This is a genomic window from Youngiibacter fragilis 232.1, assembly GCF_000495435.3.
GTDB lineage: Bacteria > Bacillota > Clostridia > Clostridiales > Clostridiaceae > Youngiibacter > Youngiibacter fragilis.
In genome coordinates this window covers 1-114,975 of the sequence record NZ_AXUN02000172.1, presented here as the reverse complement: position 1 = coordinate 114,975, position 114,975 = coordinate 1, and the positions used below count along the sequence as shown (strand labels likewise).

The following is a 114,975-nucleotide window of genomic DNA, read 5'->3' as shown; positions in this document are numbered from 1 at the left end:
GAAAGTCACTGTACCCTTCTCGATATCACCGAACGAGCTGCCTATCGCAAGGACCGCCTGGCCTACCTTTACAGAGCTTGAGTCACCGAATTTCGGCGGCTCCACATCGAGACCTTCGACCAGTAATACCGCAGTATCCGTGGATTTGTCCTTTCCGACTATCGTAGCCTCAAGCACATTGTCCTTGTCCTTTGCTGTCTTGACATATATCGGCCCCTGATACCCGTCGATTATTGAATAAGGCACAAGTATATGGCCGTTCGTATTCATTACAACACCGGTGAGAACTCCATCGTAGCTCCCGGTTGCGAACGCTGCAGGATCCCTTGAAACCCCAACCAGCGAACCTGCAACCCTTGCATAGATGTCCCTTATGATCTGCCTGTCATAGAAATCACGGGTGAAATTCTCTATGTTCATCCTTATTACCTGAAGGATGTTGCCTTCTGTGTCCACTCTCAGTGCGTTCTCGTATATACGTCTTGACACTATGGTCGACGTTATGAGTGAGGTCATGACAATAAGAGCCAGGAGTGCTGATATTCCGGCAAGCCTCTGGAGGAACCTAGCCTTCTTGTCCTGCCTGAACCTTATCTCTCCCGAGCGGCTCTCATCCCTGTATTCTTCATTGTTCTGAGTGGTTTCCCTATCCTTATCAAACTCTCCCATTTCGTCTCCTTAGGTCTTGCTCAGCGTGAAGGTGAACGCAACGCCCTTAGGCCTGTTCTCCACCCAGATGTCTTCGCCGAACTGAGTGATTATGTTCCTGACGATGGGAAGCCCCAGACCCGTTGAAACCTTGTTGGTCCTTGACTTGTCAGCCTTGTAGAATCTGTCCCATATATACTTGATATCATTTTCTGATATGCTTGGTCCGTCGTTGTATACAGTTGTGTGGACCTTCTTTCCCTTGGTCTTGGTGTAGATCTCCACATGTCCGTTATCCGGGGCATGCTTCATGGAGTTGTCTAGCAGGTTGGTCACGACCTGTATCAACCTGTCCCTGTCTCCTGCAACATAGAGATGGTCACCTTCAAGGGTTACATTGACCTTCAGCCCCTTGTCGTTTATCTTGGTTTCAGCCCTAATTATGCAAAGCCTTATTATCTCGTTCAGGTCAACCTCAGTCATCCTGAATGAGAACCTTCCGGATTCCATGGCAGAAAGGTCAAGAAGGTCATTGACAAGCCTCGTCAGCCTCTGCGTCTCGTCATAGACTATTGTCAGGTAATAGTTCTCCTTGTCCTTCGGGATAATCCCGTCAAGTATACCTGCAATGAAGCCCTTCATGGATGTTATCGGGGACCTCAGCTCATGTGAAATGTTGGAAAGGAAGTCGCGCCTGTTCTTGTCGGTCTGCTCCAGTGATTCCGCCATGATGTTGAAGGATTTTGCAAGCTGCCCTATCTCATCGTCAGAGGTCACGCTCACCCTCTGTGAGACCTCACCCTTGGAGATCTTGGATGCTATGGTATTCAGGTCCGTGAGGGGCTTGAACAGCATCTTCTGGACAAAGTAGTAAATTCCAAGGAGCGTCATTAAGAAAGCAAGGGCCGCAAGGCCCCAGATAATGACAAGCACGCTTGAAAGCGGTTCCCTTATGGTTTCATCAGCTATATAGGTCACCAGGCTCCCCACATAGGCATCCTGGTTGAACACTGGCTTTATGAACACGAGGGAGGTCTCCTTGGTTACAGGGTTCACCTCTCCGCTTATTTCAAGCTCCGAGCCAGCTATGAGCCTCCCCTTGTCAGGAAGCCGAAACTTTGAGTAGATCAGGCTGTCAAAACTCGCATCAGACACATAATATATGTAGTCCGATGCGTCGATAAGGAGAAAGTCCCAGTCTTCACCCTCCGAGACCCTCCTTATGTTCTCACCGAGTACAATGTCATCAATGTCCTTGTCAAGATAATCGGTTACGTACTCCGCGATATACCCTGCGGTTATCTCAGCTCTTTCAGTGACCTGTGCGCGCAGATGCCCCTGGAACCAGATTGACAATGCCGCAGATATCAAAATATAGCTAACGGCGACGACGATGGCGAGGGTCGCCACCAGCTTCGTCACCAGACTGCTGTTCTTCATAATTACACCACAATCCTATTTGACTTCGAACTTGTATCCTACTCCCCAGACAGTCTCAAGCTGCCAGTTGGGTCCGCCGTGGAGCTTCTCCCTGAGTCTCTTGATATGGACATCAACAGTCCTCGAGTCTCCCGGATAATCATATCCCCATACTTCACAGAGCAGCTGCTCCCTTGTGAATACCCTGTTCTTATTTGATGCCAGGTGGTAAAGGAGCTCGAACTCCTTAGGAGGCATCTTTATGTCCTGGTTCTTGTACGTGACATTGTACGAATTGACGTCGATGTTCAGCTCAGGGAAGTTCAGGACCTCCTTGCCGCCTCCATCAGTGTTGAATCTCCTCATGACCGCCTTGACCCTTGCAACCACTTCCTTTGGTTCGAAAGGCTTTACCATGTAGTCGTCGGCCCCCAGCTCAAGTCCAAGGACCTTGTCGAAGGTATCTCCCTTTGCTGTCAGCATGATCACAGGAGTGTCGTAGTCTCTCCTTATCCACTTGAGGACATCTATACCATCAATGTATGGAAGCATTATGTCCAGAAGCACCAGGTCAGGCTTGTACTCCAAAAAGTTCTCCTGGGCCGACTTTCCGTCGCCGCACACCCTGGTGTCGTAGCCTGAGCTCTGCAGATACATCTTGAGCACTTCGCTGATGTTTTCGTCATCATCCACAACCAATATCTTTCCTATCTTACCTTCCATTGCCTTATCCCCTTTTCCACATCCAGCCCCCATAAATTATGGCGGTCTGTTCATGTTTAATAAATATTCTTAACATAATCATATATTCTTTATGTAGAAAAATCATAAAAGTTACAAATAATTAATGGTTACGGGGTCAATTGTTAACAAATTATAATCATTATAAAATAGCGGCAGGTATCAACCCTGCCGCTATCGCTATGAATCAGTCGAAAAGCTTGCTTAACGGGACATCGTCCTTTATCCTCTTAATGGCTTCCCCGAAGAGAGGTGCCACTGAAAGGTATGTGAACTTCTCCATGTCCATCCTGTCAGGCTTTGCTATGGTGTCAAGGCATACCAGCTCCTCTATGGCAGAGCTGTTTATCCTCTCAATGGCAGGCCCCGAGAAGACTCCGTGGGTGCAGGCCGCGTATACGTTCTTCGCTCCCAGGTCCTTCAGTGCGTTTGCCGCATTGGTTATCGTACCTGCAGTGTCTATCATGTCGTCTACAAGTATGCATACCTTGTCCCTTACATCTCCGATAATGTTCATTATCTCAGATACGTTTGCCTTTGGCCTCCTCTTGTCGATGATGGCCATCGGTGCATGGATCCTCTCAGCGAGCTTCCTTGCCCTTGTTACAGAGCCTAGGTCAGGGGAAACAACGACTATGTCCTCATTCTCCATGAAGCCCTTCTTTATGAAGTAGTCAGCGATTATCGGCATTCCCAGAAGATGGTCAAGGGGAATGTTGAAATATCCCTGTATCTGAGCTGCATGCAGGTCCATTGTGAGGACCCTGTCGGCACCTGCAGTCGTAAGTATGTCAGCTACAAGCTTTGCAGTGATGGGATCCCTTGATTTGGCCTTCCTGTCCTGCCTTGCATACCCATAGTATGGAATGACGGCATTTATCCTTCCTGCTGAAGCTCTCTTGAACGCATCGATCATGATCAGAAGCTCCATGAGGTTGTTATTTACAGGATTGTTGGTCGACTGGATTATGAATACGTCGCAGCCTCTTACTGTCTCGTTTGTCTCGACGAATATCTCACCGTCTGAAAATGTCCCGACCTTGCAGTCTCCCAGCTTCATCCCCAGGATTCCTGCTATGGATTTTGCGAGCTCCGGATGTGAGTTTCCTGCAAAAATCTTCATGTTGTTATAGTGGCTCTTGTTCATTTTACCACTTCCCCTTTCACAGCTTCTTCGTTCCTTCTGGCAACCCAGCCTTCCTTGACCACCTGCTTCGCTCTCGCTATCGCAAGGCTGTCTTTAGGCACTTCATCGGTTATCGTCGAGCCTGCGGCGATGTAGGCTCCCTCGTTCACAGTGACAGGTGAAATGAGGTTTGTGTTGCAGCCAATGAACGCATTGTCCTTTACAACCGTCTTCCACTTCTTCTTGCCATCGTAGTTGACTATAACGGTTCCGCATCCGAAATTGACATTCCTGCCAACCTCCGCGTCACCTATATACGTGAGATGGGATATCTTTGTACCATCTCCAATTACCGATTTCTTGATCTCCACAAAATCTCCAACCTTCACATGCTCACCGATGACCGAGTCCGGCCTGATGTATGCGAAAGGTCCTACTGCAGTGCAGCTTCCCACCTTCGATTGAAGTATCACTGAAGATGTTACAGTGACTCCATCGCCGATCTCAGAGTCCACGATCCTTGAATTCTGGTAGAGGGTACAGTCTTCACCGATGAAGGTATTTCCTTCAATTGACACTCCCGGATGGATGACCGTATCCATTCCTATGGCTACATCGGCTCCTATATAGGTCGACCTCCAGTCTGTGAAGGTGACTCCGTTCTCCATGTGGAACCTTGCTATCCTCTCCCTCATGATCTCCTCGGCCTCAGCAAGCTGCGCCCTTGAATTGACTCCCCTTGTCTCGTCAAATTCAGTGATGCTGGCTCCGATCCTTTTGCCCTTGCCCCTCAGTATGCCAATGACGTCAGTCAGGTAGTATTCGCCCTGTGCGTTGTCATTATTCAGCTCCTTAAGGCTTTCAAGGAGCTCCTTTATATCGAACATGTACATCCCCGCATTGACCTCAGGAGTCTTCAACTCTTCTTCAGTGCAGTCCTTGTGCTCGACGATCCTTAGGACCTCATCGCCATCTCTTATTACCCTGCCATATCCGGTTGGGTCGGAGATCACCGATGTCAGGAGCGTAGCGCTTGAAGCGTTCGCCTCATGCCTCGAATACATGGCCTCCACTGTCTCTCTCCTTATCAGAGGAGCGTCTCCGGTAAAGATCGCAACAGTACCGTCCTTGCCTTCTAGGTAATCAGCTGCGCAGATTACTGCGTGTCCGGTACCCATTGGGTTTTCCTGTACTGAGTATGAAACTCCCCTCGAGGATGTCCCTGCCATCACCTGTTCCCTGGCCTTTCCGACGATCACATTGACATCCTCGAAGCCTGCGCTTCGCATAACATCAATTACGTGGTTCACCATCTCCTTGCCGCATACCTTGTGAAGGACCTTCGAGACCTTTGACTTCATTCTCTTGCCTTCACCGGCAGCAAGGATCAATGCGTATTTTCCCATACTTTCACCTCTGTCGTGTAATAGGGCTTTATTTTTTCTACTGCGCCCTTATGCAGCTTGTTTCACCTATTCCATTATAGATTAGGTGACCTGTCATTTCAACTTAAGTGATGTCAGGATTTTGCTTTGTTTCATATGACTGCCTGCAAGCGAAAATTGTGGCCTGATATAAATCAGGCCACAATCCGCATTTTTCCTAAACCTCTGCCGCTACAAGCACTTCCGCTTCCGGCTCCTCGTTCCTTACCTTCTCGTATTCGCCGAGAATCGAGTCCTGAAGCCTTTCCCTGGTGAGTGTGTTGATTGGATGTGCAATATCCTTGAATTCACCATCCGGTGTCTTTCTTGACGGCATCGCAATAAATAGTCCGTTCTGCCCTTCAATTACCTTGATATCGTGAATAACGAACTCATTGTCGAATGTCACCGATACAATAGCTTTCATCTTGCCCTCTGCAGCTATTTTTCTGACCCTTACGTCTGTGATGTTCATGTCGTACCTCCTTAGTTTGCGGCCTACCTTAATACCCTTTTATTTGTAAAATTCTGAATTCAAGGCCTTTGTACATTCATTATAGTATGTAAAAGATTACATTTTCAATAGATTTCTTTCCGGATTGACGAATTATTGGTGAAGGGATGATATTACTCCAATTTATATGAAATTTGTCAAAAAAATATTACAATGATTATAAGAAAAATGAAATCCTACGGAGAATGCTTATGAAGACCGTATTTGTTACCGGAGCCACCGGAAACATGGGGTGGCCCCTTTTGAAAAGGCTTGTCGGCAGACCTGATATAAGGCTGATTGTTCTAGCGTCCCCGAAGGACAGGAAGATTCAACACCTTAAGGAGATGGAAAGGAAAGGTCAGCTTTCCCTGGTGTGCGCTGATGTGTGTGATAGGCCCGCCCTGGATGAGCCTGTTGGAATTGCGGACATCATAATCCATATGGCTGCCGTCGTTTCACCTGCAGCTGACAGGCTTCCTGAGCTGGCCATGGAGGTCAACCTGAACGGTACCAGGAACCTTCTCGCTGCCATAAGGACCATGGGAAGGGAAGCTTCGGTGAAGCTGGTCTTCATAGGCTCAGTAGCGGAGACTGGTGACAGGCGTCCTCCCCTCCACTGGGGCAGGGTCGGTGACCCAGTGAAGCCAGCCAGGTTCGATACCTATGCGCTCTCAAAGCTCAGGGCGGAACGTGAGGTCGCCGAGTCAGGTCTCAGGTACTGGGTGTCACTCAGGCAGACCGGTATCATGCACAAGGGCCTGCTTTCGGTCAGGGATGGGATAATATTTCACCAGCCACTTAACAATTGCATGGAGTGGATATCTGACGAGGACAGCGCTGCCATGCTGGAGCATCTGATTGATTCTGACCTCCCCGAAGTGTTCTGGAGGCATATCTACAACGTGGGCGGAGGTCAAAAATGCCGGCTTACCTACTATGAGTTCATGGAATTGCTCTATAAAAACATCGGGATCAGGGATATAATAAAGGTCATGGAGCCATCCTGGTTTGCCCTTGGCAACTTCCACGGGCAATATTACCTTGATTCGGATATCCTTGAGGACTTACTCCATTTCAGGAGTGAAAGTCCGGAGGACTTTGTAAGGAGGATAAGGAGGCAGCTGCCGGTAGGCATCAGGCTCTCAGGCATGTTCGGGACTTCACCTGTAAAAAGGGGCATGTCCTCCATCTCGTCAAGCAAGGGCGGCAGCCTTCAGTGGGTGAGGGAGAAGGATGGGGATAAGATCGATGCCTTCTATGGCTCCATCGGCTCACTTAAGCTCATCCCCGGCTGGGAAACCTGGATACCTCTCCGAGGGACCAGGGAAGGAGAAAGGATAATCCTTTCCCATGGATACGACGAGGACAAGGGACTCGAAGGCATTGATTTCAATGACCTTAAGGAAATCGCAGCCTTCAGGGGCGGACAGCTGTTATCAGAAGGCTATGACGGTACTCTCTGGAAGAAACTCGCCTGGGAATGTCCTGTCGGGCACAGGTTTGATGCAAGTCCCGGCCTTATAGCACACGGAGGCCATTTCTGTCCGGTTTGTGACGGCAACTGGTCGGAGTATGACAGGATTTCAGCCTCCAGCCCATTTTTCAGGCAGGTGTACGAACCGCTAAGACTAAACAGATGATTGGAGAGAATATGGAAAAATACAAGCTGATTTGCCTCGATGTCGATGGCACCCTCTACGACAGCCACAAGAGGATACCGAAGGAAAACATAGAAGCCATAAGGGAGGCCGCTGCCAAGGGTATAAGGATCGCGATCACCACAGGCAGGATGTACAACTACGGCAACCTTTACGGCTCCAAGCTGGGTGTGGACACCCTGACAGTAGCGTCGAACGGCGCATTTGTGAAATATGGTGATGATATCCTGATACACGAGACCATCGATGATGGCGACCTCATGTTCCTAACAGAGCTCCTTGGAAGGCTGGACCTCCTTACCCACTACAATGAATGGAACGCTCTGATCTGTGACAGGCCCTTAGGTGATGCCAACGGATACATGGATGCCAATCTTCATCTGCCTCCCGAGAGAAGGATTGAAATCATAGAGACTGACGACCTCCTTCGGACCTTCAGGGAAAGGAATTCAAGGATCGTCAAATCCATATCCCTCGAAAGGGAGCATCCTGAAAAATTCACAAGACTGAGGAAGGCACTTGAGGGGCACCCTACCCTCGAGGCAGTGTCCTCCACCTGGTTCGGACTGGAGGTCATAAAGTCAGGAGTCAGCAAGGCCAAAGGGATAGACGCCCTTATAGGTCGCCTGGGAATAAAGAAGGATGAGGTCATAGCGATCGGTGATGGTGAAAACGACCTTTCGATGATAGGCTATGCAGGCATGGGAGTGGCAATGGGCAACGCTATCCCTGAGCTCAAGGCAGCAGCGAAAATGATAACAGATACCAACGACAACTATGGAGTCGCTAAGGCGATCCGGGAACTGTGCCTTTAGAAAACAAGGAATGGAGAATTTTGATGTTGAACGAACTGCTCAAGAAGGACAAGAAGTCAGCCGGCACCATAAAGCTTGCCGCATCGCTGCTTCTCCTGTCCGGGATACTTACAAGGAACTACCTCCTGGCATACATATCGATACCCGTATTTGCCCTTGGTCTCTATAAGGGAACTATCCCCAAGGATACGGCAGGGGAAAAACCCGGTCCTTACCCTGCAGCAGAAAGCTCTGGTGCAGCAGTCCCTGAAACAAGGTCCGTTATATTCGATGCGGACGTCGATGGGCTGGACGATGAGGGAAGAAGCTTCCAGGATATCATCTCCTTATTCGCACAGGAGAGGATTCACCCCGGCTCAAGGTTTGAAGGTCTGTCAGATGAGGAGATAGTCAGGCTCAGGATGGGAGTATATGAGACTGAACTTACCGGCCTCGGGGAGATAAAGCTAATTTCAGACGGTACCAGAGTCAGGGTGATCCATGATGAGATGGGACATGTGGGAAATGTGCCTGAATCAAGATCAGCTGAAGTATTGTCTGTGCTTGACGGTGACAACAGGTACAGGGTGATCTGGCAGGTTTACGGCGGAAGATACAAAGGGTATGACCCGGAGTCCGGAACTGTGGATTCGAAGGATTCCCAATACACAGTCCATGTCGAGCTCCTTGAATTCATATGAAGAAACAAACTGCCATTTCAGNNCTGAAATGGCAGTTTGTTTCTAGATTGTGGTTGAAGGCTTCATCCTTATCTCGCCCTTCTCGTCGATCCCGAAATAATCAACTATGGATACGTAAGGCTTGGCCATTGTCTTCTTGACTTCCTTGTTGTCGACGAGGACTCCTATGCCTATGAGCTCGGAATCGAACTCCCTGAGAAGGTCCTCGATGCCGTTTACAGTTCCGCCGGCCCTCAGGAAGTCATCGATGAAAAGACACCTTGAAGAGGTCTTGAGTGTCCTCTTTGACAGGCCCATTGTCGAGAGTCGTCCTGTTGTACCGGAAACATAGTTTATCGTTACAGATGTCCCCTCTGTTACCTTCGAGTTCTTTCTAGCCACTATGAGAGGAACTCCCATGTACCTTGCTACCTCGTAAGCCAGCGGAACTCCCTTTGTCTCTACGGTTATGATGTAGTCAGGCTTGAGCTTTATGAAGTTTCCGGCCAGCATTGCGCCAGCTTTTGAAACCACTTCCGGATCAAGCATTATATCAGTAACATAGAGGAAATTCCCTGGAACGACCCTGGACTTGTCTGAAAGAGTGGAGCAAATGTAGTCCTTGAACTTTTCCTTCTCTTTCTCGCTCACCTTCACTATGTACCTGACTCCGCCTGTTGCACCGGCTATCGTCTCAATCCTGCCCATATCCAGCTTTTCGAGGATTTCCCTTACAACCAGTATGTCCTCGCTGATGGTGGACTTTGCCGCGTTAAGGATATCTGAAAAGTAATTAAGGCTCATTATCTTGTTTGGATTTTCGGTCAGGATCTTGGTTATGATGCTGACTCTGCTGTTTCTGGAATATTTCTCCATAAGTTCGCCTCCATTTCCTCAAAATATATCTTATAATACAATCGAATGTTTCGCAACGTTTTTTAAAAAATCATTCGTAAAATTCTGAAAATAGGGGCGAAGTAAACGCTTTGATATAATCAGCATTCGTGATGATGGTCGGGACCTGACAGTAAATCAAGGCTTCATCTGGTGTTTCTTAGTACCTTTGCCCCGTCCTTGCTGCCAACTACGACAATGTCCGCTGTCGTTATGAAAAGTCCAGTCTCTATTACTCCGGGCATGAGTTTCAGCTTCCTGTGAAGACCTTCGGGGTCTTCAATGAAGCCTGTCTCGAGGTCTATGATGTAGTTGTTCTCATCAGTTGTGAACGGGCAGCTGCCCGACATCCTGAGCCTCGGTGAAAATCCCATCCCTTCAAGCTTGCTTATGAGCTGCATATGGAAGAAAGGCACGATTTCAATAGGAAGCGGAAATGCTCCGAGCCTTTCAACAATCTTGCTGCTGTCAACCACCCACACCACAATCCTGGAGATGTCGGCTACCAGCTTCTCATGGAGGAGTGCTCCTCCTCCGCCCTTTATGCCGTTGCAGGACCTGTCCACCTCATCAGCGCCGTCAATCGTCATGTCGATATTTAGAACCTCTGACATTGGTATGAGGTCAAGGCCCAGGCTTTCTGCAAGTTCAGTCGTCGCTTCCGAAGTGGAAACGCACCTTATCCTCAAACCTTCCTTCACCCTTTCTCCAAGCCTCACTATCACATGGTAGACTGTTGATCCCGTCCCGAGCCCTACTGTCATTCCATCCTTCACAAAACTTGCTGCCAAAATGCCTGCATGCCGTTTCTCTTCCATTGCAGACCACTCCTCTTCAGGGCCTGCGCTTCAAATTGTTTCTTTTTGGCCCTCTTTGTATTATCATACTAAATGGGGGACTGTTTTACACCCCAAAGCCATACCAAAAGAAAAATATCGGAGCTGATTTTATGTCATTTGATTTCAGGGACTATAAAGGTAAAAAGGTTCATTTCATAGGAATAGGCGGAGTATCAATGAGCGGCCTTGCCGCCATACTCCTGAGCAACAATATAGAGGTTACGGGTTCTGACTTCAGGGAATCTGAAACAATCGAAAGCCTCAGGGAAAGGGGCGCTAAGGTCATAATCGGCCATTTCAGGTCAAACATCACAGACCAGGACCTCGTCGTCTACACCGCAGCCATTCGTGATGACAATGAGGAGCTCATGGAAGCAAGGGAAAGGGGTATACGGACCCTTGACCGTTCCGAGTTCCTGGGACACCTCATGAAGAACTTCAGGAACTCCATTTCTGTATCAGGGACCCACGGAAAGACCTCGACGACCTCCATGCTTTCATCCATTGCCATGAACAGCGACTCGGACCCGACCATCCTTGTGGGTGGCCAGCTTCCTCTTATTGGAGGAAATTTCAGGATCGGGGAAAGCGACCTGTTCATTACCGAAGCCTGCGAATACAAGGGCTCGTTCCTCAGGTTTCCTGCACTCACCGCAATCATATTGAACGTCGAGGCAGACCACCTGGATTATTACAGGGACCTTCAGCATGTCCTTGACACCTTCAGGGAATATGTGGCGATGATTCCTGAAGGAGGCACGATCGTAGCGAATGCAGATGACACCAACATGGATTATGTGCTTAAGGGTGCAAAAGCAAGGGTAGTTAGGTTCGGTATCGAGAACGGGGACCTGAGGGCTGAAAAGATCACCTTCAGCGAGTCTGGTAAGGCAAGCTTTGACGCATCCCTTAAGGGTGAATACCTTATGTCCGTCAGCATGGGGGTTCCCGGCAGGTTCAATGTCTTAAACGCCCTTGCTGCAATAGGCGCATCAATAGCCGCAGGGATCCCGCTTGAATCCATATCAAAAGGGCTTTCCTCGTTCACCGGCGTGGACAAGAGGTTCCAGCACCTGTATACGGAGGGAGGGGTCACAGTCATAGACGATTATGCTCATCATCCGAGTGAAATAAGGGCTGCAATCGAGACAGCAAAAAGAACCGATTCCAGAAGGATACATGTGGTTTTCCAGCCGCATACCTATACCAGGACGAGGACACTGTTTGGGGGTTTCGTCGAGGCATTTGACGATGTGGATACTCTGGTCCTCCTCGACATATATGCAGCCAGGGAACTTGACACCGGACTTGTGACATCAGAAGAGCTTGGGGATGCCATCAGGGAAAGGCGTACCGTGACGACCGTGAACTGTCACAGCTTCAAGGAGGCAGCAGAAAGCATAATGCATTTCGTTTCTCCGGGCGACATGGTAATCACCATGGGAGCAGGCGAATCAGTAAAGGTAGCTGATATCATAAGGCCACTTCTTAAAACCATGTAAAGGGTTGACAATATATATATATGATGTATCGTAAAGTCATGGGTTATTCCATGACTTTTTACATCCGGGGGGTTTTCAAAATAGACAGAGTATACTCGGAGGTCAGGAAACACAAGCTGCTTGTGATCATCCCTTCAATGGCGATGATCCTTTCACTTGTCCTCGACTTCTTCAATCCGCTCATAACACGCGCGATAATCGACAGGGTAGTCACAGGCGGAGAGAGGAATCTACTGCTTCCCTACATAGCCGGGCTGTTCGGTGTTACCATGTCAAGGGCTGTCCTTGGCTACACAAAGGAGTATCTCTTCGACCTTTTCTCGACCAAGGTGGTGATAAGGTTAAAGGATGATACATACCGCCACATAATGAAGCTGAGCTTCAAATACTTCGATTCCATGAACACAGGAGAGCTCATGTCAAGGATGAGCGAGGATGTCGAAAATGTCTGGAATGCAGTGGCCTTCGGACTGAGGCTCATAGTCGAGGATGCCCTGTACTTCATCCTTGCACTTGGACTCCTCACATACTTCAACTGGAAGCTTACACTTATCTGCCTCACGATCATGCTTCCCATAGCCTGGATAGCCGTGCAGCTTGAAAAGAGGAGCACGAAGAGCTATGAGGAGATCTCAGACCATATCGCAAAGCTCAACACGACTGCTCAGGAGAACATTGCCGGAGTAAGGCTTGTAAAGGCCTTTTCAAGGGAAAGGCATGAGATAGGGAAGTTCTTCGAGATGAACAGGAAGAACTTCGAGCTTAACAGCAGGCAGACAAAGATCATGTCTGACTACTTCCCTCCCATTGAGCTTCTTACGAACCTTGCGGTAGTCGCAATGGTTGCCTTCGGAGGTTACTTCGTGACTACAGGGGAGATGACTCTTGGAACCCTTGTCGCATTCTCCACCTACATCTGGAACCTCATATGGCCGTTAAGGGACATGGGCTGGCTTATAAACCTGGCTTCCCAGAACAAGTCATCCCTTGGAAAGCTTGAGAAGATATTCGCAGAAGAGCCGTCGATAAGCGACTCCGATATCGCAAAAGACCTGGCAATCAGTGGAAAGGTAGAATTCAGGGACCTCTCCTTCTCCTACGGAGGGGAAAATGTTCTTGAGGACATATCCTTTATGGCAAGTGCAGGCAGCACAGTGGCGATAATGGGAACCACCGGGTCAGGAAAATCCTCTCTCACCGGATTAATTGGAAGATACTATGAGTTCCAGTCAGGAGACCTTTTTGTGGATGACATTCCAGTGAGGGAAATAACCCTTGAATCACTCAGAAGAAGCATGTCGGTAGTTCCTCAGGACACCTTCCTCTTCTCAGACACCATTGAGAACAATGTACGGCTTGGGCGAAGGGATGCGACAGACGCCGAAGTCTCTGAAGCCCTTGAACTGGCATGCGCTGACTTCGTTGGAGAGCTTTCGGACGGTGCTGCAACTATTATAGGCGAAAGAGGCGTTGGCCTTTCAGGCGGACAGAAGCAGAGGATCGCAATCGCCAGGGCGATAATAAGAAGGTCACCGATAATGGTACTCGATGACGCCACCAGCGCACTTGATATGGATACGGAATACAGGCTGCTCAGGAATCTGAAGCATCTTCCGTCTAAGAGCACGCTGTTCATAATCGCCCACAGGATATCCGCAGTGAAGAACGCCGACCTGATACTCATGATGGAGGATGGAAGGATAATCGAGCGCGGAACCCACGAGGAGCTTGTTGCTCGAGGCGGGGCCTACTACGAAGTATACCGGGAGCAGTTCAAGGATTTTGACTCCCTGAAGGAGGGAGCATAATGGCTAAGAATACCGTAAAGCAGGACGAGAAATTCACGGTCACCGGAAAACGCGAGCTTATTTTGAGGCTGTTCACCTACATGGTTCCCTACAGGTCAGAGGTCATGATTGTCCTCATCCTGATGGTACTTGTAATGGTCGTGGGCCTTATCAACCCCTACTTCACAAGGCAGGCAATAGATGTGTATATAAGGAATGAGGATATGAATGGCCTTGCGATTGTTGCTTCAGTAATGGCGGCCCTTAACGTAGCCGCCATGGCAGCATCCCGCACAAGGATATACAAGATGGGTATCGTGAGCAACAAGATCGTATTAAGCATGAGGGAAGACCTCTATGCCCACATCCAGAAACTATCGTTCTCATTCTTCGACTCCAGACCTGTAGGAAAGATACTTGCGAGAGTCGTTGGAGATGTCAATGCACTTCAGACGCTGTTCTCCAATTCGGTGACAAGCTTTCTTCCTCATATACTGCAGCTCATGATGGTTACTGTGATGATGTTCATACTGAATTACAAGCTTGCCCTGGCTACCATGGCAGTAATGCCGCTTCTTGGAGGAGCAATGTTCATGGTCGAGGCTAAGGCAAGGCCGAGATGGCAGGATTTCAGGAGCAAGCGAAGCAACCTCAACGCCTTCACCCATGAAAGCTTTGCAGGAGTAAGGGTAATACAGGGCTTTGCTACCGAGGACGACAGCAGGAAGACACATGATTCCATGGTCACCGAGATGATGAAAAGCTTCATGAGCGCCATATTCCTCAACGACTTCTTCTGGCCCCTCGTCGAATCTTCATGGGGCATAGGATCCTGCGTCGTTTATTTCGTCGGAGTGAACCTTGTGTTTGCAGGAGACATATCGCTTGGTACCCTCATTGCATTTACCATGTACGTCAGCATGTTCTGGAGACCGGTTCTTAACATCTCCAACTTCTACAATACCCTGATAACCAATTTTGCCTCAGCAGAAAGGATCTTTGAGATACTTGATATCAATCCGGACATCGAATCGTCCGACAAAGCCCTGGAAATGGATAGGATACAAGGCAGCGTCGAGTTCAGGAATGTTGACTTCAGCTATGAGGATGGAATCCCCGTGCTTACGGACATATCCTTCAAGGTGGAGGAAGGAGAATCGATAGCCCTTGTAGGTGAGACCGGTGCAGGCAAGACCACCATAGTCAACCTCCTTTCAAGGTTCTATGATACCGACAGAGGGGAAGTGCTGATCGACGGAACAGACATAAGGACAGTGACCCTTGAATCACTTAGGAGCCAGATGGGGATAATGCTTCAGGATACCTTCCTGTTTGCTGCTACCATCAGGGAAAACATACGATACGGAAAGCTTGATGCAACAGATGAGGAGATCGAGAAAGCAGCAAGGGCTGTAAACGCACATGACTTCATAATGAGGCTCGAGAACGGATATGATACGGAGATAAGGGAAAGAGGCTCAAGGCTGTCAGTCGGGCAGAGGCAGCTGATATCCTTTGCCAGGGCGCTGCTTGCGGATCCGAGGATCCTTATCCTTGATGAAGCAACCTCGAATATCGACACCCAGACTGAAAGGCTTGTACAGGATGGAATAAGGAAGCTCCTGAAGAACAGGACCTCGTTCGTCATAGCCCACAGGCTTTCAACCATAAGGGACTGCGACAGGATAATGGTAATTAACGGTGGAGTCATAACCGAAAGCGGCACCCACGAGGAGCTGCTGTCAATGAAGGGTGATTACTACAGCCTGTACATGTCACAGTACAGATTCTTGAGCGAAGGCGCATAGGAGGTAAAAATGCACGCTTCTCTATTTGATTCAGACTTTGGATTCTTCAGAATAATACCATTCATAGTGGCACTTGGGTTCCTTTTCATAGGTTCAATGCTTATCCTGAGCATCATAAGAGGTATAGGAGAGTGGTCAAGGAACAACAACTCTCCAAGGCTTGAGGAAAGGGCGCGGGTCGTAGCAAAAAGGACAAATGTTTCCCATCATCACCACGCTAACCAGAATACTCCTTCATCAAGCACAAGCACCACATATTACGCCACCTTCGAGCTCATGTCAGGAATAAGGCAGGAATTCCATGTGGCCGGGAATGTATTCGGATATCTTGTGGAAGGTGACGAGGGCATACTGGCCTTCCAGGGTACAAGGTACCTGGGATTCCAGCGGGACCTGCCCGAAACCCAAAATCCCTCAACCACTTGAAGAAATCACCCTTATGGGTTAAAATGTATGTGCAATTGACATACATGGAGCAAAAGAATGTTCCGGGCTTCTAGTCCCCTCGGGACGGAAGCTCTTTTAATGTAAATATTACGATAATCAGGAGGAACGAATATGCCATATGTAAAAGAGCTTTATACGAAGCCTGACGACTTTGCGGGCAAGGAAGTTCAAGTCAGCGGATGGATAAGGACTTCAAGGGTCTCCAAGTCATTCGGGTTCATCGAGCTGAACGACGGTACTTTCTTCAAGAATCTTCAGGTGGTCTTCGATGATACCCTTCCAAATTTTTCAGATGTCTCAAAATACCATATAAGCACGGCAATCACCATTAAGGGTGACTTCGTGCTGACTCCGGAGGCAAAGCAGCCATTCGAGCTGAAGGCTAAGGAGATAATCCTCGAGGGTGAATCAAGCGCTGATTATCCCCTGCAGAAAAAGAGGCATACCTTCGAGTACCTGAGGACCATAGCCCACCTGAGACCGAGGGGCAACACATACTCAGCGGTATTCAGGGTAAGGAGCATGGCTGCCTTCGCGATCCACAAGTTCTTCCAGGAAAGAGGCTTTGTATATGTGCACACTCCGATAATAACAGGAAGTGATGCTGAAGGTGCGGGGGAAATGTTCAGGGTATCAACCCTTGACCCCATGAATCCTCCTCTTACTGAAGACGGTAAGATCGACTATTCGAAGGATTTCTTCGGAAAGTCCTCCAACCTTACAGTATCAGGGCAGCTCAATGGTGAGGCTTATGCCCTCGCATTCAGGAACATCTACACCTTCGGACCTACCTTCAGGGCTGAGAACTCAAACACCGCAAGGCATGCTGCAGAATTCTGGATGATAGAGCCTGAAATTGCCTTTGCTGAGCTCTCAGACAACATGCAGCTCGCTGAGGACATGCTGAAGTATGTCATAAGGTACATACTTGAAAACGCACCTGAAGAGATGCAGTTCTTCAACAGCTTCATCGACAAGACCCTCCTTGAAAGACTCAATTTCCTTGTGGATTCTGAGTTCAAGAAGGTTACCTACACTGAAGCGGTAGAGCTCCTCCTGAAATCCGGGAAGGAATTCGACTACAAGGTCGAGTGGGGAACTGACCTCCAGACGGAGCATGAGAGATACCTTACAGAAGAGATCTTCAACATGCCGGTATTCGTAACTGACTATCCCAAGGAGATAAAGGCATTCTACATGAGGCTTAACGATGACGGCAAGACAGTCGCTGCAATGGACTGCCTGGTCCCCGGAGTCGGGGAGATAATTGGCGGAAGCCAGAGGGAAGAAAGGCTTGACGTGCTTCTTGACAGGATGGAAAAGCTTGGATTAAACGAAGAGGACTACTGGTGGTACCTTGAGCTCAGGAAATACGGTGGTGCAAAGCATGCCGGTTTCGGTCTCGGCTTCGAGAGGCTCATCATGTATATCACAGGCATGACTAACATCAGGGACGTTATCCCGTTCCCGAGGACACCGAAGAGCTCTGACTTCTAGACAAGACAGAACTTTACTCATGCCCCATTACCAAGAACATTGAATAAGAATAGTCGAGGCGCGCTCCGGATCCGGAGCGCGCCTCATTTCTCATGTCAATATTCATCATTTTAATGTGCATAAAACTTCATCTGTGATGCAGCCGCTAAACTTCTGTCCCGATGACCATGATTTCCTTCGTGTATGAATTAATCACCTTATGCCCATCCTCTGTTACAAGCACAAGGTCCTCGATCCTGACACCAACGTCACCCTGAAGGTAAATTCCCGGTTCAACTGAGAATACCATGCCAGGTTCCAGGATCGAGGTATTGGCTGATGATACGTCACCTGCCTCGTGCACATCGAGACCGATCGAGTGGCCCGTCCTGTGGGTGAAATACCTGCCGAAGCCCTTTTCCTCTATGAAGCCTCTCGCAGCCTGGTCCACATCGCAGAACCTGACTCCGGGCCTGACCATATCAATTGCCCTTATGTTCGCCTCAAGAACAGTCTCATAGACTTCCCTTGACCTTTCAGGGATCTCCTTCCAGAATACTGTCCTCGTCATGTCTGCGCAGTATCCATCCTTCCTGCAGCCTATGTCTATTATTATTGAATCTCCAGCCTTGAGAAGTGCACTCCCATTGCTGTGGTGAGGGTCAGCCCCGTTAGGCCCGAAGGCTATTATGGGCTCGAAGGAGAACCCTTCCGTGCCAAGCTCCTCATAGATCTCAGAGAGCAGCCTTGCCAGGTCCTTTTCAGTATGGCTTTCTCCTATGGATCCGACAAGCATCTCCATGGCTTTGTCGTTTAGCCTGGAGGCCTCTTCCATGAGGCGTGTCTCTTCCTCGTCCTTGATGGCCCTTATCCTGTCTACGATTGGGGAGGAGTTCACGAAATCGCGGGAACCTGTCTTTTCCATGAGGCTTATAAGGAATCCCGAAGGCCATGTCTTGTCTATTCCGACAGGCTTATTAGGAACGATGTATTCCGCCATGATCCCTATCCCATCTGAAGTGTCCTTCAGCCAGACGATTTCAAGCCCTTCTGCCTCCTCTGTCGGAAACAGCTCGTTTATGAACAGGACAGGGATTCCCTCTTCCCTCAATAGAAGAGCCAGCAGCCTTTCTCCTGGATGGATATCCTTGCCTGTCAGGTAAAGTATCGAGGAGGGGTCGGAAACTATGATCTGGGTGAGCCGCTTTCCCTTCATGGCATCTATCGTATTGCCTAACCTTCTGCCTGCTGCATTCAATTCCTGTCACCGCAGCCGCAGCCTGGTTCCACAGCCTCCAGAGCCAGGTTGTACAGGGTCTTCACTCCTGTTCCTGTAGCTCCCTTAGGAAGATAGCCCTTTCCTGATGTGAGATATGCGGTACCCGCTATGTCAAGATGAACCCAAGGTGTGTCGCCTGTGAACTCCCTGAGGAATGCGGCCGCGCTTATCGCTCCACCCCATCTTCCTCCGCTGTTCTTGAGGTCTGACCTCGTTCCCTTCACAAGCTCCCTGTATTCTTCATTGAGGGGAAGCTGCCATGTTGGCTCTGCTGCCTTCTCCGCTGCCTTCCTGACCCTCTGCATAAGCTCATCATCGCTTGCGAAGGCTCCTGACATCTGCTCGCCAAGGGCGACAACACAGGCTCCGGTAAGAGTTGCTATGTCAACGACCTCGTCCACCTTTTCCCTGGTTATGATATAGTGGAGTGCATCAGCGAGCGTAAGCCTTCCCTCCGCGTCTGTGGACAGTATCTCAATGGACTTTCCGGCCATTGATCCGATGATGTCTCCCGGCTTGTAGGCTTCACCGTTTACCATGTTCTCTGTCGCAAGTACCACCGCGGTCACATTCCTTTTCACTCCGTTGGCAGCAAGTGCCTTCATGGCCCCGATGACTGCCGCAGAACCGCCCATGTCGTCATACATGGTTACCATGGAATCCTTGGGCTTAAGTGAATATCCGCCTGAATCGTAGGTAACTCCCTTGCCGACAAGTCCCAGGAGCCTTGAGCTTTCAGCATCGCCCCTGTATCTCATTACGATGACCTTTGGTTCTTCGGATGAGCCTTTGGCAACAGCGAGGAAAGCCTCCATCCCAAGGTCGGCTGCAGCGGATCTTCCAAGCACCTCAACCTCGACTCCGAATGGAGTCAGCTCCTTACCGGCAACCTCAGCAAGTGTTCGAGGTGTCAGCGATATCGCAGGCTCATTAACAAGGTCCCTTGCAAGGAACACAGCATCCATAAGGTTCATTGTCTCAGAAATGGCCGACCTTACCTTATCTTCCTTTCCTTCCTTTATGAGGAATGACATCTGAAGCTTGGGATTATCCTTCTTTTTCGCAAGGTATTTGTCGAAGGAATATGCGCTTTGAAGCATCCCTTCCACCCATGCCTTGGTAGTCTCCTTGTAGCATAGCCCTGAAAGCTTAGATATCCTCATGCATGCAGCAGCCACCTTGTTTGATGCAAGCTCCTGCGCAGCCCTGAAGCCCGCCTTCCTTATCTTTTCCAGGTTTACGGATTTCTCCTTTCCAAGTCCTATGAAAATCAAAACCCCTTTGCGCTCTGCACCTAACGTAGAGTAGACCTCTCCGGATTTTCCTGTGAATATCCCCTTTCCTGACAGGAATGAATATTCCTCCCTGAAGGCCTCCTCTACGGCTGCATCCTCGCATACCGGTATAACAACATTTTCCTTTTCCATGTCCAGAGTGAAACTGAACATCTCATGAAGGCTCTTTTCGGCCATCATAGTCACTCTCCTTCCTTATCCGCCGCTCCCATGCGGTGGAAATGATGTGGTCCGTATAAGACCGACAAATACATTTTACTATCTAAATCCGTGCAAATACACCTGAAATTACAAGAACAATCCATGAACAGGATCTGTTTCATTGTTTATCCTTAATCGCTTTGCTATACTTTATATAAGAAAGCCATGAGGGGAGATAATAATGAGTAAGATAGCACTAGTCACAGACAGCGCTTGTGACCTGACCGACGAAGAACTTAAGGAGTGCGGAGCCAGGCTCCTGCCGCTCAGGATAATCTATGCAGACAAAGAATACAGGGACAGGGTTGAAATACATCCAGATGAGGTATATGCGAACCTGGAGAAGGAGGTCCCTAAGACCAGCCTTCCATCAGGAGAAGACATCGAAGCGCTTTACAGGGAGCTGAAGGATGAAGGATATACCCACGTGCTCGGCGTTTTCATCTCAAGCGGACTTTCAGGGACAGCGAATGCCGTAAAGATGTATGCCGAGGAGCATCCGTCAATGGTGACCCATGTATTCGACACAAAGAACCTTTCAATGGCTGAAGGCATAACTGTCCTTGAGGCAGGAAGGCTTATAAAGTCAGGAATGGCACTAGAGGAGATCCTTGAAAAGCTTGCTGCCTTCCAGGAAACCATAGACACATACTATTATGTGGATACCCTGGAATACCTCATGAAGGGCGGAAGGATCGGCAAGGTGGCAGGAACGATCGGACAGCTGTTGAACCTCAAGCCGATAATTTCCGTTAACCGTGACGGAATCTACTACACCATAGCCAAGGCAAAGGGCAGGAAGCAGGCACTTCTCAGGCTTGTGGGAATCCTTGAGGAAAACCTCGCGAAATACAAATGCAATGTTTACGTCATGCATGGAGCTGCTCTTGAAGAAGGCAAAGCACTGGTGGAGACCATAATGAAGATGAAGAACGTCCAGAGCATGGACCTGAGGCAGATCAGCCCGGCCCTCGGTGTCCATACGGGAAAGGGACTTCTCGGCATATGCCTCCAGAGAAATCCGCTATAAGATTGACCTTGACATGAATATGTATTAGAATGATAAAAAAGGCTAGGGGTGCCCGAAAGGGCTGAGAGGCGGAAAGCTAACCCTGTAACCTGATCTGGTTAGTACCAGCGTAGGGAAGCGGAAAAAGTGGTTTCAAACCGTCTTGCACCGCAGGACGGTTTTATTTTTCCAGCCTATAGAAGGAGGTAAAATAATGTTTCTATCAATTCTCGAAAGCTTCGGCGAGGCATTTGCGGCGCTCAGGGACAATCCTATGGCAATCGCAGCGCTTATCATCCTGCTCGGCGGCATCGTATTCCTGATAAGTCTGAGGAAGGTAAAGCTTACACCTCAGCTCATGGCAAAAATAGCAATGGCAGTCGCATTGTCAGCGGTCCTCAACAACATCATCCTGTACAAGATGCCGCAGGGCGGCAGCGTAACCCTTGCATCAGTGCTGCCGATAATAATACTGTCGTACGCATACGGACCTGAAGTCGGAATGCTCACTGGATTCCTCTTCGGCATAGTCAACCTGTTCATGGGACCGTACATCGTGCACCCGATCCAGACGCTCCTTGACTATCCTATCCCATTCATGCTGATTGGAGTATCAGGCTTCTTCAGCAACAGGTTCGCAGGAGCGGTCGCTGCCCATATCATGAGGCTCATACCACATGTCCTTTCAGGAGTCGTGTTCTTCGCGGAATATGCACCTGAAGGCATGCAGACAGGAAGTGCACTCTGGATCTACTCGATAACCTACAACGCCCCGTTCCTTCTTGGTGAAATGGCAATAATACTTGCAGTCCTTGCTTTCGTTCCATGGAACAGGCTGCTTAAGGCCGTGAATCCCGGGTACAAGGTTCCGGTAAAGTAAATTAAAGGACCATGCTTCATGTGATGTGAAGCATGGTCCTTGTTAGTTTGATTTACGGAAGGTTAGCACCTATAGATTTAAGATAATCGTAAACCGCCTCATAGTACGCATCAACATCACTCTTGTCGATTCCATCAAACCATGATCCGTTCTCATCATTTTCTGTGCTTCCCATATGTGCTGCAACGTCTGAAATGTAGTTTCCGTATGTCTTTCCGGATATCTGGTACCTGTGAGGTATTCCAGCATTCTTGAGAATTGCAGCAGCGACTGCAGGGGCTGCAGGATAATCGACTATAATCGGAATAAGCAGTTCAACTGTCACATCTTCCACATCCGATGCTGCCTCGTAAGGGCCTGTGAATGTTGCTGTGACTTTAAGCAGATATGAACCGACTTCAGTTATTTTCCATGGTGCAGTAAATCCGAATTCTCTTCCAAATTTACCTCGAGATGCGAGGTCCATCGCATCAAGCGGTGGATCATTATCGATTTTTTGAATGGATTCAAATGCTCCTCCGTCCTTCTGAACTTCTAGTGTCAGTATATCAAGCCTGCCCTGGTTCGAAAATACAAGTCCACCATCTTTATCCGGTACTCTGTTGTCGAATTCGACATATCCAGTTACATTCACTTCATATCCGGCGTTCAGCTGTTCCTGTGTAAGCGCAAGGTTTGCAATCGGATCGATATGGACTGTGCCTCCCGCTTGCTTTTCCGCTCCAAGAACAGGTAGTGTCAGGTTGAGGGCCATGATGGCAGAAAGAATGACAGCAAATTTTTTCTTCATACAATACCTCCATAATATAGTGTAACAACATGCAATATATCTATCATCATTGTTTGTACCACTATATCAATTTTTCAATTTTCAATCAATACTTATTCGACATATTTTTAATGTTAAATTTTAGTGAAGATAAATTATCACCAATATTACTCGGCTTATATTAGTATTTATCCTATAATAAAAAGAAACACTTTGCGATAATTGCCGCAAAATGTTTCATCATTTAACTATCCAGGAAAGGTATCGACTTTTTCTTCGCTTCAGCTACCCTCTTCGCAATCTCATTCTCATCATTCCTGAAGGCTTCCATAAGGATGTCATAATCCTTGTTTGTGGCTGCGTAGCGCTCAGCCATCCCCTCTTCAAGATAGGATGCGAAGTCAGGGTCGATGGGGAGCTCTGCAAGTAGTGGCAGTCCCATCTTTTCAGCCTGGCTTTCTGCTGTGTTCCTTGAGAATACGTTCATCTTCTCACCGCAGCTTCCGCATCTGATATACGACATGTTCTGGACTACTCCCTTTATAGGCACTTCAAGCTTCTCGGCCATGTTCACCACCTTCTTCACGATCATTGAGACCATGTCCTGAGGTGTCGATACCACTACAAGGTAGTCAACCGGGAACTGCTGCATTATGGTCAGTGCTATGTCTCCGGTACCCGGCGGCATGTCGATGAGCAGATAGTCCAGATTTCCCCAGTCAGTGTCCTGGAAAAGCTGCGTAAGCGCATTACCAAGCACCGGCCCCCTCCATAGGAGAGGCTCCTCCTCTTCGATCATGAAGTTCATTGAGATGGTCTTAATACCAAGGCTTGTTTCCACAGGTATGAACTTGAACACATCCTTTACGTCAGTTGGTGCATATCCGGTCCTTTCCTCGTTGATTCCGAAAAACCTGGGTATGGACGGGCCTGTCATGTCACCGTCAAGGACTCCTACCCTATAGCCCAGCTTCCTCAGCTGCACTGCGAGTATCCCAGTTACGCTGGACTTTCCCACTCCGCCTTTTCCGCTTATTACACCTACAACATGTCTTATCCTGCCATACTTCGGCTTTATGAAATCGCATTTGATATCCTTGCTGCATCCGCTCTTGGATGCACAGGTTGAACATGATGACATTGGAACCTCCCTAAAAGCCTGCTGGCTTCTCCTCTGAAATTATCGTATCCCACTTGCTTATATCATTGGAATATTTCCCGTAGATATAGAAGCTTCTTTTCGTATAGTCCTTTTCATTCCTCAGGGTTACGACAGCCTTGAACACATTGGTCTTATACCCCTGAGTCTTCACTTCCAGCACAATATCAGTCTTTTCCCCTGATGAGAGCAGCATCGCTCCCTTCTCCAGCAGCTGCAGCCTGAAGTCCTCGATGTCCCTTGAGATCTGGTACTTGAGAGTATCCACATCATTTGAGATCCTAATTCCTATGCTCATTCCAGGATATTCTTCCTTAAGAAGCCCTGTAAGCTCAGACAGCGAGCCATAGTATATATCCTCGAAATACTTTGGCTTCCTCAGTGTATACAGGTTCCTGATCAGGTCGTTGTCTATCCTCTCCGGAACCCTGAAGCTTTTCTCATCGCTGTAGAAATTGCCCTTGTCCTGTTTGGAGACTCCGGCAACATAGTCATACTCGATCACCGTTCCATCTATCATATGGAACTCGAAGGTATAGTCAGGTGCAAAAACAGACTTTTCTTCTGTGGCATCCGCCTTCTTCAGGCTTGAATACAGGTCCCCTATGGCTATCCTGTCCGTCACCACGAACCTGAAGCCCTTGTCCCTGACACTCTGTATGATTATGGATTCAAGGTCCTCGCTCTTAAGGAACTCAAAGTCCTGGTTGATCAAACCGTATCGCAGCCTCAGCGAATCTATAGCCGCGCATCCCTGAAGCATGAGCATCATGATTAGAAGTGCCGAGATGAAATGAAGCTTCCTTTTCAAGCTGGTCACCTTCTTTTTCCAATGGCATTGGAGAGCCTTGCGAACTCCTCGACAGAAAGGGTCTCCCCTCTCACATTGCTGCCGATTCCACATTCCGCCATGGCCTCGTCTATGGTATCCCTGCTCAGACCCATGGATTTCAGGCCATTCACGAGGGTCTTCCGCCTCATGTTGAACGAGTGCCTGACTATATTGAAGAACAGCTTCTCGTCTTCAACCTCCGCTCTTGGCTTATCCAGCTTGTCAAGCCTTATGACAGTCGAATCTATCTTCGGCCTGGGGATGAACGCGGATGGCGGTACATTCCTCACGACCTTGGTATCGCAGTAATACCTTACGAGGATCGTAAGTGAGCCATAGTCCTTGGTCCCCGGAACAGCTGCCATCCTCTCCGCAACCTCCTTCTGGACCATGATAGTAAGGCTGTCGAAATCCATACCGCTTGAAAGTATCCCCGCAATTATCGGTGTTGTCACATAGTAAGGAAGGTTTGCCACAAACTTGACCCTGTCACCTCCGGCGATCTCCTTCAGGTTAAGCTTCACAGCATCACCGTGTATAAGAGTGAAGTTATCGAACTCCTTCAGCTCCTCGGTAAGTATGGGAATAAGCTCCTCGTCAAGTTCTATCGCCGTTACCTTTCCTGCATGCTCTAGAAGCTTCCTTGTAAGGGTACCCACACCCGGTCCTATCTCAATGACTGAATCATCCTTTGTTATCTCCGCACCTGCGATGATGTCATCGACTACCCTGAGGTCGGTAAGGAAATTCTGTCCCAAACTCTTTGTGAATCTGAAACCATACTTTTCTACAATGCTCCTGGTACTTTTATTCTCCATCAGAATACTCCTCAAAATTGGCTTTCAGGGCTTCCTCAAATTCCTCCACCCTGATACCGTATGAATTTAGCCTTTTCAGGAAAGCGGAGGTATTTGCATAGCCGATCCCCAAAGCCTTTCCCATTACCTGTCTTCTTGCCTTCGAATCTGTCCTGCCTGTAAGCCCGAATCTCAGCATATCCTCCATGTTGAAGGTTATCGCCCGCTCTGACTGGCTTGCCCTTGCATTTGAGAGGGCTCGCCTTATCGCTTCCGGTGAGGCATTCTCAACGCCTATGTCCCCGTCTTTGGTCCCCTCGGAGCGCATGATGTAGGCATGCCTTATCCCAGGCACCCTCTTGGATATTATACGCCTGATATGCTCCCCTGCAAAATCAGGGTCGGTCAGCACTATGACACCTTTCCTTATTGCAGCTTCACGTATGATATCTATTATCCTTGCATTTATCCCGTAGCCTCCGACAGCTATGACTTCAGCATCTACAGCCCTCTTTACAGCCGTGATGTCATCCCTGCCTTCTACAACGATTATCTCACTTATCATATTCATCCACCTTAAAAAAGTTCTACAGTCTATTATAGCAGAGAAAGCCTCTGCTATTATAGCAGAGATATCCTCTGCAAAAAAACAAATCCGGTTTCCCGGATTCGTTTCTTATTACTCTTATCAGTCAAGTATGTAGATTTTGACGTACCTTACTCCCCATCTGATTGCATCAGATTCAGAATTCATGAACACGTCTATCCTGTCACCCTTGATAGCTCCGCCAACATCCTGCGCTATGGCATATCCATAACCCTCAACATAGACCCTGGTACCCAGCGGAATCCTTGTCCTGTCTACAGCGATAGTGGACCATCCTGAGGGATTCCTGACAGGTACTGCTCCGCTTGCGGTTATCCCGTCACCTGCGTATGCTGTGGCCCTTACGGTATACGTGCTGGAGTAGCTGAGGCTTGCAGGAAGCGGACCTCTCGTTGCTGTATTTACAGCAGCGTAGCTCATTACCTTGGTTCCCACGGCGACAATCTTGTCGACAGGGCTCTTGGTGACATTCTCGCCCACGAGCTCCTCAGAGACAAGAACGCCATCCTCATAGGTCCTTTCCTTGGTCAGGACCTTCTCACCAGCGCTTCCTTCCTGAGTAACCTTCTTTATGCCCTTCATAATGGAGGAGTCTTTCTTCTCCTGCACTCCGAAAGCAATGGTCACATTCTCAGTAACCATTTCCTTTGTTACCCTTACAATCGTAATTTCCATGTCCCTTGATACCATCGTTTCCACAGGGACTGATATCTTGTCGATTTCGCCTAATGTAACGCTCTCTGCATCAAGAAAATCCTGAACCGTCTTTTCAGCGGTCATGAATTCCTGAATAGCTCCATCCGCATACAGCACCACAGGGACTGCCCTTGTGATAACTATCCTGTCCTGCTTAGCCAGGCCGTCTCCTGTTCCCTTGTCGATCTTATCCTTGCTATCAATTGTTATCCCGTTCTCTGCCAAAAACTCGGCTACTGTAGTCACATAAGTATCGATGACCTGTTCTTTTCCGTCAACCACCAAAGTCACGTGCTTCTTCATGCTGTTTATTGCAAATGCTGTCGTAAACACGACAAATGCTGCGAACAGCGATATGAGCACTCCCTTAGAAAAGAATTTTTTCATGTTTCAACCTCCTCGTTGAGTAACGTCCTAATTATATCCACACCCCTTCCAAGTGTCAAAAAAATCGCCCCAAACCCGCATGGTTATGCGGTTCAGAACGATTTCACAATTTAAAATGTTAATATTTTATGAACGAAATTCTTTACAACTTGATTGCATGCTGATCCCTTATGCCAAGAAGCCTTCTGGCATTGTCTGCGGTTGCCTCCAGTATCTCCTCGACATTTTTCCCCTTAATCTCCGCTATCTTCTCAGCCACGTAAATCAGGTAGTCAGACCTGTTCCTTTTACCCCTGTAGGGGACTGGTGCCATGTAAGGGGCATCTGTCTCGATGAGCAATCTGTCCAGAGGAATCTCTGAAATGACCTCCGGGAGCTTCCTTGCATTCTTGAAGGTAGCGACACCTGATATGCCAATATAGTAGCCCAATGAGACGACTTCCCTTGCCATCTCGACACTTCCGGAAAAGGAATGGAATATTCCCGTGACTGCAGGAAACTCCCTGACAATCGACAGCATATCCCCATGAGCGTCCCTGTCATGCAAAACCACTGGCATTCCAAGGGATTTCGCTATTTCCATCTGGTCCCTGAACACCTTTTTCTGAATCTCCTTCGGGGGATTGGATTCCCAATAGTAATCAAGTCCAATCTCTCCGACCGCCCTGAATTTATCCGTCTTAAGAAGAAGGATCATTTCAGACCTTACATTCTCATTGTATTCATCTGCATTTTCAGGATGGATACCACATGCGCCGTATATGAACGGGTAGTTTTCCGTGAGGATCCTCGTTGTCTCGATGGACTTGTAGTCAGAGCTCATGTTTAGTATTCCGGCAACCCCTGATGCCTTAAGCTCAAGAAGAAGCTCCTCCCTGTCCTCGTCGAACTGTTCATCATCGTAATGTGCATGTGAGTCAAATATATTATTCATTTTTACATTCCTCTCGATTCATGATCCAAGTCTCCGGTTCTTCACATCTTCATACATATGAATAAATTGTAAATATTTACGGCGAATATTCATATTTTCGTAACATTTTTAAAAACCCTTTGATTACCAATGCTAATTTCAGTTGTGAAGACATCTTTACAGGTGTTAACATTTCATTTTTGTCTCTATTTTGTCAGATTTCTGTAACAAAATGGCCTTTTTTAGGTTAAATTGAGTGATTTGCCTTCCGTATGATATACTTAAACTTAAAGTGCTGCCTTGCATGATTTCCTTCATTTTGCAGCATCAAGGAGATAGTCATGAAGAAAAGACCGACATTAGAGCTCATAAGGGAAAACCCTCTCTTCAGCACCTTTACAAACGAAGAGCTTGACGACGTGCTGAACAACTTAAATTATAACCTCAGGACATATCAAAAGGAAGAGTATCTGTTCATCCAGGGTGATGAGTGCAATACCATATTCCTTCTTCTGAGCGGTACTATCGAAGTCCAGAAGATAGACCCTTCCGGCAAGATGCTCCTTCTCATGGATGTCGAGAAGGATGAGGTCATCGGTGCAGGAGTGGTGTTTTCAGGACATGACCGGCACCAGATGAGCGCCTTCGCAAAGTCTGACATAATCGTGCTCGAGATGGAAAAGTCCTCAGTTCTAATGCTATGCAGAATGAATGAAAATTTCCTTGAGCTGTTCCTGAAGTCACTTTCGGGCAGGACATACATGCTTACACAGAGGATAAGGGAGGTTACCCTTAAGACGCTCCGTGAAAAGATATGTGAATACCTTTATTCCATACATGAAGAAAGGGGAAGCCTCTCAATAAAGATCCCCTTTACCAAGAAATACTGGGCTGAGACCCTCGGAGTGCAAAGGCCTTCGCTTTCAAGGGAGCTTGCTAATCTCTCAAGGGATGGGCTCATAAGCATGAAGGGTGACCTTATAAGGATACTTGACCTCCCCGAAGTGAGGAAGATTGCACTGAAATCCTGAAAAATGGCAAAAAAAAAGACCCTGCCAGTGAAACCTCTGTTTCACAGATGGGTATCATCCGCAGCTCCCTACCGGGCTGCAATGCCTTTCAATAAGCTGCAGGATTCTCCATTTTGAACTTGTATTGCATCTTCAGCATAGGTTTGGCTCCTTAAGCTATATTCTGGCTGCAATCTTTTCAGCCTCACGGGACTGAGTTAAAGTTCTAATGAATTGTATACTATTGGACTCATATTGTCAACAACATTCATAATGGTCTGTTAATGGTCTCTTAATTGGTCTCTTAATTGGTCTGTGACTATGTCACCCAGCCTGTACCTTAAGAATGGGACAAGTTCACTCAGGCATGCCAGATATCATATAAAAAAGTGAAGGAAATCCGATTCCCGGATTCCCTTCATTTTTTATACTGAAAATATTATGCTTAAGATAATGCATGATGCGCTGGAGACTGATACCAGTTCTGTTATCTGACCTCAGTTCCAGGTTCACCTTCCGATGTTACAATGTACAGGTTCTTCCCATCAGCTGTTGATGCGGCCAGTATCATTCCTTCGGAAAGCTCGCCCCTGAGCTTTGCAGGCTTAAGGTTGGCAACAAGGATTATGTTGGTGCCGACAAGCTCTTCCGGCTTCTTGTGCTCAGCTATCCCTGAAATTACCTGCTTCTCCATTCCGCCGATATCCACCTTCAGCCTCAGGAGCTTCTTAGCTCCCTTGACAGGCTCAGCAGAAATTATCCTGCCTACCCTCAGGTCAAGCTTTGCAAAGTCTTCAATAGTAATCTCTTCCTTCAGTGGTCTGAATTCAACCTTCTTCTCTTCAGGCTTTGCAGAGAGCTTTGCAAGCTCCTCAAGCTTCTTTTCCATGTCGATCCTCGGGAATATGGCATTGCCCGGTTTCACGCTGCTTCCTTCTTTTGTTCCGCTGAAGGATGCAAGGCTTCCGAAGGAAAGGTCATCAGCATTGATCTGCTCCCTTATCCTCTCTGCAGTATCAGGCAGGAAAGGCTCGACCAGCGCTGCTGAGAACCTCAAGGCTTCAAGCAGGTTGTAGAGTATCGTTCCAAGCCTGTCTTTCTTTTCCTCATCCCTTGCCAGTATCCATGGAGTCGTTTCATCGATGTACTTGTTGGCCCTGCCGATGAGCGTCCATATATGACCAAGCGCTTCTGGTATCCTGAGGTTTCCTATTGATTCCTCAACCAGCTTCGGTGTCGAAAGCGCAAGGGTCTTCAGCTCTTCGTCATAATCTCCGGAGAATGACCCTGATGGTATCGTGCCTCCGAAATACTTGGAAACCATGGCCACAGTCCTTGAAAGCAGGTTGCCCAGGTCATTGGCAAGGTCCGCATTGGTCTTCTTTATGAAAGTCTCATTGTTGAATAGTCCGTCATTTCCAAACGGTATCTCCCTTAGAAGGAAGTATCTGACAGGATCCACCCCGAAGTGCTCGACAAGGACAACAGGGTCAACAACATTGCCCTTTGACTTTGACATCTTGCCGCCGTCAACAAGCAGCCAGCCGTGTCCGAACACCTGCTTGGGAAGCTCTACATCAAGTGCCATTAGCATTATCGGCCAGTATATAGTATGGAACCTCAGGATGTCCTTTCCTATGAGGTGGACGTCCGCAGGCCAGTACTTCCTGTAATTCTCTTCGTTCTCCGAGCCGTAGCCAAGTGCAGTAATATAGTTGGAAAGGGCATCTATCCATACATAAACAACGTGTTCAGTGTCAAATGACACAGGTATTCCCCAGTCGAAGCTGGTCCTTGAAACGCAAAGGTCCTGCAGGCCTGGCTTAAGGAAGTTGTTCAGCATCTCGTTCTTCCTTGATTCAGGCTGGATGAACTCCGGGTTGTCCTCAATGTGCTTGATCAGTCTGTCAGCGTACTTGCTCATCTTGAAGAAATAAGCCTCTTCCTTGGCCTTCTCGACAGGTCTTCCGCAGTCAGGGCACTTCCCGTCAACTATCTGGGTATCCGTCCAGAATGCTTCATCAGGAGTACAATACCAGCCCTCGTATACGCTCTTGTAGATGTCACCCTTGTCATAGAGCTTCTTGAATATGTCCTGGACAGCCTTGATATGGTAATCGTCGGTGGTCCTTATGAACTTGTCGTAGCTTATGTTCATTAGCTTCCACAGTTCCTTTATCCCTTCGACTATGCCGTCAACATACTCTATCGGCTTTACGCCCTTTTCCTCGGCAATCCTCTGTATCTTCTGGCCGTGCTCGTCTGATCCCGTCAGGAACATGACATCGAAGCCTGCCTTCCTTTTGTACCTTGCAAGGGCGTCAGCTGCAACAGTAGTATAGGTGTTTCCTATATGCAGGTTTGCAGACGGGTAATAGATTGGGGTCGTGATATAATAGGTGTTCATTTGAAAAATCCTCCCTTAAAAATGAAAAAGCCCTATGGCGATGCCATAGAGACGTCTTTAAACGTGTTACCACTCCAGTTCGCGCAAGCCTCACGGATTACGCCTCGAAAGGTGACAAAGCCACCTTATGCAATATAACGGTTGCTGCCGTGTGTCCTTTTTACCGGGCACATGCTCCGAGGTCATTTTCACTGCATTAACTGCACCCTGTCACACCAAACCAGGGCTCTCTTAAGCAAATACCAATGCGCTACTCTTCTCATCAAGGCTTTCCATGACTTATTCTACCAAAGGCAATATGGTTTCGCAACAGGAATTTCCTGGAGGAAGTTCCCATACCCCAACAGAAAAGGGGCTTTTCGCCCCTATCATCATTTTGTCATCCAATCTTCGTTTGAAGGATCCTTTTTCCACTCCATGAGCTTTGCCAATGAAGCGCTCTCAATATAGTTGTCTTCAATTGCGGCTTCGATCAGCTCGTCATAGTCTGTGAGTGATGTGTTCTCCACATCATTCTTTTTGAGTGTCTCTTCACCCTTCTTCAGATTGTAGGTGAATATGGAGACTATCCCCAAAACATCGCAGCCTGCTTCCCTGAGTGCGTTCACAGCATCAACAGATGAACCTGCCGTAGATATCAGGTCCTCTATCACCACAGTCTTCATGCCTGGGAATACCTTGCCCTCTATCCTGTTCTCCTTGCCGTGGTCCTTTGCCTTGCCCCTAACGAAACCCATCGGGATCCCGAGCTCCCATGCGACTATCGCAGCATGAGGGATACCTGCCGTGGCGGTGCCCATAAGGCATTCCGCTTCAGGGTACTTCTCGCTTACCACCCTTTTCATCTCATTGAGGGTGAGCTCCCTCTCTTCCTTATAGGAAAGGATAAGCCTGTTGTCGCAGTATATCGGTGATTTTATGCCTGATGCCCATGTGAACGGCTTTTCAGGAGAAAGGCTTACCGCCTTTATCTTAAGAAGCGCCTTTGCAAGTTCCTTCATTGCTATACCCCCAAAAATTCCTTCTTTATTTCCCTGTATGCCTTTTCAGGGTCTTCAGCCCTGGTAATAGGCCTTCCTACCACTATGTAGTCGGAGCCAAGCTCCCTTGCCCTTGCCGGTGTAACGATCCTCTTCTGGTCTCCTGCAGCTGAGTCAAGCGGTCTTATTCCTGGAGTTACAGTTATGAACCCCTCTCCGAGATGCTCCTTGATTACCGGGACCTCAAGGGCTGAACAGACAACTCCTGAAAGGCCTGCCTTCTTCGCGTTCTCAGCATACGAGAGAACCGTCTCAGTGAGGCTCCTGTCGATCAGCAGTTCTGACTGCATGAGCTCCTCAGTCGTTGAAGTAAGCTGTGTCACCGCTATCACGAGAGGCTTCTTCCCCTCTTCCCTGCATGCGTTCATCGCCTCTTCCATCATGACGCTTCCGCCTGATGCATGAAGGTTCACCATGTCGGCTTCAAGCCTCAGTATGCTCTTCATTGCACTCTTGACCGTATTCGGGATATCGTGGAGCTTCAGGTCAAGGAACACCTTGTGTCCCATCTTCCTTATCTCCCTAACTATTTCAGGGCCTTCGCCGTAGAAGAGCTCCATCCCTATCTTTACATAAATACCTTCCTTGAAGCCTTCAAGAAAAGCCATGGTTTCCTTCCTGTTCTTGAAATCCAGGGCAACTATGACATCCTTCATCATCTTCCTCCAAGCCTGTGGCTGTATCCCACAGCATCCTTTACGCTACTGAATCCATATTTTCTGAGAACACCTGGCAGCTCCTCTATGATATCCCTGCATACAAAGGGATTGACGAAATTCGCTGTTCCTACCGCAACTGCGCTGGCCCCTGCATAAAGGAACTCAAGGACATCCTCTGCATTCCTTATTCCACCCATTCCGATTATCGGAATCTTCACTGCCTTGTACACCTCGTAGACCATCCTGACAGCAACTGGCTTCACAGCAGGTCCCGAAAGTCCGCCAGTGCCGTTTGCCAGCACCGGTCTCCCTGTCGCCAGGTCAAGCCGCATTCCCACCAAAGTGTTTATCATGGTTATACCGTCAGCTCCGCCGCTCTCTACTGCCCTTGCCATTGCCGCGATATCGGTGACGTTAGGCGAAAGCTTCATATATATGGGTTTGCCGGTTACTTCCTTGATCCTTTTTGTAAGGCTGTAGGCCACATCCGGATCTGTACCGAAGGTGATCCCTCCCTTCTTCACGTTGGGGCAGGAAATGTTGATCTCAAGGGCTCCCACGTTCCTTACCTTCGAGATCCTTTCAGCAACGTATGCGTACTCATCCTCGGTATATCCTGCCACATTGCTTATTATGGGGATGTCGTACCTCTCCAGCCACTTCATCTCTTCTTCCACACCGTCAATCCCGGGATTCTGGAGGCCAATGGCGTTCAGCATGCCAGAGGGTGTCTCCGCAAGCCTTGGCATCTGGTTTCCTTCCCTCAAGTCCCTTGTGACTGCCTTGACCATTATTGAGCCGAGTATGTTCAGGTCATAGAGCTCTGCGAACTCCTTCCCGAATCCGAAGCAACCCGAAGCAGGCATTACCGGATTTTTAAGCGACAGACCAGGGAGATCCACCTTAAGCATCTCACTACTCATATACTGCCTCCCCCAGACTGAATACAGGTCCGTCCTTGCATACCCTCTTCAGCCCGTCCTTTGTCTTAGTCATGCATCCATAGCATGCTCCTATTCCGCATGCCATCCTTTCCTCAAATGAAAGGTAGCCTTCCTTTTTGCCCCTGTACTCTATGTCAATCGCCTTCAGCATCGGCTTCGGTCCGCATGCATAGAGGCAGTCAAAGTCAATGTCCTCTGCCTTTATGGCATCTGTCACGAAGCCCTTCACCCCATGGCTTCCATCCTCTGTAGCAGTGACTACCCTTCCAAGAGTGCCGAATTCCTCAAGGCAGAAAAGCCCTTCTGAATTTCTTGCTCCGAGGACTGTTGTTACTGTGACGCCTTTTTCTGCAAGCCTTTTTCCCAGCTCATAAAGAGGGGGGATACCTACCCCGCCTCCTATGAGAATTACACTTTTCGCATCGGACTGTATTGGGAATCCCGTACCAAGAGGTCCGAAGATATCCACGATTTCTCCTGTTTTCTTTTCGCTGAGCTTCCTTGTACCTTCACCGACTACCTTGTATATAAGCTTAAGCATCCCCTTCTCGATATCTGTCTCATGGACTGATATCGGTCTTCTGAGAAGAGGTGAATCGCTGTCCATGATCCTCACGTTGACGAAAACACCAGGCTCAAAGTCAGCAAGGGCCACAGGATCTGCCTTTAGCACCATAAGAAGCGTATCTTCAGCTATCGTCCTGTTTTCAATCAGAGTGCAAAGCATTATCCTCTTCAATCCGCACCTCCAGAATCTATATGTTGTCGAGGCTGAAGCTCCTTGATTCAAGCACCTTCAGCACCGCTTCCGCCGTATCAAGCGATGTCAGGCATGGTATGTTGTTCTCGACAGATTCCCTTCTCATCTTGAAGCCGTCCGTCATCTTGTCCTTGCCCCCTTCAGTGAAGGTGTTCACGACAAACTGGACTTCTCTTCTCCTGATGACATCTATTACTGTCTTTCCGGGATCCCCTATCTTGGAAACGTACTTTGCCTGAACTCCGTTCGCCTCAAGGAACTTCTTTGTACCTTCTGTGGCTACTATGGAGTATCCGATATCCCTGAAGCCTTTGGCTACCTTCAGGGCCTCTTCCTTGTCCCTGTCACCTATGGTAAACAGTACCTTGCCGTATTCCGGCATCTTGAACCCTGCAGCTACAAGTGCCTTGTAGAGGGCTTTCTCAAGGGTCCTGTCGATCCCTATTGCCTCGCCTGTCGATTTCATCTCAGGCCCAAGTGCGATATCGACCTTCCTGAGCTTGGAGAACGAGAACACCGGCATCTTTACTGCATAGCCCTCCTTCTCCCTGAGGAGTCCGAGAGGCACACCCTGCTCGATAAGGTTCCTGCCAAGTATGGCCTTTGTCGCCACATCTCCCATGTTTATCCCTGTTATCTTGGAAAGGAATGGCACTGTCCTGGAGCTTCTTGGATTAACCTCAAGCACGAACACTTCCCCGCTCTTCTCCACTACAAACTGTATGTTGTAGAGACCTACTATACCAAGGCCTGTCCCAATCCTCTCAGTGTAGTCGGTAATCGTCCTCTTGCATTCCTCTGATATCTTGAATGGAGGGTATACCGCCATGGAATCGCCGGAATGGACTCCCGCCCTTTCTATATGCTCCATGATTCCGGGGATCATGACATTACTGCCGTCACAGATGGCATCAACCTCGACTTCCTTACCCACAAGATACCTGTCTATGAGGATCGGGTCCGTTCCGTTTTCAGAGATGTTCCTCTCCATGTAGTCCGCGAGATGCTCTTTCGTGTAGATTATCTCCATGTTCCTGCCGCCAAGCACATACGACGGCCTTGCAAGTACAGGATATCCTATTTCAGCCGCCACTTCCAGAGCTTTTTCCACACTTACCGCCATATCTCCCTTCGGCATTGGAATTCCAAGCTCCTTGAGCTTCTTCTCGAACATATCCCTGTCTTCCGCAAGGTCTATGCTCTCAAGGGTGGTGCCGAGAATTTTGACCCCTCTCTTCTGCAGACCTTCAGCCAGATTTATGGCTGTCTGTCCTCCGAACTGGACAATAACACCCTTAGGCTGCTCGAGGTCCACTATGTTCATGACATCCTCGACAGTGAGAGGCTCGAAGTAGAGCTTGTCGGATATCGAGAAGTCAGTTGATACCGTCTCCGGATTGTTGTTTATGATTATCGCTTCATAGCCGAAGTCCTTGATGGACCAGACACAATGGACCGTCGCGTAGTCAAACTCAACACCCTGTCCTATCCTTATGGGGCCTGACCCAAGTACTATTATGCTTTCCTTTCCGCTCTTCACGGATTCATTCTCTTCCTCATATGTGGAGTAGTAATAAGGTGTTTCTGAGCTGAACTCTCCGGCGCAGGTATCCACCATCTTGAATACCGGTATAATTCCCTTTTCCTTCCTCGCATCCACAACATCATCAAGATCAATTTCCTTGATCTCAGCTATGGTCTTGTCGGAGAATCCCATCCTCTTCGCTTCGTAGAGGACGTCTGACAGGCTTCCTTCCCTTATGGTATTCTCCATGGCGACTATCTTCCTTATCTTGCTTAGGAAGAACTCATCAATCAGGGTAGCCTCATGGATCAGGTCCACGGACTTGCCTCTTCTCAGCAGCTCGTAGATCACGAACAGCCTTTCATCCTCAGCACGACCCAGAAGCTTCACAAGCTTTTCATCGTCTGCCTTCCTGTATTTCCTAAGGTCAAGGTATTCTGTCTTTATCTCGAGGGACCTTACAGCCTTGAGAAGTGCCTCCTCGAAGGTCCTTCCAAGGGACATGACCTCTCCTGTCGCCTTCATCTGGGTCCCCAGCTTCCTGTTTGCAAACCTGAACTTGTCAAAGGCGAACCTTGGGAGCTTCAGCGCTATGTAGTCAAGTGCCGGCTCGAAGCATGCATATGAGACTCCGGTGACTGGATTGAGCATCTCGTCAAGGTTCAGTCCCAGTGCGATCTTTGCCGCAATCTTTGCTATAGGGTAGCCCGTTGCCTTCGATGCCAGGGCTGAAGACCTGGAAACCCTCGGATTTACTTCTATTATGTAGTAGTCGAAGGAATCCGGATGAAGCGCAAGCTGGACATTGCAGCCGCCTTTTATCTTCAGTGCCCTTATTATCTTGAGGGAAGCATCCCTAAGCATCTGGAGTTCCTTGTCAGTAAGTGTCTGGCAGGGTGCAACTACAATGGAGTCGCCTGTATGGATACCCACCGGGTCGAAGTTTTCCATTGAACATACCGCTATGGCGGTATCGTTGGCATCCCTCATTACCTCGAACTCGATTTCCTTCCAGCCGGCGATTGACATCTCTATCAGGCACTGGTTCACAGGTGACAGTGAAAGTCCGTTCTCGACAGTAACCTTCAGCTCAGCTTCATCCCTGCATATGCCTCCTCCGGTACCTCCAAGTGTGAATGCGGGCCTGACTATTACCGGAAAACCTATTTCCCTTGCAAAGTTCAGTGCGCCCTGGACGCTGTCAGCTATGAAGGATGGCGGCACAGGCTCGCCGATCTTCTTCATCAGGTTCCTGAATAGCTCCCTGTCCTCTGCCTTCTTTATGGCTTCAAGGTCCGTACCAAGTATCTCGATCCCGAGCTCATCCAGGATTCCATCCTCATGAAGCTCAACAGCCATGTTCAGTCCCGTCTGGCCTCCAAGGGACGGAAGTATGGCCTGTGGCCTTTCCTTCCTTAATATCCTCTTTATGAATTCCTTTGACAGCGGCTCCATGTATACCTTGTCCGCCATCTCCCTGTCTGTCATTATCGTTGCCGGATTGGAATTGACAAGGACTACGCTTATCCCTTCCTCCCGGAGGGCTGTGCACGCCTGGGTTCCTGCATAATCGAATTCTGCAGCCTGGCCGATTATAATCGGTCCTGAACCTATTACAAGTATCTTCTTCAGGTCTTCTCTCTTAGGCATTCTTTGGTCCTCCTGCATTCATGGCTTCCTTGAACTTAAGGAATATTCTTTTTGCGTCCGTGGGTCCAGGTGAGCTCTCAGGATGGAACTGCACAGAAAAGGCATTGTACTTCGTGTGCCTGACACCTTCTATGCTGCCCTCGTTCACGCACTTGTGGGTCACCACAAGTCCCGTTCCTTCAATGGTATTCATGTCAACCACATATCCATGGTTCTGGCTCGTTATCATTATCTTACCTGTCTCCAGGTCCTTTACCGGGTTGTTTCCGCCCCTGTGCCCGAACTTCATCTTCCTTGTGTCCGCACCGCAGGCAAGGGAAAGCAGCTGATGTCCCATGCAGATTCCGAAAACCGGAACCTTAGGAAGCAGCTTTCTGATCTCCTCGACCACACCCAGAGCATCCTTCGGATCCCCGGGACCGTTGGAGAGCATTATGCCATCCGGATTGTATTCCATGATTTCCTCAGCCTTCGTATCGTGAGGTACCACATTGACATGAAAGCCCATGGCCCCAAGCTCCTTGAGGATGCTCTGCTTCATTCCGAGGTCAAGGAGTACGACCCTTTTCCCGTTGCCCGGAACCTCAAACGGCGTCTTTATAGAGCACCTTGCGATGTGGTCATGGAAAGGCTCGAATGCGTTGAGGCGCTCCATTGCCTCCTCAAGGGACAGGTCGCTGCTCACGATGCAGCCTTTTACCGCTCCCTTTTCCCTTATGTGCTTGGTGAGCTTCCTTGTATCTATTCCATACAGGCCCGGAATATCCATCTTTAGGAGATAGTCATCAAGTGTCCTGTTCATCCTGAAGTTAGACGGCTCGTCACAAAGGTCCCTGACTATGAACGCATGGAGTATAGGTCTTACAGCCTCATAGTCGTCCCTGTTTATCCCGTAGTTGCCTATCATCGGATAAGTCATGACCACCATCTGTCCAAGAAAGCTCTGGTCAGTGAGCAGTTCCTGATAACCTGTCATTGATGTCGTGAACACAACCTCACCGTAGGCATCCTTAAGGCTTCCGAAAGCCTTTCCCCTGAAACATGTTCCGTCTTCCAGGATGAGCATTTTATCCATTCAAGTTTCCTCCTATGTTGACAATTTTTCCGCCGCAAATCACTGTATCGATCCTGGACGTAACTGTCCAGCCGTCAAATGGCGTATTCTTTCCCTTGGACTCGAATTTCTCCGAGTCTATTGTCCATTCATCCTCAAGGTCTATGAGTACCAGGTCAGCAGGTGCTCCCGGTGAAAGGACCCCCTGCTTCAGTCCGAACACCTTTGAAGGCCCTTCAGTCATAAGGTACAGAAGCCTCTCAAGTGTGACTTCCCCCTTGAGCACAAGGTTCGTGTAAAGAAGCGGGAAAGCTGTTTCAAGTCCTACTATCCCGAATGGTGATTTCTCAAGACCTCTTTCCTTCTCTTCAGCACCATGCGGTGCATGGTCAGTCGCTATGCAGTCTATCGTACCGTCCTTGACCCCTTTAATGAGAGCCTTCCTGTCCTCTGAGCTTCTTAAGGGAGGATTCATCTTCCAGTTTCCATGCTCCTTAAGGTCCATGTCTGTCAGGAGCAGGTGGTGCGGAGAAGCCTCTCCTGTGACTCTGGCACCCTTTGCCTTCGACCTTCTGAGGATCTCAACGCCTTCCTTGGTGCTCATGTGGCATATATGATACCTTGCTCCTGTCTTTTCAGCGAGAGCCGTATCCCTCATTATCTGAAGGTCCTCTACAAGGGACATTATGCCCTTGTGGCCATTCTTCCTTGCATACTCGCCTTCATGCACATATCCGCCGAACAGCATGGACTCATCCTCGCAGTGTGCTGCGATTATTCCTCCGGCTTCGTTTACGCGCTCCATTGCTTCATACATTAAGCCTGCTTCCTGTATCCCCTTGCCATCATCTGTAAATCCAACGGCTCCGGCCTCCATCATTGCCCTGAAGTCTACAAGCTCAGATCCTTTTTCTCCCTTTGTGATGCTGCTGTAGAACCCGACATTTATGAGAGCATCCGTCCTGCACTTATCAATGAGCTTTCCAATGACCTCCTCATTGTCCGGACAGGGATTGGTGTTAGGCATGGCGAATATGGTCGTGTAACCTCCCATTGCAGCGGCCCTTGTTCCTGTCCTGAGTGTTTCCTTGTATTCAAATCCAGGCTCCCTCAGATGAACGTGGACATCTATGAAGCCGGGTGCAAGAAGCTTACCCTTTGCCTCGATCACCTCGAAGTCTCCCTCTTCAGCGATCTCTCCTCCTGCTGAAACTATGAGTCCATCCTCAATGAGGATGTCGGCCTTTACAAGTTCATCGCCTTTTGCTGTCCTAGCATTCTTGATCAGTATCTTCGCCATACATTGTCCTTTCCGGAATGAATTCCCGATTTCACTAAAAAATGCCTGCAATATAACAAAAAATCCTTTTTCACCGCGGCAAAAAAGGATTTACGAATCTTTCCTGATTGCATGGATATGACACTCCGGTATTAACCGTCGCATCCTTTCCATTGCACTATTCATTTCGCAATCTCTTCTCAGCCTCTCGGGACTGAATTAAAGTTCTTCTTATGAATTCTATACCCCGGACACTGCCATGTCAATATTTAATTGCTCATATTAATATTATGCAGCCTACCTGCAGCTACCTGCAGCCTACCTGCTTCACCTTCCCCTACTTTTCTCTTCCAAAAGCCAGATTGTTGTCATATAATATGGGGGATGGGGTTATAGCTCAGCTGGGAGAGCGCTTGGATGGCATCCAAGAGGCCAGGGGTTCGAGCCCCCTTAGCTCCACCATCAGGTGTGCCGCTCCGTAAAGATTTACGGGGCGGTTCATTTTTGCTCTTTTTTCTATCACATCAGATCTTATCACGTTCAGTAATCGACCAGTAATTCTCCATATGCCCTACTTAATCTGGTCTAAATTCTACAACCTGTATCAGTTTATAATTGAATAAAATATAAATAATTATTCATTATTTTATATATTAATTCATTTTTTATGTCCCGTCAATTCCCGAATATATCCGAGTTACCCTTGAAAACCGCTTCATTCAATAATAATTTCTAACATTGATACCGGTATATATGCAGTTTGAAATTAATATTTATCAATATTTCAAGGCTTAATCACCTTAAAGCCGCGTTGTAAAGGTTTAAATGGAGTGCTATAATTGTTAATAGATTAACCATTACTTTACATATTGGTTAATAATCGTCAATATAGTATCAAACCCGGTGACATATTTCCTGCCACCAAACCAAAATCATCAAACGGAGGGGAATTATGAAGAAACTGACAGCCATCATGCTAACAGCCGCGATGATAGCAAGCCTATCTGCGTGCGGAACAAAGGCGGAGACCAAGACGCTTACCGGTACGGGCAAGGGTTACGGAGGAGACGTTACAGTTACAGTCACCAAGGAAGGCGACAAGATCACCAAGGTTGAGGCTAAGGGCGACAAGGAGACACCTGGAGTCGGGAGCAAGGCTATCGAGCAGCTGCCTGCGAAATTCGTCGAGAAGAATTCTGCTGATGTTGATGTGGTAGCTGGGGCAACAGTCACAAGCCGTGCACTGATTTACGCTGTGAAGAACGCACTTGACCCGACAGCAAATCCATGGCCGATAGTTGACAACACCAAGCCGGGTGAAGTCACCGCATCCACCATATTCCACGGACTCGGATTCTCAAATGTTGCAAGGACAGGGCCAGGCAAGGATGATACCGATACGCAGGTCTGGAGCTTCAACAATGTATATGCTGATGTACTTTTCGACAAGGATGGAAAGATACTCTACGTATATGTTGACCAGCTCGAGGTCGCATCCCCTAACTATGACGGAGCAGGAATGCCCCACCTCAGCGGATGGCCTGGACAGGCAGGCTACAATGTAGATGAGAACCACGATGAGAAGGTTGATGGAAAGACAGCCGCCACAGACGACACCTTCAAGGCTGAGGTTGCCCTTTGGAAGACCAAGAGGCAGAGAGGCGATGAATACAAGGTTGGAATAAGCACCTGGCAGGACCAGATGGATTCGTTCCAGAAGATGTTCGTAGGAATGACAGTGGCCGAGATAGAGGCTTGGAACAAGAAGTTCACATCAGACAGGAACGGAAGGCCTCTTAAGGACGGAAGCACAGATGCAGCTGACAAGGCAAAGTACGATGCGCTGACAGCAGCTGAAAAGGCTGACCTTGCAGAAATCACTGCAACAGCTACAATAAGCCTTACCGACGCCCATGGAAATATAATAGAAGCGATAAAGAACGCCTATGCGAACAAGCAGCAGCTCAAGATAACGGAAGCTGCATCAACCGGATTCGGAGTAAGCTTCATGCCTAGGATAGGCCCGGGCAAGGATGATACTGACACACAGGTTTACAGCTTCAACGAAGTCGTAGTCAACACACTGTTCGACAAGGATGGAAAGATTGCATATATCCATATCGATCAGCTTGAAGTCGCATCCCCTAACTATGATGGAGCAGGAATGCCTCATTTCAGCGGATGGCCAGGACAGGGCGGATACAACTTCGACGAGAACCATGACGAGAAGATTGACGGAAAGACTCCAGACACTGAAGCCAACTTCAAGGCAGAGGTTGCGCTTTGGAAGTCCAAGAGGGAAAGAGGAGCAGACTACAAGGTAGGCATAAGCACATGGCATGAGCAGATGGACGCATATGAAGAGCTCTTTGTTGGGATGACAGTTGATGAAGTCGAGACCTGGTTCAAGAAATTCACCTCAGACAGGAACGGAAGGCCTCTCAAGGACGGAAGCACAGATGCAGCCGACAAGGCAAAGTATGATGCGCTGACAGCAGATGAGAAGGCTGACCTTGCAGAAGTGACAGCGAGCGCAACCATGAGCCTTAACGATGCACATGGTAACATAATCGAAGCCATCAAGGCATCCTTCGCAAACAAGGAAGCACTCGCACTGACAGTCAAATAGCAGATCCTCGCCCCGCATTTTTGCGGGGCTTCTTTTTTAATAAGGCGGAATATTAATCCTTTTGTAATCCATAGCCGGTTCCTTTCTGCAATAATCAGATTGCGGAAAGGAAGTGTTTGTATTGGAGAAAAGTATTAACAGGATCAAGATGGCATTCTATTCGTTCTTTATGATAATTATGACGATTGCCGCAGTTTATTTCTACGGCAGCTTTTCCAATGCAGGGATCTAAGAGGTGATGATCATGAAGAAAAAGCTACCCGTATATGTTGCGATATTTGCTGCATCAATAATGGTTGGGGTCTTCCTGTACTCAGGGATGGGAACAGCACTCCGGAACTTCAAGCCTGACATCAGGGGAGTGATTACTGAGATAACCTTCGATGGGATCACAGGAAACATGCTGGTTGAGGAGGTTTCTGACACAGGACTTCAGTTCGATAAGGCGTCGGTTTACCTTACCAAGGACACTCTTTACTACCTGGACGGAAAGAAGATGTCAAAAGCTCCCGGGCTTCTCTCAAAGGGAATGACTGTGGAGGTCCAGATAACAGGTACCATACGCGAGTCCTACCCAGTGCAGGTGGATGCCAGGATAGTCAATATACTGACTGATGGCAAATAATAAACCAACAAATGTAATAAATATTCCTGGAGAAATTCCGGGAATTTTTTTCGCAATTGTCATCCGTTTTTTTCCAAGTGCTGATAATGCTATTGCAATAGGGAGTCCTATGGTGCTATAATCATGGAAATCAAAATGCAAGTGTTCTTCCTGCGGATGCATAAATCCTGCAGGATATTCAGATGGAAAAAACGCAGGAAAAAGGTGGAATTATGAGTATTATCGTTCAGAAGTTCGGCGGAAGTTCCGTTGCTGATGCAGAATGCATCAAAAGAGTAGCAAACAGGGTAGTTGAAACGAAGCGAAAAGGCCATCAGGTAGTTACTGTCGTATCAGCGATGGGTGATAGCACTGACCATCTGATCGACCTTGCAAAGCAGGTCTCAAAGAATCCTTCTGTAAGGGAAATGGACATGCTCCTGTCTACAGGAGAGCAGGTCTCCATATCTCTGCTTGCCATGGCAATACATGCCCTTGGTGAACCGGTTGTATCACTCACGGGTCCCCAGGCCGGAATAAAGACGGATGGTGTATTCAGCAAGGCAAGGATAATGGACATAACCTCATCAAGGCTCGAAAAGGAGCTTGATGAAGGAAAGATAGTAATTGTAGCTGGCTTCCAGGGAATAACCATAGACAATGACATCACGACACTCGGACGGGGTGGCTCAGATACTACCGCTGTAGCCCTTGCAGCGGCCCTCAAGGCCGACATATGCGAGATCTACACTGACGTTGACGGAGTCTATACGACAGACCCGAGGCTCGTGAAGAACGCAAAGAAGCTTTCCACAATAACCTATGACGAGATGCTTGAGCTTGCAAGCCTTGGAGCCCAGGTTCTTCAGCCAAGGTCAGTCGAGTTCGGGAAGATCCACAAGGTCAAGATACATGTCCGATCAAGCTTCAACCACGAAGAAGGTACAATAGTCCAGGAGGTTTCAGATATGGAGAATGATATAGTAGTAAGCGGAGTGGCCTTTGACAAGAAATCAGTAAGATTCACGGTATATGATGTTCCAGACAGGCCTGGTGTGGCCAAGGATATATTCAAGACACTGGCTGACAGGTCGATTAACGTTGACATGATCGTCCAGATCTCAAGGGAAGGAAGCCTCAACGACATCACCTTCACACTTGACAGGGACCAGATGGAAGAGGCCTTGAAGGTAATGAAGGAAGTCATTGTGAATATTGGCGCCAAGGATGTTACCTGCGATGACGATGTAGCAAAGGTAAGCATAGTTGGAGCAGGCATGATAACAAACTTTGGAGTTGCAGCTGACATGTTCGATGCGCTAGCAGAAGAGAAGATCAACATAGAGCTTATAAGCACATCAGAAATCAAGATTTCCGTCCTTGTAAGGAAAGACCAGTGCGAGAAGGCGGTAAGGAAGCTTATAGAAAAGTTTGACCTTGCCGAGGAATCGATCCAGTCAATAGAATAAAAAATGCCAGATAAGGAACAGGACCTGCAATCTTAAGATTGCAGGTCCTGTTCCTTATCTACTTATCTGCCGTATTTCTTATCTGGTTGCAAGGCTGTAGATTATGAACCCTATGAGGACCGCCATGACAACCCATGATACCGGGTTCGCCCAGTTGAAGGTCCTTCCGATCCCGAATGACTTTGGAACCAGGATGTTTGAGTCTTCCTTGTTGTAGTAGAAGCCCTGTCCATGTTTCTTCCTGAATGCTTCGATCTCAAGCCTTGTCCATTTCCTCCTAGACATGACGCTACCTCCTGGCCATGAATTCTTCGATTTCTTCCACTGTCTTTATGATGTCCTTTGAAAGGACCTCGCAGCCATCCCTGGTTATGAGGACATCCTCCTCCACCCTTATGCCGATACCTTCCTTTGCAACATAGATTCCCGGCTCCACAGTAAGTACCATTCCCTCTTCAAGGGCAAGGTCCCTTGAACCGACATCATGGGTGTTCAGTCCAAGATGATGTGAGGTGCCGTGGTAGTAGTAGTCCTTCACCTCTTCATCCTTCTCTATCATACCCATGGATTTCAGCTCCTCAGCATAGACCTTGTGGACTATCGAGTTGATCTCAGACCACTGGAGTCCCGGCTTCAATGCGTCGATTACAGCCTGCTGCGCCTTAAGTACAAGGTTATAGAATTCCTTCTGCCTTTCAGTGAACTTCCCGTTTATAGGGAAGGTCCTTGAAATATCTGCACTGTAATACTCGTGTGTTGCACCGAGATCCAGCATTACAAGCTCACCGTCAAGCACCTTGGCATCGTTTGCCACATAGTGGAGCACTGTGGCATTTGCACCTGATGCCATTATTGTTTCAAAGGCAAAATCCTTGACTCCCTCGTGCTTCAGCACGAAATCGTAATACGCCTCAAGCTGGTATTCCTTCATTCCAGGTTTTGCATTCCTCATCAGGTTGTATATGCCTTCCCTGGTGATTCCTATGGCCTTCCTGATGTTATCCACCTCATGGGGCTCCTTTATCATCCTTGAAGCTGAAAGGAGAGGGAACACATCCTTCACTGAAAGCTGAGGGTATTTGCCCTTGAGCTCCTTTGCCATTATCATGCCCGGCTGGTCCGGTGACAGGAAGCCATCCTTCTCAAGGTCGAGCCATACCGTGCTGACTTCGCCCTTTGATATAAGACCATGGACGTGTTCCTCAATGGTATCAAGATACCTGATATCCTCGATGCCTGAAACCTCCTTGGCCCTTTCAGGGCTTATGGTCTCACCTACCCACTTTACCTTGGTCTCGTCCCTTCTCTTTATGAACAGCGCTTCGTTAATCTCATCTCCGCACTTCTTGACGGTCATGACAACCTCTTCCTCATCAACACCTGTGAGGTAGAGGAAGTTCCTGTTCGGTGTGTATGCATATGACTCGTCAGCTGTCTTCTTCGGAGCCCTGCCAGCCATCATTATGAGGAGGCTTCCGTCCTCCATCCTGTCCGTAATCTTCTTCCTGTTGCTTATCCTGAACGTCTTCAAATGATCCTCTCCCAATTCAATATTCTATCTCTGCCTTCTCTCCGCTGGCAAACCTCTTGCACAACGCTAAAGATGAGCATGTGATGCATGGCCTTGACAGTTTGTCCGCACGGTACATGGCATCAGTCAGTATCCCTTCCGCTCCCTTCACCCTGTGCCCTCTTATGGCCAGGAGTATGACTTCCTTCTCAGGTCCGCCATATCCATGCCTATCAAGAAGCCCCTCTGCCATTTTGGCGCTCTCTTTGGCATGGTCACTTCCGGTATCGTATTCCACCCATCTTCCCAGGTCGTGAAGGAATGCTGCAGTGTATGCTGTTTCCTTTGAAACCTCAATCCCTTCCTCAAGGACCAGGATATACAGGACCCTGGCTGCATCTGCAAGGTGGTCAAGTCCATGCCTGCAGAATATGCGGTCCTTCTCCCTTTCATTTGTCCTTCTTATGTTCTCCAGAAAGCAAGGATCCCTCAGTATCGAATTCAGCCTTTCCATGGTGCCTCCCCGATGCATACGACCCCTTCGCTCCCTGTTTCCTTAAGGAGAGCTGATATGCTCTCTCCGGGGATGACATCATCCTCTGCAATCTCCATGAGAGGCACCAGCACGAACGCCCTTTCCCTTATCCTCGGATGTGGAATTGTCAGCCTTTCAGTATCCATCTTCACCCCTTCATATAGGAGTATGTCAACGTCTATCACCCTTGGACCGTACCTTACCGTCTTGACCCTCTTCATTGACGCTTCAATTCCCTGCGTGAAGCTGAGAAGCTCTTCAGGGCTCAGGTCAGTGTCACCGGAAGCTGCGATGTTAAGAAACCTGTCCTGGTCCTCGAAGCCCCATGGCTCGGTCTCATAAACGGAGGATACCTTTCCGATATGGAGGTTCTCATCAAGGAGTTCAAGGGCTGCTCTAAGGTTTTCCAGCCTGTCCCCCATGTTTGTTCCAAGGCTCAGGTATACCTTTGACATCTACTTTCTCTCCCTTGCCATCTCAACCGCAAAATAGTCGAAGATACCCTTTACCGGAGCTTCAGGTTTCCTTACAGTTACTTCCACCTTCATCACCTTTTCGTGGTTATCAAGGACTACGCTGCATATCCTCTCAGCGACAGCCTCGATGAGGTCGTACCTCTCCTCTTCCATGATGACCTTTATCCTGTCATATACCTCGCTGTAGCTGACGGTTTCGTTCAGGTCGTCATTCTTCCCTGCCCTTGAAAGGTCCAGGTTCAATATGCAGTCCACGAAGAATTTCTGGCCAAGTACCTTCTCTTCCTGAAGCACTCCGTGATTTCCGTGGAAAGCCATGTTCTTCATTATTATCCTGTCCATCCTACCTCCTCACGCAGGCATCAGTCATGGCAGCCGCCCTTGCGTTTTCAAGCACATCATGAACCCTGACCATGTCCACTCCCTGAACTATTCCAAGCACTGTGGTAGCTATAGTCCCTTCAACCCTTTCCTTCGGGGGCAGGTTCAGTACCATGTTTATCATTGATTTCCGTGAAGTGCCGAGAAGTATCGGATAATCCAGCTCAAGAAGCTCTGAGATCCTCGGCATGAGGTCCAGGTTCTGCCTTGCTGTCTTTCCGAATCCGAATCCAGGGTCAAGGATCAGAAGGTCCCGTCTGAGACCCGCCCTGTCGGCGATATCTATGGATCTCCTGAAGAAGCCCTTGATTGAATCAACGATATCCTCATCATATTCAGTCCCGTCCTGATTATGCATGACAACCACCGGAGCCTCATATCGCATTGCAACTTGAGCCATGTCCCTGTCCAGCTGAAGGCCCCAGATATCGTTTATTATGTTAGCACCGGCCTTCAGTGCCTCTTCGGCGACCCTGCTCCTTATGGTGTCGAGGGATATGAGGATGTCTGATTCTTCCCTTATCCTTCTTATGACAGGGATCACCCTCCTAAGCTCCTCTTCTTCGGTTATCCTCTCATGGCCCGGTCTTGATGATTCACCGCCGATATCTATGATGTCAGCGCCTTCCTTAACCATTTCCCTTACCCTTTCCATCGCAGCTTCCGGACTAATGAAGTCTCCGCCATCGGAAAAGGAATCCGGCGTCACGTTGAGTATTCCCATGATCAGGGTCTTCCTGCCAAGTTCAAGCTCCCTGTTCTGGAAGGAAAGTCTTCTTATCCTGCTTTTATATTCTATGCCCATGTCTAGTTCCCCTTGTTTATCATTGAAAGTACTTCAGCCCTGGACTTCGAGTCCTTGTTGAATATTCCGCGTATGGCTGAAGTGACCGTCTTCGACCCCGGTTTCTTGACACCCCTCATAGTCATGCACATATGCTCCGCCTCGATTACGACTATGGCACCATACGGCTCCAACTTCTTCATTATGATGTCGGCAACCTCTGCAGTCAGCCTTTCCTGAAGCTGAGGACGCTTCGATACTGTCTCCACGACCCTTGCAAGCTTGCTGAGGCCAGTAAGCCTCCCGCTCTTGGGGATGTATGCCACATGGGCTACTCCGAAGAACGGCACGAGATGATGCTCGCACATGGAGTAGAATGGTATGTCCTTGACAAGCACCAGCTCCTCGTACTTTTCATCCTGGAAATATACCTGCAGATGGTCCTCTGCATTCTCCCCAATCCCGGAGAAGATCTCCTCGTACATCCTGGCGATCCTCCTGGGAGTATCCTGAAGGCCTTCCCTGTCCGGGTCCTCACCTACTCCTATGAGTATCTCCCTGACCGCATTCTCTATCCTGTCCTTATCCATATCAATCTCTCCCAGCGTTAAAATGTTGTTACATATAAATATTACTTGATTATGTGGTTTTTGTCAGTACATGCCGAAATGGCACATTCCACGAAAAATATAGGGGAAGCATTAGCTGCTCCCCCATACGGTCAGTCTCAAAGCTTTGCAGCTGCTGACTCCCTGGCTTTGATCGCATCGGTTTTCTTAAGGGCCTCCTCGTAGCTTTTGGAGCTATACCCATAAAGTCCGCCTGGCTTGTAGTTAAGGTAGCTGTCTCCGGCTCTGAGGAACTGGTCAGCATATTTAAGGTATGTGTTACCCATACCTGCTATGAAGCTGTCGCTTCTGGGCGGTATGTACGTGTCGAATCCAGCCTGTGCCTTTCCATCAGATGGTGCTGCCGCGACTCTTGTCTTGTCCTGGTCCCCGGCATATCTCTTGTCCCTTTCCTTCTTCATCTGTTCCCTGAGCACCGTCTGGCCATCCCTCATGGTGTTTGTTCCCTGGTTTTTTGGAGATGAGGTTCCTGTAAATTTGTCACCCTCGTACCTCAGGTCCCTTTCAGCCTTCATCTGGTCTCTCATGACGGTCTGGCTCTCCTTCATCGAAGGCTGGTTCCTTGATGCGCTTCTTTGGGAAGGCATGGAGGTTTCAGGCTCCTCGAATATATAGCCCTGTATCATCTTGCCCAGGTCGTTCCATGGCTCCTGCCTGGTCACAGTGCTCCTGCCCTGCGTCGTTCCCTGGGTATTCCTGTTTTGCTGGATTGTCGGGTCCTGCCATACGCTGCCCCTTGACCCCCCTCTCTGCGCCCTCCTCTGTGCCTCAGATGCGTTCTTTATGGTATTTGCTATCACAAAGAAAATTATCAGCGGGAATATGAATCCAAATATGTCACCAAAGAAGGAAAAGTATCTTACTTCCATTTAGTGCACCTCCTGTCAGTTTGAGTATAGCAAAAATGTCAAAGGTATAGTGCGCCACAATGTTAACAATCCGTGAAGTTCCTATTCAACCGCGATAAGCTGCATCTTTATGATGAAATCCTCATTGCTTAACGAGTCCATGAGCTCCTTTATGTCCATGACCATTTCAGCCATGTCGATTGTAAGGTTTACGCTGGCTGCGTTGTTTATAGGAATATCCTGGTTTATCGTCACTATATTTGCCTTTACCTCTCCAAGCCTGTCAAGGACTCTGGAAAGTGCTCCAGGCTCATGGTTGACAAGGAAATTTATAGTCGCCTTCCTCCCTTTTGTACCTTCAGAAAGAAGGAATACATTGTCCTTGTACTTGTAATATGCGCTTCGTGATATCCCGACGACCTTCACGCCCTCGCTGATATCCTTGACCTTTCCCGTATGCAGCAGGCTCTTTACCTCAAGCACCTTGGAAAAGACTTCAGGCAGTATCCTGCTGTTGACTATCAGAAATTTCTCATCCATTAATATTCCTCCAGTTTCTCTTCCTAAGTTACAACAAGCTTCTTCCGAAGCTGCAAAAGCATGTCGGCAGCCATTCCCTCAAGGTCATAGGCCGGCTTGAAGCCCCATTCGAGGGCAGCAGCCGAGCAGTCCATGCTGTTCGGCCAGGAATCTGCAATCCTTTGTCTCACAGGGTCCACCTCGTAGTCCAGCCTGAATTCCGGTATGTGCTTCCTTATCTCGTTTGCCACCATTTCCGGATCAAATGACATGGCAGTGATGTTGAATGCGTTCCTGTGCACGAGCCTGCCAGGGTCAGCCTCCATAAGGTCCACCACCGCCTTCAGCGCGTCAGGCATGTACATCATGTCCATGAATGTGCCTGCAGCTATGTAAGATGTGTAGCTCTTCTTCCTTATTGCATCATAGAATATGTCCACGGCATAGTCAGTGGTACCTCCACCTGGCGGAGTTACGTAACCGATCAGCCCGGGAAACCTCACTCCTCTTGTATCCACTCCGAACTTCAGGTGGTAGTAGTCGCAGAGGAGCTCTCCAGCTACCTTCGTCACCCCGTAAATCGTCCTTGGCCTCTGTATGGTATCCTGTGGGGTCATGACCTTTGGTGTCGACGGTCCGAAAGCGCCTATTGAGCTTGGAGTGAAGAAGCTTGACCCGGCTTCCCTTGCAGCTTCGAGGCCTGCCATAAGGCCCCCCATGTTTATGTTACATGCAAGCATGGGATTCTTTTCTGCGGTTGCTGACAAAATCGCCGCAAGATGGATTATAGTGTCAGGCCTTCGTTTCCTCGTGACCTCCATGAATCCATTTCCATCTGTCACATCAAGCAGCTCAAACGGACCCTCAGCCACCCTTGTACCTTCCTGTGGCTTTCTGATATCGGTCGCCAGTACATTATCGGTCCCGTATATTCCCCTGAGGTGTGCTACAAGCTCTGAGCCAAGCTGGCCAAGTGCTCCGGTTACCAGTATGTTCTTCATACAAAAAGTCTCCCTTTAAATGACTCCGAGTTCCCTGCCTACCTTTTCATAGGCTGACAGGGCCATGTCCAGCATTTCTGTCGTATGTGCCGCGGTCGGCATGTTCCTGATCCTTCCTGTTCCCATAGGTACAGTCGGGAATGTAATTGCCTTGGCATATACGCCTTCCTCGAAGAGCCTCTTCGAAAATCTCTGTGCCATGACTTCATCCCCTATTATCACAGGAGTGATAGGTGTCTGTGAATTTCCTATGTTGAAGCCCATCTCCTTCAGCCTCTTCTTGAGGTACAGTCCGTTTTCCCACAGCCTGTCGTGAAGCTCTGTGCTGCCTTCCATGATATCTATGGCTTCGATGCATGCCGCTGCGCTTGCAGGCGTCATTGAGGTCGAGAACAGGAACGGCCTTGCCCTGACCTTCAGCCAGTCAATGAGGTCCTTCGTTCCCGCCACATAACCGCCGACTACTCCTATAGCCTTAGATAGCGTCCCCATCTGGAGGTCTATGTCCTTTGAATGTCCGAAATGCTTGACGGTACCTGCTCCCTTTCCCATCACACCTGAGCCATGGGCATCATCGATGTAGCTTATGAGGTCATATTCCCTGCAGGCTTCGACTATCCCGTTTATGTCAGCAACATCCCCATCCATGGAAAAGACTCCATCCGAAATATACATGAGTTTCCCGTAAAGCCCTGATTCTATGGCTTCCTTTGCCTTGGCCCTAAGGTCATCCATGTCCTGGTGCCTGACCCTTATGATCTTCGCTCCGGACAGCCTGCATCCGTCAATTATCGATGCATGGTTCAGCTCATCAGACAGTATTGCATCATCCTTTGTCATTATCGCGGAGATCGCGCCCATGTTGCAGTTGAATCCGCTCTGGAAGGCAATTGCCGCCTCCGTCCCCTTGAACCTCGCGATCCTCTTCTCAAGCTCGTCGTGGACCTGAAGAGTTCCGTTTATTGTCCTTACAGCCCCTGCACCCACGCCGTACAGGTTGGTCGCTTCAACAGCCCTTTCCTTAAGCCTCTTGTCGGTTGCAAGTCCGAGATAGTTGTTCGATGAAAGGTTGATGAATTCCTTTCCCCCGATTTCAATCACAGGTCCGTTAGCCCCTTCAAGGATGTTTATCTCGTTGTAGAGTCCCTTCGATTTAAGCTCCGCCAGATTTTCCCTCAAGAATTCTTCCAGCACCCTGCTGCCCATTTCGCTCCTCCTTGTTCTTCAATCATTTACAAATTCAATAATCTGTCCACCTTCATTATATCAAAACCTTTTCATGTTGTTTACCTTTTATAAAAATATCTTTATATGAGAGGTCTTGAATGACCTGAAATTCGCCTGGTTCCTTACCGGTTCTTCAATTGCCTCTTCCATGTTTTCAATTAGGATTAAAAACATGACTTTGATTTTGTTTCCGCTTCAATTTGTGTTAAAATGATAGGTGGCCTTTAGAAAACCTGATAAAAAGCATCAATATATTAAGGCCGGTAAATCTCAACTAACGATCCGAAGGAAGGTACAAAAGATGACGTTCTCAAGGCAATATCTCGTCGATTTGGCAGGTTCAGCAGCCGTATACGACAGAGCCTCAATATATTCCAGGGACAGAAGAGTCACAGCGCTCAATGTCAGCGGAACTCAGGTAAGGTCAACAGTGAAGGGTACTAAGCTCTACAGCACCTATATTGAAATGGGACAGGACGGAGCCGTGGAGGACTATTACTGCTCATGCCCAGCCTACGAATCAACAGGAGAAGCATGCAAGCACGTGCTTGCCACCCTTATGTCGCTTGAAAGGGTGGACCTGGGAAGACAGGTCAACATATTCAGGCAGGGCAAATCCCAGGTCCAGTCAGGCAGGTCAGCAAGGGCTCTCATAGAGGGTATCTCAACGGCCTCGCTTGATGTGACTCCCGAAGAGTTGGATATCGAGGTCTTCCTGGAGGAAGAGGATGGCTTCGATACCACAACATCTCTCAGGATTAGGTCCGGTAAGGAAAAGCTTCATTTTGAGAAAAGCATGGATGAGTTCCTTGACAGTTGGTCTGAAGGACTCATAAGGACAGACAAGCCCTATGATGAACTTTTTGATTACCTTTACAGCATCCATCAGGCTCTTTCAGTACCTGCAGACCAATATTTAAAATCCAGGACTGTGGTCAGAGGGGACCGTTTTCTGCTTTCGCCCCAGATGATGAAGAAGGTCCTTAGGATCCTTGTCGGTAAAACCATCCACTACACAAGCCCTTTCGCAGGCGGAATGACAGGAGTCAGGAAGGAGCCGGTAGTGATTACAGAGGTGTCACCGAAGATAAGCTACAGCATCAGCGAGAAGGCCGGCACCCTCTCTTTAAGGGTAAAGCTGGACAAGGGGTGCCATTTTCTGGACGAGACCGCCGCTGTTTTCCATGAGCCAGGAATTCTGGGCATAGTACCTGACAGGGAACTTGCGACAATAAGGACAGTCAACGCGACCATCCTCCAGAAGGAGGATGGCGGATTCATCCCGATACCACAAGACCTGAGGGACAAATTCCTTTCAGGTGTCCTTCCTGAGCTCGGGAGGACGGGCCAGGTCGTCCTTGACGGGGCCCTGCAGGATAAGATAATAACAGAGGAGCTAAGACCTGAGGTATATCTCGACATACATGAGGACAGCATAACAGCGAAGCTGAAGTTCAGGTATGGGGACTATACCGTCAGGGAGAACAGCGACACTCTGGTCAGGGATAATCTGGGGAATGAGATCCTGATGAAGGAGACAGGGATAGTCATAGTAAGGGACATACCAAGGGAAGAGGGTATCATGAGCGTCTTCGAGGACTGTGAGTTCAGGCTTTTCATGGACCATATGTATCTGGACGGCGACGAAGAGATATGGGATTTCCTTACAAAGGGTCTTCCGCTTCTGAAGGAACGTGCTGAAGTCTACTACAGCGACGATTTCAGGAAGATCACTGCAAAAGGGGCCTCTTCTCCCGGCATATCTCTGTCCTCCAAGGACGGCACAAGCTACCTTGAGTTTTCATTCGACCTTCCTGATGGTCTCTCATCCAATGAGCTTCTTTCCATCCTCGGCTCGTCTAAGGATGGAAAGAAATATCACAGGCTAAGGGATGGCTCCTTCATTGATACCCTTGACAGCAACCTCAAGGCTCTAAGCGAGGTAGTCACAAACCTTGGGCTTAAGGACAAGGACCTGAAGGATGGCAGTATCTCCGTCCCCGTCAACAGGGCCCTTTATCTTGAAGAAGCACTCAAGGACACCGGTATAAGCTTCAGCAAGGATGCCCACGTAAGCGAGATGATCGCAAGGATAAGGGATCCAAGATCCTTCGATTTCAGGATACCTTCTAATTACAAGTCCATACTGAGGGATTACCAGAAGACCGGTGTAAAGTGGATGAAGGCTCTTGAATCAAGCGGACTTTGCGGGATACTGGCTGATGATATGGGTCTTGGAAAGACATTGCAGGTCATTACACTTATAGACAGCGGAGACAAATCGCGCCCCTCCCTGGTCGTGGCACCTACAAGCCTCGTGTACAACTGGAAGGCTGAGATAGAGAAGTTCGGCCCAACCCTCAGTGTCCTTGTAGTGGATGGTCCAAGGAAGACCAGGGAAACCCTTGTAACCCTTACCGGCGACTACGATATAGTCCTCACCTCCTACCCGCTGGTAAGGAAGGACCAGGACCTGTATTCGGACATTGACTTCAACTACTGCATATTGGATGAGGCCCAGCACATAAAGAATCCTGTGACATCAGCCGCAAAGAGCGTAAAGTCGATCAAATCAAGGTACAGGCTCGCGATGACAGGCACGCCTGTTGAGAACACTCTCACTGAGCTTTGGTCAATATTTGACTTCCTCATGCCAGGCTACCTTGGCTCGCACAGAAGGTTCCTTGAGCGATATGAGAAGCCGATAACTTCCGATGGGGACAAGGATGCACTTAAGAACCTGGTTTCACATGTCAAGCCCTTCATCCTGAGAAGGCTGAAGAAGGATGTCCTCAAGGAGCTCCCTGACAAGATCGAGACCAGGCTTCTCCTTGACATGGACGAGGCGCAGAAAAAGGTATACGTCGCGAAGCTTTCTGAAGCCAAGAAGGAGATCACCGGGGAGACAAGGCACAGCCACATAAAGATTCTCTCACTCCTCACCAGGCTCAGGCAGACCTGCAACCACCCGGCGCTTGTGATCGACGGATACAAGGGCAGGAGTGCAAAGCTTGATGCTCTGATGGAGCTTGTTGACGAAAGCACAAAGGGCGGGCACAAGGTGCTGGTCTTCTCCCAGTTCACATCAATGCTCTCGATAATACGAAGGGAGCTCGAAGCAAACGGTCATCCCTGCCTCTATCTTGACGGTGGAGTGGATTCAAGGGCAAGGATAGACCTTGTCAACTCCTTCCAGAACGGGGAAAGGAACATATTCCTGATATCCCTCAAGGCTGGCGGAACAGGCCTTAACCTCACCGAAGCTGATGTCGTGGTGCATTTCGACCCGTGGTGGAATCCTGCGGTTGAGGACCAGGCAACCGACAGGGCATACAGGATAGGCCAGAAGAACAAGGTCCAGGTATATAAGTTCATAACTGCAGGTACAATTGAAGAGAAGATAGTATCGCTCCAGGAAAGAAAGAAGGATATGGTGGACTCGGTCATAAAGCCGGGAGAAACCATGCTGGGAAAGCTTACTGAAAAGGAGATAGAAGGTCTGTTCAGCTGAAGCACAATATTATGGTGGCGGACAAAGTCCGTTCGAAGGAGAAAGCAATGCTTACAAAGTTCTACCTAAAACAAGGAAAGGGAAGAAAGGCGGAAAAGGGCCATCCATGGATCTATACGGATGAGATCGAAGGCTACGACGGGGAATACGTAAACGGCGACATTATCGAGGTCTATAACTCAAGGGACAGGTTTATCGGCAAGGGCTTCATCAATGACTGCTCAAAGATATCCATCCGTCTCATGACAAGGAATCAGGAGGACGAGATAGGCTACGAGTTCCTGAGGATGAGGCTCAAAAATGCCTTTGACTACAGGTCAAAGGTAATAGATACCTCCAGCTGCAGGATGGTCTTCGGTGAGGCTGACTTCCTTCCAGGCCTCACAATCGACAAATTCGGTGACATATTTGTAATCCAGAGCCTTGCCCTTGGCATTGACAGGTTCAAGAAGGATATAGTTGACATACTCATGAAGGACCATGGAGCAAAAGGCGTATACGAAAGAAGCGACGTCTCAGTAAGAGCCCTGGAGGGAATGGAAGAGACTAAGGGATTCCTGACAGAGCCCTTCGATACCTTGGTAGAGATCGAGGAAAATGGTGTCAGGTACCTGGTTGACATAGAGAACGGGCAGAAGACCGGCTTCTTCCTTGACCAGAAGGAAAACAGGAAGGCTATACACCGCCTTGTAAAGGATGCAGAGGTACTGGACTGCTTTACCCATACAGGCTCCTTCGCGCTGAACGCCGGGATTGCCGGTGCAAAGTCAGTCCTCGGCCTTGACATATCGCAGCACGCCATTGATTTTGCAAGGAGGAACGCTGAACTTAACGGCCTTGAGAACAGCGTGAGCTTCGAGGTGCACAACGCGTTCGACATTCTTCCGGTATGGGCGAAAGAAGGAAGGAAGTACGACGTGGTAATACTTGACCCTCCTGCGTTCACAAAGTCAAGGGACAGCATAGCGGGTGCAAAAAGGGGCTACAAGGAGATCAACCTCAGGGGAATGAAGCTTGTCAGGGAAGGTGGCTTCCTTGTCACATGCTCATGCTCCCACTTCATGAGCGAGGAGCTTCTCAGGGAAACGATAGTCGAAGCTGCGAGGGATGCAGGAAGGACGCTACGGCAGGTCGAGTTTAGGACACAGAGCGCAGACCACCCGATACTCATGACCTCGGATGAATCCTACTACCTGAAGTTCTTCGTGTTCCAGGTGGTTTAGGATGCACTTTTCAAGGTCCTCGGCCAGGGATGTCCTAAGGCTCGCCCTGCCCGCAGTATTCGAGCAGGTGCTCGTCATGCTGGTATTCACCCTTGACACTGTCATGGTCGGAAGATACGGCGGAAGAGAGGCCCTTGCAGCCATTGGAGTAAGTGCCGAGATGGTGGCTACAGTCTCCAATATATTTGTAGGCATGGGAATTTCAATTGCTGTAACAAGCCTTGTAGCCAGATCCTTCGGTGCAGGCAGGTTTAAAAGGGCTGAAGAATATGCAACTCTAAGTATCCTTGCAGCCACTGCCTCAGCCCTGATCATCGCTGTGCTAGTATTCCTCTTTGCGGGAAGCGCTGTCAGGGCGGCAGGTGCTGAGGCTTCAGTACACAGGATTGCCTCAGGCTACCTGAAGATAGTCGCTGTCGCCATATTCTTCAGCATGGTCCTCAGCTCAGTCAACGCAGTCCTCAGAGGCTGCGGAAATACAAGGATCCCTTTTGCGGCATCAGCAATCACGACGGCAGTGAACCTCCTTCTTGACTACGGGCTGATTTTCGGGAACCTGGGAATGCCGGAGCTTGGTGTGCAGGGCGCAGCGATTGCCACAGTCATCGCCCAGGCTCTCGGACTTTCATTCAGCGCTGCCTACATGGTGACGCGTTCAAGGGTAAAACCAGGGATTTCCCATATCAGGACACTTGACATGCAGAGACTGAAATCATTCTTCAGACTGTCGGTTCCTGCTTCCCTGCAGGAGGGCTCGATAAGCATAGTAAGGCTGCTTGGGCAGTTCATGATAGTGGGGCTTGGAACCAGGGCTCTTGCCGCGAATACCATGGCTACCATGATCGAGTCCATCTCCTTCATGCCAGGGTGGGGATTCGCACTTGCAGCCTCAGCTCTTGTCGGCCTCAAGGTCGGGGAGGGTGACTATGACGGTGCAAGGGAATACGCCTATACATCCGTCATCATGGGTTCTGCAGTTATGGGTGTCATATCTCTCCTCTTCCTCATTTTCCCACAGCAGCTCATCTCCATGTTCGTTTCAGGCGGCGAGGAGGATGTGGTGAGACTTGGAGCGTTGTGCCTCGCCATCGGGGCATTCGAACAGCCAACCATGGGTGCATCCATGGTATCTGCAGGAGTGCTCAGGGGGACTGGTGACACAGGCACACCTTTCAAGGTATCCTTCTTCACCTCCTGGTTCATAAGGATGCCATTGACAATAGTATTCATACTATTCCTCAAGGCTCCTGTCTGGGTGGTCTGGGTGATCACCGCTGTCTACTGGCTTGCAGATTCCATTTTCCTTATGAGGTCCATGGACAAGAAGCTTAAAGCTCTCGGGAATAAATAGAGGCTGGCCCCTGTTGATCACAGGTGCCAGCCTTTTCAAATTTCCATGCTTGATTCCAGGCCTCTCGCCCGGATGTCATCCTGTCTTGCAAGATCCTCCTTCTTCAGGCTCCTGAAGTATTCTGCACGCTTATGGTATGCCATCTTAAGAAGGTCCTTCCTTCCGGCATGCCCGAAATATGCAATCGCCTGTGCAATGTGGTCCTGGGCTTTAGGGTAATCCTTCTTGATGAACAAGATAGCTGACATTTCCAGATATGCCTCCCCTTTGATTTCGCTTTCCTTTGATTTCTCAGAAACATTTCTGAAATACCCGAAAGCCTTATTCAGGTCTTCCAGGCGCAAGCATATCCTTCCCGCAAGCAGGCCCGCCTTTTCCTCTTCCTGCCTGCAGCCAAGCTTCCTGAATCCTTCGATCGCCCTCTCTGCTTTCTCGAGTGCAGATTTAAAATCTCCCATGAGCATGTGAAGGCTTGCTATGTTGACAAGGGTCTTTGGAAGCTCCGGCCCCAGCTTCAGCTTTTCCTCCACTGCCAGGCTCTGCTCGAATATCACGAGCGCTTCCTTGAGGTTCCCTCTTGAAATTTCCATTACCGCATCCTTGTTGAACCTTACAAGGGCCTCAGCAATCACATTACCCATTCTGCACTCCCTCCAGAAGGCTTATCTCTCTCTCGACAGCTTCCCTTCTCTTTCCTTCAAGTCGTGGAAGCGCAGCTGAATATAGGCTCAAGGCCTCACCAAAGCATCCGTTCCTTTCCTTTTCCATGCCGAGCTTGACTGCAGCAACTGAAAGCCTGTCAAGGAGCTCTTCCGCCCTGGTGCGGTCTGATCCCTTTTCAAGGTATTCAAATGAAGCCCTTGCGTACCCGATCGCCTTCATACAGTCACCCTTTATGGCCTCAAGGTTTGAAAGGCTCATGCAGCTCATTCCCATACCATCCCTGTAGCCTGTAAGGCTGGATATTTCTCCTGCGCTGATCAGGAGCCTTCCCGCTTCATCATACCTTCCTTCCCTTATCAGCTCATATGAGGCATTATGAAGTGACTTAAGCTGCCTTGCAACCTCTTCGAATATTCTCTCGTCCAAAATGTCACCTCCTGAAGTATTCCCTGATGCCTTCCGGCTCCATATCCATCCCCGACTTCATATCCATCCCCGAATTCACAGCTCCCATTGCCATGCTCATCAGCTTATCCGGCTTGACCTTGGCTTTGACTTGAATGCTCCTATTCGCGCATTCTGGCAAAGGGCCCTTGTTTTCACCCATATCAAGTTTTTTGGCCTTTTCTTCCGTCCCCGGCTTGGATCTCATATCCCGGATTGCAAATTTGCTTTCTGGTTCCTTATTCTTTACCCGTACCCTTTTGAAATCCTCATTATATTCCAAAGTCATTTCAGACCTTCCATGACTTCGGACCTGTGGTTTGTCTGGCTTCGCCACTGGCCTTTGCTGCATGCCATTAAGCGGCCTGGTCACTTTGACCTTTGTCTTTTCAGGCATCTTAAGCTTCTCTTTTTTTCTGGCTTTACCATTTTTGGGGATGGTTTCTGATTTCAAAAAATATCTTATTGCCTCAAGCTGTGCCTTCCTTGTGTCTGATAAAACCCTTTCGCCATCGAATGTGACTGAAAAACCAGCATCCATGGCATCGTCACTGCTGCCTTCAGTATCCTCTTCAGTTCTTACCGCTTCCTGTGCAACTGGTGCTGTGGTTAGAGCCTCAGTCTCATCGTCGAACAGTCCGGAATCGAGCAGCAGTGACTCTTCAATTATCTTCTTGGCTATATCGGTCTTCTGTTCGTAGTCCGCCACCTGATCACCACCGAACATATTGGTGTGTCCATGCATGTTACAGCTCATCGATCTCCTTCATGAGTGCCTGCTTCTTCTCTTCAAGTGCCAGTTCAAGCTTCTTCATATCCAGCTCGAACATCAGCTGCATGGCCTGGCTCCTCATATCCAGCTGCCTTTGTATTATCGAGTTTGGCGGCACCGGAACAAGCCTTGTCCTTATGAGGCTGGAGCCTTCCTGTGTATAGTTGTATTTGCTCGAATATGAGGCATCTATTGGTGTTGTTGTCACAACTGTCTTCCTTGAAAGGTTCCACCACTTCGACGTCGTGGATGTGGTCTTTACCTCCCCCTTGGTCTCACTTGCATACTCAGTTTCCCGGCTCATGGTTATGGCCATCTTCACCTCGATTATGGTTTCCGCGAACTGATAGAAGGTTGGCTGGAAGCCAGCACCTACCATCGAGGTCTCTATCTCATCCTCAACCACCTCTCCGCCTTCGATCTTGATGGCAGGGAGGAAAACCGGTGCAAGCTCCTTGTTTCCCATTACCTTGAGTATCTCGATCGATTCCCTGTCCAGCAGCGACTGGCTTCTTGCTATGGCTGAAGCCAGCTGATATACCATCTGCGGAAAGGGGACGTTAAGAAGTTCCTGCCCTATTCCCATGCTATTCCCTCCTTTTATTTCATACTATGGAGTAGGTTTCGTATCCTCAAGCTTCTTGATCTCCTCTTCTATCTTGTCAGTCTCCACCTTCAGGGCAGCCTCGGCCTTCTTCATCTCGAGCTCCTGCTGTTTCAGCTTGAGCTGGAATTCCTGCTGAAGCTTCTGCGCCTTCATGTCCAGTATCCTCTGCATGAAGGTGTTCGGGGGTAGGGGCGTGATCTTTGTCCTCAAGAGGCTGGACCCTTCAACGCTGTAGGAATACTTGGATGAGAAGGATGCGTTGACGGATGCAGCAAAGCACATGAAACCACCAGAAGCACTGGTTGAAAATGTGGACTCGAAGGTCTGGTTCATGGTTATCGCCATCTTCACCTCTATAATCGTGTCCGTGAACTGGTAGAATGTCGGCTGGAAACCCGCGCCTATCAGTGAAGTCTTGATAGTTTCATTGTCATCGCTGGTCAGGTCCGGAAGGGAAACCGAAGCCTGCTTCGGGTCACCCATCATCTTTGCAATCCTGCAGCTGACCATGTCAAGCTTGAACTGGCCTTCCGCTATCGCTGAAGCGAGCTTCAGGACCATTTCCGGGAAAGGTACGTTCAGAAGCTCCTGTCCTACGTTTGGCATCAAAATTCCTCCTTTCTTTTTGTCTTAGATCTTCGGTACTGCTCTTATCGAAATGTTAAGTGTGCTTATGGTGTTTTCGCTTTTTGAAGCCACATCTGCACCAGTCAGCATCATCCTGTCCTGGTCGTCCTTGAAAAGCTTCGCCTTCAGCTGAAGGTCAAGTCCGTTTATGATGTAGTTGACATTCGGGTCTGATGTGTTCTCCTGCATGTTGAAGGTGTCCACAGCGCTGTTAAGGTACCCTGATAGCTCCTCTGCTGAAAATGAAGTTTCGAACCTTTTCCGGAGTATCTCAAGCTCTGCCCTTATCCCTGTCCTGTCCAGCTGGAGTTCTGCTATTGTTTTCGTCAGGTCCTCTACCTGAACCCCAAGCCTCCTTATCCTGTCTTCACTTATGAGGTTCATGGATTGTGCCTCAACAAGCTGCTGCATGACCATCTTGTCATGCAGCGTTACCTGCGTGAGGTTAAGCTGAGCTGATGTAAGCTCCTTAAGCACTTCCTCCCCCGCACCTGCTCCTCTTGAAAGCTCGGCTATGGTCTCCTTGAGCCTTGAAATCTCAGCGTCCTTCAACGCAGCAGCCTTCCTCTCCGTCTCCATCTGAACCTTGTAGCTGTTCTCAAGGACCTTCTTCTCCTGCTGCAGGCTCTGTATCTGTGAAAGGTTCTGGCTTACCTGGGCAAAGAGGCTTGTCTTCTCCTCCTGAAGCTTCAGTATCTGGTTATCCTTCGCGGTACTTAGCCTCTTTTCTGCCTCTATGGCCCCATTCAGTCTGGTCTCAGCTGCAAGCTTTTCCCTCTCAAGGCTTCTTATTGTCGTGACGTGCTGTGCGACCTGATTTGCAAGAACCGCCTTTTCAGAAAGAAGAGCCTCCTTCTCACCCGTAAGCCTCGTTATGAGATTCTCCTTGGTCCTCAGAACGGTCTGAAGTCTGTTCAGCTCTATATTGTCCGGCATATGTTCCCTCCTCTTAGCTTACGTTCTGGCAGTAACCTTCAGGCTGACCTTTTCACCAATCTTGAGGATCTTTCCAGCATCAACTGACTGCCAGGTGACCTCCGTGGCTTTGCCGCTGCTCGTGGCTCCCACTATTGAATCCACGTTTCCCAGAGGGATCCTCAATAGCCTGAGCTCTTCAAGGGCTTCATCGTGTTCCATCCCCAAAAGGTCAGGCATGGCTATCCTGTCCGTGAACCTGTCCGGCGGCGGTATCGGAACGAACCTCATTGAAATTGTGCTCGAGGCCGATTCCTGTGACTTGAAGTAGTTGTTGTATCTTGCGTTTGACGGACTGACAAGGAACCTGCGGATGGTTGTGGTGCCTGATGATGACTTCTCTTCAGTTACCGCATATTCCATCTTCAATGTGAAGGTTGCCTCCGGAATGGTGTACCAGCTTGCGTTGAAGCCATAGGCTGCAAGCTCCGGGTCGTCAAGTATGGAATTCTGGATATCCATGGAGCTAAGGTCCAGTGCATGCTGAGCCTCCGCTATGCCTTCTCCGATATCAACCATGATATCCTTTATTCCGCTGAAGAAGCCGATAGTCTCCTCACCTCCCCCTCTGTGCACAGCCCCTTCAGGAACTGTCACCTTCCGCTCCTTTTCAAATTCGATGTACGGATTTACCAAATCATCCTTGTCAGGCTCGAATTTTGACTTCTGCTTCCTTGCCGCCTCTTTCAACAGCTCAAGCTCAGCAGCTCCAGGCCCTGACTGCTTCAGGGCTCCGGACCTTTCCATCGTTCTCAGGAATGTCCCGATGCTTGAGGTCAGAGCCCAGGAAAGGTCAGAAATGCTCCTTATGCCTGCCCTGACCAGCGTCTCGGCATTTTCTCCTGTCATTCCGCCTATGCCAAGAAGCTCAGCCTGCTTTGATAAGCTGTACAGCTGACCATAGCTTATCCCTGTCTTTTTTGAAAGCTCAGTTCTCATTGCCGTCGTCCTTGTCGCCGCCCTCAGGCCTTCAACAGTGTTGATCTTTGATTCTGCAAGCTTCTCAGCAATTTTTTGAGTTATTCCCTTTACAGTCTTGATGTCCAATTGCATGAATCCCTCCTTCCATCAGCAGATAAGTCTATATCTTCTCAATCCTTACAAGGTCCATCACAAGATGCTCCATGCCATACATATCCTTTAAAACGCCTTCAGTTCCCACAAGCTTTACATCCATTCCTTCAACCAGATGAATCCCTTCTGCCTCATCCCCCCAGTCAAGGAGCCTTCCATCATACCTCAATAGCCACAGGTCGTCCCCTTCCCTGACCTGGAAAGCGGTGCCAGGCATGCAGGGTATCTCAAGGCAGGGAGACGGCCCGAATCTGAGCCTCCCCCTTACCTCCCGGATCATACAGTAAACCTGAAGTAGCTCCAGTCGCTCCACGGTGCGCTTATGTTGTTGACTATGGACCTTACTCTCCACCTTCCCCTTTGTGCTCCGACAAACACGTGGTCATAGCTTGTGGTATTGAGCAGTCCTGAAACCAGCCATGTCTGACCTGTCTCAGCGGCCCATTTTCCTGCGTTCTTCGCTCCGAAGGCATCAATTTCAACCCTGTACTTTGCCCCTGCTATCGGTACAGGATTCCAGCTCAGCCTCATTGTCCTCGGGAAGTGGTCGAACACCGACCCGTTCCTCGGAGTCCTTGGTACAGGTACCGCCCCTGTGAACCAGTTAATCGTAGGGTCACCGAGGAGGACCATGCCGTAATGCCAGTGTATCTCATTCGCATCATGTGTCAGTCCAAGGCATTTCCACCAGTCAACATATGCATCTCCGACAACCTTGCCGGCACCCATCGGTGCGTAGAAATTCTCGAAGTAGAGCATCGATCCTGATTTGGCACTTCCTACAGCTGCCATACCGTTGCTTACCTGGCCTCCCGCCTTGTCAAATATGTACCAGCCCGCCATATATTCAGCCTGAGTGAAGAGTGCGCTGCTGCAGGCGAAGAGGTTGTAGAAATAGGCATTCGGCGCATTGGTATCCCTGAGGTAGGTGTTGTACACGTACTCAGTTGGAGCTCCGGGAACCTTGAAGGAATGCAGCCCCGGATTTGAGTGGGTGCATACCTGCAGCCAACCCCTGTGCTGGTCAAGCTCGACCTTGAACCTGTCTCCGTCAGTCTGGGTATGGTCTGTGACCACTTCTATCCCGGCAGCGGGTATCGCCATATCGAGGGCACAGTCACCGAAACCGCTCCAGTCATCATCTACGTATGCAAGGCCCTCGCAGGAGCATCCGAACCTGCCCTTTCTGAACTTGTGGTTCCTTGAGAAATAGTCGATTATCAGTGCCGCATCATTGCCGCCCGAAGTCGGAGTCCAAAGCCTTCCCACCCAGACCTCAGGAAGCACATTCGTAGTGTGCTCATTATATTTCCCGTCAGCATCCGTGTCCTTCCAGTCCCCGTCAAGGTCCATGAAGAACAGGTCACAAGGGAATTCGGCACCATCAGTATCCTCGTACCATGCAGCAGGAATGCTCCCTATCATTACCGCTCCGACAATAGGTCTCTTCCCTTTCAGGAAGTTTCTCAGCTGGGCTGGTGTCCCCCTCAGGACCGTATATACTACCGCAAAATATCCTTCATAGGCAAGGTCCCTGACATACTGGTCAACTGAAGCCTTTATCGCCGGATAAAGCCCGTCGTTGACGAGGACTATCACCTTCCCCTTAGGGAATGCGAAGGTCGATTCTGACCTAAGGTGCTTCAGGTCATCTGAAAATTCCGGCCTTGGCTGTTCAGTGGTCTTCATGAGGAGCAGCGGATTCAGATGGACAAAATCTACATATGTCTGAAGAACCGGTCCCCTTGTGACTACAGTCTCGAAATTCCTTACACTCTCATAATTGATCTTGAATTGCCGTATCTGTCTTATCTTGCTCAAATCAAACCTTGTGAAATCTATAGGCATTCTTATTCCTCCTTTTGTCCTTAGTGTTGTCAGATACCCAGGAATCGCCGCGCATTTCCGGAAAGAAGCTCTGGATCAAGCCCGTAGTAGCTGTTGAAATACTTGTCAAGTCCGCCGAGGTTCAGGTCCATCATCACCATCACATAATCCGTCCCGAACATCACACGTTCCTTAAGCAGTGAATCCGCTTCAATAAGCTCCAATGTTTCAGCCGCCCTGTCCATGTCCGATACGTAGCCTATGTCAGCATACACATTAGGAAATTCCCCCATGAGCCTTCTTATGGTCGTTACCCACTCCTTGTTCAAAGAACCTTCTGTACCTGTACCCGGACCTCCGAAGTGACCAAGGTTCAGCTTCAGTTCGGGGAACAGATCAAGTACTGCCTCCCAGGTCTCCGGATCCGCATAAAACCCGCTCTTCGTCGTACCCATAGCCTTGAAATCCACATCCTCAGCCTTCCTGTCCCATCCTGTCACCCTATTGATCTTCCTGAAATTCTGCATTCCCCCAAGCGAGCAGTGCACAGTCACTGGAATCTTGAATTTTTCACAATATCCGTAAAGCTCCTTAAGCGCCTCATGTGACGGCAGATAACCAAGGGGCGGATACAGCTTTATCCCTCTGAACGGTCCGTTTCCCTCTGCAATCTTCATCCCTACCAGTTCCATGAAGCCCTCCCTCCTCGGGTCAACAGCAAGGAACGGATATACTCTTCCTTCATTGTCCCTTGCAAGGGCTTCCAGCTCCTCAAGCTGGTACCTGTAGCCCGGTGTCATCAAAATACCTTCATATCCTTTGCCGGATCCTCTGGCGCTTCCCTTAAGGAATTCCTTCCTTACATCCTTGAATGTCCTCTCTATTGCCTCATCGGCTCCTCTCCTGACTGAATCACCCCTTGCGACTGCAATCTTTGCCTTCTCCTTCTCGACAAGCCTCTTCACATTTTCCAGGTGCAGGTTGAACTCTTCCATCTCCAGAGGACCGACCTCAAATCCCTTAACCGCACTTCCCTTTGCTCCCGAAAACCTCTTGTTGTCATGAAGCGCAAAATACACATCCATCATAAGTGGTACTACTATAAGCTCCTTCTTTCCAAGCAGGCTTTTCCTGAAGGATTCAATCTGCAGCCCGTAGTTTGTATTCTCATCTCCTGTTGCCACCGTGATGAGCCTCGCAGCATAGGCAGCAAGGTCTGCCACGCCCTGGACCCTGGCTAGCAGCTTCAGCGGCTCGAAAACCCCTCTTGGCCTTATGCCGTATGGATACTCCTTCCTGATGACCGCCCAGGTCGCGTAAGCAAGCTCCATCACAGCAAACTTCGCGCCAAACAGATGACAGTGCACATCTATAACTGTACCTTTTGCCATCCCTCTATCTCCTTTCATGCCTTTGTGTACACGTCTCTCCTCTTCCCTGTTGCCGCATCACCGTAGAATATGGCGGAATAGCCTGCGAGGTCCATGGTCCCTTCGAGCTCGAAGACTGCAGTTTCCCTTGCCTCCATGAAGGCCAGCCCGATGTTCTTCAGCTCCAGCATGGCCCTGTAGAATCTTGTCGTCATAAGGGCTGCACCCGTATCTGTAACAGGATAGAAATAGCCTGCATAGCCTGATACTCCTGCTGCTATGAAGGCAGCCGCCATTCCGTTGCCTGAGCCCTTTCGGGATATCAGCCGCTTCCCCCCGCCTGACCGTCCTGATTCGCAGGAGCTGTTGAATACTATATATGGCGGTGACTTCCATCCGATGAAAGCAACCTCAGCCGCTGTGAACACTCCATCAGCGAACCTTATACCGCTCATCTTGGGACTTGATTCTTTGAAATCTCCATGTCCGGCGAAGTGTATGATGTCGAATTCACCTGTCCTTGCCAGGTCAAGGAATGCCTGCTTGGTTGCTTCCTCACCGGTCAGAGTCCTTACCTCGATACGGTAGCCTGCATATTCACCTTCAAGCTCCCTTATCGATTCTATTTCCCTGATGCCTCCATACAGGTCACCAGTAGGGTTTCCTATTGCAAGGATCTTAAGTGTACTGTCTTTAGAAAGAGCATCCCTTTCTTTTTCAGGAAGTATCCTTGTGGTTACAAGCCTTCCGAACGGAAGCCTCAATGCAAGGGGTCTGTGCTTTCCTATAAGCTCCCAGGGAAGGTTCATGATGGTCTCGTCAACATTAAGAAGCAGTGTCGTCGGATCGTGCATCTTAAGAAAATCCTCTCCATCACTTCCGATGAATGCCTTATGGAGTACTCCTCCAAGCTCATGGAGCTTCTTCTCTGCCTCCTCCTTCCTGAAGCCCTGATTAACGCTCCAGAGGTAGAGGTCCTGAGTAAGCCCGAGCATCCTCTTCTCATCTGCGGGATCGACCGTTACATTCTTCTGCCATGTGACACCTGTCCCCTCGACATGCATTGACACCAGGAACTGAAGTGGCTCGCCTTTCTTCGGAAGGCTTTTCAGGAACCTCGATATCGATATGTGGACAACTGTTGGAAGCGAAAGTCCACCCTTTGAATATCCCCCGAACATCATTCGAAGACCTTCCTTCCCTTGTTAGCCTTCTTCCCTTCAAGCTGTGGTGTCTGAGGGTACCCTGCTTCCCTGATTTTCCCGAGAAGAAGCTTGTGAAGCTCTCTGTAGGTCAGATTGTATCCCGACTCAGCGATCGCTTCCAGGGCATAGTAGGTCATCGCTCCATGATATTTCCCTCCGATACTTGCGTCATAGGAGTATTCATCACTTGTGCATCCGGAAAGCAGAACATCCTTCATGCCTGACTGCGGATGCTTTGACTTCCTGCTTGACTTTGCCTTGTATATGTTCCCGATTGTCGCCTTTCCTATCCTGTCAGGGCTTAGGAACCTTGGCTTCCTGTATTCCTTGCCTTCCATGAGCCTTGTCACCGATCCGGAATGGCAGGAGTCTGATATTACAGTCAAGTGGACTCCTCTTTTCACTTTGGAGAACATCTCCCTCAGCTCATCGTCAAGTATAAGGTTTTCGCTGCAGTCATACGGACACATCGCCTCATCATATGCCTCCTCATCACCTGATGTGTCTTCAATATATGTCCCATGGGATGAATTGGTGAACACTACAACATCTCCGGACACCGCAGCCTCTACCATCTTCCCAACAGCCTCAAGTACACGTGCTTTAGTAGCCTTCGCATTCGTAAGAATGGTTATGCTTCCCTTTTCAAAACCGAAGTGGTTTTCCAGGAGCTCCGCCCATGCCTTCGCGTCGTTGATGCAGCCCTTAAGGTCGTTGGAAGAACCCGGATAATCGTTTATTCCTACGCACACTGCCATCTTTGCCATTTGAAAACCCTCCTTTCTAGTAGAAAAGCGCCTGGAAACCTTCTAAAAGAGCTCCGGCGCCTTAAATTGGACACAAAAAAAGGCGCCTGCCGCACCCCATGGACGTAATGCGCAATTCTCCCGATTTTTCGGAAACTCGCATTCCATGTGGTTACGGTACAACTCGCCTTGTATCATAATCCTCACTTATTCATATCTTACTAAAATGATATTACCAGGCTCAAGGTTAGTCAACCTGAAAATTGTGAATTTTCTGACTTGTTCAGGTAAAGTTTGGAATGCAAATGGCGGCTTTCGCCGCCAGTCTTATTTCTTTGTTTTCCTTATCTCCTGCCTGAACCTCACGTAATCCCTGAGCTCCTTGATACCAGCTCCTGAATCCTCCATCATGTGGACCATCGCATGGCAGTTGCCGCATAGTGGTATGAAGTCATCAGTCAGGCTAATCTCCGATTCCGCGTCTTTTCCCTTGTAATGCACCTGTATCAAACCTTTTCCCAGCTCCCCGTATGAGCTTTCATAGTTGAATCCGCAGATCCAGCAATCCAGGCCATGCACCTTGAGCACCTCAAGCCTTGTCTCAGGGTCGTTCTCGAACCTTTCATCCGGTCTCTCAAAAGGACCCCGCTTCCTGCAGGCCATTATTTCCTGCGGGAACAGCACTTCAGCTATGAATTCCGTCCTTGAAAGCTTCTTCAGCCTCAGCAGCGGCACAGACTCTTCACCATGGGTTCCATCGTACCTGTCGAATATATATTTGGCCGCAGCGTTGCCAAGCTCACGGGTAAGGTCCTTCCCCCACCTGAGCTTGCCTCTTAGCTTCTTATAGTCGTCCAGGTAAAGGACGCCGTAATAATCATCCTGGTTGTAAGATATCCTTATATCCCACCTGTCGTGCTTCTCCATTTCATGGAAATAGAAGAAATCCCTCAGATAGTTGGGTATCCTTATCTCCCCGTAAGACAGAAGAGACTTGTCTATCCTCTTGATTATTACATTTTCACTGATGACCTCGAAAGAACTGAATGTCTTTTCTTCCATCATTTGCTCCGCCTTGATAAAGATACTATCTTCATTATATGACAAGTGGTTATTTTTCTCCACTTAACAGCCTAATTATTTATTGCTTTGCCCTTTTTGCCCCGAATTCCCTTATTGCAAATGAAAGTCCTTAGTGATAACATGTATAAGAAATTCAATTCCCGGGAGGAAACAATTTGATACTTAATGAAGTAATGAAATTCGTCGAGAGCGAATATATCATAATAAACAACACCCCCTGCGAAATATGCGGCGGAGAATACATAACAGAATCAGTTGGGCTGACCTTCAACAATGGTCACGCCAGCAATGTCACAACCTGTGTCTGCGAGAACTGCGGCAATGAGAGGGAGTTCCTCTTCAGGGCCCCGTTCGTCAGCCAGGCCGATCCGGAATCACAGACTTCAAAAGAAGAACTTAATTAAGGAGTAGCTATGAAACAGGAATTGATTGATGCCATAAACAAGGATATCGAGGAAGCGCTCAACGAAGTGGAAGGTATGGAAGAGAGCCTGAAGGAAGACCCAATGGAAGACCTTATAAGGGAGAAGTTCAAGAGCCTCTTCGACAAAGTGGTTAACCTGGAACAGCTTCTTAAGGATGAAGGTATAATCTAGTCTATGAATCAGGAGTCATCCTGATTTTTTTCTTAGAAAAGGAGGTTAGGATCCATGTTACTCGAAGGAAGCAAGACATGCCGTGTCTGCGGCGACAAGGGCGGAACCTGTGTGGACAGGATCTCCATATTCGATTTTCTTTCACCTGAAGAAAAAAGCATGGTCCTTTCAAAGAGCATCCATAAGTTCTACAGAAAGGGCGAAGTCATATTTTCTCCGGGGGAAGATGGCAGCAATCTCTATATCATAAACCATGGCGAAGTGAAGATCTCCAAGTTCTCATCTGCCGGCAAGGAACAGATCCTCCATATTCTGAAGGAGGGAGACTTCCTCGGCGAGCATTCCCTTTTCGGCAACGAGACGTTGAAGAACTATGCTGAGGCGATGAGGAACACCGCACTCTGCATGATACGTGGTGATGACCTCAAGGCACTTATCCTTCTTCATCCTGAAATGGGTCTGAAGTTCCTTGAGAAATATGCGAAGAAGAACCTGGAAGCCCTGGACCTTGTGGAATCCATAGGCTTATATGATGCAGGACAGAGACTTGCAAAGTACATCCTCGACGAATCAGACAGGACTGGCTCTAACGAAATCACCCTGAGATACAGCAAGGGAATCCTGTCAAACCTTATCGGCACGTCCCAGGAAACGCTGTCAAGAAGGCTAACTACATTGCAGGATTCAGGTATAATAAGGCTTGAAGGTCAGAGAGGCATTACAATCCTTGACCGGGAAGCCCTTGAAGACATGCTATAAAATCCAAAGCAGCGACCCAGGTTGATAAATCTGGATAGCTGCTTTTCTTATACCCTGGCTATTTCCTTCTTTGGTCTCTGGTGATTCTCCCTGGGGAGCACCACTTCAATGACGGTTCCTTTTGTCTTGTTCCTGTATGCCTTTATAGTGCCCCCGTGACATTCGGTGATCCACCTGGCGATTGATAATCCAAGTCCAGTGCCGCCTGTTGTCCTGGCCCTTGCCTTGTCTTCCCTGAAGAACCTCAGGAACACGTTCTCCAGGTTCTCCTCCTTGATTCCTATACCTTCATCCGCAACCTTTATAATAGCCTTGTCCTTCTGGCTTTCAATGACAAGCTCAAGGGCTTCCCCTGTCCCTGTATACTTAAGCGCATTATCAAGTAGTATTATGAGCAGCTGGTGAAGCTTCTCCCTGTTTGCGGTGATGAACACATCCCCGCCTGACACGTACCTGAATGGCTTTTCCTGTATCGAGGCGAACTCCCTGTATATTTCAGAGATCTCCTCCCCGAGGACAGTCAGGTTGAACCGCTCAACCTCCCCCAATGCTTCTCCGGCATCTGCCCTGGTCAGGACCATCAGGTTGGATACCATCTTGCCCATCCTCCTGGTCTCCCTGATTGCAGGCTCGATGTACTCATACTTGTCGATTATCTTCTTCTCAGGGTCCCTCAGCAGCCCTTCAAGCCTGCTCTGTATTATGGATATTGGAGTCCTGAGCTCATGTGATGCGTTCTCCAGGAATTCCCTCTGCCTTTCAAGAGCTTCCTCCAGAGGCTTCACTGCGATGTCTGCGAGGAAATTGCTTATGAAGAGTGAGAAGAACAGTATCACAACGCTGCCGTTGACAAGGATCCTCCTGAGGTTATACATTGCATCTATGTCAGAATCTATATTGTATAGAATCTGGACAGAATACATCTGTCCCCTGTAAATCGCGTCGAATTTGATAGTCCTGTACATGAAATTGCCAGCCGAGACAGTCTCCAGCGAATCCTTAGATTCTGGTGTCAGATGCAGAACATTCTGCAAATACCAGTCAGGCACCGGCATCCTGTCATCAAGGTTTCCATTTCCGTCCCGTAGGACCACAAGCATCTTTGGATTGAAGGGGGTATCGATCTCAAGCACCCGTCCCGAGGCCTTCTGGATCGAGGTCTTGAGAAGCATCAGGTCTGTGTCGACCTTCTCAAGATGGGTCCTTGATACATATGCCAGTATGCTGCCTGAAAAGCCCACTATTATGAACATGAATATTATCGCATATCCAAGAAGCAGCTTATGCTTTCTCTTCTTCATTGGCTTCCTCCAGGGAGAACATGTATCCAAGACCCCTTACGGTCTTGATCGGCAATGTATATCCGTAGTTCTTGAGCGTCTTTCTGAGGTTCGAGATATAGACCTCTACCACGCTTACCATGGTCTCCGAATCAAAGCCCCATATCCTGTCGAATATCTGCTCTTTCGTAAGTATCGTATCCTTGTTTGACAGCAGGTACTCAAGAAGGTCATATTGCTTTCCCTGAAGGAATATTTCCTTCTCACGCAGGAACACCCTTTTCGTCTTCCTTTCGAGCGTAAGGTCCTTGTACTTGATAGACGCTATGTCAGTCCATCTCCCGCTTCTCCTCAGTACAGCTTCAATCCTTGCAAGAAGCTCCTCCCTGAAGAAAGGCTTTACGACATAGTCATCAGCACCAAGTCTCAGCCCCTTTATCTTGTCGTCCACGCTGTCCTTTGCAGTCATGAATATCACAGGTGTACTGATACCTTCTTTCCTTAATGTATCCAGCACCTCGTATCCATCCATCTCAGGCATCATTATATCAAGAAGTATGATATCGTAGATGTCCTTTTCAGCCTCATAAAGTCCTTCTTCACCATCGTAAGCGAAGTCGACGTCGAAGTCCTCCCTGAGATAATCCCCTATGCTGTTTGCCAAGGTCATGTCGTCCTCGATGATAAGAAGCCTCATCATTACACCTCCGGTTAAGATTGGGTCTTGTATTCATTCCATGATAGCATTATGCCCTTAAACAAATTATAAACAATATTTATGCAACGCTAAAGGGTTCAATGCTATAATGTCTCCATAGGACAGGGGGTGTATCATGGATTTTCTGATAGTAATACTTGCAGTGGTGGCAGTGATAATTGCCCTTAAATTCATCAAATCTGCAATCAAGCTGATAATAACACTTTTTATAATATTCCTGGTCATCCGTTATCTTGACCAGAACGGATACATAGACCTTAATTCAATGCTGAATCAAATTGGCCTTGTCTGGAACATGATCTTATCTGCATAATTCAAAAAACCGGCTGGCGCCGGTTTTTTTCATTCCATATAGTATTAAACACTGCAATCCTAGACTGAAACGTGCTCCTTGGCAGCTTCAATCTCCTCGATGACATGATTAATCCTTTCCCTCTCCTCATCCAGTTTCTCAGTTTCCTTCTGCGAAAGCAGCTTGAACTCATATCTGATGAAGAGAACTGTAATTATGGTAGCTAAGGTATCAGCAACGGGCATAGCCGTCCAAATCCCCATCAGACCCATTCCAAAATATCCAGGGAGTATGAGCAGCAGCGGGATAAGCAGGAATACCTGCCTGAGCATGGAAAGGATGAATGACTTCTGGGCCTTTCCTATAGCCTGGAAGAAGTTTGCGCTTATGATCTGGATTCCGATGACTGGGAATGCCATGAAGAACCGCTTTATTCCAACCACTCCGATTTCCCTGATCTCAGGATCCTGGGTGATGAAGTTTATGAATACTTCAGGGTACAGCTGAACCAGCACATAACCGAGGGTTGACACACAGGTTGCCGCGAATACACCTACATTTACCGCTTCCTTGACCCTGTGGAAATTCTTTGCACCATAGTTAAATCCGATTATCGGCTGCAGGCCCTGGTTCATACCGAAAACTGACATGAGGAACAGAACCACAATCGAATTTATGGCAGCATAAGCTCCTATTGCCTTTGCCGACCCATAAGTCATCAGGCTGTTGTTTATGATTATTCCTATGAGGCTTCCTGCAACCTGCATTGAAAACGGAGATGCCCCGATTGACATTATCTTAAGTACTATTTCCCAATGGAATACAATATACTTTTTCCTGAGGGTGAGAAGCCCTTTCCTTCTCAGGAAATAGCTGATCGTCCATATGAAGCTCATGAACTGGGCTATTATTGTCGCCCATGCCGCTCCGACTACCCCCATCTTGAAACCATAGATGAATATTGGATCAAGGATCGTGTTTCCTATTGCTCCAATGAGCATCGTGAACATGGCGACCTTCGGATTTCCTTCAGCCCTTATAATGTTGTTGAGACCGAAGGCTATGGTGTTGAAGGTTGTTCCGTAGAGTATGATCCTAAGGTAATCCATGGCATAAGGTCTGATTGAGTCATTTGCGCCGTATAGGTTGACTATGTCATCTAGGAATATGAGTCCTACTGCGCTCATGAATATGCCGGCTGCGACAAGCATGAACAAGCCTGTTCCGAGTATCCTCTCGGCATCATCATGCTTCTTCTGTCCGAGCTTGATTGAAATGTTGGCTCCAGACCCTATCCCGAACAGCATAGCAAATGCCATCAGTATGAAGGTAACCGGAAGCACTACTCCAATTCCTGAGATGGCAAGGCCTCCCTCGATTGGAATATTGCCAATGAATATTCTGTCCACTATGTTATATAGGGATTGGACAAGCATCCCGGCTATGGCAGGTATGGAAAATCTCAGGAAAAGCTTGTACATCTTTTCCTCCCTCATAAGGGTTTGCCTGTCAGTCATAATTTCACTCTCCTTGATATGCTAAAAATACCATTCACTTTATTATCTACAAAACAGTATTTTATCATATTTTCATAATTTTATCAAACACGTTCTAATTTTCAATCGCCATGGTACTAATCACCCTATTCCAAGAATCAGGTGATCGCATTTGCGGACCCGTAATATCGGCACAATCTTAGCTATTAGCAATGAAAAATCCAGACTGCATGCCAGTCTGGAAAGATATCAGTTTGAAATTCTTGTTTCTCGTTATTTCAGGGCCCTGGAAAATAGATTACCATCTACCAATTGATGAGCACCAGTCCAAATATGCATAGCACAGCTCCTGCTGCCTTAACAAGACTGAAGTCCTCCCTGAAGAATATTATACCGATCGGGATTATCGTTATCGCAAGAAGTATGTTTGCGACAAGAGATCCGGTGCTTATATTCCATCCTGACCTGAACGCCATGAGGTATCCGAATTCAAGACCTGCGATGGACAGTCCGAGTACCAGGCTTGTCCAGTTCAGGTCCTTCATACCACTGACAAGTCCCTTTCCTGACTTGTCAAAGATTGACGCTATTACTACAGCTATAGCGGCTGCCGCATAAGTCGCAAGGAGCGCCGTGAACGGACTTGCATTCTCAGGCGTTAGCTTCAGTGAAACATTATAGAGGATGTTCGAAACCACTATTATCACTATAGACCAGAAATACATTCCCTTACCTGTCACTTTCTGTCCGAATGGGCTATCCTGCTGGCTGCAGCTGCAGCTATTGCCGCAACAAGGTCATCAAGGAATGTATGCACCTTGTTATGATGCTTCATCATGTCAAGCTCCTTGATTATCCCTATCTTTTCCTTATCCAGATAGCCATAGTTTGTGAGGCCTATGGTTCCATACACATTGACTATCGAAAGTGGAATTATCTCATCTATGCCATAAAGAGGCTCATCGCTCTCCACTATGCTCTGCAAAGGCTCAGGAAGACCCTTCAGTTCAGCTATCTCGTCCAGAGCCACACCCGTAAGGATCGCATGGATGATCTCCCTTTTCCTTAGCACCTGCCTTATGTTCTCTAGACAGATTTCGATGGTAAGGTCCTCATGATACTTCTTCTGAAGGACCATTACTATTTCTGCAATATCAGCAAGCCTTACCCCTCGCCTCTCCAGCGTTTCCACAGTCATCCTGTATAGTTCCTCCATATCGTACCTGTAAGCCATGTTATTCCTCCTATAGTAATTTTCAGCAAGTGCAACCAGAGTATCCCCTTCCAGCCTGTACATTGTCCAGTCTGACATCGGTCTCGCACCAAGCGACAGATAGAAATCGATGCTTTTCCTGTTCCAGTCAAGGCATGACCATTCGAAACGGCCACAGCCCCTTTCAACTGCAATTCCAGCAAGCTTTCTCATGAAAGCCTTGCCAAGTCCCCTTCCTCGGTATTCCTTGCGGATATAGAGGTCCTCCAGGTAGATGCCAGCTCTTCCTAGAAAGGTCGAGAAGTTATTGAAGAATAGGGCAAAGCCGGCAGGGATACCCTCAAATTCACCGATTATTACCTCCGCCTTTTCCTTTACGAACAGCCACTCCTTCAAAATTTCAGGAGTCGCGACTACCTCAGAAGCAAGGTTTTCGTATTCTGCGAGCTCCATTATGAATTCCAGTATGAGGTCAGTATCTGAAGGTGATGCGAATCTGAATGTGATGTCTGTTGTCATGCTTATCTCCCTTGATCCATTAAAACTTGGTAATCCTGTATTTATTTGTTGCAGATATCAGCATCATGTCGTTCTCTCATATACCTTGAAGCCATTATCCGCCAATGCCCCGACTGCCTCGGATACCTTATCATCCTTTACCAGTATATAGTCCGTATCGAAGGTGGATATGGCAAAAATGCTTATCTTCTTCTCTGCAAGGATTCCGCTGATCTCTGCAAGTATCCCGACAAGGGCAAAGTCAAGCGGTCCTATGAGCTTCAGGACCCTCCATCCCCTTTCACACCTTATCCCTTCCGGTATGGAAACTTCAGGGCAGGTCACTGACAGCTCATCATGAGCAGCTGAAATTGTTATGAATTCACCTGCTGCCCATTCCGGAAACCTGCTTCCGCCTTCAAGCCTTGCTACTCCATAGCTTCCTGCCAGAAGCTCGATCCCTATGGCATCTCCCATCTTGTCTCCCCTTTCAAGCTTACCCAGCCTGTCAAACCATCATCCATATCACTATAATATTATAAATTAAGATAAAAAAGGACTAAGCCTTAGGCTTCGTCCCTTTTGGTGTCCTACTTTACAGAATCCCTCTCAACCAGATGATACTGGAGTTCATACTGCTCCTCATCAAGAGGCTTGTTGTTTATGATCTTTATCAGCATCCTCATTCCGACCGATCCCATGTCATACATAGGCTGTGCTACGGTCGTTATCTTCGGATAGAAGATCGAAGCCTCATAAATATCGTTGAAGCCTATTACGTCCACTTCTTCAGGACACTTGATGCCCTTGTCCCTTAGTGCGTTTATTGCGCCCATTGCGATTTCGTCAGATGCGCAGAAGACCGCATCTATGCTGCCGTTCTCAAGTATGACGTTTATACCCTTGTAGCCTGCAGGAGCCTTGGTGTCTCCATAATACAGGAGGTCCGGATCAAGCTCTATGCCATTGTCCTTGAGAGCCTTCTCATAGCCTTCGTATCTCTTGGCCACGGCGTTCTTCCTGTCCTTCTTCATTCCTATGTAGGCGATCCTCTTGTTGCCCTTGTCGATCAGGTATTTGGTCGCATCGTATGCGGCCTTCCTGTTGTCGATGGTTACGCTTGGATGCTTCTTGCCAGGTGCCTTTGTCTCCACAAGCACTGTCTTAAGCTCAAGCTCGTCTATAAGGTCAAGTATTTCAGGGTCAAGCTGTGAACTCATGTAGAGCATTCCGTCCACCATCTTTTCCTTGAGGACCTTGATATATTCCTTTTCCTTGTCAAGGTCAGTATCTGAATTGCAGAGTATTATGTTGTAGTCATATATGTTGGCTACATCCTCCGCACCTCTTACTACCTCAGGATAGAACTGATTCGATATGTCGGGAATCAGTATTCCAATTGTCTTGGTCTTTTGAGTCTTAAGACTCCTTGCCACTATGTTTGGCCTGTAATTCAGTGCCTGGATCGCATCCTGCACCTTCTTCTTGGTATCATCATTCACCACGTCAACATTGTTCAAAACCCTTGATACGGTTGCGATTGAAACCCCCGCCAACTTAGCAACATCTTTGATTGAAGCTGCCATTATAATTCACTCCCCTATATTCGATTAATAAGCCTTCTAAACCATATCTTGATATTATACTACAGATTGCCTTGTGTTCCTATTATTTCAGGCTATCATTTTCATTCATTTTCATAAAATCACGAACAATAGCCAATCATTTCTTTTCAATGTTTTAGAGTAAACCTTATCATTTTTATTATAATACATTATCTGCAAAATTGTTCCCTGTTTCAATAAAAAAGTATGAAAATCCGAAGATTTTCTGAAATATTTACATGTATCCGGCGGGCAAATGTAAAAAGTCAGGCCGCAGGTAAATCCCGCGGCCTAAATCCACTTACTTTGCAGCGACCTTTGCTCCCATCATCAGCTTTTCGCCATTGATGTTCGCCTCCTGGGAACCCTCCTCCTCACCGAACCTTATGTCCAGAGTGAGTGTCTCCTTCATGATATGTTCGCTGTTCTTTCGTATTATACCTTCGATCAGGTCATTGCCGCTTACGAAGAGTATTATCTTGTCAGCAACCTCAAACCCTTTTTCCTTCCTCATGGTCTGGATCTTGGATATGACTTCCCTGACATTACCTTCCTCTCTCAGCTCCTCGGTGATGTTTGTGTCAAGGACTACGCCAAGCTCACCTTCACCGGAGAATGCAAAGCCTTCGAGTCCCTGCATGGTTACAAGCAGGTTTTCGCTTGAAAGACCGATTTCCGTTCCCGAAACGTTTATAAGTACAGTTTCTCCCCTGTCTACCCTTCTTGCGAGAGTCATCTGGTCCATCTTGCCGATCTCAGCCTTGATGCCAGGTATGAGTTTTCCAAAAGCCTTGCCAAGCACTGGAAGGTTTGGCTTGATCTCATAGTTGACGTACTTTGAAAGGTCAGCTCCCAGGACAACTTCCTTGACATTCAGCTCATCCTTTATTATGTCACCATAATATTCCGGAAGCTCCTTCTCTGAAATGAGCATGGAACTGAGCGGCTGCCTGTTCTTTATGTTCGCTGCGTTTCTTGCGCTCCTGCCAAGCTTCACAAGGCTGTACGCAAGATCCATCTGCTTCTCGAGCTCCTTGTCCACACACGCTTCGATGCATGACGGGAAGCTTGTGAGATGAACCGATTCAGGTGAGCCCTGGTCAAGACCCTTCACAAGGTTCTGATAGACCTCTTCAGTCAGGAACGGTATGAACGGCGCAGCGACCTTTGTCAGGGTAACAAGCACCTCATAAAGTGTCGTGTATGCCCCTATCTTGTCTTCAGTAAGCCTGTCGGACCAGAACCTTGCCCTGTTCCTCCTGACATACCAGTTTGAAAGCTCATCGGTAAAATCCTCGATGAGGAGCGCAGCTCCTGTGATGTCATAGGAATCCATATGCTCCTCGACACCCTTCACAAGGCTGTTGAGCTTTGAGAGTATCCACTTGTCCATTATGTTCTCAGACTGGAACTCCCTGTACTCCAGCGGATTGAAGTTGTCGAGCTCAGCGTAAAGGACATAGAAGGAATATACGTTATAGTATGTTGATATGAACTTCCTCTGGCTCTCCGCAACATCCTCTTCCGAGAACCTTACCGGCAGCCATGGGGCTGATGCTGTAAGGAAGTGCCATCTGGTCGCGTCCGCTCCGATCTCTTCAAGTATCTTCATCGGCTCTACGACATTCCCCTTATGCTTCGACATCTTGATGCCCTTCTTGTCCAGCACATGTCCAAGGACGATGCAGTTCTGGAAGGAGCTCTTTCCAAAGAGCGCGGTGCTTATCGCAAGGAGCGTGTAGAACCATCCCCTGGTCTGGTCAACAGCTTCTGATATGAACTGTGCGGGGAAGTTCTTCTCGAATATCTCCTTGTTCTCAAACGGATAGTGCCACTGTGCGAAAGGCATGGATCCGCTGTCAAACCATGCGTCTATGACTTCGTGGGTCCTCTTCATGGTCCCGCCGCACTTCTCGCACTTCAGGAACACCTCATCAATATAAGGCTTGTGGAGCTCGATGTTCTCAGGAACGTCGATGCCCTTTTCCTTGAGCTCAGATATTCCCCCTATGCATTCCCTGTGTCCGCATGAGCATTCCCATATCGGAAGCGGAGTACCCCAGTACCTGTCCCTTGAAAGGCTCCAGTCAATTACATTCTCAAGGAATTTGCCCATTCTTCCGGTCCTGATGTTGTCAGGGTACCAGTTGACGCTGTCTGAGTTTTCCATGAGTTCATCCCTGAGCGAGCTCATCTTTACAAACCAGCTGTCCTTGGGATAATAAAGGAGTGGAGTATCGCATCTCCAGCAATGAGGGTATGAATGTAAGTATTTGTCCTTTGAGAACAGCTTGTTCTCGTGCTCCAGCCAGTGGAGTATCTCAGAATCAGCCTTCTTTACGTTCATTCCTGCAAACGGAGTGACTTCATCAACGAACTTTCCTTCAGCATCAACAAGGTGGATGAAAGGGATGTTGTTCCTCATTCCCACATTGTAGTCATCCTCGCCGTATGCAGGTGCTATATGGACTATTCCGGTACCATCTGAAAGTGTTACGAAATCTCCGTGTATCACGAAGAACGCCCTCTTTTCAGGAGTGTGGAATGGTATGAGCTGCTCATAGTCCTTTCCAAGGAGCTCCTCACCAAGGAATTCCCTCACAACCTCATGCTCAAGGTCCTTGAGAACTGTCCCGATAAGCTCCTTGGCAAGTATGAGGATCTCCTCCCCAACCTTCACCTCCGCATATGTGAAGTTCTTGTTCAGGGCAAGTGCCGCATTTGAAGGCAGTGTCCACGGCGTAGTGGTCCACGCGAGTATGTACTTGTTCTCCTCGCCCTTCAGCCTGAACTTCGCTATGGCCGTTGTGTCCCTTACATCCTTGTACCCCTGCGCGACTTCATGGGAAGAAAGTCCGGTTCCGCATCTCGGGCAGTATGGCATGACCTTGAAGCCCTTGTACAGAAGGTCATTTTCCCACATCGTCTTAAGGGCCCACCATTCTGATTCGATATAGTTGTTGTCAAATGTAACGTATGGATTGTCCATGTCGACCCAGAATCCGACCATGTCAGACATTTCCTTCCACATTCCAACGTACTTGAATACGCTCTCCTTGCACTCCTTTATGAAGTTTTCAACTCCAAAGGCCTCAATATCCTGCTTGCCTGATATACCCAGCTTCTTCTCAACTTCAAGCTCCACGGGAAGTCCATGGGTATCCCAGCCTGCCTTCCTTAACACCTGGTATCCCTTCATTGACTTATACCTTGGTATAAGGTCCTTGACAACCCTGGTCAGGACATGACCTACATGGGGCTTTCCATTGGCTGTAGGAGGTCCGTCATAGAACGTGAAGGACTCACCATCAGGATTGAGCGCATAGCTCCTGTTTATGATGTCCTTTTCCTTCCAGAGTTCCCTCACCTCTTTTTCCATACCTGTAAAGGTCTTTGATCCGTCAACCTTCTTGTACATTGATCACAACTCCTTAATCTAAAAAAGACCTCACCCAAAATAGGGCGAGGTCTCGCTATACCACCTAATTTCAAAAGGCACCATCATGCCCTGTCCTGTAACGGAGGATTCCCGTGCTGGCTTACTTCATTTTCGGCCTGCATGCTCCCAGGTGATTTTCATTTCCCTTTCCGGAGGCCTTGCACCAGACGGCCACTCTCTGTACGGTTTTGAAAAATTACTCTTCCTGCTCAACGCATTTTAATCGTTAATATTATAATACATGCGCATAATGCTGTCAATTGCAGTATCTTACCGTGATCCTCGGATTTTCGTCAGCAGCTTCGTCAATAGTGGATAGAAGCCTCTCTCCGTACTCACCCATTTTTTCAAGTGCTGAACCTCTGTTGTATATCCTTATTTCAAACGGCTCATGTATCGTAGCAAGAAGGTCCCAGAGCGCATCAAGATTCCTTCCGTAGTAATCAGGGAAGCCAAGCTTTCTCTTGAGGTAAGCATGAGCCACTTCCCTGCTGATCATCCTTTTTCCATTGAGGATAGCTTTTCTCATCCCTGTCCCTCCCGTCAGTAGAGTTTCTTGAAGCTTGCATAGTGGTCGCTGGTGAAATAGATGAGACCGTCATTGGAGAATACTATCCTGTCATCTCCCCTGAAGCCCCCTTCATAGTTGACATCACATTCATACCAGACCCTTCCTGTTGCTTTCGGAAGCAGTCCTTCACGGTTTCCGAACCTGTCTCCGCCGATGACCAGCTTGTCGCTGACCTCCCACAGGTTTCCCTTGCCTGCAACCCAGCCAAGGTCCTCTGCCTCGTCCTTGGTTATGAAGTTTTCAGGAAGCTTTCCAAACGTATGTATGTACTCCGCCACATCGTCCTTTGTATAATAGTGGCCGTCCTCCCTGAGCTTCGCTTCCTCAGTCCCTGATGGGACAGTCACATTCGATGGAGATGTCCCGATTGTCTGCCCTGTCCCGCTCGCACAGCCTGAAACCGTGAAAGTCATAAGAATCAGGACAAGGAGTCCTGCAAGAATCCTGTAAATCTTCTTCATAAAGCAACCCCTCATTCGGTGTAGTATCCGTTGAAGGACACGAATTCGGACAGGTTCTTCCTCATCCTCAGAGTGTGCCTTTCGTCTGAGTATCCAAGCGGCGATATGGCAACCACCTTCACGGTTTCAGGAGCCCCAAGTGCAGCCCTTACCCCATCTGCGTCGAAATTCCCCATCCAGCAGGTGGAGAGACCCAGCTCCTCAGCCCTAAGCATCATGAATGAAAGGGCTATGGCTGCATCTATTGTCCCGGCAGGTTCACCGCACTTCATCACCCTGCAGTTGTCAACGGAACATATTACCATTAGGGCCGGTGCCTCAAGGGCATAGTTCTGCCCGTTGAGATGTGGTCTCAGCCTTTCCTTCACTGCATCCTCAGTCACAGCTACGAACTTCAGGCTCTGCAGGTTTCTTGCAGTGGGAGCCAGCCTCCCTGCGTCAAAGACCTTCAGTATGAGACTCTTGCTGACCTTGTCAGGCTTGAATCTCCTGGTGCTTCTCCTGCTGTTTATGGCTGCATGTACATCCATATCATACCCACTCTCCGTTCATGTAGCCTTCAAGGAGGGCAGCGATCTTAGGTCCGCATCTTCTCCCTCCGCAGCCTCCACTTCCAGAGCCCACTTCCTTGTTGACCTTCACTACTGTGTCGGCTCCTGCTCTTATTGCATCCTTTATCCTTTTTCTCGGAATCGCCTTGCACAGACAAACCTTAGTCAGCTTGTCCAGAATTTCCTCATTAAGTCCATTCTCCATACGGCACCTCCTGTATTCCTGATACCATTCTACCACACAGCAAAAATGCATACCTTCGCAAAAACCATTATTCACAATGTCCTAACAATTTGTAAACATCGCAACGCAGAATAAGCTTTAAAATCATCATATGCGCTACCGGACAAGGGTCTATGCTCATTTTGCCGAAGTCCTGGCCTTGTTGAGTTTTGTCCCTCAACGTGCAATAATGTACTTATACGACAAAAGAGGTGCAATTATGACAAATAAGATCATTGTAGTAGCCCACAGCATAATGAACCAGTCATCGCTTCCTGAGGACAAGAGGATCTCCAATGGAGCTCTCCCTTTGGTTTCTGACCTGGTCGCACTGGGCCTTGACATTGTGCAGATTCCAGACGTCCAAAAATTCTATTCGTTATATGTGAATAGGTCTTCTGAAGACAAGGAGACAGCTCCCGAGAGCTTTGAAGTCTATGTAAAGAGAACATTGGTACCCTATGTGGAACAGGTCATGGAAAAGGTCAAGTCGGGTCATGAATTCGTTGGAGTCCTGACTTACCGGGGAGATGAAACCCAGAGGATGGAACCTGAAACAAGTCCTGTCATGCTTGAGCTTTTCAGGCTTTTCGACAGGAACTGCATGGCGACACCCTACTATGAGATAAGTGAGAACCTGGAGACTGAGGAAATGGATCTCCTTATCACTGAGATCATCGAAACTTTAGGCATCTGATATGAAATACAGAGTTGTCTTTCCACATATCGCCAACGAGATCAACTTCCTTGACCTTAAGAAGGGTGACAGGGTAGTCAAGGGTGAGGAATTCATCGGGAACCCCGTATGGAAGAACTGGGTATATTGCATTTCCGAAGGGACTTTAAGAGAAGGCTGGATACCAAAGCAGCTCCTGGCCGACCTGGGTGAGGAGTATTACCTGACTGAAGACTATACCTCGAAGGAGCTTGACTGCAGCAAGGGTGACATACTCATCCCTATGAACGAGATGAACGGATGGGCATTCTGCGTTAATCCAGAGAAGCAGACCAGAGGCTGGGTACCTCTTGCAAAGCTTGAACTGATGATATGAAAAAGCTCCGGCGTCTAAGATCCGGAGCTTTTATTCATATGTCCTCACCTATGTTCGCATACTGTATGCTGTGCATCCTGTAATAGCGTCCCTTCCTGTCCATGAGTTCCTGGTGGGTACCCTGTTCCGCTATCGTACCGTCCTCGATGAACAGAATGAGGTCAGCCTCCCTTATCGTCGAAAGCCTGTGTGCTATCATGAAGCTGGTCCTGCCTGACTTTATCCTCTTCATCGCCTCCTGGATCCTCAGTTCAGTCCTTGTGTCCACCGAGCTTGTGGCCTCATCAAGTATCATTATGGACGGATCAGAGAGCACAGCCCTGGCGATAGCAATAAGCTGCCTCTCTCCCTCGGAAAGGGATGATCCAGACTCCCTCAGGTCAGTATCATATCCTTTTGGAAGCCTCATTATGAATTCATGGCAGTCTGCAGTCTTCGCCGAAGCGATTACATCCTCCAGAGATGCGTCAGGTCTTGAATACGCAATATTCTCCCTTATCGTACCTGAGAAGAGGTAAGTATCCTGAAGCACCATACCGAAGAGCTTCCTGAGGTCGCTCCTTCTGATCTCACTTATATTGCAGCCATCGATCAGTATGGTTCCCGAATCCGCCTCGTAGGACCTGTTCATAAGGTTCACGACCGTAGTTTTTCCGGCTCCTGTTGGCCCTACCAGGGCAACAGTCATACCCCTTTCACATCTGAAGCTTATGTCCCTGATTACAGGTTCTCCCTTTCTGTATGAGAAGCTTACATTCCTGAATTCAACATCCCCGAATGCCTCATCAAGCCTTATTGCAGCTTCGCCATCAGGAGTCTCCTCCACTTCATCCATGACCTCAAAAACCCTTTCAGCTCCAGCCACAGCAGACTGAAGGGTATTGAAGATGCTTGCAATATCAGTTATGGGTCTCGTGAACTGCCTTGAGTATCCCAAAAATCCCGCTATTACTCCGATAGAAATGATGCCCCTGTAGCTAAGTATCCCTCCAAGAATTGCGATTACCGCATATCCAAGGTTGCTTATCACATTCATCGCCGGCATAAGAGCTCCAGAAATTATCTGGGCCTTAAGGGATACCTTCTTAAGCCTATCATTGACCGCAGTGAACTCGTTCAATGATTCCTCCTCCCTGCCGAATGCCTTGAGCACCTCAAATCCTGAAATGCTCTCCTCCATGTACCCGTTCAAAGCTCCCAGGTCCGCCTGCTGCAGCTTGAAAAGCCTGGATGTCCGCCTGACAACCTCTCTGGTGGCAAGGGCCGACAAAGGCAGCGTTATAAGGGCACCAAGTGTCAGCACGGGGCTAAGGGAGACCATAAGGATGAAGGAACCGGTGACTGTCATGACCGCATGCATGAACTGTACCGAAGATCCCGACAGGGATGTGGAAATATTGTCAACATCATTTGTCAGCCTCGACATGAGGTCTCCATGGCTTTTCGTGTCATAGAAGAACATCGGCAGCTTAAGGAGCTTTGAAAAAACCGCTTTCCTCAATCCTAGCACAACTCTCTGCGAAGCTCTGGCAATCAGGACACCCTGCAGAACCGACAGCATTGAATCAGCCAGATATACCGAGGAGAGTGCCATAAGGATGAGTCTCAGCCTCTCCATGCCAGCGCCTTCAGCGACCGTGTCTATGCTCCTGTAGATAAGGTATGGTGCTGAAAGGCTAGCGAGATTTCCAAATGCCACAAGGATGAATGCTGTAATGAAGAGTCCCTTCTGAAGCTTAAGGTATCCCCAAAGCCTCAATAGCGTACCCTTCATGTCCTTTGGCTTCTCTGCAGGACCTCCGAACCTCCTGTGGCCAGGTCCTGCTCCTTTAATCCCCTGAAGTCCGTAATCCTGGTTCTTCCCCTTATCTTTCGCCATCTTCCACCTCGCCTATCTGGGACCTGTAGATTTCCCTGTACTCCTTGGATTCAGCCAACAGCTCCTTATGGGTACCGAGTCCGACAGAAATTCCCTTGTCAAGTACGAGTATCATGTCGCAGCCCATGACTGATGTTATCTTCTGTGCTATAAGGACTGTTATCATGTCCTTTGCTTCAGATTTGAGGGACTTCCTTATCCTCGATTCTGTGACAGCATCCACCTTGCTGAAGGAGTCATCGAGTATCAATATGTCAGGTCTCCTTATCAGTGCCCTCGCGAGGGATATCCTTTGCTTCTGTCCACCGGATAGGGTCATGCCGCCTCTTCCGACTCTGGTATCCAGACCATCCTTTGATGATTCGATGAACGCCGAGGCATCAGCAAGACTTAGCGCTTTCCTGATCTCATCATCAGAAGCGTCACCTTTCCCCCAGCGCATGTTCTCCCCGACAGTGCCGCTGAAAAGCACGGGTCTCTGAGGAACTGCAGCTATTTTCCCCCGAAGCGAGGAAAGCCTTATCAACTTCAAGTCCATGCCTGACAGGCTGATGACTCCATATTCCGTGTCATAGAGCCTGAGAATAAGGTTTGCCACCGTTGTCTTTCCGGATCCGGTCGACCCAATGATCCCAAGCGTCTCACCTGACCTGACCTTGAAGCTTATGTCCCTAATTGCGCATATTCCTGAACCTTCCGGATAGGAGAAGGAAACTTTGTCGAACATAAGCTCCGTTACCTGACCCTTAAGCTCATTTTCCCCGTCCATTTCCCCTCCTGCCGAACTGAATACCTCATCTATCCTCTCATGGGATGCCTTTGCCCTGACAAACACATTGAATATGTTTCCTATCATGTGGATGCTGAACAGAAGCTGTGTCATGTAGTTCACCATTGCCATCAGCTGCCCTGGCATTATCTCTCCATTTGAGTGGAACCTCCCGCCAAGGTACAGTATCGCTGCAAGTGTAAGGTTCACCACCAGAGCGATCATGGGACTGAAGAATGACATGGTGCGCATCGCTGCCTCGCTGTCACTTGCAAGCCTTCCGCCGGCCTCACCGAATGCCCTTCCTTCAGACGCCTCGCTCCCATAGGACTTCACTACCCTTACACCGGAAAGATATTCCCTCACTCCGTCGTTCACCCTGTCGAGGGATGCCTGCATCCTTCGAAAAAGCGGATATCCTATCCTCACATTAAGGTACATCAGTCCTATTACGACAGGCAGCACTGCGGTTACAACCATGGCAAGCCTGCTGTCAAGTCTCCAGGTCATGAACAGGCTGCCAAGGAATATCATTGGTGCCTTGACGAATATCCTCATCATCCCGCCGGCAAAATTCTGCATCTGTGTCACATCGCTTGTAAGTCTGGTCACAAGGGACCCTCTGCTGAAGCTGTCCATCTCATCCATTGAAAAGCCCTGTATCTTTTCGAACATGTCTCGTCTCAGGTCCTTAGCGAATTCAGTCGCTACAGTATTTGAAATTATGTTGCGCGAAAATGCGAATACAGCACCTATTGCGGTAAGCCCGAGCATGAGTCCGCCCTGCCTGTATATGTGCTGAAGGTCACCCTTCAGTACCCCGCCGTCTACCAATGACGACATGAGGTACGGCTGCGTCAGGTCAGCTGCCGTCTCAAGCATCAATATTATAATAGCCAGAAAGAACATCCTGTGATGTCTCCTGAAGTACTTACCAAGATATCCCATTACACACCGCCTGCACCATAAATATTCCAAACAACTCGATTATATACCAAATGTCATCCTAATGGCATAAAAAGCATAAAGGAGCAGGGGTTCCCCTGCTCCTCGTCATAGAAGCTTCAGCACATGATATACGCCGTCTTCGTTGTTAGTGTACTCCGTAACATTGCTCCATTTGGACAGGAGGCTTACGTCCCCGTTCTTCATGGCAATTCCAATACCCGCATACCTGAGCATCTCGATATCATTCAGGCTGTTGCCCATTGCTAGTATCTCGCCGCTTTCTATTCCAAAGTGGCTTGCGACAAGCCTGAGACCCCGTTCCTTGGAAATCCCCTTCGGGATTACGTCAATGGAATTGGAGATCGACGTTGTCACTGTCACATCGATTTCACTGAGCTTCTCATCCAGGACCCCGTAGTGGTCTTCCTTGTAATAGACTACGATCATGTTGACATCCTCATTCACATTTTCACTGAGCTTGCCAACAACCTTATAGTCGATATGGGAGTTCTTGCAGAACTCAAGGGACTTCTCATCAGGCTCCTTGATATGCAGGACATCATCTACATATACCTTGGTATACAGCCCTCTCTCTTCCCCATAGGCCATTATCTTCCTTGCTTCAGCGATCGGGATCTTAGTCGTGAAATCATGGTCGACTGAAGGTATCACTACCTTTGCGCCATTGTAGCAGACTACCGGGATCTCTACCCCAAGCTTTTGTCTGATATGGTCAGCGGCCTTCCATGTCCTTCCCGAGACCAGAGCCACATGCCTGCCTCTGTTTATAAGGTCCTTTATCGCAGATACTGTCCTTTCCGAAACCTCATGGTCATCACCTATGAGTGTTCCGTCAATATCCAGAGCGACAAGCCTTACCCTATCCAGCGCTTCCCTGTCTAGTACCATATGTTCCTCCTGACTTTCTGATTATCTTGCAAGGTACTTGGGCTCCTGTCCTTCAAGTATGCTTGCAAGCCCTTCAACCGCCATGACTCCCATCCTGTCTGTTGCATCCGTGGTAGACGCTCCGCAATGAGGAGCGAGGAGAATGTTATCAAGCTCCAGAAGCCTGTTTCCGACCGGCGGCTCAACCTCGAACACATCCAGTGCAGCTCCTGCGATCACCTTGTCCTTCAGAGCGTCGTAGAGCTCCGATTCATTGACTATCCCGCCTCTTGACGTGTTTATGATGAATGCTGTCTTCTTCATGAGTGCAAACTCTTCCCTGCCTATGAAGTGATGCATCTCCTTTGTGAGCGGAACATGCAGGGATATGAAGTCAGCCTCCTTAAGAAGTGTCTCCTTGTCCACATACTTCATCCCGATTTTGTCAGCAAATGCCTGGTCCGGATAAATGTCGAAGGCAAGAACATTCATGTCAAAGCCTGTAGCCCTCTTCGCCATACCCTTGCCTATGGCTCCGGTACCTATGATACCTATGGTTTTGCCATAGACTTCAGTTCCTATGATCTTTTCCCATCTGCCGCTCCTTACTACCGCATCCAGCTTCCCGACGCTTCTGGCAGCTCCCAGCATAAGTGAAAAAGCGAAGTCCGCAACGGATTCGTTGTTTGCACCAGGAGTGTATGTGACTGCTATCCCAAGCTCCCTGGCAGAAGCCTTGTCGATATTGTCTGTTCCCACGCCGTACTTGGAGACCACCTTGAGATTCTTACCCGCACTAAGCACCTTCTCAGTGACCGGATCAAGCCCGACGATAAGACCGTCGATATCCTTGACTGCCTCTGCCAGCTCGTCCTCACTCAGCTGCTTACCTGTCTTGTTGACTAATACCTCATAGCCAAGCTTTTCAAGCATCTCAAAAGGTACCCTGCTTGTCTTTCCGAACGACCTTGGTGTAACCAGAACCTTCTTACTCATTTCGCACCTTCTCCTTCTTTTGTATCCATGCGTAACCATATTTTTGCGTAAAAAACTAGGGAGACATTCGTCTCCCTATGAACAACCATTTGATTTTACAGGGACTTTAAAGCATCCTTGAATGTAACGGACTTCGTATCCGGTACGGTCTGGAAGAATATGTCCACTCCCTTTTCATCGAGCTTCTTGAGAAGTTCCACATCAGCAGGCTTTACAGCCACTGTCGGGATGACGAATTTTGAATCCGCCTTCTTTGCAATTCCGCCAAGGTTTAACCTCTTGACAGGAAGCCCCTTCTCAATAACGGAATCAACTGCCGCTATTGTCTTGAAGAGCAGTATCGCATTGAATTTCTCAAAGTTTGTCTTAGTCCAGTAATCCAATACCTCATCCTCAGAAAATACCTTTATTGTCATTCCTGAGCTTGAAGATGACATTGTATAGATGTCCTTCATGAACGGATCTTTTGCTGTTGCATTGTCAACTACGAAAAGCGCATTCGTGTTCATTCCTCTTGACCACTTTGTCATTACCTGACCGTGGATGAGCCTGTCGTCTACTCTTACAAGTACGATTTCTCCCATTGAGATCACTTCCCTTTCAAATATTTGTATGTCAATTCAATTGGTTTCAAAGCTAGAATTTCTTGATGTTCTCAGTAGCTGTCTCTATCATTATATCACAAAGTTCATCTGCTGATTCAACAGAGTCCTTCTGTGAGAACATCTCGATAAGCATGTACATGTTAACTCCGGTAACGAGCTTGATGCCGTGTTTCTTCAAGAGATACAGGGCAACGTTCGAAGGGCTTCCACCCAGTATGTCAACAAGGATTATGGTTTCTTTACCGGCTTCCTTGTTTGCTTCCACGATCCTGTCAGCAGATTCCCTCAGGTCCTCCACGCTTTCTCCAGGATTGAGTCCCAGTGCGCTGACATCCTCCTGTTCTCCCATGATCATCTCGACACTCTTTACAAGTTCTATACCGAAATTGCCGTGAGTTATAACCAATAATGCTCTGTTGCTCATTTTTCACCTCTTAAGTTATTGCGCCCGAAGGCATTTGGTTCAGGAACACTTATGTATGGTCTAAATTGAAGTCTCCCACCTTTGGTCCAATCCATTGTCTTAAGTCAAACCAAAGATGAGAGACAGTCATGTCATTTCAGAGTACCGGAGAAAATTCCATCCGGCAACTTAATTTTATTACAGAAGTCCTATGGCTGCAAGCACACCAAGTATTACCGACAGACCAACCAGAGCCTGTGTAACCTTGAGTCCCTTCTTTGTGAAGTACATGTATACTCCAAGAACGGTTAAGAGCGGAAGCAGACCTGGAAGTATTTTATCGAGGATCTCCTGGAGGATGAACTCCTTACCGGAAATCGTCCACTTGAAGCCTGTTGTAACCTTGACATATGAGGCTGCAAGAACTCCCATCATGAACAGACCAAGTATTGACAGTGTGTCAAGGATCTTCCTTATGGATTTTCCACCAACTATCTCAGAAGCCGCTGCACGGCCAAGGCTGTGTCCAAGCTTTGTGAAATAGAAACCGTAGATGTATGTGAGGGCTACGAAGCCTATCCATGGGAACAATGCTCCCATCGCGCTTCCTTCCTGTGCCCATGGAAGCGCTATAGCGATAAGTATGTACTGGACAGTACCTGAGTCTATCGCATCGCCTATTCCGGCAAGAGGCCCCATAAGACCGATCTTCGTATTGTCAATAACTTCCTCGCTGACCGCGTTCTCCTCGTCTCCTTCTGCAAGCGCCTTAGCTCTTGCCTCCTCAAGGGACAATGTGATTCCGAGTATAGTTCCGCCTCCCCAGACCGCCTGGGTATTATAGAACTGAGTATGTCTCATGTATGCTTCGCTAAGCTGTTCCTTGTCCTTGTAGAGCTTCTTCAGGGATGGTGTAAGTGCCCATAGAAGCGAAGGAGCTATCATTCTGTCATAGCTGTGCGGTATTTCATTTGCATACCACCATCTGAACCATGCCTTTCCAAGGTCGGCAGTGGTCAGTGACTCAGGAGCATTGCTTGTATTCTTGATTGCATTCTCACTCATTTATTCCTACCTCCTTGTTAAGCTTCAGCTTTGTGTGCAAGCTGTGCGTATATTACTGCTACTATCGCTCCTACAATTGCGTAGGTAACTGTATTGATTCCGAGAGACTTGAGCATTACTGTCATGAAGTAGGCAAGAAGGAAGAATACAAGATATTCTTTCTTTCCGATTACCTTGATGATAAGCGCTATACCGAGTGCAGCAAGTCCGCCGCCTACAACGTTCAGTATGTGGAATACCTTTCCGCCTGAGAGGGTCTCGGTGAAGGAAGCTATTACCGGTGCTCCATAGTAAAGAGCAACAAACAGTGCTGGTACGAAGAGCAGGAAGCTTACAAGAGTTGGCAGAAGTATTATTGATGCAAAAAGTCCCTTGTCGTTCGTAGCCTCTGCATATTTGTCAGTAAGCCTTATTATGAATGTGTTTATGAAGAACCTGAATGAATACAGGTAGCTTCCCAGAAGACCTACAGGAACCGCTATTGCGATCGCTTCAGTCGGCTGAAGGTTTGACATGATTGCTACAGGGACTGCAATTGCAGTAGCGACTGCAGGTTCAGCAGGCATTGCTCCTCCTGGTGCGATCATGCCCATGTATATGAGCTGTATTGAAGCGGTGATGGCCATTGCTGTAGCAACATCTCCCATTACTATACCGACGATGAGACCTGTCATCATAGGCGAGAATCTGAGGTTGAGCGTTGCATACCCGAGTGCTCTGGATTCGACCAGGGCAACCCACAAAGAAATGATCAGTGCTTGTCCAGCGGTTAGACTTTGTGCCATTCTTCTTTTTCCCCCTTTAATTATTTATCTAGAAACTCTGATTGCCAAGTGCCTAACCCTGATACCTTTGGAGACAATTTCCTTCACAATGGAACGTAAACGTCCATTTGTTATCCGACGGTCCAACATGTGTATCGCCTCAAATGCTAATATCATCATTATGAATCCTGTTGTCGTTCATCCAAAGTCTGGAATACACAAGAAATTTTACACTCTTTCCTGATAGCTTTAATGAAAAAGCCTTCCAGTATTTGAATAATATTTAACAACGATTTCAACATGCCTGTGATCAGCCGTCCTGGAATAACCTTGTGAATTATTGTATAACCTGGGGCAACATGGTATGACATCGACTTCAGTCGTTACCTATTTTAAAATGATTTCGCCTGTTTGTCAATACTTCGAGGAGTTGTACGTATAGCCTTATAACCGTTGCAGTTCAACGTTTTTTTCAACCTCCCGCAATTCTGATTAACAAAATTTGGCAAACTTTTCATATCTGGAGTAATTTTCCGTTCTATTTTTACTATTCGGGAATTATTTCCATAAATCATTCAACATCTCTCAATTATTTTAATCAGGTTAAAATCATCTGTCGAATAACGGACTGCATATCACTCCCACTTTGTATGGAATATCCCTTCCTTGTCGATCCTCGAATATGTATGAGCCCCAAAGAAGTCTCTCTGTGCCTGAGTGAGGTTTGCCGGCAGGTCCGCTTCGATCATGCTGAAAATATAGTCGAGAGCGGTGTTGTGCACAAGGGTTGGTACATAATGGTCCCTTGCAGCCATGGTTACCCTTCTCATTGAAGGGAGCCTGTCCCTTAAGAATGACAGCGCCTTTTCACTTCCGAGAAGATTGAAGTTGTCCCTGTCTTCCCTGACAATGTCGATCAGCAGGTCAAGCATCCTGGCTCGGATGATGCATCCGCCCTTCCATATCTTCAGTACCTCTGCTGTATCAATTTCAAAGCCATAAACCCTTGAAGCCTCGTTCATAAGCCATATTCCCTGGGAATACATAACGAAATTGGAGAAAAGCAAGGAATTCTCAAGGTCACTTATCAAAGCATCCCTGGATATGACAGAATCGGATGGTTCCTTTTTAACAAGCTCCGACAGGCGCTGCCTCTCATCCTTGAAGAAAGACATGACTCTTCCGTATACCGCCACGTAAAGCGATGGTGCAGGAACCCCAAGGTCAAGTGACGCTTCGGCAGTCCATTTTCCAGTTCCCTTCTGCCCTGCCTTGTCCAGGATGAGATCAACAAGAGGTTTTCCGGTCTCATCATCCTTCTTCCTCATTATCCTGTACGAGATCTCCATCAGGTAGGAATTGAGGTCCCCCTCGTTCCATTTTTCGAACACATCCCCTATTTCATCAGCCGACAGCTTCAGTACATTCCTCATAATGTCGTACACTTCTGACATAGACTGCATCATTCCGTACTCGATGCCGTTATGGAGCATCTTAACGAAATGTCCGGCTGAACCGTTCCCGACGTAGGTGCAGCAAGGTCCCGCTTCAGTCCTGGCTGACATTGCAGTAAGTATATCTTCGACTAGGGCATAAGCTTCCCTTGAACCTCCAGGCATCAGCGAAGGACCATTGAGAGCTCCCGACTCTCCCCCGGACACTCCCACTCCAAGGTAAAGGAGTCCCTTGTCTTCGAGATACCTCATCCTCCTGTCTGTGTCGAAGTAGTAGGTGTTTCCTCCGTCAATTATGAGGTCTCCCCTGTCAAGCAGCGGGATAAGCACCTCGATCATGTTGTCCACAGGCTTTCCTGCCATTATCATCAGGAATATCTTCCTTGGTGACTTGAGTGACCTGACAAACGACTCGACATCATAGAACGCCGATATGTCTTCACCCTGCATATGCTTTGCTACAAACTCCTCTGTTTCATTCGGAGTGTAGTTGTATACGGATACTCCGAATCCCCTGTGCGCGATGTTCAGCGCAAGGTTTCTGCCCATTACTCCAAGTCCAAGGATACCTATATCTTTCATGGTTACCTCCTAAGCGCTTACTTGAGCAGTTCCCTGTTGATCACAGTGTCAGGGTTCTCACCCCTCAATACCTTCTCAACGTCCCCGACGACCTTCTCACCCATTCCATACAGACACTCGTATGTATATGCGGATGTGTGGGGGGTAATGACCACGTTGCCGTATTTGAGGAGAGGATGGTTTTCATCTATCGGCTCGCCTTCAACAACATCCATTCCGATTCCGGCTACGATCCCTGCATCCAATGCTCTCATGAGGCTGTCCTGGTCGATCAGCTCGCCTCTTGCTGTGTTTACTATGAACACACCCTTCTTCATCTTCGCGAACTCAGCATCCTTTATAAGATGGTAGCTCTTGTCATCAACGAATGCATTGAAGGATATTATGTCTGCCTTCTCAAGCACTTCATCAAGGGTAGCTGGCTCTGCCCCTCTTGCCCTGATCTCTTCAGGAGTAAGGTAAGGGTCGTACGCGATGAGGTTCGCGTTGAATCCGTTCTTCAGGATCTCTCCTACCCTTGAGCCTATGTTGCCGAAGCCAACGACAGCCGCTGTCTTGTCTTTGATCTCTATTCCCATGAACTTCGCTCTTTCAGCCCATTTGCCTTCCCTCGCCTTGAGGGAAGCCGGCACTACCTGCCTGATGGCAGCCATGAGCAGCGCAATGGCATTCTCAGCTACAGCCTCTCTCTCGACCAGCGCTTCAACCTTCGTTATGAAGCAGCCCTTTTCAGTCGCTGCAGGAACATCGATGTTGTTGTAGCCTATACCATGCCTCGTTATTATGAGGGTCTCATCCTTATGTGCGAAGAACTCCCTGTTGTAAAGGGCTGTAACGCTGGCGATGATGCACGAATATCCCATGAGCTTGCCTGCAAGCTCCTTGCCGCCCATGTCCTTCGGCACATCGAACCTGTCAACCTGTCCCAATGCCCTAAGCCTGTCCATATGCTCCGGGAACACCTTTCCGAAGCTGCTGGAATTTACGACCGCTATCTTTACGCTCATTGCTTTTCTCCTTTTGTTTACCTTTTCTTCAATATTCAAGAATATTGTACATCAATGAAAACGGTAATTCCATACCACGCTTATTGATAAATCGTTTACATTGAAAAATATTTTCTTTTTATTTTTCAATAATAAAAAGAAATACCTTTTATTTTCATGAAAATCCATTGAATTTGATTGCTGATGTTATATAATAGGGATGGAATGAAAACTTGTCAGATTCTTAACAAGCTGTGCTCAGCACAAGGAGGAAGCAAATGAGGAAATATGAAGTTCTGTCAAAGCTTGAGGCTACCGGAGTAATCGCAGTCGTAAGGGCAAAGAATGCCGGTGAGGCAAAGAAGATCGCTCTTGCATGCATGGAAGGCGGAGTAACAGGGATAGAGATAACCTATACCGTTCCAGGCGCAACCAGAGTCATCGAACTGCTTACCGAGGAATTCGGTGACAAGCTGATAGTAGGTGCCGGTACCGTACTTGACAGTGAGACGGCAAGGATCGCAATACTCGCCGGCGCTAAATTCGTAGTTGGACCAAGCTTCGACTCAGAGACAGCAAAGCTCTGCAACAGGTATCAGATACCATACATGGCCGGCTGCATGACCCTTACCGAAATGGTGAAGGCAATGGAAGCAGGAACAGACGTAATAAAGGTCTTCCCTGGAAGCGCTTTCGGGCCTTCATTCATATCAGCCATCAAGGGACCCCTTCCTCAGGCAGTACTTATGCCTACAGGAGGCGTTGACCTCGACAATGTCGGATTGTGGATAAAGAATGGTTGCATGTCCGTAGGGGTCGGCGGAAACCTTACAAAGGGAACCAGCGAAGAGATGACAGCAGCAGCAAAGGCTTTCGTTGCAAAGGTAAAGGAAGCAAGAGGCCTATAACAGGATCCATACATTGACTTAAACTGAGGACCCGTCTGGTTTTATCCGGACGGGTCCTCAGTGTATCATTTCATCGACTTATTTCATCGCTTCACAGACTTATATCTTCATTTTCAACCATCGATCTCAGTACATCGAAACTTGTATTTTGAATAAATATATAATATCATTTCTATATTGTCGTTTGACTGCTCATCGCCCTTGCGACCTTGTCTCTATAAGATCCGCTCACAGGAGGCTTATCTGTCCTTCAGTAAGCTTTATGACTCCGTGGTCGAATTCGGGGACTATTGCAAAAATATCCTTCTGAAGGCAGAAGTCTATGTCATCATCGAGTTTCAGGTCTTCAAGGATCCTGAAGTGCGCCGCCTCCTTTACGTAGCTCCTTATGTCCCTATGACTCCTGTATATAAGGAGCGCAGTCTTTGCTATGTCTGTAAGCTCTGCTTTGCCCATGGCAAGGATCTCCTCAACTATCGCTCCCCCGGTTATGAAATCATCCATCGTGAATTTGCCGTCAGTACCGGAATTCACAATGATTATGTCTTCAGAGAAGCCATGCGCCTTCCTTGCTGCCGCCTTGGCATTCACAAGGGCACCAATGAGTACCCGATTTCCGTCCTTTGACCTTGAGATGGCTTTTGTGCCGTTGGTTGTTGTAAGTATGACATTCTTGCCGCTTATTGCACCTTTGGAATACTCAAGGGGAGAATTTGAAAAATCGAACCCCTCGATTTTCTTAGCCTTGCGCTCTCCACCGAGTACCGCATTCTCCATCCTCTTCTTTATGCTTAGCGCTTCCTCTACTGTTGATACCGGCACCACGCTCTTTGCTCCATTCACAAGGGACGTTATTATTACTGTTGTCGCCCTGAGTGTGTCTACTACAATGACAGTCTTCCCCTTAACAAGGTCCGCATTGACATGGTCACCTGAAATTGCTATGTCTATTCTCATGCTGCTCCTCCTTTGTTCAATGCGTTCATCTTATTACGCAGTTTTTCCCCTGATATAGTCCGTTTTCCCTGAAATATCTGTCGATAGCGTTCAGCACCTCCCACTTCCTGAGGGACCACATGGGTCCAAGAAGAAGCTCCCTCGGCGCATCCCCTGTCAGCCTGTGGATGACCACATCAGGGGGCAGCATGGAAACAGCCTTACATACAGTTTCAACATACTCATCCATTTCCATGAGCCTGAGGCTGCCATTCTCAAGTATCTTTTCCATCGGAGTGTTCTTCATCACATGAAGGAGGTGAAACTTCACTCCCTGTATGTCCTTTCCCGAAAGATACTCAGCTGTCTTCAGCATATCATCCTCTGTTTCTCCAGGAAGCCCGAATATTACATGCACAACCACATCGATCCCTCTCGACCGAAGGTCACACAGGGCCCTCTCGAACACCTCGAGGGTGTAGCCCCTGTTTATCCTCGCTGCCGTGACATCACTCGCTGTCTGCAGGCCGAGCTCCACAAATGTATAGACCTCACCGCTGAGCTCTTCTATGACGTCGAGGACATCCTTTCCCAGACAGTCCGGTCTTGTTGCTATGGACAGGGCGACAACCCCTTCCTTGCCGACAGCCTCCCTGTATTTCCGCCTGAGCTCACCAGGCTCTCCATACGTGTTCGTATAGGCCTGGAAGTATGCAATGTACTTGCCATCCTTCCATTTCTTCTCCATCATCCCCTTGATGTCATCAAACTGCCTGCCTATCGAAAAATCCCTGTCCCCGGCAAAATCGCCTGAACCCCTTTCACTGCAGAAAAGGCACCCGGTTTTGCTTAGAGTGCCATCCCTGTTAGGACATGAAAAACCCCCGTCAAGGCTTATCTTGTATACTTTCCCTCCAAACTTCTCTCTCAGGAAGCTGTTGAGGCTCCTGTATGCTTTTCCATCCGATCCTGTCATTTCTTCACCACTTCTTTTCATACATCCTCATAATACCACGTTGCAAACACCTGCGGTAGACCTCGCTTTTCCTGTTTCACTTCTGGTATACTATACTCCACGACAACAGAAAGGATTTGAGATTATGGTTTGCAGCAGCTGTCCCAGGAACTGCGGGATTGACAGGAACAAGGTTACGGGCTTTTGCGGAACGACCAGGGAATATAAGCTGGCGAAAGCCTACCTGCATCCATATGAGGAGCCTATGATATCTGGAAAAAGAGGTTCAGGGACAGTCTTTTTCTCCGGCTGCAGCCTAAGATGCATATTCTGCCAGAACCACGAGATATCAGAAGGACTCCAAGGAACCTGCATCTCTGACGACAGGCTCCTTGAGATCTTTTTCGAGCTCAGGGACAAAGGCGCGGAAAACATAAACCTTGTAACTCCCACACACTACGCCTCATTCCTTCCGGACGTGCTGAGGAAGGCCAAGGCCAACGGCCTTGACATTCCCATCGTCTATAACTCTTCGGGTTACGAGGATGTTGAAGCGCTGAAAGGACTGGAAGGGCTCATTGACGTCTATCTGCCTGACCTGAAGTACTTCAGGGATATTCATGCGAAAGAGTATTCCGGGGTAAGGAATTATTTCAGTACCGCAAAGGCTGCCATAGCAGAAATGTACAGGCAGACCGGTCCGTTCATCCTTGATGAACGAGGTATCATGGTCAAGGGAATGATAGTAAGGCACCTGTGCCTGCCGAGTCTTGCACTTGACTCCAAGCTGGTACTGAAGCATCTTTATGAGACCTACGGCGACAACATATACATGAGCATAATGAACCAGTATGTGCCCATGCACAGGGCAATAGGACATGAAAAGCTGGGTACAAGGCTTTCAGCATCCCAATACAGGTCAGTGGTATCCTACGCTGCATCCCTTGGAACAAGGAACTGCCTAATCCAGGACAGCGAATCACAGAGTGATTCATTCACTCCTGATTTCGACCTTCATGGAGTAAAATAAAAAAAGGAAGGGTAGACAGGTGAGTTCATCTCATCCTGTTTACCCTTTCCACTACACTTCCTTCAATGATATCCTCATATTTCATTATGTCATCAAGATACGTGAACAGGTATTCCGGCGATTCTGATTCCTCGAAGGTATCAAGTATGTAGGCCGGATACAGTACGATATCCAGTGGTTTACCCGACTTTTCCAGTTCAGACCTGACATATTCAGAAGCAAGCTCGAACACATCGTCTGCCAGCTTTTCCCGGAGCGGAAGCCTCCTGAGGAATTCATCCTCTGTTTCTTCGGCGTCTGCCTGTACATCAAAGGCATCAGCATACCTTCTTTTCAATTCGTGGTACCTTTCGTAAAAATCCATAATCCTCTCCTGCATCACTTGCGCCTGGTCTTTGTGCGTCTCTCGGAATACTCGACATTCTCCTCCCTGAACTTGTCCTCCAGGTCTGCCACGTATCCCTTGCTGCCAGTCGAATTGCGAATCTCATCAGTCGCATTCTCCTTGTACATGAGCTCTCCTGTCCTTCTTGCGGTTCCCTGATCCCAGCCCCGGGACTGACTTCCCATTTGCTGATGAGGTTTTGCCGCTTTCATGACTGATTTCGAGAACAGTACTGCCATGAGAATTATCATGAATATCGAACCGATGATGAATAGAGGAATCAGTAACAGAATTTCCATATCGTCCTCCTAATGGGTCCCGTCATTTTTCCTGTCGATGTCCCTGTGGTATTCAACAACATTAAGGCCTTTGTTCCTGAAGTACTCAGCTGTCTTTCTAGCGAACGAAACCGACCTGTGCTTGCCGCCAGTACATCCATATGCTATTACCAGCTGGCTCTTGCCCTCTTCAACATAGAGCGGGATAAGGTATTCGACAAGGTCCTGAAGCTTGCTGAACAGTTCATCAGCAAGCGGATTAGACATGACATACTCATATACATCATCATTCAGTCCCGTGTGGTCCCTGAGCTCAGAGATATAGAATGGATTTGGCAGATACCTGAGGTCAAATACCAGGTCAGCATCCGAAGGTATCCCGAACTTGTATCCGAAGGATACGGTCTTGACCTGCATGTATTCACCCTTGGTCTTTGTGAAGCTCTCTGTCACAAGCTTCTTCAGTTTGGCAGCGGAAAGGAAGGTGGTGTCGATGACAAAATCCGCCTTTCCCCTTATCACCTCGAAGTTCTGCCTTTCACGGCTTATTGCCATCTCAAGGGAAGACATCTCGCTGTCCATCAGCGGGTGCTTTCTCCTCGTCTCCTTGTACCTTTTAAGGAGAGTCTGGTCAGAGCAGTCAAGGAACAGTATGTTGTACTCTATGTGTTCACTGTCAAGCTTCTTAAGCTCGTCAGAAAACTTCGGGAACAGGTCCTTGCTCCTGGAATCTACGACAAGCGCCAGCTTATTGTCTGCAACTTCAGATTTCGACTGGAATTTGGCGAATGGAAGAATGAATTCAGGCGGAAGATTGTCTACGCAATAGAAGCCTATATCCTCCAGCGCATTTACTGCCACTGACTTACCTGATCCCGACATTCCCGTAACGATTATAAGCTCCATGTTCCAGCCTCCTTCTGCCTGCTATAAACTTTTGTCAGGCTTGTTTTCCTTCGTAAAATAGTCTAGCTATGTCCTTGTAGCCCATGTTCTTCAGAACCCTTACCACAACTCCCCTTATCTCATATGAGGATGTCGTGCCATCTGGCCCCCTGACATCTGATATGATCTTCTGGACTTCATTAGCTATAAGCTCAAGCTCTCGTTCATTAAGGTAAACATTAGCATCTGCAGCGCTGTTAGCAACACTAGTGCGGATCTTGTCAGGATTGAAATCGACAATATTGCCTCGTCTTTTAACTACCTTAAGCATTTTCAGCCCTCCCCGGTTCTTCTTTACTTAATTATACAACATGTTGCCCCGAATGCTATGAGATGGGATAGAATTTACCTTGAGTTCAAATTTACTTCATATTAATTATATATGTAAATTATTGAGGCCCGGTGAATCCACCGGGCCTGGTGCCTTCTATGAGGCAAGCTTAAGCTTCTTTGATTTTGCTACCTGGGAAAGTACCATCATTCCAATTATCGCAACTCCGGCCAAGTCGGTCAGAAGATTAGGGTCTATGAGCATCAATCCTCCAACGATAATGATTGCTCTTTCCCACATCTTCATGTTTGTGAACATGAATCCTTCCATTCCTGCCGCTACTCCGAAAATACCGATAAGCGATGTTATTGCTATACGCACGACTTCTATTGCAGTCGTATCTATAAGAAGCATCTCCGGATTGAATGCGAATATGTATGGAACAATGAAGGCTGTTATTGCAAGCCTTGTTGCAGTGACTCCAGTCTTGAACGGGTCCGATTTTGCAATCGCTGAGCCTGCATAGGCCGCCAGGGCAACTGGCGGAGTAATGTCAGCCACTATTCCGAAATAGAACACGAACATATGAGCCGCGAGAAGCGGTACTCCCATCTGAACCACGATTGGAGCAGTTATGGTAGCCATTATCACATAGTTTGCCGTTGTCGGAACACCCATTCCAAGGATTATGCAGCTTATCATCGTAAGGAACAGCGCAAGGAACTTGCTGGTACCGGCAACGGACATGAGGATGTTGAGCAGGTCCTGGCCAAGTCCGGTAAGTGTGACTATACCGACAATTATTCCTGCTATGGCGCATGCTATAGCTACGCCCATAGTATTTCTTGTTCCGTTTTCAAGGGCTTCACCGAAGGTCTTGGGAGTGAGCCTTGTCTCCTTGCTGAACATGCTTACTACAACTGCGGTGACTATCGCGTACACTGCTGAATATGCAGGGGTCCTTCCCATGCTCATCAGTGTTGAAAGGACTACTATGGGAAGGAAAAGATATCCTTTTTTAAGCATCAGCTTTCCGAACTTCGGAATGCTTTCCTTTGGCAGTCCCTTGAGTCCCAGCTTCTTTGCCTCGAAGTGGATCATCATGAAGATCCCCGCGAAATAAAGAAGTGCGGGAAGGATCGCTGAAAGTGCTATGGTGGCATATGGTGTCTCAGTCATTTCAGCCATGAGGAACGCTGCCGCTCCCATTATCGGGGGCATTATCTGTCCTCCGGTCGATGCCGCCGCCTCAACTGCCGCAGCGAATTCAGGAGTATATCCGGTCTTCTTCATTACAGGTATTGTGACGCTTCCGCTTCCGACCGTGTTGGCAACCGAGCTTCCTGAATACATACCCTCAAGGGCGCTTGATATTACAGCCACCTTGGCCGGTCCGCCTGATGCGTATCCGGCAAGTGAGTTCGCGATATCTATGAAGAACGTCCCTATACCCGTCTTTTCAAGGAAAGCTCCGAGTATGATGAAAAGCACAATGAAGGTAGCGCAGACTCCAAGCGGAGTTCCGATTATGCCGTCAGTCGTATAGAAAAGCTGATGAACGACTCTCTTGAGCGAGTATCCCGAATAGAAGGCATACCCCACGAAAATTCCTGCTACAACAAGTATGGGAAGACCGACAACCCTTCTGCAGAGTTCAACAAGAAGAATTATTCCTATTATTCCCACTGCTATCTCAACTGTACCTATGTTGACCGCCTTGCCTACTATGGCCTCAAAGTTGATTACATAGTAGAAGAATGCACCGCCTCCTGCAAACGCGAAAATCCAGTCATACCACGGTATCTGGTTCACCCTCTTGGCATGGCTCCTCTTTATGGGATAGTTTATGAATCCCAGGAATATCAGGAGTCCTATGAAAGACGACCTTCTGATCTGCTCCGGTGGAGTCGCGATCAGCGTCATCCAGAAAACGTATAGTGTAAATGCTATTAGCATACCTTTAACTATAAGTAGCGGTGTCCCGGTAAAATGCCTGGTATTCGACTCCCTGTCGAACTCGGCCATAAGGTCGCCTATCTCCTTGGCATCTACCTCAGCCTCCTCTATCAGGTTCTTCGGCCTTTTTTCATTGTCTTTCAAAACCAATCACTTCTTTCTCAATATTATGCCGTATCTATCTTACTTCAAAAACAACTGCGGAATTCTTTCCGCATAGCTCAGTAAGGCTTACAATATCATCGCCAATCGCAAGCACATGGTCGTATACAGTCCCGACAATGAAGTTAAGCCTTTCAAACTTCAGGTCGAATCCAGACACCACCATGTTCCCGTTCTCATCATACTCCAACTTTTCTCCGTCCCTGAGCTCTGTCTGCACACCGGCGCCAAAGGAGCTGTAGATGGTCCTCACTGCCAGGATATCCCTTCCTCTCGTTTCAAACTCATCCTTTACCGGACTCTTGTTGACCGAGTGGATGAACTCCACAGTGAACCTTGTCCCGTCCTCTACAGGCCAGGAGCCATAGACCTGTCCGGTATCAGCATCATACACCACAAGCTTCCTCTGCCGGAGCGATAAAAAGCAAAAGGCGGAGACTGCCACTAAGACGGCCGCAACCGATACGGCAAGAAGTCTCCGCCTTCTCATACTACTTCATTACCCCGATTTCACGGAAGTACTTTTCAGCACCCTTGTGGAATGGGATCGATATTCCTTCGACAGCGTATGTCGTATCAAGTTCCTTTCCCTTCGCATGAGCTGCCGCTATGGCATCCTTATTGTCGAAAAGGGCCTTTGTCAGGTTGTATACGGTAGTCTCGTCCATGCTGTCGGCTACTATGAAAGTCGCCTTTACAGCAAGTGTGCTTGTTGTGACATCAACGCCCTTGTAGGTTCCTGCAGGTATCTCGTATACGGTATAGAACGGGTGCTCTGACATAAGAGCCTCAGCCTTGTCAGCCTCAACGCTCAGTATCGTGATCTGCTTGGTTGTAACGAGGTCCATTATTGCTGTTGTAGGTGCTCCTGCAGTTGCGAAGAACGCGTCTATCTTGTCATCCTTGAAGGCATCCGCTGATGCAGAGAAGCTAAGGTTCTGCTTTTTTATGTCATCAAAGGTTATTCCATATGCTTCAAGTATCTGCTTTGCGTTGAACTCGACTCCGCTTCCTGCATCTCCTACTGATACGCTCTTTCCCTTCAGGTCAGCTATGCTGGTGATTCCTGCTGTAGGGTCCGCTACTATCTGAACAACCTCAGCATATACCGCAGCCATTGCAGAGAATCCCTTTACAGCCCCATCCTTCTCGAAAAGGTCCGTACCGTTGTAGGCATAGTCCATTACGTCATTCTGGACAATCGCCATTTCAACTTCCTTGGCTGCTATAAGCTGTATATTTGCCTTTGAAGCACCAGTTGACTGTATATTGAAGGTTACCCCTGCCTTGTCACCGAGTATCTGCCCTGCCGCAGTACCAAATGCGTAGTAGGTTCCGGTATTTCCACCTGTTGCAAGTCTGATTGAGGTCTCTTTCTTTCCGCAGGCTGACAGCAGCATTACTGCTGACATTGCGACTGCGAGAGTCAGTATTGACTTTCTTTTCATTATTCGTAGCCTCCCGTATGATAGATGATTATTATGGATAAATATTAAGTGAATTGTATATTATGCACACTCGCATGTCAATACAGACATGCAGTCCAGGCTTCAAAAAATGAAAGTTTAAAAATGTAATCCTGCATCATTTCAAAATATGATACTAAATTCACATCATGCGAAGATCAGCCCCAAAGCCGCTGCAGATGCAATTATCACAGGTACCCCAGGCTTCCATCTGAAAATGATGAAAGATTCCACAAGACCGATGGCTATTCCTGTCCATAATGGCTCGCTTCCTGCAAAGTAGCTTTCTCGCCCCAGGGAAACCATGGTGGCAAGTATCAGCCCCATGCACACAGGCCTTACCCCCTTCATTATCCTCCTCAGGACCTCATTATCCCTGAAGGCTGAAAGGAATATGGCTGCCGCCATTGTAAGTGAAAGGCTGGGGACAAGTACACCGAGGGTAGCGCTGAGGGCACCTGGTATCCCTGCCACTCGCATACCTGCGAATGTGGCCGCATTGATACCGAGGGGTCCTGGTGTCATCTCAGCTATAGCCACGATATCGAGCACCTCAGTGGATGTCATCCATCCGTTGATCATCATCTCCGAGCTTATGAGAGGTATCATTGACAGCCCTCCAAAGCTCGTGAACCCAATCTTGACGAATGCCGTGAAAAGGTCAAGAAGCACCATTTTCTCCACCTCCTCTTATAGCAAGCCCCACAGCTGCGCCTGCGACAACAACCCAAATGCTTGAAATGTCAGTGAAGAGGCCAAGAAGAATTGCTGCGCCTGCAATCAGCCATCCGGCGGTATCCTTCAGAGATGCCTTCCTTAGCGCCAGAGCCGCTGAACCGATTATCGGTACGACGGCGGCCCTGATCCCGACAAAGGCCCTTGCCATGTACGGGGTATCCCTCAGTTTGTCATAGAAGAGCGTCACGACAGAAAGGATGAATATTGAAGGCAGGCTGACACCTATTGCCGCTGCAGTACCGCACACTGCACCTCCCATCCTGTATCCGAAGATTACGCTTATATTGGTAATCATGATACCAGGAAGCGACCTTCCCACCGAGGCTATATCCATAAGCTCCTCGTTTGTAAGCCACTGCCTTTTTTCAACGAACTCCTTCTGCATCTGTGCAAGGATCGACCAGCCACCGCCGAAGGTGAAAGCCCCGATCCTTACGAAAAACAGGAATATCATCGCTGCCTTCCTCAAATTGCTTCTTTCTTCCATATCTTACCTTCCTTTAATCCTATTAATATCATTGTAGCAAAAGTCATGTATTTTTTGTGAACATCGGGGAAAATAAGCATGGAAATGCCGGCAGATCAGTTTCTGCCGGCAACAAATGCTACCTTATCGGCTCAAGCCTTGCCGTGAAATGCCTCAATACCTCCGGCTCCCAGGTTATCCTGTAGCCTCTCAGCTTGTCTGCCCTTTTCCCTATTTCTGCCAGGGCGTCTGCAACGACATCAATATGTGACTGTGTATATACCCTCCTCGGGATTGCAAGCCTTGTAAACTCGAATTTCGACTTCAGCTGCTCCCTGGTGTCAGGATCCCTTCCAAGCATGAATGACCCTATGTCACATGCCCTTATCCCAGCTTCCTTGTAGAGCTCGATCGCAAGCGCCTGTGCCGGAAACTCATTGTAGGGAATGTGGGGGAGAAGCCTCCCTGCGTCCACGAATATCGCATGCCCTCCGGCAGGGGACTGGAATGGAATTCCTGCCTCCTTAAGCCTTTCGCCAAGATACCTTGGCTGTCCTGTCCTGTACCTCAGGTAATCAAGGTCAATGCCTTCCTTTAAGCCAATGGCCATGGCCTCAAGGTCCCTGCCTGCAAGTCCGCCATAGGATATGAAACCTTCGGAGGGTATCGTAAGCGCCTTTACCTTCTCGAAGAGCGCTGCATCCTCCCTTACTCCTATAAGGCCGCCTATGTTTACGATGGCATCCTTCTTCGCCGACATGGTGAAAAGGTCGGCATAGGAAAAGCACTCCCGTACGATATCTTCAATTGTGACATCCTGGTATCCGGGTTCCCTTTCCTTTATGAAGAAGGCATTTTCAGCGAATCTGGCGGCATCGATCATGAACGGTATTCCATATCCATTGCATAACTTCGACGTTTCCCTTATGTTCTCCATTGAAACCGGCTGTCCTCCGGCACTGTTGTTCGTTATGGTCATTATGACCACTCCCACTTTTTCCTTTCCGTTCTCTTCAACCAGCCGCCTCAGAGTGCCTATGTCCATGTTCCCCTTGAACGGCGCTACGCTTGACGTATCCTCCGCTTCAGGAACAACGCAGTCGATAGCCCTTCCTCCGGCTATCTCAACATGTGCCCTTGTTGTGTCAAAGTGCATGTTAGCTATGGAAATCTTCCCCTTCCCAAGCAGGATGGGCATTACTATCTTCTCTGCCGCCCTTCCCTGGTGGACAGGCTGGAAATATCTGCAGCCGAAGACCTCAGAGCATGCATCCATGAGGTTGTAGTAGCTCCTTGCACCCGAATAGGATTCGTCTCCCATCATCATCCCTGCCCATTGCCTTGCGCTCATGGCCCCGGTACCGCTGTCAGTGAGAAGGTCTATGTAGACATCCTCCGCCCTGAGATTGAAAACATTGAAGCCTGCCTCTTGTATCCTGGCAAGCCTTTCCTCTTCTGAAAGGACCCTTATCGGTTCCACCATCCTTATCCTGAACGGTTCTGCAAAATAACCAGAGTTCATGGAATACCTCCTTGACCATCAATAGCTGCGGCTATAATATCCAATATTCAGGTTATCACCAACCCCGCCTTCTGTCAAAACGTTTACAGGCGGAAAAATATGCGTTATTCACTGATACTCAAGCTGTCTGGGTGCTTTTCAGAAATTTGTTGTTCTTTGAAAACCTATTCAGGTGTTATACTTATGGCAACACGGTTCAGGAGGAAGTTTATGAGATTATTTGTTACAGATCTTGACGGAACATTGCTGGACTCGGAACACAGGTCAACAGAATTCGGGATTGCGGCACTTAGAAAGGCTGTTGCTGCCGGAATTGAAGTCTGCATCGCTTCAGGCAGGTCATACGCTGACATAATGGGCAAGATCAGCGGATTTGGCATCTCTCCCTATGTCATCTCCAGCAATGGAGCGAGCCTTCATGACAAGGACGGGAAAAAACTGATGACAACATCCATACCGATAGACGAGGCAGCAGCCGTGATGAAGTATCTTGAGGACCACAGCCTGGAATTTGAAGCATCCACTGATGAATTCACTTATGTGACCCAGGGAAGCATTGACCTTCTCAAGCAGGAGCTCGAAGACCTCGGCAAGGATTCACAGAAGAGGGAGCAGCTCTACAAGGACGTTCTCGGCCTGGTACTCTCACAGGGAAACCTGAAGATAGTACCGACTCTTGAAGACATCCTTTCGAGCATTGACCATGCGAACACCATATCCAGCATCAGCGCTTACAAGCACAAGATAAGGAGCGGTATGGACTACTTCTCAATGAACAAGAACCTGCTGACCTTCTCGTCATGGAAATACAATTTTGAGGTTACCTCCAGCAAAGCCTCCAAGGGAGAGGCACTGAAGCGCCTTTGCGAGCTGAAGGGCATAAGCCTGGATGATGTGGCTGCCATCGGTGACAACTACAACGACACCTCAATGATCAGGATCGCGGGCATAAAGGGAGCCATGTCCAATTCAGTGGACCAGCTTCTGAAGATCGCAGACTATATAAGCGATGACAATGACCATGAGGGTGCGGCAAAATTCCTTCTTGCTGCAATGGATGGCAAGGTAAGCAGGAAAGCCTGAAGAAAGATCCATTTCGGATATGTTGAGACAGGATATTCTCCATCATGATTTTCAGATGACAATAATCAGGATGATTTTGAAAGGACCCGGATTTCCGGGTCCTTTCAGCTGTAGCTGAGCTTCCTTTCAATTTCCTTCATCACCAGGTCAGCTATTACAGCCATAAGGGATACAGGTATCGCACCCTCCAGTATGAGGACCGGGTCGAAGGCCTTGACTCCGTTTACCACAAGCACCCCGAGACCTCCGGCTCCCACAGCTGCGGCTAGTGTCGCAGCACTTATGTTTATGACAAGGGATGTCCGGATGCCGGCAAGGATGACGTTTGCTGCAAGAGGCAGCCTTATCTTCGTGAATATCCTAATGTCCTCCATTCCCATTCCCCTTGCAGCCTCTATGCAGTCAGGGTCAACACCCGTTAGGCCCGCATATGTGTTGTAGACTATGGGCATTAGCGCATAGATGACGAGAGCTATGAGGGCACCTTCAGAGCCGTAGCCTACTACAGGCACCACCAGGGCAAGGAGCGCCGCTGACGGGAATGCCTGTCCGAGGCTTATTATCTCCTCGAATGCATCCCTGTACTCCCTGCCGTATCCTGAGCTTATGAATATCCCGATGGCAAGTCCCAGTGCCACGGCAATCACCCCGGAGACGACCACCATTTTCAGGTGCTCTGTAAACAGCACCAGAAGCGGTGTCCTTGAACCTGTCTGGGTCTTTGTTTCAAAGATGTCGTACATGAATATCTCGAATTCCCTTGAGTAAATGAGCATAAGTGACAGCAACGCAATGAGGGCACCAGATGGAAGCATTCTCCTTACCTTCATGGTACTTCCCTCCTTAGCGCTCCCAGTATGGATGCGAGCGAAACACTTCCTCCCCCTACAGGAACCCTTTCCTTCCCTTCAAGTATCATTGAAGCGAGGGCCTCCTTCAGGCTTGAATCCTTGAGGAGCGACTCTCCCTCAGCAGGGACATCCTCCATATAATCAGCGGTCCTGTACCTTGACAGCAGCTTCAGCGCACCTTCAGCTCCGAAGAAGCTCTCAACGAAGTCATCGCATGGCTTCAGGACTATCTCCTCAGGAGTTCCGATCTGCACTACCTTACCCTGCCTCATGATGCATATCCTGTCACCAAGGAGCATGGCCTCCTCAACATCGTGGGTAACAAATACAACTGTCTTGTGGAGCTTCCTCTGAATCTGGGAGAATTCCTTCTGGAGCCTGAGCCTGTTTATCGGGTCTACCGCACCAAAGGGCTCATCCATAAGCACTATATCGGGATCTGAAGCAAGAGCCCTTGCGACGCCAACCCTCTGAGCCTCTCCTCCGGACAGTTCCCTTGGGTACTTTTTCGAATACCTCTCATAGTCAAGCCCTACAAGGTCAAGCATCTCCTTTACCCTGTCATCTGCCCTTTTCTGTTCCCATCCAAGTATTGAAGGAACTGTGGAGATATTCCTGTCCACCCTCATATGAGGAAAGAGTCCGGTGTTCTGAATGACATAGCCAATCCCCCGCCTTAGCTCTTCACCCTTTACCGAATCCACATTCCTGCCATTTACCTCTATACTTCCTGAAGTCCTCTCCACCATCCTGTTGATAAGCCTCAATGTCGTTGATTTGCCACAGCCTGATGGCCCCAGTATGACAAGTATCTCACCCTTCCCTACAGTGAAGGTAACGTCATCGCAGGCCTTGAACCCGTCATATTCCTTTGTAACATGCTCCAGCCTGATCATATCGCACCTCCTATCTCAAGCCTCTTTACAACCGCCTTCATAAGCCCGTCACCTAATAGCGTCATGAGTACTATAGGCATGACTCCCAGCAGCACCAGGTCACTTGACGCTTCTGCAAGCCCCAGGAAAACGAAGCTCCCGAGTCCCCCGCCTCCGACAAGCCCTGCAAGGACCGCTCCACCTATTGCCTGAACAAGTGCGACCCTTATTCCTGCGAATATAACAGGAAACGCAAGAGGAAGCTCTATTTTCCAGAGCACCCCTCCTTTTCCCATCCCCATCCCTTCAGCCGCTTCAACTACTCCAGTGTCGACATTCTTGAAGCCAGCCAGGGTATTCCGCGCTATCGGCAGAAGCCCGTAAAGTGTAAGCGCTATGAATGCAGGAGCCCAGCCTATGCCGCTCACTCCCATCGCCTTGAAGATACCAATGCTTCCGAGATAGCCAAGGGGTACCATAAGAATCCCGAACAGGGACAATGACGGTATGGTCTCGAAGAAAGCCATGGGGGTCATTATCTTCCCCTCAAGCCCCGGTTTCTTGTAGGCAAGGTATCCAAACGGCATTGCAATCACTGCGGCAGCAAGGGTGGACCCGAAGGACAGGAACAGGTGTGTCTTAAGGTTCCCTGCAAACTGGGACCTCTTCACCTGGTACTCCTTCATTATGGAGAGATCTGACAGGCTTCCGGATGCAACTGCAAAAACTGCAGCGGCGGCTGCGACCATAACAAAGGCATACTTGAGATACCTATGTCCCTTGAGCCTTCTCATGGATGTTCCCAGGATTATATATAGGCAGAGGAGGGTAACGTAGACCCCAGGTGCTATGCTTATCCTTGGAGACGTACCTGGAGGCAGTGCTTTAGAAGCCATGGGACCAACAGAAAGAAGCAGCGCCGCAATTCCTGCGGAAGCTGCCATTCCTGATATCAAGTGTCTCCTCTTTACGTCACTCTGGACAGATGAGACTATTATGACCGCGAATGCGATAACCAGGATACCCCCATAGATGCCAAGGAATTCAAATGCCCCGAGTCCCACCCCACTCAGTATCCTGTTTGGCTTCGCCTGTGCAAAGTCAAGTAACAATGTCGAAGCAAGGCCTGCTGCTGCAAAAATCAGCAGAGTGCCTTCAGGTTTCCTTACCAAATGAACCACCGCCTAATCGAGTATGCCTGCTTCCTTAAGGTATGCTTCAGCTACATCCTTCGGAGATGCACCATCAACTATGACCTTCTTGTTCATCTCCTGCAGCTTTTCCTTGCTGAGTCCTGCGAAGAGGGTATCAAGTGTCTCCTTGACCTCAGGATACTTGTCCGCAGTCTCCTTCCTTACGATTGGTGCCGGCTCATATACCGGCGGGATAGACATGGGGTCTTCCAGGACAACAAGGCCAAGGTCAACGAGTGAGCCGTCTGTTGCATATGCGAGGGCTGCATTTATCCCGTCGCGTCCCTCAGACAGCGCCTTCAGCGTCTCCGCAGTGTTTCCATGGGGCAGCAGCACCAGCTGTGATGGCTGGAACTTGAAGCCATATGCCTTTTCAATCCCCAGAAGTCCCGCTTCCTTTTCAGCAAACAGCTGGCTGGTTATGAACTTTATCTCTCCACCCTTGTTTATGTAGGCAGCAAGGTCAGCAAGGCTCTTCACGCTGTTCTTTTCCGAAAAGTCCTTGGTTACGGCAATCGCCTCGGTATTGTTTGCCTTTGCAGGTGTCATCCATAAAAGTCCGTTCTTCTCATCAGCCGTCCTTATTGATTCGTATGCGGAATCTGCTTTTACCCATACTGATTCCTCGTAGCCTTCAACATAATACTGCCCGTTTCCTGTGTAATCCACCCCTATATCAAGCTCAGCCTGCAAAAGAGCATTCCTGTGGACGTCCGGTGTCCCGAACTGAACCTTGTCCTCAATGACATATCCCTTGTCCTCGAGAGCTAGAAGTATTATGTTGCCGAGGATACCACCCTCAGTGTCAACAAATGAGCCGACAGTTATGGGATCACCCTGGTTCTTTACTGCAGGCTCCTCAGATTTGCTTCCGCACGCGGAAAGAGTCAGTATGGAAGCAGCCGCTATTCCACTTATCATTAGCTTTTTCAATCTCATCATTTGTCCTCCTAAAGCCAAAAAAGGCATCTTTCATTAATTATATTCTGTCATGCAATTCAAAATGAAACCATTCCATGTCAAAACAAAGAATAAACCGTAAACAATAACAGGCCTGTGGATAACTTTCAGGCTGATATACGATAAGGCCATATGTACCAGCGTGTGACGGCAATCCACAGGTTTTCCACACTTATCCACATTGCCCACAAAAGACTTGTGGATTGTTCAGATTGCTGACATATTTGATCAGATTGTAAGATATTCCGGACTGTATTCCAATAAAAAAAAGAGACGGCACCCCGTGAGGGCACTGAAAAAGCCCCTAAAAATTAGCATGATTTGAGTAGAAGATAAGATGGTACGGAATTCGGACCATCTTATCTTCCTTTTTTGAGTTACGTAAGCTCAGGAGCAGCTATTTTATACTCTTTAGTCCCCTAGGAGAGCAAATATCCTCTTCATATTTGCAGCGAAGATGGTGAATGCTCCTTGTAGTTCCATTCCAAACAGACCACGTCCTGATGCTACATCATAACCATGGCCATGTTTCAATTCACTGTTCTTGGCTTCAATTTTATACCGTTCTTTTGCCAGAGCCTTGAATTCTTCAGTTTCCTGGTATGTCTTCTGTTCCGAATGGATAGTTGACATCAATGTGCCCGAGAATGACTTGGTCTTTGATCCTTCCTTGTAGCAGCCTTCACGGTACGGGCAAAGCTTACACTTCTCAACATCAAAGAAGTAGGTTCTTACTGCTGCCGAACCGGTTTTTTCCCTCTTTTTCTTTCCTGTTATTGTTTTCTTTATGCTCATGTGTCCTGCTTTGCAGACATACATCCCAGCATCTTTGTTGAAGGTGAAGTTCGGTGAATTCTTGTTTGGGCTATGTGTCACAGATTCGCTTAATCTGGATACAAGCTTTATTTTACGTACTTTTGCC

The 114,975-nt window shown here is 48.3% G+C and carries 114 protein-coding genes, 1 tRNA gene, 2 pseudogenes, 1 riboswitch and 2 other annotated features (1 of these 120 only partly in view); of the genes and pseudogenes, 28 read left to right on the top strand and 89 right to left on the bottom strand.

Annotation, left to right across the window (positions count from 1 at the left end; translation table 11 throughout):
• The 6 genes from T472_RS09535 to spoVG all read right to left on the bottom strand — a co-directional run.
• Window positions 1-669, bottom strand: partial view of a S1C family serine protease gene (locus tag T472_RS09535; protein WP_023387699.1) — the 5' portion only. The gene continues 540 nt to the left of window position 1, outside the view; only the first 669 of its 1,209 coding nucleotides appear in the window; its start codon is at window positions 667-669; its stop codon lies beyond the left edge, outside the window.
• Window positions 670-678: 9 nt separating this feature from the next.
• On the bottom strand, window positions 679-2,088 hold the full coding sequence (locus T472_RS09530) for a sensor histidine kinase (protein WP_023387700.1): 1,410 nt from the start codon (window positions 2,086-2,088) through the stop codon (window positions 679-681).
• 15 nt (window positions 2,089-2,103) lie between these two features.
• Window positions 2,104-2,790: a response regulator gene (locus T472_RS09525; RefSeq protein WP_023387701.1), complete on the bottom strand. Its 687-nt coding sequence runs from the start codon at window positions 2,788-2,790 to the stop codon at window positions 2,104-2,106.
• Window positions 2,791-2,995: 205 nt separating this feature from the next.
• Entirely contained in the window at window positions 2,996-3,955 is a 960-nt protein-coding gene (locus tag T472_RS09520) for a ribose-phosphate diphosphokinase (protein ID WP_023387702.1), read from the bottom strand.
• Window positions 3,952-5,340, bottom strand: a complete 1,389-nt coding sequence (gene glmU / locus T472_RS09515) for a bifunctional UDP-N-acetylglucosamine diphosphorylase/glucosamine-1-phosphate N-acetyltransferase GlmU (protein WP_023387703.1) — start codon at window positions 5,338-5,340, stop codon at window positions 3,952-3,954. The genes T472_RS09520 and glmU overlap by 4 nt, the downstream gene beginning before the upstream one ends.
• Window positions 5,341-5,536: 196 nt before the next feature.
• Window positions 5,537-5,833, bottom strand: a complete 297-nt coding sequence (spoVG, locus tag T472_RS09510; RefSeq protein WP_023387704.1) for a septation regulator SpoVG — start codon at window positions 5,831-5,833, stop codon at window positions 5,537-5,539.
• A 230-nt stretch (window positions 5,834-6,063) separates the two neighbouring features.
• Between spoVG and T472_RS09505 the strand changes: the two genes are divergently transcribed.
• From T472_RS09505 to T472_RS09495, 3 genes are read left to right on the top strand one after another with little or no spacing between them, the layout of a single operon-like run.
• The gene (locus tag T472_RS09505; RefSeq protein ID WP_023387705.1) at window positions 6,064-7,494 is read left to right on the top strand and encodes an NAD-dependent epimerase/dehydratase family protein; all 1,431 of its coding nucleotides are present in this window, start codon (window positions 6,064-6,066) and stop codon (window positions 7,492-7,494) included.
• 11 nt (window positions 7,495-7,505) lie between these two features.
• Complete coding sequence (locus T472_RS09500) at window positions 7,506-8,327, top strand: Cof-type HAD-IIB family hydrolase (RefSeq protein WP_023387706.1); 822 nt, start codon at window positions 7,506-7,508, stop codon at window positions 8,325-8,327.
• Between the two features lie 23 nt (window positions 8,328-8,350).
• Window positions 8,351-9,007 carry a hypothetical protein gene (locus T472_RS09495; protein ID WP_023387707.1) on the top strand — a complete coding sequence of 219 codons (657 nt, stop codon included), beginning with the start codon at window positions 8,351-8,353 and terminating at the stop codon, window positions 9,005-9,007.
• 42 nt (window positions 9,008-9,049) lie between these two features.
• Here the strand turns inward: T472_RS09495 and purR are convergent, their stop codons facing one another.
• Entirely contained in the window at window positions 9,050-9,862 is an 813-nt protein-coding gene (gene purR, locus T472_RS09490) for a pur operon repressor (protein WP_023387708.1), read from the bottom strand.
• Window positions 9,863-10,026: 164 nt separating this feature from the next.
• Window positions 10,027-10,698 (bottom strand): ribose-5-phosphate isomerase RpiA, encoded by a 672-nt coding sequence (gene rpiA / locus T472_RS09485; RefSeq protein ID WP_023387709.1) that lies wholly within the window; start codon window positions 10,696-10,698, stop codon window positions 10,027-10,029.
• A gap of 131 nt (window positions 10,699-10,829) precedes the next feature.
• On the opposite strand from rpiA, the gene murC reads away from it, so the two are divergent.
• The 5 genes from murC (at window position 10,830) to asnS (ending at window position 17,760) form a co-directional block, all read left to right on the top strand.
• On the top strand, window positions 10,830-12,221 hold the full coding sequence (gene murC / locus T472_RS09480) for a UDP-N-acetylmuramate--L-alanine ligase (RefSeq protein ID WP_023387710.1): 1,392 nt from the start codon (window positions 10,830-10,832) through the stop codon (window positions 12,219-12,221).
• Between the two features lie 50 nt (window positions 12,222-12,271).
• Window positions 12,272-14,029 (top strand): ABC transporter ATP-binding protein, encoded by a 1,758-nt coding sequence (locus T472_RS09475; protein WP_023387711.1) that lies wholly within the window; start codon window positions 12,272-12,274, stop codon window positions 14,027-14,029.
• Window positions 14,029-15,816, top strand: coding sequence for an ABC transporter ATP-binding protein (locus tag T472_RS09470; RefSeq protein WP_023387712.1), 1,788 nt, complete (start codon window positions 14,029-14,031; stop codon window positions 15,814-15,816). Before T472_RS09475 ends, T472_RS09470 begins: the two co-directional genes overlap by 1 nt.
• A 9-nt stretch (window positions 15,817-15,825) precedes the next feature.
• Window positions 15,826-16,242 carry a DUF2500 domain-containing protein gene (locus tag T472_RS09465; RefSeq protein ID WP_023387713.1) on the top strand — a complete coding sequence of 139 codons (417 nt, stop codon included), beginning with the start codon at window positions 15,826-15,828 and terminating at the stop codon, window positions 16,240-16,242.
• 132 nt (window positions 16,243-16,374) lie between these two features.
• Window positions 16,375-17,760, top strand: coding sequence for an asparagine--tRNA ligase (gene asnS, locus T472_RS09460; RefSeq protein WP_023387714.1), 1,386 nt, complete (start codon window positions 16,375-16,377; stop codon window positions 17,758-17,760).
• Between the two features lie 145 nt (window positions 17,761-17,905).
• Here asnS and T472_RS09455 read toward each other — a convergent pair whose 3' ends face one another.
• Complete coding sequence (locus T472_RS09455; RefSeq protein WP_023387715.1) at window positions 17,906-18,997, bottom strand: M24 family metallopeptidase; 1,092 nt, start codon at window positions 18,995-18,997, stop codon at window positions 17,906-17,908.
• Window positions 18,994-20,493 carry a leucyl aminopeptidase gene (locus T472_RS09450; protein WP_023387716.1) on the bottom strand — a complete coding sequence of 500 codons (1,500 nt, stop codon included), beginning with the start codon at window positions 20,491-20,493 and terminating at the stop codon, window positions 18,994-18,996. The genes T472_RS09455 and T472_RS09450 overlap by 4 nt, the downstream gene beginning before the upstream one ends.
• 202 nt (window positions 20,494-20,695) lie before the next feature.
• On the opposite strand from T472_RS09450, the gene T472_RS09445 reads away from it, so the two are divergent.
• Together T472_RS09445 and thiT are read left to right on the top strand one after the other, a co-directional pair.
• Window positions 20,696-21,544, top strand: a complete 849-nt coding sequence (locus tag T472_RS09445) for a DegV family protein (protein WP_023387717.1) — start codon at window positions 20,696-20,698, stop codon at window positions 21,542-21,544.
• A 34-nt stretch (window positions 21,545-21,578) separates the two neighbouring features.
• Window positions 21,579-21,677: riboswitch (TPP riboswitch) on the top strand.
• Window positions 21,678-21,737: 60 nt separating this feature from the next.
• A complete protein-coding gene (gene thiT / locus T472_RS09440) occupies window positions 21,738-22,403 on the top strand; it encodes an energy-coupled thiamine transporter ThiT (RefSeq protein WP_023387718.1) in 666 nt (221 codons plus the stop codon).
• A gap of 52 nt (window positions 22,404-22,455) precedes the next feature.
• On the opposite strand, the gene T472_RS09435 is transcribed toward thiT, so the two are convergent.
• The 7 genes from T472_RS09435 to T472_RS09405 all read right to left on the bottom strand — a co-directional run bounded on the left by T472_RS09435 (window position 22,456) and on the right by T472_RS09405 (window position 28,584).
• On the bottom strand, window positions 22,456-23,193 hold the full coding sequence (locus T472_RS09435; RefSeq protein WP_023387719.1) for a hypothetical protein: 738 nt from the start codon (window positions 23,191-23,193) through the stop codon (window positions 22,456-22,458).
• 223 nt (window positions 23,194-23,416) lie between these two features.
• The gene (locus T472_RS09430; RefSeq protein ID WP_023387720.1) at window positions 23,417-24,313 is read right to left on the bottom strand and encodes an Mrp/NBP35 family ATP-binding protein; all 897 of its coding nucleotides are present in this window, start codon (window positions 24,311-24,313) and stop codon (window positions 23,417-23,419) included.
• A gap of 10 nt (window positions 24,314-24,323) precedes the next feature.
• Window positions 24,324-25,142 (bottom strand): YhfM domain-containing protein, encoded by an 819-nt coding sequence (locus T472_RS09425; protein ID WP_023387721.1) that lies wholly within the window; start codon window positions 25,140-25,142, stop codon window positions 24,324-24,326.
• Window positions 25,143-25,147: 5 nt separating this feature from the next.
• Window positions 25,148-25,981 (bottom strand): 16S rRNA (adenine(1518)-N(6)/adenine(1519)-N(6))-dimethyltransferase RsmA, encoded by an 834-nt coding sequence (rsmA, locus tag T472_RS09420; protein ID WP_023387722.1) that lies wholly within the window; start codon window positions 25,979-25,981, stop codon window positions 25,148-25,150.
• Window positions 25,971-26,525, bottom strand: coding sequence for a ribonuclease M5 (gene rnmV / locus T472_RS09415; RefSeq protein WP_023387723.1), 555 nt, complete (start codon window positions 26,523-26,525; stop codon window positions 25,971-25,973). Before rnmV ends, rsmA begins: the two co-directional genes overlap by 11 nt.
• 123 nt (window positions 26,526-26,648) lie before the next feature.
• Window positions 26,649-27,650 (bottom strand): resuscitation-promoting factor, encoded by a 1,002-nt coding sequence (locus tag T472_RS09410; protein ID WP_023387724.1) that lies wholly within the window; start codon window positions 27,648-27,650, stop codon window positions 26,649-26,651.
• A 142-nt stretch (window positions 27,651-27,792) separates the two neighbouring features.
• A complete protein-coding gene (locus tag T472_RS09405) occupies window positions 27,793-28,584 on the bottom strand; it encodes a TatD family hydrolase (protein WP_023387725.1) in 792 nt (263 codons plus the stop codon).
• 320 nt (window positions 28,585-28,904) lie between these two features.
• Here T472_RS09405 and T472_RS09400 point away from each other — a divergent pair, with 320 nt between their 5' ends.
• On the top strand, window positions 28,905-29,594 hold the full coding sequence (locus T472_RS09400) for a Crp/Fnr family transcriptional regulator (protein WP_023387726.1): 690 nt from the start codon (window positions 28,905-28,907) through the stop codon (window positions 29,592-29,594).
• Window positions 29,595-30,060: 466 nt separating this feature from the next.
• Here T472_RS09400 and metG read toward each other — a convergent pair whose 3' ends face one another.
• From metG to T472_RS09360, 8 genes are all read right to left on the bottom strand, one after another.
• On the bottom strand, window positions 30,061-31,980 hold the full coding sequence (metG, locus tag T472_RS09395; RefSeq protein ID WP_023387727.1) for a methionine--tRNA ligase: 1,920 nt from the start codon (window positions 31,978-31,980) through the stop codon (window positions 30,061-30,063).
• A gap of 44 nt (window positions 31,981-32,024) precedes the next feature.
• Window positions 32,025-32,255, bottom strand: a binding site (T-box leader).
• A 96-nt stretch (window positions 32,256-32,351) separates the two neighbouring features.
• The gene (gene pyrE, locus T472_RS09390; protein WP_023387728.1) at window positions 32,352-32,981 is read right to left on the bottom strand and encodes an orotate phosphoribosyltransferase; all 630 of its coding nucleotides are present in this window, start codon (window positions 32,979-32,981) and stop codon (window positions 32,352-32,354) included.
• Between the two features lie 2 nt (window positions 32,982-32,983).
• Window positions 32,984-33,676, bottom strand: coding sequence for an orotidine-5'-phosphate decarboxylase (gene pyrF, locus T472_RS09385; RefSeq protein ID WP_341372047.1), 693 nt, complete (start codon window positions 33,674-33,676; stop codon window positions 32,984-32,986).
• On the bottom strand, window positions 33,676-34,602 hold the full coding sequence (locus tag T472_RS09380) for a dihydroorotate dehydrogenase (RefSeq protein ID WP_023387730.1): 927 nt from the start codon (window positions 34,600-34,602) through the stop codon (window positions 33,676-33,678). Before T472_RS09380 ends, pyrF begins: the two co-directional genes overlap by 1 nt.
• A complete protein-coding gene (locus T472_RS09375; protein WP_023387731.1) occupies window positions 34,595-35,362 on the bottom strand; it encodes a dihydroorotate dehydrogenase electron transfer subunit in 768 nt (255 codons plus the stop codon). The genes T472_RS09380 and T472_RS09375 overlap by 8 nt, the downstream gene beginning before the upstream one ends.
• A gap of 16 nt (window positions 35,363-35,378) precedes the next feature.
• Window positions 35,379-38,558 (bottom strand): carbamoyl-phosphate synthase large subunit, encoded by a 3,180-nt coding sequence (carB, locus tag T472_RS09370; RefSeq protein WP_023387732.1) that lies wholly within the window; start codon window positions 38,556-38,558, stop codon window positions 35,379-35,381.
• On the bottom strand, window positions 38,551-39,633 hold the full coding sequence (locus T472_RS09365) for a carbamoyl phosphate synthase small subunit (protein WP_023387733.1): 1,083 nt from the start codon (window positions 39,631-39,633) through the stop codon (window positions 38,551-38,553). The genes carB and T472_RS09365 overlap by 8 nt, the downstream gene beginning before the upstream one ends.
• Window positions 39,626-40,912, bottom strand: coding sequence for a dihydroorotase (locus tag T472_RS09360; protein ID WP_023387734.1), 1,287 nt, complete (start codon window positions 40,910-40,912; stop codon window positions 39,626-39,628). The genes T472_RS09365 and T472_RS09360 overlap by 8 nt, the downstream gene beginning before the upstream one ends.
• A gap of 365 nt (window positions 40,913-41,277) precedes the next feature.
• On the opposite strand from T472_RS09360, the gene T472_RS09355 reads away from it, so the two are divergent.
• The 5 genes from T472_RS09355 to T472_RS09340 all read left to right on the top strand — a co-directional run bounded on the left by T472_RS09355 (window position 41,278) and on the right by T472_RS09340 (window position 45,593).
• Window positions 41,278-41,353 (top strand) — tRNA-Ala (locus T472_RS09355).
• Between the two features lie 490 nt (window positions 41,354-41,843).
• Window positions 41,844-43,520, top strand: a complete 1,677-nt coding sequence (locus T472_RS19335; protein ID WP_082447636.1) for an FMN-binding protein — start codon at window positions 41,844-41,846, stop codon at window positions 43,518-43,520.
• A 244-nt stretch (window positions 43,521-43,764) separates the two neighbouring features.
• Window positions 43,765-44,145: a hypothetical protein gene (locus T472_RS09345; RefSeq protein WP_023387591.1), complete on the top strand. Its 381-nt coding sequence runs from the start codon at window positions 43,765-43,767 to the stop codon at window positions 44,143-44,145.
• Entirely contained in the window at window positions 44,135-44,266 is a 132-nt protein-coding gene (locus T472_RS20500) for a hypothetical protein (RefSeq protein WP_278279730.1), read from the top strand. The genes T472_RS09345 and T472_RS20500 overlap by 11 nt, the downstream gene beginning before the upstream one ends.
• 91 nt (window positions 44,267-44,357) lie before the next feature.
• A complete protein-coding gene (locus tag T472_RS09340) occupies window positions 44,358-45,593 on the top strand; it encodes an aspartate kinase (protein ID WP_023387592.1) in 1,236 nt (411 codons plus the stop codon).
• Between the two features lie 78 nt (window positions 45,594-45,671).
• Here T472_RS09340 and T472_RS09335 read toward each other — a convergent pair whose 3' ends face one another.
• From T472_RS09335 to T472_RS09285, 11 genes are all read right to left on the bottom strand, one after another.
• Entirely contained in the window at window positions 45,672-45,878 is a 207-nt protein-coding gene (locus tag T472_RS09335) for a DUF5808 domain-containing protein (RefSeq protein WP_023387593.1), read from the bottom strand.
• A gap of 4 nt (window positions 45,879-45,882) precedes the next feature.
• Window positions 45,883-47,124, bottom strand: coding sequence for an aminopeptidase P family protein (locus T472_RS09330; protein WP_023387594.1), 1,242 nt, complete (start codon window positions 47,122-47,124; stop codon window positions 45,883-45,885).
• A gap of 16 nt (window positions 47,125-47,140) precedes the next feature.
• The gene (locus tag T472_RS09325; protein ID WP_023387595.1) at window positions 47,141-47,617 is read right to left on the bottom strand and encodes an HD domain-containing protein; all 477 of its coding nucleotides are present in this window, start codon (window positions 47,615-47,617) and stop codon (window positions 47,141-47,143) included.
• Window positions 47,605-48,093: a 2-amino-4-hydroxy-6-hydroxymethyldihydropteridine diphosphokinase gene (folK, locus tag T472_RS09320; RefSeq protein ID WP_023387596.1), complete on the bottom strand. Its 489-nt coding sequence runs from the start codon at window positions 48,091-48,093 to the stop codon at window positions 47,605-47,607. The genes T472_RS09325 and folK overlap by 13 nt, the downstream gene beginning before the upstream one ends.
• Window positions 48,094-48,456, bottom strand: coding sequence for a dihydroneopterin aldolase (gene folB, locus T472_RS09315; protein ID WP_023387597.1), 363 nt, complete (start codon window positions 48,454-48,456; stop codon window positions 48,094-48,096).
• Between the two features lies 1 nt (window position 48,457).
• Complete coding sequence (folP, locus tag T472_RS09310; protein WP_023387598.1) at window positions 48,458-49,300, bottom strand: dihydropteroate synthase; 843 nt, start codon at window positions 49,298-49,300, stop codon at window positions 48,458-48,460.
• Window positions 49,301-49,302: 2 nt separating this feature from the next.
• Window positions 49,303-49,869, bottom strand: coding sequence for a GTP cyclohydrolase I FolE (gene folE, locus T472_RS09305; protein ID WP_023387599.1), 567 nt, complete (start codon window positions 49,867-49,869; stop codon window positions 49,303-49,305).
• 137 nt (window positions 49,870-50,006) lie between these two features.
• A complete protein-coding gene (locus tag T472_RS09300; RefSeq protein ID WP_023387600.1) occupies window positions 50,007-50,777 on the bottom strand; it encodes a hypothetical protein in 771 nt (256 codons plus the stop codon).
• Between the two features lie 81 nt (window positions 50,778-50,858).
• A complete protein-coding gene (locus T472_RS09295) occupies window positions 50,859-51,296 on the bottom strand; it encodes an ACT domain-containing protein (protein ID WP_023387601.1) in 438 nt (145 codons plus the stop codon).
• Between the two features lie 23 nt (window positions 51,297-51,319).
• Complete coding sequence (locus tag T472_RS09290; RefSeq protein ID WP_023387602.1) at window positions 51,320-52,276, bottom strand: L-threonine 3-dehydrogenase; 957 nt, start codon at window positions 52,274-52,276, stop codon at window positions 51,320-51,322.
• Between the two features lie 15 nt (window positions 52,277-52,291).
• Entirely contained in the window at window positions 52,292-53,482 is a 1,191-nt protein-coding gene (locus T472_RS09285; protein WP_023387603.1) for a glycine C-acetyltransferase, read from the bottom strand.
• 322 nt (window positions 53,483-53,804) lie between these two features.
• Here T472_RS09285 and T472_RS09280 point away from each other — a divergent pair, with 322 nt between their 5' ends.
• The 3 genes from T472_RS09280 to T472_RS09270 are packed head-to-tail and all read left to right on the top strand — an operon-like array spanning window position 53,805 to window position 59,588.
• Complete coding sequence (locus T472_RS09280) at window positions 53,805-57,014, top strand: SNF2 helicase associated domain-containing protein (protein WP_023387604.1); 3,210 nt, start codon at window positions 53,805-53,807, stop codon at window positions 57,012-57,014.
• A 47-nt stretch (window positions 57,015-57,061) separates the two neighbouring features.
• Window positions 57,062-58,237, top strand: a complete 1,176-nt coding sequence (locus T472_RS09275; protein WP_040907245.1) for a class I SAM-dependent rRNA methyltransferase — start codon at window positions 57,062-57,064, stop codon at window positions 58,235-58,237.
• A gap of 1 nt (window position 58,238) precedes the next feature.
• Window positions 58,239-59,588 (top strand): MATE family efflux transporter, encoded by a 1,350-nt coding sequence (locus T472_RS09270; protein WP_023387606.1) that lies wholly within the window; start codon window positions 58,239-58,241, stop codon window positions 59,586-59,588.
• 35 nt (window positions 59,589-59,623) lie between these two features.
• Here the strand turns inward: T472_RS09270 and T472_RS09265 are convergent, their stop codons facing one another.
• The 13 genes from T472_RS09265 to T472_RS09205 form a co-directional block, all read right to left on the bottom strand.
• The gene (locus T472_RS09265; protein WP_023387607.1) at window positions 59,624-60,229 is read right to left on the bottom strand and encodes a tetratricopeptide repeat protein; all 606 of its coding nucleotides are present in this window, start codon (window positions 60,227-60,229) and stop codon (window positions 59,624-59,626) included.
• A complete protein-coding gene (locus T472_RS09260; protein WP_023387608.1) occupies window positions 60,222-60,677 on the bottom strand; it encodes a hypothetical protein in 456 nt (151 codons plus the stop codon). The genes T472_RS09265 and T472_RS09260 overlap by 8 nt, the downstream gene beginning before the upstream one ends.
• Window positions 60,678-60,681: 4 nt before the next feature.
• Window positions 60,682-61,452, bottom strand: coding sequence for a hypothetical protein (locus T472_RS09255; protein ID WP_023387609.1), 771 nt, complete (start codon window positions 61,450-61,452; stop codon window positions 60,682-60,684).
• A complete protein-coding gene (locus tag T472_RS09250; RefSeq protein WP_023387610.1) occupies window positions 61,442-62,053 on the bottom strand; it encodes a MerR family transcriptional regulator in 612 nt (203 codons plus the stop codon). Before T472_RS09250 ends, T472_RS09255 begins: the two co-directional genes overlap by 11 nt.
• Before the next feature lie 24 nt (window positions 62,054-62,077).
• Entirely contained in the window at window positions 62,078-62,680 is a 603-nt protein-coding gene (locus tag T472_RS09245) for a hypothetical protein (protein ID WP_023387611.1), read from the bottom strand.
• A gap of 24 nt (window positions 62,681-62,704) precedes the next feature.
• A complete protein-coding gene (locus T472_RS09240; protein WP_023387612.1) occupies window positions 62,705-63,637 on the bottom strand; it encodes a coiled-coil domain-containing protein in 933 nt (310 codons plus the stop codon).
• Between the two features lie 18 nt (window positions 63,638-63,655).
• Window positions 63,656-64,729, bottom strand: coding sequence for a DUF4332 domain-containing protein (locus tag T472_RS09235; RefSeq protein ID WP_023387613.1), 1,074 nt, complete (start codon window positions 64,727-64,729; stop codon window positions 63,656-63,658).
• 28 nt (window positions 64,730-64,757) lie between these two features.
• Window positions 64,758-65,030, bottom strand: coding sequence for a hypothetical protein (locus T472_RS09230; RefSeq protein ID WP_023387614.1), 273 nt, complete (start codon window positions 65,028-65,030; stop codon window positions 64,758-64,760).
• On the bottom strand, window positions 65,027-66,598 hold the full coding sequence (locus T472_RS09225; protein ID WP_023387615.1) for a hypothetical protein: 1,572 nt from the start codon (window positions 66,596-66,598) through the stop codon (window positions 65,027-65,029). Before T472_RS09225 ends, T472_RS09230 begins: the two co-directional genes overlap by 4 nt.
• A 29-nt stretch (window positions 66,599-66,627) precedes the next feature.
• On the bottom strand, window positions 66,628-67,968 hold the full coding sequence (locus tag T472_RS09220; RefSeq protein ID WP_023387616.1) for an amidohydrolase family protein: 1,341 nt from the start codon (window positions 67,966-67,968) through the stop codon (window positions 66,628-66,630).
• A 14-nt stretch (window positions 67,969-67,982) separates the two neighbouring features.
• Window positions 67,983-69,131 carry a CHAT domain-containing protein gene (locus T472_RS09215; RefSeq protein ID WP_023387617.1) on the bottom strand — a complete coding sequence of 383 codons (1,149 nt, stop codon included), beginning with the start codon at window positions 69,129-69,131 and terminating at the stop codon, window positions 67,983-67,985.
• Window positions 69,128-69,919, bottom strand: coding sequence for a caspase family protein (locus T472_RS09210; protein ID WP_023387618.1), 792 nt, complete (start codon window positions 69,917-69,919; stop codon window positions 69,128-69,130). The genes T472_RS09215 and T472_RS09210 overlap by 4 nt, the downstream gene beginning before the upstream one ends.
• A 306-nt stretch (window positions 69,920-70,225) precedes the next feature.
• On the bottom strand, window positions 70,226-70,960 hold the full coding sequence (locus T472_RS09205; RefSeq protein ID WP_152975153.1) for an HNH endonuclease: 735 nt from the start codon (window positions 70,958-70,960) through the stop codon (window positions 70,226-70,228).
• 176 nt (window positions 70,961-71,136) lie between these two features.
• On the opposite strand from T472_RS09205, the gene T472_RS09200 reads away from it, so the two are divergent.
• From T472_RS09200 to T472_RS09190, 3 genes are read left to right on the top strand one after another with little or no spacing between them, the layout of a single operon-like run.
• A complete protein-coding gene (locus T472_RS09200) occupies window positions 71,137-71,385 on the top strand; it encodes a hypothetical protein (protein WP_023387620.1) in 249 nt (82 codons plus the stop codon).
• A 9-nt stretch (window positions 71,386-71,394) separates the two neighbouring features.
• Complete coding sequence (locus T472_RS09195) at window positions 71,395-71,577, top strand: hypothetical protein (protein WP_023387621.1); 183 nt, start codon at window positions 71,395-71,397, stop codon at window positions 71,575-71,577.
• A 54-nt stretch (window positions 71,578-71,631) separates the two neighbouring features.
• Window positions 71,632-72,336: a Crp/Fnr family transcriptional regulator gene (locus T472_RS09190; RefSeq protein WP_023387622.1), complete on the top strand. Its 705-nt coding sequence runs from the start codon at window positions 71,632-71,634 to the stop codon at window positions 72,334-72,336.
• Window positions 72,337-72,383: 47 nt separating this feature from the next.
• On the opposite strand, the gene T472_RS09185 is transcribed toward T472_RS09190, so the two are convergent.
• Both T472_RS09185 and T472_RS09180 read right to left on the bottom strand, forming a co-directional pair.
• The gene (locus T472_RS09185; protein ID WP_023387623.1) at window positions 72,384-73,637 is read right to left on the bottom strand and encodes a sensor histidine kinase; all 1,254 of its coding nucleotides are present in this window, start codon (window positions 73,635-73,637) and stop codon (window positions 72,384-72,386) included.
• Entirely contained in the window at window positions 73,618-74,313 is a 696-nt protein-coding gene (locus T472_RS09180) for a response regulator transcription factor (RefSeq protein WP_023387624.1), read from the bottom strand. Before T472_RS09180 ends, T472_RS09185 begins: the two co-directional genes overlap by 20 nt.
• A gap of 136 nt (window positions 74,314-74,449) precedes the next feature.
• Here T472_RS09180 and T472_RS09175 point away from each other — a divergent pair, with 136 nt between their 5' ends.
• Window positions 74,450-74,647: a hypothetical protein gene (locus tag T472_RS09175; protein WP_023387625.1), complete on the top strand. Its 198-nt coding sequence runs from the start codon at window positions 74,450-74,452 to the stop codon at window positions 74,645-74,647.
• A gap of 59 nt (window positions 74,648-74,706) precedes the next feature.
• On the opposite strand, the gene T472_RS09170 is transcribed toward T472_RS09175, so the two are convergent.
• From T472_RS09170 to T472_RS09120, 11 genes and pseudogenes are all read right to left on the bottom strand, one after another.
• Entirely contained in the window at window positions 74,707-76,143 is a 1,437-nt protein-coding gene (locus T472_RS09170; RefSeq protein WP_023387626.1) for an MATE family efflux transporter, read from the bottom strand.
• Window positions 76,144-76,427: 284 nt separating this feature from the next.
• Window positions 76,428-76,847 (bottom strand): membrane protein, encoded by a 420-nt coding sequence (locus tag T472_RS09165; protein ID WP_023387627.1) that lies wholly within the window; start codon window positions 76,845-76,847, stop codon window positions 76,428-76,430.
• 11 nt (window positions 76,848-76,858) lie between these two features.
• Window positions 76,859-77,269, bottom strand: a pseudogene (locus T472_RS09160) (phosphatidylglycerophosphatase A family protein); the annotation flags it as partial.
• Window positions 77,270-77,377: 108 nt separating this feature from the next.
• Window positions 77,378-77,854: pseudogene (locus tag T472_RS09155) on the bottom strand (GNAT family N-acetyltransferase); the annotation flags it as partial.
• 63 nt (window positions 77,855-77,917) lie between these two features.
• Window positions 77,918-78,310 carry an ACT domain-containing protein gene (locus T472_RS09150; protein WP_023387628.1) on the bottom strand — a complete coding sequence of 131 codons (393 nt, stop codon included), beginning with the start codon at window positions 78,308-78,310 and terminating at the stop codon, window positions 77,918-77,920.
• A gap of 113 nt (window positions 78,311-78,423) precedes the next feature.
• Window positions 78,424-79,419: a LacI family DNA-binding transcriptional regulator gene (locus T472_RS09145; protein ID WP_023387629.1), complete on the bottom strand. Its 996-nt coding sequence runs from the start codon at window positions 79,417-79,419 to the stop codon at window positions 78,424-78,426.
• A 319-nt stretch (window positions 79,420-79,738) separates the two neighbouring features.
• Complete coding sequence (gene ileS, locus T472_RS09140) at window positions 79,739-82,855, bottom strand: isoleucine--tRNA ligase (RefSeq protein ID WP_023387630.1); 3,117 nt, start codon at window positions 82,853-82,855, stop codon at window positions 79,739-79,741.
• A 37-nt stretch (window positions 82,856-82,892) separates the two neighbouring features.
• Window positions 82,893-83,098, bottom strand: a binding site (T-box leader).
• Window positions 83,099-83,132: 34 nt separating this feature from the next.
• Window positions 83,133-83,405, bottom strand: a complete 273-nt coding sequence (locus T472_RS09135; RefSeq protein ID WP_023387631.1) for a barstar family protein — start codon at window positions 83,403-83,405, stop codon at window positions 83,133-83,135.
• 14 nt (window positions 83,406-83,419) lie between these two features.
• Complete coding sequence (locus T472_RS09130) at window positions 83,420-83,908, bottom strand: ribonuclease domain-containing protein (RefSeq protein WP_023387632.1); 489 nt, start codon at window positions 83,906-83,908, stop codon at window positions 83,420-83,422.
• Window positions 83,909-83,919: 11 nt separating this feature from the next.
• Entirely contained in the window at window positions 83,920-84,438 is a 519-nt protein-coding gene (locus tag T472_RS09125) for a nitroreductase family protein (protein WP_023387633.1), read from the bottom strand.
• 1 nt (window position 84,439) lies between these two features.
• On the bottom strand, window positions 84,440-84,664 hold the full coding sequence (locus T472_RS09120) for a (2Fe-2S)-binding protein (protein ID WP_023387634.1): 225 nt from the start codon (window positions 84,662-84,664) through the stop codon (window positions 84,440-84,442).
• Window positions 84,665-84,902: 238 nt separating this feature from the next.
• On the opposite strand from T472_RS09120, the gene T472_RS09115 reads away from it, so the two are divergent.
• Entirely contained in the window at window positions 84,903-85,379 is a 477-nt protein-coding gene (locus tag T472_RS09115; protein WP_023387635.1) for a hypothetical protein, read from the top strand.
• Between the two features lies 1 nt (window position 85,380).
• Window positions 85,381-85,734 carry an SH3 domain-containing protein gene (locus T472_RS09110; RefSeq protein WP_023387636.1) on the top strand — a complete coding sequence of 118 codons (354 nt, stop codon included), beginning with the start codon at window positions 85,381-85,383 and terminating at the stop codon, window positions 85,732-85,734.
• Between the two features lie 34 nt (window positions 85,735-85,768).
• On the opposite strand, the gene T472_RS09105 is transcribed toward T472_RS09110, so the two are convergent.
• The 10 genes from T472_RS09105 to T472_RS09060 all read right to left on the bottom strand — a co-directional run bounded on the left by T472_RS09105 (window position 85,769) and on the right by T472_RS09060 (window position 97,094).
• Window positions 85,769-87,613, bottom strand: coding sequence for an ABC transporter ATP-binding protein (locus tag T472_RS09105; RefSeq protein WP_023387637.1), 1,845 nt, complete (start codon window positions 87,611-87,613; stop codon window positions 85,769-85,771).
• Complete coding sequence (locus T472_RS09100) at window positions 87,600-89,330, bottom strand: ABC transporter ATP-binding protein (protein WP_023387638.1); 1,731 nt, start codon at window positions 89,328-89,330, stop codon at window positions 87,600-87,602. The genes T472_RS09105 and T472_RS09100 overlap by 14 nt, the downstream gene beginning before the upstream one ends.
• A gap of 105 nt (window positions 89,331-89,435) precedes the next feature.
• Window positions 89,436-90,239: a Cof-type HAD-IIB family hydrolase gene (locus T472_RS09095; protein WP_023387639.1), complete on the bottom strand. Its 804-nt coding sequence runs from the start codon at window positions 90,237-90,239 to the stop codon at window positions 89,436-89,438.
• A gap of 21 nt (window positions 90,240-90,260) precedes the next feature.
• Entirely contained in the window at window positions 90,261-91,214 is a 954-nt protein-coding gene (locus tag T472_RS09090; RefSeq protein ID WP_023387640.1) for a phosphoglycerate dehydrogenase, read from the bottom strand.
• Between the two features lie 95 nt (window positions 91,215-91,309).
• The gene (locus T472_RS09085) at window positions 91,310-91,798 is read right to left on the bottom strand and encodes a PTS sugar transporter subunit IIB (RefSeq protein WP_023387641.1); all 489 of its coding nucleotides are present in this window, start codon (window positions 91,796-91,798) and stop codon (window positions 91,310-91,312) included.
• A gap of 52 nt (window positions 91,799-91,850) precedes the next feature.
• Window positions 91,851-92,243: a PTS sugar transporter subunit IIA gene (locus T472_RS09080; protein ID WP_023387642.1), complete on the bottom strand. Its 393-nt coding sequence runs from the start codon at window positions 92,241-92,243 to the stop codon at window positions 91,851-91,853.
• Window positions 92,244-92,420: 177 nt separating this feature from the next.
• Complete coding sequence (locus T472_RS09075; protein WP_023387643.1) at window positions 92,421-93,287, bottom strand: PTS system mannose/fructose/sorbose family transporter subunit IID; 867 nt, start codon at window positions 93,285-93,287, stop codon at window positions 92,421-92,423.
• Between the two features lie 17 nt (window positions 93,288-93,304).
• A complete protein-coding gene (locus T472_RS09070; protein ID WP_023863543.1) occupies window positions 93,305-94,072 on the bottom strand; it encodes a PTS mannose/fructose/sorbose/N-acetylgalactosamine transporter subunit IIC in 768 nt (255 codons plus the stop codon).
• A gap of 614 nt (window positions 94,073-94,686) precedes the next feature.
• Window positions 94,687-96,087 carry an NADP-dependent phosphogluconate dehydrogenase gene (gnd, locus tag T472_RS09065; protein ID WP_023385819.1) on the bottom strand — a complete coding sequence of 467 codons (1,401 nt, stop codon included), beginning with the start codon at window positions 96,085-96,087 and terminating at the stop codon, window positions 94,687-94,689.
• 17 nt (window positions 96,088-96,104) lie between these two features.
• Window positions 96,105-97,094, bottom strand: coding sequence for a D-isomer specific 2-hydroxyacid dehydrogenase family protein (locus tag T472_RS09060; RefSeq protein WP_023385817.1), 990 nt, complete (start codon window positions 97,092-97,094; stop codon window positions 96,105-96,107).
• A gap of 257 nt (window positions 97,095-97,351) precedes the next feature.
• On the opposite strand from T472_RS09060, the gene T472_RS09055 reads away from it, so the two are divergent.
• Complete coding sequence (locus tag T472_RS09055; protein ID WP_023385815.1) at window positions 97,352-97,981, top strand: bifunctional 2-keto-4-hydroxyglutarate aldolase/2-keto-3-deoxy-6-phosphogluconate aldolase; 630 nt, start codon at window positions 97,352-97,354, stop codon at window positions 97,979-97,981.
• Between the two features lie 228 nt (window positions 97,982-98,209).
• Here T472_RS09055 and T472_RS09050 read toward each other — a convergent pair whose 3' ends face one another.
• Window positions 98,210-98,938 carry a 2-phosphosulfolactate phosphatase gene (locus T472_RS09050; protein WP_023385812.1) on the bottom strand — a complete coding sequence of 243 codons (729 nt, stop codon included), beginning with the start codon at window positions 98,936-98,938 and terminating at the stop codon, window positions 98,210-98,212.
• A gap of 25 nt (window positions 98,939-98,963) precedes the next feature.
• Window positions 98,964-99,914: a tRNA modification radical SAM protein MnmL/YtqA gene (mnmL, locus tag T472_RS09045; RefSeq protein WP_023385810.1), complete on the bottom strand. Its 951-nt coding sequence runs from the start codon at window positions 99,912-99,914 to the stop codon at window positions 98,964-98,966.
• A 103-nt stretch (window positions 99,915-100,017) separates the two neighbouring features.
• Here mnmL and T472_RS09040 point away from each other — a divergent pair, with 103 nt between their 5' ends.
• Complete coding sequence (locus T472_RS09040) at window positions 100,018-100,902, top strand: radical SAM protein (RefSeq protein ID WP_023385806.1); 885 nt, start codon at window positions 100,018-100,020, stop codon at window positions 100,900-100,902.
• A 25-nt stretch (window positions 100,903-100,927) separates the two neighbouring features.
• On the opposite strand, the gene T472_RS09035 is transcribed toward T472_RS09040, so the two are convergent.
• The 10 genes from T472_RS09035 to T472_RS08990 form a co-directional block, all read right to left on the bottom strand.
• On the bottom strand, window positions 100,928-101,266 hold the full coding sequence (locus T472_RS09035; RefSeq protein ID WP_023385804.1) for a hypothetical protein: 339 nt from the start codon (window positions 101,264-101,266) through the stop codon (window positions 100,928-100,930).
• 14 nt (window positions 101,267-101,280) lie between these two features.
• Window positions 101,281-101,586, bottom strand: a complete 306-nt coding sequence (locus T472_RS09030) for a hypothetical protein (protein WP_023385801.1) — start codon at window positions 101,584-101,586, stop codon at window positions 101,281-101,283.
• 9 nt (window positions 101,587-101,595) lie between these two features.
• Window positions 101,596-102,471, bottom strand: a complete 876-nt coding sequence (rapZ, locus tag T472_RS09025; protein ID WP_023385799.1) for an RNase adapter RapZ — start codon at window positions 102,469-102,471, stop codon at window positions 101,596-101,598.
• Window positions 102,472-102,505: 34 nt separating this feature from the next.
• The gene (locus tag T472_RS09020) at window positions 102,506-102,781 is read right to left on the bottom strand and encodes an ATP cone domain-containing protein (RefSeq protein WP_023385796.1); all 276 of its coding nucleotides are present in this window, start codon (window positions 102,779-102,781) and stop codon (window positions 102,506-102,508) included.
• A 156-nt stretch (window positions 102,782-102,937) separates the two neighbouring features.
• Complete coding sequence (locus tag T472_RS09015; protein WP_040907218.1) at window positions 102,938-104,881, bottom strand: TRAP transporter permease; 1,944 nt, start codon at window positions 104,879-104,881, stop codon at window positions 102,938-102,940.
• Between the two features lie 34 nt (window positions 104,882-104,915).
• On the bottom strand, window positions 104,916-105,389 hold the full coding sequence (locus T472_RS09010; protein ID WP_082447633.1) for a DUF1850 domain-containing protein: 474 nt from the start codon (window positions 105,387-105,389) through the stop codon (window positions 104,916-104,918).
• A 1-nt stretch (window position 105,390) separates the two neighbouring features.
• The gene (locus T472_RS09005; protein ID WP_023385788.1) at window positions 105,391-106,347 is read right to left on the bottom strand and encodes a TAXI family TRAP transporter solute-binding subunit; all 957 of its coding nucleotides are present in this window, start codon (window positions 106,345-106,347) and stop codon (window positions 105,391-105,393) included.
• A 165-nt stretch (window positions 106,348-106,512) separates the two neighbouring features.
• The gene (locus T472_RS09000; protein WP_023385785.1) at window positions 106,513-107,040 is read right to left on the bottom strand and encodes a chromate transporter; all 528 of its coding nucleotides are present in this window, start codon (window positions 107,038-107,040) and stop codon (window positions 106,513-106,515) included.
• The gene (locus T472_RS08995; RefSeq protein WP_023385783.1) at window positions 107,027-107,590 is read right to left on the bottom strand and encodes a chromate transporter; all 564 of its coding nucleotides are present in this window, start codon (window positions 107,588-107,590) and stop codon (window positions 107,027-107,029) included. Before T472_RS08995 ends, T472_RS09000 begins: the two co-directional genes overlap by 14 nt.
• Before the next feature lie 118 nt (window positions 107,591-107,708).
• A complete protein-coding gene (locus tag T472_RS08990) occupies window positions 107,709-109,091 on the bottom strand; it encodes a tryptophanase (protein WP_023385780.1) in 1,383 nt (460 codons plus the stop codon).
• A gap of 210 nt (window positions 109,092-109,301) precedes the next feature.
• Between T472_RS08990 and T472_RS08985 the strand changes: the two genes are divergently transcribed.
• Window positions 109,302-110,174 (top strand): HAD family hydrolase, encoded by an 873-nt coding sequence (locus T472_RS08985; RefSeq protein WP_023385778.1) that lies wholly within the window; start codon window positions 109,302-109,304, stop codon window positions 110,172-110,174.
• A gap of 104 nt (window positions 110,175-110,278) precedes the next feature.
• Here T472_RS08985 and T472_RS08980 read toward each other — a convergent pair whose 3' ends face one another.
• The 5 genes from T472_RS08980 to T472_RS08960 all read right to left on the bottom strand — a co-directional run.
• Window positions 110,279-111,004, bottom strand: coding sequence for an ABC transporter permease (locus tag T472_RS08980; RefSeq protein ID WP_023385775.1), 726 nt, complete (start codon window positions 111,002-111,004; stop codon window positions 110,279-110,281).
• Entirely contained in the window at window positions 111,001-111,921 is a 921-nt protein-coding gene (locus T472_RS08975; RefSeq protein WP_023385773.1) for an ABC transporter ATP-binding protein, read from the bottom strand. Before T472_RS08975 ends, T472_RS08980 begins: the two co-directional genes overlap by 4 nt.
• Entirely contained in the window at window positions 111,918-113,072 is a 1,155-nt protein-coding gene (locus T472_RS08970) for an ABC transporter permease (RefSeq protein ID WP_023385771.1), read from the bottom strand. Before T472_RS08970 ends, T472_RS08975 begins: the two co-directional genes overlap by 4 nt.
• A 12-nt stretch (window positions 113,073-113,084) precedes the next feature.
• Window positions 113,085-114,032, bottom strand: a complete 948-nt coding sequence (locus T472_RS08965; protein ID WP_023385768.1) for a glycine betaine ABC transporter substrate-binding protein — start codon at window positions 114,030-114,032, stop codon at window positions 113,085-113,087.
• A 432-nt stretch (window positions 114,033-114,464) separates the two neighbouring features.
• On the bottom strand, window positions 114,465-114,975 hold a 511-nt coding region (locus tag T472_RS08960; protein ID WP_023863542.1), incomplete at its 5' end, for an IS1182 family transposase.

Excerpts from the sequence above, each read along its gene's own strand:
- T472_RS09530 (WP_023387700.1), bottom strand. The coding sequence starts at position 2,088 with ATGAAGAACAGCAGTCTGGTGACGAAGCTGGTGGCGACCCTCGCCATC.
- T472_RS09525 (WP_023387701.1), bottom strand. The coding sequence starts at position 2,790 with ATGGAAGGTAAGATAGGAAAGATATTGGTTGTGGATGATGACGAAAAC.
- T472_RS09520 (WP_023387702.1), bottom strand. The coding sequence starts at position 3,955 with ATGAACAAGAGCCACTATAACAACATGAAGATTTTTGCAGGAAACTCA.
- glmU (WP_023387703.1), bottom strand. The coding sequence starts at position 5,340 with ATGGGAAAATACGCATTGATCCTTGCTGCCGGTGAAGGCAAGAGAATG.
- spoVG (WP_023387704.1), bottom strand. The coding sequence starts at position 5,833 with ATGAACATCACAGACGTAAGGGTCAGAAAAATAGCTGCAGAGGGCAAG.
- T472_RS09505 (WP_023387705.1), top strand. The coding sequence starts at position 6,064 with ATGAAGACCGTATTTGTTACCGGAGCCACCGGAAACATGGGGTGGCCC.
- T472_RS09500 (WP_023387706.1), top strand. The coding sequence starts at position 7,506 with ATGGAAAAATACAAGCTGATTTGCCTCGATGTCGATGGCACCCTCTAC.
- T472_RS09495 (WP_023387707.1), top strand. The coding sequence starts at position 8,351 with ATGTTGAACGAACTGCTCAAGAAGGACAAGAAGTCAGCCGGCACCATA.
- purR (WP_023387708.1), bottom strand. The coding sequence starts at position 9,862 with ATGGAGAAATATTCCAGAAACAGCAGAGTCAGCATCATAACCAAGATC.
- rpiA (WP_023387709.1), bottom strand. The coding sequence starts at position 10,698 with ATGGAAGAGAAACGGCATGCAGGCATTTTGGCAGCAAGTTTTGTGAAG.
- murC (WP_023387710.1), top strand. The coding sequence starts at position 10,830 with ATGTCATTTGATTTCAGGGACTATAAAGGTAAAAAGGTTCATTTCATA.
- T472_RS09475 (WP_023387711.1), top strand. The coding sequence starts at position 12,272 with ATGACTTTTTACATCCGGGGGGTTTTCAAAATAGACAGAGTATACTCG.
- T472_RS09470 (WP_023387712.1), top strand. The coding sequence starts at position 14,029 with ATGGCTAAGAATACCGTAAAGCAGGACGAGAAATTCACGGTCACCGGA.
- T472_RS09465 (WP_023387713.1), top strand. The coding sequence starts at position 15,826 with ATGCACGCTTCTCTATTTGATTCAGACTTTGGATTCTTCAGAATAATA.
- asnS (WP_023387714.1), top strand. The coding sequence starts at position 16,375 with ATGCCATATGTAAAAGAGCTTTATACGAAGCCTGACGACTTTGCGGGC.
- T472_RS09450 (WP_023387716.1), bottom strand. The coding sequence starts at position 20,493 with ATGATGGCCGAAAAGAGCCTTCATGAGATGTTCAGTTTCACTCTGGAC.
- T472_RS09445 (WP_023387717.1), top strand. The coding sequence starts at position 20,696 with ATGAGTAAGATAGCACTAGTCACAGACAGCGCTTGTGACCTGACCGAC.
- thiT (WP_023387718.1), top strand. The coding sequence starts at position 21,738 with ATGTTTCTATCAATTCTCGAAAGCTTCGGCGAGGCATTTGCGGCGCTC.
- T472_RS09435 (WP_023387719.1), bottom strand. The coding sequence starts at position 23,193 with ATGAAGAAAAAATTTGCTGTCATTCTTTCTGCCATCATGGCCCTCAAC.
- T472_RS09430 (WP_023387720.1), bottom strand. The coding sequence starts at position 24,313 with ATGTCATCATGTTCAACCTGTGCATCCAAGAGCGGATGCAGCAAGGAT.
- rsmA (WP_023387722.1), bottom strand. The coding sequence starts at position 25,981 with ATGGAGAATAAAAGTACCAGGAGCATTGTAGAAAAGTATGGTTTCAGA.
- rnmV (WP_023387723.1), bottom strand. The coding sequence starts at position 26,525 with ATGATAAGTGAGATAATCGTTGTAGAAGGCAGGGATGACATCACGGCT.
- T472_RS09410 (WP_023387724.1), bottom strand. The coding sequence starts at position 27,650 with ATGAAAAAATTCTTTTCTAAGGGAGTGCTCATATCGCTGTTCGCAGCA.
- T472_RS09405 (WP_023387725.1), bottom strand. The coding sequence starts at position 28,584 with ATGAATAATATATTTGACTCACATGCACATTACGATGATGAACAGTTC.
- T472_RS09400 (WP_023387726.1), top strand. The coding sequence starts at position 28,905 with ATGAAGAAAAGACCGACATTAGAGCTCATAAGGGAAAACCCTCTCTTC.
- metG (WP_023387727.1), bottom strand. The coding sequence starts at position 31,980 with ATGAACACCTATTATATCACGACCCCAATCTATTACCCGTCTGCAAAC.
- pyrE (WP_023387728.1), bottom strand. The coding sequence starts at position 32,981 with ATGAAGGAACTTGCAAAGGCGCTTCTTAAGATAAAGGCGGTAAGCCTT.
- pyrF (WP_341372047.1), bottom strand. The coding sequence starts at position 33,676 with ATGAAGGATGTCATAGTTGCCCTGGATTTCAAGAACAGGAAGGAAACC.
- T472_RS09380 (WP_023387730.1), bottom strand. The coding sequence starts at position 34,602 with ATGAGTAGTGAGATGCTTAAGGTGGATCTCCCTGGTCTGTCGCTTAAA.
- carB (WP_023387732.1), bottom strand. The coding sequence starts at position 38,558 with ATGCCTAAGAGAGAAGACCTGAAGAAGATACTTGTAATAGGTTCAGGA.
- T472_RS09365 (WP_023387733.1), bottom strand. The coding sequence starts at position 39,633 with ATGGATAAAATGCTCATCCTGGAAGACGGAACATGTTTCAGGGGAAAG.
- T472_RS09360 (WP_023387734.1), bottom strand. The coding sequence starts at position 40,912 with ATGGCGAAGATACTGATCAAGAATGCTAGGACAGCAAAAGGCGATGAA.
- T472_RS19335 (WP_082447636.1), top strand. The coding sequence starts at position 41,844 with ATGAAGAAACTGACAGCCATCATGCTAACAGCCGCGATGATAGCAAGC.
- T472_RS09345 (WP_023387591.1), top strand. The coding sequence starts at position 43,765 with ATGAAGAAAAAGCTACCCGTATATGTTGCGATATTTGCTGCATCAATA.
- T472_RS20500 (WP_278279730.1), top strand. The coding sequence starts at position 44,135 with ATGGCAAATAATAAACCAACAAATGTAATAAATATTCCTGGAGAAATT.
- T472_RS09340 (WP_023387592.1), top strand. The coding sequence starts at position 44,358 with ATGAGTATTATCGTTCAGAAGTTCGGCGGAAGTTCCGTTGCTGATGCA.
- T472_RS09335 (WP_023387593.1), bottom strand. The coding sequence starts at position 45,878 with ATGTCTAGGAGGAAATGGACAAGGCTTGAGATCGAAGCATTCAGGAAG.
- T472_RS09325 (WP_023387595.1), bottom strand. The coding sequence starts at position 47,617 with ATGGAAAGGCTGAATTCGATACTGAGGGATCCTTGCTTTCTGGAGAAC.
- folK (WP_023387596.1), bottom strand. The coding sequence starts at position 48,093 with ATGTCAAAGGTATACCTGAGCCTTGGAACAAACATGGGGGACAGGCTG.
- folB (WP_023387597.1), bottom strand. The coding sequence starts at position 48,456 with ATGGACAGGATAATAATGAAGAACATGGCTTTCCACGGAAATCACGGA.
- folP (WP_023387598.1), bottom strand. The coding sequence starts at position 49,300 with ATGGGCATAGAATATAAAAGCAGGATAAGAAGACTTTCCTTCCAGAAC.
- folE (WP_023387599.1), bottom strand. The coding sequence starts at position 49,869 with ATGGATAAGGACAGGATAGAGAATGCGGTCAGGGAGATACTCATAGGA.
- T472_RS09300 (WP_023387600.1), bottom strand. The coding sequence starts at position 50,777 with ATGGAAGTAAGATACTTTTCCTTCTTTGGTGACATATTTGGATTCATA.
- T472_RS09295 (WP_023387601.1), bottom strand. The coding sequence starts at position 51,296 with ATGGATGAGAAATTTCTGATAGTCAACAGCAGGATACTGCCTGAAGTC.
- T472_RS09290 (WP_023387602.1), bottom strand. The coding sequence starts at position 52,276 with ATGAAGAACATACTGGTAACCGGAGCACTTGGCCAGCTTGGCTCAGAG.
- T472_RS09285 (WP_023387603.1), bottom strand. The coding sequence starts at position 53,482 with ATGGGCAGCAGGGTGCTGGAAGAATTCTTGAGGGAAAATCTGGCGGAG.
- T472_RS09280 (WP_023387604.1), top strand. The coding sequence starts at position 53,805 with ATGACGTTCTCAAGGCAATATCTCGTCGATTTGGCAGGTTCAGCAGCC.
- T472_RS09275 (WP_040907245.1), top strand. The coding sequence starts at position 57,062 with ATGCTTACAAAGTTCTACCTAAAACAAGGAAAGGGAAGAAAGGCGGAA.
- T472_RS09270 (WP_023387606.1), top strand. The coding sequence starts at position 58,239 with ATGCACTTTTCAAGGTCCTCGGCCAGGGATGTCCTAAGGCTCGCCCTG.
- T472_RS09265 (WP_023387607.1), bottom strand. The coding sequence starts at position 60,229 with ATGGGTAATGTGATTGCTGAGGCCCTTGTAAGGTTCAACAAGGATGCG.
- T472_RS09255 (WP_023387609.1), bottom strand. The coding sequence starts at position 61,452 with ATGAGCTGTAACATGCATGGACACACCAATATGTTCGGTGGTGATCAG.
- T472_RS09250 (WP_023387610.1), bottom strand. The coding sequence starts at position 62,053 with ATGGGAATAGGGCAGGAACTTCTTAACGTCCCCTTTCCGCAGATGGTA.
- T472_RS09245 (WP_023387611.1), bottom strand. The coding sequence starts at position 62,680 with ATGCCAAACGTAGGACAGGAGCTTCTGAACGTACCTTTCCCGGAAATG.
- T472_RS09240 (WP_023387612.1), bottom strand. The coding sequence starts at position 63,637 with ATGCCGGACAATATAGAGCTGAACAGACTTCAGACCGTTCTGAGGACC.
- T472_RS09235 (WP_023387613.1), bottom strand. The coding sequence starts at position 64,729 with ATGCAATTGGACATCAAGACTGTAAAGGGAATAACTCAAAAAATTGCT.
- T472_RS09230 (WP_023387614.1), bottom strand. The coding sequence starts at position 65,030 with ATGATCCGGGAGGTAAGGGGGAGGCTCAGATTCGGGCCGTCTCCCTGC.
- T472_RS09225 (WP_023387615.1), bottom strand. The coding sequence starts at position 66,598 with ATGCCTATAGATTTCACAAGGTTTGATTTGAGCAAGATAAGACAGATA.
- T472_RS09220 (WP_023387616.1), bottom strand. The coding sequence starts at position 67,968 with ATGGCAAAAGGTACAGTTATAGATGTGCACTGTCATCTGTTTGGCGCG.
- T472_RS09215 (WP_023387617.1), bottom strand. The coding sequence starts at position 69,131 with ATGATGTTCGGGGGATATTCAAAGGGTGGACTTTCGCTTCCAACAGTT.
- T472_RS09210 (WP_023387618.1), bottom strand. The coding sequence starts at position 69,919 with ATGGCAAAGATGGCAGTGTGCGTAGGAATAAACGATTATCCGGGTTCT.
- T472_RS09205 (WP_152975153.1), bottom strand. The coding sequence starts at position 70,960 with ATGGAAGAAAAGACATTCAGTTCTTTCGAGGTCATCAGTGAAAATGTA.
- T472_RS09195 (WP_023387621.1), top strand. The coding sequence starts at position 71,395 with ATGAAACAGGAATTGATTGATGCCATAAACAAGGATATCGAGGAAGCG.
- T472_RS09190 (WP_023387622.1), top strand. The coding sequence starts at position 71,632 with ATGTTACTCGAAGGAAGCAAGACATGCCGTGTCTGCGGCGACAAGGGC.
- T472_RS09185 (WP_023387623.1), bottom strand. The coding sequence starts at position 73,637 with ATGAAGAAGAGAAAGCATAAGCTGCTTCTTGGATATGCGATAATATTC.
- T472_RS09180 (WP_023387624.1), bottom strand. The coding sequence starts at position 74,313 with ATGAGGCTTCTTATCATCGAGGACGACATGACCTTGGCAAACAGCATA.
- T472_RS09175 (WP_023387625.1), top strand. The coding sequence starts at position 74,450 with ATGGATTTTCTGATAGTAATACTTGCAGTGGTGGCAGTGATAATTGCC.
- T472_RS09170 (WP_023387626.1), bottom strand. The coding sequence starts at position 76,143 with ATGACTGACAGGCAAACCCTTATGAGGGAGGAAAAGATGTACAAGCTT.
- T472_RS09165 (WP_023387627.1), bottom strand. The coding sequence starts at position 76,847 with ATGTATTTCTGGTCTATAGTGATAATAGTGGTTTCGAACATCCTCTAT.
- T472_RS09150 (WP_023387628.1), bottom strand. The coding sequence starts at position 78,310 with ATGGGAGATGCCATAGGGATCGAGCTTCTGGCAGGAAGCTATGGAGTA.
- T472_RS09145 (WP_023387629.1), bottom strand. The coding sequence starts at position 79,419 with ATGGCAGCTTCAATCAAAGATGTTGCTAAGTTGGCGGGGGTTTCAATC.
- ileS (WP_023387630.1), bottom strand. The coding sequence starts at position 82,855 with ATGTACAAGAAGGTTGACGGATCAAAGACCTTTACAGGTATGGAAAAA.
- T472_RS09135 (WP_023387631.1), bottom strand. The coding sequence starts at position 83,405 with ATGAGAAAAGCTATCCTCAATGGAAAAAGGATGATCAGCAGGGAAGTG.
- T472_RS09130 (WP_023387632.1), bottom strand. The coding sequence starts at position 83,908 with ATGAAGAAGATTTACAGGATTCTTGCAGGACTCCTTGTCCTGATTCTT.
- T472_RS09125 (WP_023387633.1), bottom strand. The coding sequence starts at position 84,438 with ATGGATGTACATGCAGCCATAAACAGCAGGAGAAGCACCAGGAGATTC.
- T472_RS09120 (WP_023387634.1), bottom strand. The coding sequence starts at position 84,664 with ATGGAGAATGGACTTAATGAGGAAATTCTGGACAAGCTGACTAAGGTT.
- T472_RS09115 (WP_023387635.1), top strand. The coding sequence starts at position 84,903 with ATGACAAATAAGATCATTGTAGTAGCCCACAGCATAATGAACCAGTCA.
- T472_RS09110 (WP_023387636.1), top strand. The coding sequence starts at position 85,381 with ATGAAATACAGAGTTGTCTTTCCACATATCGCCAACGAGATCAACTTC.
- T472_RS09105 (WP_023387637.1), bottom strand. The coding sequence starts at position 87,613 with ATGGCGAAAGATAAGGGGAAGAACCAGGATTACGGACTTCAGGGGATT.
- T472_RS09100 (WP_023387638.1), bottom strand. The coding sequence starts at position 89,330 with ATGGGATATCTTGGTAAGTACTTCAGGAGACATCACAGGATGTTCTTT.
- T472_RS09095 (WP_023387639.1), bottom strand. The coding sequence starts at position 90,239 with ATGGTACTAGACAGGGAAGCGCTGGATAGGGTAAGGCTTGTCGCTCTG.
- T472_RS09090 (WP_023387640.1), bottom strand. The coding sequence starts at position 91,214 with ATGAGTAAGAAGGTTCTGGTTACACCAAGGTCGTTCGGAAAGACAAGC.
- T472_RS09085 (WP_023387641.1), bottom strand. The coding sequence starts at position 91,798 with ATGGGAGAAATCGTACTTGTAAGAGTAGACGACAGGCTCATCCACGGT.
- T472_RS09080 (WP_023387642.1), bottom strand. The coding sequence starts at position 92,243 with ATGAGCAACAGAGCATTATTGGTTATAACTCACGGCAATTTCGGTATA.
- T472_RS09075 (WP_023387643.1), bottom strand. The coding sequence starts at position 93,287 with ATGAGTGAGAATGCAATCAAGAATACAAGCAATGCTCCTGAGTCACTG.
- T472_RS09070 (WP_023863543.1), bottom strand. The coding sequence starts at position 94,072 with ATGGCACAAAGTCTAACCGCTGGACAAGCACTGATCATTTCTTTGTGG.
- gnd (WP_023385819.1), bottom strand. The coding sequence starts at position 96,087 with ATGAAAGATATAGGTATCCTTGGACTTGGAGTAATGGGCAGAAACCTT.
- T472_RS09060 (WP_023385817.1), bottom strand. The coding sequence starts at position 97,094 with ATGAGCGTAAAGATAGCGGTCGTAAATTCCAGCAGCTTCGGAAAGGTG.
- T472_RS09055 (WP_023385815.1), top strand. The coding sequence starts at position 97,352 with ATGAGGAAATATGAAGTTCTGTCAAAGCTTGAGGCTACCGGAGTAATC.
- T472_RS09050 (WP_023385812.1), bottom strand. The coding sequence starts at position 98,938 with ATGAGAATAGACATAGCAATTTCAGGTGACCATGTCAATGCGGACCTT.
- mnmL (WP_023385810.1), bottom strand. The coding sequence starts at position 99,914 with ATGAAAAGAAGTGGTGAAGAAATGACAGGATCGGATGGAAAAGCATAC.
- T472_RS09040 (WP_023385806.1), top strand. The coding sequence starts at position 100,018 with ATGGTTTGCAGCAGCTGTCCCAGGAACTGCGGGATTGACAGGAACAAG.
- T472_RS09035 (WP_023385804.1), bottom strand. The coding sequence starts at position 101,266 with ATGGATTTTTACGAAAGGTACCACGAATTGAAAAGAAGGTATGCTGAT.
- T472_RS09030 (WP_023385801.1), bottom strand. The coding sequence starts at position 101,586 with ATGGAAATTCTGTTACTGATTCCTCTATTCATCATCGGTTCGATATTC.
- rapZ (WP_023385799.1), bottom strand. The coding sequence starts at position 102,471 with ATGGAGCTTATAATCGTTACGGGAATGTCGGGATCAGGTAAGTCAGTG.
- T472_RS09020 (WP_023385796.1), bottom strand. The coding sequence starts at position 102,781 with ATGCTTAAGGTAGTTAAAAGACGAGGCAATATTGTCGATTTCAATCCT.
- T472_RS09010 (WP_082447633.1), bottom strand. The coding sequence starts at position 105,389 with ATGAGAAGGCGGAGACTTCTTGCCGTATCGGTTGCGGCCGTCTTAGTG.
- T472_RS09005 (WP_023385788.1), bottom strand. The coding sequence starts at position 106,347 with ATGAAAAGAAAGTCAATACTGACTCTCGCAGTCGCAATGTCAGCAGTA.
- T472_RS09000 (WP_023385785.1), bottom strand. The coding sequence starts at position 107,040 with ATGGTGCTTCTTGACCTTTTCACGGCATTCGTCAAGATTGGGTTCACG.
- T472_RS08995 (WP_023385783.1), bottom strand. The coding sequence starts at position 107,590 with ATGGAAGAAAGAAGCAATTTGAGGAAGGCAGCGATGATATTCCTGTTT.
- T472_RS08990 (WP_023385780.1), bottom strand. The coding sequence starts at position 109,091 with ATGAACTCTGGTTATTTTGCAGAACCGTTCAGGATAAGGATGGTGGAA.
- T472_RS08985 (WP_023385778.1), top strand. The coding sequence starts at position 109,302 with ATGAGATTATTTGTTACAGATCTTGACGGAACATTGCTGGACTCGGAA.
- T472_RS08980 (WP_023385775.1), bottom strand. The coding sequence starts at position 111,004 with ATGAAGGTAAGGAGAATGCTTCCATCTGGTGCCCTCATTGCGTTGCTG.
- T472_RS08975 (WP_023385773.1), bottom strand. The coding sequence starts at position 111,921 with ATGATCAGGCTGGAGCATGTTACAAAGGAATATGACGGGTTCAAGGCC.
- T472_RS08965 (WP_023385768.1), bottom strand. The coding sequence starts at position 114,032 with ATGAGATTGAAAAAGCTAATGATAAGTGGAATAGCGGCTGCTTCCATA.